Below are 115,343 nucleotides of genomic sequence, written 5' to 3'. Positions count from 1 at the left end.
CTTTTTGCCCAGTGCAAGCGGGAAAGCAGGCAAGTGATTTGGGCTGGTTATTTGCGAAATGCTATACTCATCTTTATCTTAGCCTAAAGACAGAAATAATGCAAGGAAAGATTTGGTAAAAAATCCACGGCAATTAGAACCGTGGATTTACAAGAAAATCAATTTTTATTTCTGCAATATAGTTTCACTGGCATTTTTCAGCTCCGGAATATCGTAAAGCAGCACCTCTTCCTTTTTAATCATATCTAAGAATTCAATATCAGAAGACTCACTTGTTATTATATCGACCGACAGGCTTAATGCATCCTCAACTGCCAGCCGGAAGCCACTTAGCTGAAATAACGAGCGAAGTTTTCCTTTTTCAATTTTCAAGTCTACATCACTGCCAGCCGTTGCGGTACCCTTTGAATAAGATCCAAATAGAGACACACTTTTTACACCGTGTTGTTCCGCTATCGGCGATATAATACGTTTTAATTCCTCAATACTATATGGAAGCATAAAATCACCTCATCTATATTCAGTATACCACGCTGTCTGCAAGAATAAAAGCTTTTCCTTTATTCCTCCCCATTTTTTCCAAACCGATTTACCCCATAAACACCAGCAAGTACCAGCACCGTTGCTATAATCTGGGTTTTCGTAAAAGTTTCACCCAGATAAAATACGCCGCCAAGAACAGATGTTACGGAGGCTATGCTTGCAAAGGCGGCACGCTTTGTCGCACCGATGATAGAGATGGAATAATTTGCGCAGAGAAACGCAATCAGATTGCACCCCAGAGACAGATACAAAATGCACACCAAAAAACCGCTGTTATGTAAAGGCAGGGTCAGAAATTCGACAACCGTTCCGTTCATTGCATGCTCTACAAGGGCGCAGCCGGTAAACACTACCGCACCGCTGACAATCATCGCATAAGTTTTTTCTGCACTGTTAAAGCCTTTGATATTCTGGGAAGTAATAGCATACGCTGACTCACTGCACATAGCAACAAGCAGAAACAGATATCCAAGAAAGCTGCTGGAAGTTGTCAGCTCACCACCCATTCCAATCATCACTGCGCCGGCCACAGTTACTATCATACATGCAATCTGCAGCTTAGTCGGCTTATCCCGCAGAAATACTGCGCTAAACAGCATGGTAATAATAGGAATGCAAGCAAGAAGTACCCCGCTTTCCGCCGCTGTAGTCCGCTGCACACCCAAAGTCTCCATGATGAAGTATAAAACCGGCTGAAAAAAGCTGAGAAGCAGAAGCGGCTTCAAATTTTTTCCTTTCAAATCGATTTTAATAATACCCAGCATAGCGCAGGCAGTCATGGCAACAAATGCCACCATGGTACGCCACGACAGCAGTGTAAATACCGACACGTCGTTGACGCACATTCTTATAAAAATAAAGCTTAGTCCAAAGAGAACCTCGCTGAAAACTGCGATAATGATTCCCTTGCTATAAACGCTCTTTCCCTGATTCATGACAGCTCCTCCTAACACTGGCTTTATTTTATCATGCCCCTGGACCTTTTGATATAATGAATTATAGAAAAATTGGTATAACACATTTTTACGTTGTAATTTTTGTTAAGTCGTGGTATAAAGACTTATCGTGAGAAGTATAATCCTATCTTTGCGGTGCGTTCCTCCATGGCAGATTACCATAATGAAAATGGATTGCTGGATCTTCCTCTGTATGCAGTCAGCCAATTAGAACCCTTTTGCACAGACTCTTCCCCGCATTGACTTTTCTCACTTCCTACAGTAAACTAAAGAAAATAAAAATCCCATCGGAGGTGTTATCATGAAAACAATCGGCATGATTGGAGGTCTTTCCTGGCACTCCTCTCTGCAAATGTACGAATACATCAACAACTATATCGCAGCTGCACTGGGCGAATACAACTGTGCAAAAATGGTTCTTGCCAACGTCAACCTGCAGGACGTTTTTATCACCCGCAAAGATGAACAGGAGCAGGTGCTGCTGGAAGGCGCACGCCAGATTGAAGCCGCAGGCTGTGATTTTTATATTATCTGTTCCAACACCATGCACAAGCATGCTCCATTCCTGCAGTCGCACATAAAAACGCCGCTGCTGCACATCGCAGACGCTACCGCCGATGCAATTCTCGCAAAAGGTATTTCCTGCATCGGTCTCATGGGCACCCGCATTACTATGGAGGAGGATTTCTACCGCGGCAGGCTGGAGGCAAAAGGTCTGGAGGTTGTGACTCCCGGGGAAAAAGACCGCGCTTTTATTGACAAGGTCCTCTTTGAAGAAACTGGCTTCGGCATTGTCAAAGAAGAATCCTCAAAAGAGTTTTACAGGATTGCCGAAAAACTGACTGCTTCCGGTGCAGAAGGCGTTATCCTCGGCTGTACTGAAATCGGCATGCTCATGCAGCAGGAACACACCGAAATACCGCTCTTTGATACCACCATCATTCACGGCAAAACCGCCGCAAAGATGGCGATAGAAGCATAACGCTTTATAAAAACAAACAGCAGCGATACGAAAGTGTATCACTGCTGTTTTTTACCTATCTAAAAATCTCCATTTTCTCAATTCTATCAAAGGCTTCTTTTAATTTTTCCAGACTTACCGTACACGCAATTCTTATGTACCCTTCTCCACAGGTTCCAAAAGCATTGCCCGGCAGTACTAGCACATGTGCCTCCCGAAGCATTAAGTCTGCAACCTCTTCGGAGTTTTTTCCTGTTTCCTTTATACTTGGAAACAGATAGAAAGTTCCCTTTGGTGGATATAACACATGCATACCGGAGATTTTATTAATGCGTTCCGCCGCATAGTATACCCGCGTTCGATATCCCTCAATCAGTGTCGGCTGCAGCTCATGTCTATGCTCTAGAGCATAGATTGCTCCCCTTTGCGAAATAGACGGCGTCGTAAAACAGATATTCTCATTTACATCTTTAAAGACATCTATCAAATACTCCGGCGCTATGATTTGCCCTACTCTCCAACCAGTCATGTTAAATCCCTTAGAAAAACTGTTTAAAGTAATTGTTCTCTCCCACATACCTGGCAAACTCGCAAATGGAATAAAAGGATTCTCGTAACTGTAATCTGTATAAATATCATCTGCGATCACAATCAAATCATACTTTTCTGCAAGAGCAGCAATTTTTTTCATAGTGTCAAAATGCAGACAACTTCCTGTAGGGTTGTTTGGTGTATTAATGACAAGGGCTTTTGTTCTCTCGGTAATTAAACTCTCCAGCCTATCTGCATTGATTTGAAATTCATCTTCCTCATAGGTCGGAAGTTCCACGGGAACCCCTCTGGATAGTTTTACCTGTTGTGGGTACGGTGTAAAGTACGGTGTCTACAAAATAACTTCATCCCCATCGTCCAAAATGCTTTCCAACACTACGTGCATGCCGACCGTGGCTGATGAACATACGAACACCTGCTCAGCGCTGATATTCATGTCGTATTCTTCTTTATAAAATTTGCAAATTGCACCTATAAGTTCAGGATCACCCTGAAACGCCGTATATTTAGTATGACCTTGATATGCCGCTGCTAATGCTGCATCTATGATAGGTTTTGGAGTATTGATATCTGGATCTCCCAAACTGAGATTAATTACATCATCATAGGATTTTGCAATCACATCAGACTGTCCCATGGCATTTTTATGAGATTTCCAGTACCGTTTTGAAATATACTTATGCTTCATTTTCTTCTCTACTTTCGTATTTTCTTCCAACACCGGTTAAGATACTTCCCAGGAATAAAACAACCAAAAGCATCGGGTGAAGCACCCACTTGAGAATACTCACATAACCATAATCATCTGGAATACCCTCAATTTCAGGTCCAATACTCAATGACAACAGGTACGGTGTGCAAATTGGAACAAATCCACATGTTGCGCAAGCTGTTGCATCAAGAATATTTGCAGAACGTGTTCCTGCAATATGATATTGCTTTGAAATTCTATTAGCAATAGGGCCTGCAAATAAAATTCCTGTGGAACTGCCTGCTGTCACAATTGTTCCAAGGGCTGAAGAAATCATAATAATCAGTTCTACCGAACGTGTACTCTTACAGTACTTGATTAGGACGTTCCCGAGACGTTCCAGGGCACCGCTTTCTTTAATCGTCTGCATCACGATGAACAAGAAGAAACAAAATACAATAATATCCAGCATACCGTTCATACCGTTTACCAAAGGTCCTTCTGCGCTAAACATTTCTGCAGAATCAACAAGTCCAAAAGCAAGACACAAAATCAGTGCTCCCAAATCGCAGACAATCAGGGTTCCACCCAAATCCCAGCCAATTCTCATCATAACAATCATAAGTACCGGGATTACTAGAAGTACCAATGCTACCGGATTTGCCTCCAAGGAATCCAACGCCACCGGTGCATCGCTTGTTGTCATTTTCCCGAAAATAACAAACAGTATTGCAGAAATACCTCCCGCAATTAAAGAATATGGTAATCTTGATTTTACAACCTCTCCTACCTGTGATTCCTGCGTCAAAGAGGAGGCAATAGTTGTATCTGAAATTGGTGCTAAATTATCTCCAAAGATAGCTCCACTGATTACCGCTCCAGTTAAAAGTGACGCGTCACATCCTAGCTGAATTCCAATTGGCAGCATAATCGGAAGTACCGCAACAATTGAACCTGATGAAGTTCCGCAGGAAGTTGAAATCAGAGCACACACGATAAATGCCACTACGGGAATAAAACCTGCGTCCAAATTCATTTCACCAGACAGCCATACCAGCGCGTCCACAAGTCCGCTAGCTCTCAAAAGCTTTGATAAAATACTCGCAAGAATAAATGCAATAATCAAAATTGAAAGCATAGAGTCCTGCAAGCCGCGAACTGCAACATCGCCGAACTGTTTTTTCTGTTTTACCAACAGAAAACAAATCACAACCGCCGCAAGCATAAGCAGATTATATACCCAAAAATCCGTATAATCGAATAACACCGCTACCGTCATTCCAATAACCAGCAATATCATAGAAATCCATGGACCAAAACTTCCACCATAAAAATCAAGTTTTTTATTTGCTTCCATCTTCATTCTCCTTATCTTCTCTGTGCAATAATCGCACGGGTTATATCCAAAAATTCATCAATTTCTTCCATCGTGTTACAGTGCAATGGTGACACACGAATAATCCCAGAAAGTCCGAAAGACTCCACCATTCGTTTCGAGTATTCGCTGGACGCAACTCTCTCATAAACGATAACACCTCTTTCCTCATAGGCTCTCGTCGTCTCATAAAAGTCATAATCCGAAAGTTTCATTGCCAAAATCAAGTCTCGATTTGCAAGGTTTGAATAGTCAAAGAAAGTGTCCACGCCATCCATCGCAAGCAGACCAGAGTTTCCATCTTTTCCATAAAGGAGCCTTTCAAGCAGCGCCTCTTCCTGCATGTGAATTCGCTTCATACCTTCTTCAATTAGAGATCTTCTATCACCATTTTCTGTAAAATGTGTTCCTATCCATGCAATATAATCTACCATTTCACTCATCACTGCATAATGCGCCGGCACAATACTTCCCATTTCCCACTGAGAATCACCGTCTGCAAAGATATGCTTATGAGGTAGGTTTTTCACACGGTCAGATACATAGCCAAAGGCAATGCCTCTGTTTCCAAAGAATTTGTAAGGAGCGATATTTAAACCATCAATTCTGATTTTTTCCACATCCAAGAGTCCGTGGGGCGCATGCTGTACTGCATCGGTTACGATAAAGATATCCGGATTAATTTTTCTTGATTCCTCCACAATTCTTTCTAAATCTGTCATTGCACCAGTCATGTTGGATGCAGAAGTCACATTCACCATTAGTGTATTTTCATCTACTAAAGAAAGTACCTCTTCCGCCGCGACACCTCCGGTTTTAGAATCGGACCCTGCAACCCTTACTTCTTTTCCAAATTTTTCTCCGTAAAATTTGCAAGAATCAAAAACTGATGGATGTTCAAGTACGCTGGTTACAATATTCGTTCCTTTTCCATATTCTACAATTGGACCCACAATATCAAACATCAGCATAGTCGCAGTCAGGCTGGTCAGAATTTCTCCATGCTTCGCATTGATTAGCGCACGAAAATCCTCTCTTCCTTTCACTTCATACTGATGAAGTACTTTGGAAGCCTTATGGTCTCTTGCAAAACAATCCGGGTAACAATTCAGTTCATCCGAAACTTTCACCGCAGATTTCAGTCTAAGAGAGCCTCCTGCGTTCTCAAAAAACAACCGTCTGCTTCCATCGGCATCGGTATCAATCCTGCAAAATCTATCTCTCACCTCAGCCAGTAAAGCTTCATCAAAGCTCAATCCTTCTCTTGGATTTTTACTCATTTTCCTCATCTCCTACGATTAATACAATCCGTGACGTGATATATACGTTTCCAGCTCTTTCATTTTAGTTCGCTGTTCCTCTCCAATAGAGCGATATACCGTTGCCACTAACATCTCTGCAAGCGCCACTGGCGCAACATAAGAATTGTTAATTGTCATACCATCTACACTGGACAATAAAGCAACATCTGCATTTTTACAAACAGGTGCTGTAATTTTATCTGTCAGCACAATTACCTTGGCACCCTTCTTTAAAGCGATTTCAAGCACTGTCATTGCCATCTCCGCATATCTTGGAAAACTACTTAAAATGAGACAATCATCCTCTGTAATATCCACTATGGTCTCAAGGGCACTGGACTCAGCCTCATCAATAATTCGCACATCAGAAAAAACATCACTCAGTGCACGTAAGATATGCACTACTGATACAGACCCACGAAAGCCTGTGATGAATCTACGATTGGCTGAAAGAATCAAATCACTTGCACGTTCAAATGACTGTATACCATTTCTCTCAAAAATACTTTCCAAATTTTCCTGCATGTTATGCAACATTTGTTCATATAAGTTTTCCGATAAAATGATAGAACGCTTTTTGTCAAACCGTTTGTATGGGGGCATACTGTTCACGCCTCCATTATGCTTGATGTCCTCCTTCATAAAATCAACAATAAAACTCTGCATATCACTGTACCCGGTGAATCCCAGTTTTTTCGCCGTTCTTATGACAGATGCATCACTGGTTCCAATTAATCTTCCTAGTTCTAGCGCCGAGGTCAGACAAACATTATAATAATGCTCGGAAATATACTCGGCAATTTTACTTTCCGTTGCGGTCAGCTTTGCTTTTTTAATTCTGGAATCAATTCCCTTATTCATAGAAGCTCCTGTAGTGTATACAACAAAATATCGATAAATTGTTTTCATCGTCAGTATAAATTCTGTCGTGTTTGTTGTAAATATAAAAATTCAAAATTTTTAAACTCTATATTTTTATAGTATTTTCCCCATTTAATCTCAAAAACACGCATCCTTTGCTCTTATATTATTTCACTTATTCGGATATTCAATCGTTTTGTAGCGGTTGTAGTGCAACAAAAAACAGCCACTCCACGGTGACTGTTTTTCTAACTTTAATTCTTTTAATTACAATATATCAATATGCTCTCCTGCCAGTGCCTTGTTCATACTGCGCACAGCGCAGAATTTTCCGCACATGGAGCAGGTATCCTCATGCTCTGGTTTTCGTTCTTCACGGATTGCCTTCGCTGTTTCCGGGTCAATGGCACATGCCCACTGTGCCTCCCAATCCAGTTCTCGTCTTGCATCCGCCATGCGGTCGTCCATTTCACGAGCGCCGCGAACGCCCTTTGCGATATCCCCTGCGTGGGCTGCGATTTTGGAAGCGATAATCCCCTGTTTTACGTCTTCCACGTTTGGCAGAGCTAAGTGCTCTGCTGGAGTTACATAGCAGAGAAAAGCTGCGCCGGAAGCTGCTGCGATAGCCCCGCCGATAGCAGAGGTAATATGATCGTAACCCGGGGCAATATCTGTAACAATCGGACCCAGCACATAAAATGGTGCGCCGCTGCAGATGGTCTGTTGCAGCTTCATATTCGCCGCAATCTGATCCATCGGCATATGTCCAGGTCCTTCTACCATTACCTGCACATCTTTTTCCCAGGCACGCTTTGTCAGTTCACCCAGACGCACCAGCTCTTCAATCTGGCAGACATCGGATCCATCGGCAAGACAGCCTGGACGGCAGGCATCTCCCAGAGAAATAGTTACGTCGTACTCTCTACAGATATCCAAAATTTCATCAAAGTACTCGTAAAACGGGTTTTCCTCACCGGTCATAGTCATCCATGCAAAGACCAGAGAGCCGCCGCGGGAAACAATATTCATCTTCCGCTTATGCTTTTTGATCTGATCGATGGTCTTTCGGGTAATGCCGCAGTGCAGCGTTACAAAATCCACGCCGTCTTCTGCGTGCAGTCTCACTACATCGATAAAATCTTTCGCAGTCAGCGTATCCAGATCCCGCTGGTAATGAATCACGCTGTCATAGATCGGCACCGTTCCAATCATGGCAGGGCATTCCGCTGTCAGTTTGCGGCGAAAAGGAATTGTATCTCCGTGAGAAGATAAATCCATGATGGCATGGGCGCCCATATGAACCGCCGCCATGACCTTTTCCAACTCTACGTTCATATCCTTGCAGTCTCTGGAGACACCCAGGTTTACGTTTATTTTCGTCTGCAGCATAGAACCGACTCCCTCCGGATCGATACATTTGTGATTTTTATTGGCGCAAATCGCCACTTTGCCAGACGCCACAAGAGGCATCAGTTCCTCGTTCGTCATGCGCTCTTTCTTTGCTACAATTTCAAGTTCAGGCGTCACGATACCTTTGCGTGCAGCTTCCATCTGTGTTGCATATGCTCTCATTTTCGTTTTTCCTCCTTACGTATCTTCGGACATCTGCAGCCGCCGCAAAAAAACAAACTGCCAATGTCCCCGCAGGTCCATTGGCAGTAAATCGTCCATATTTCCCTACGTTGGCATTATCCAAATCAGGTTGCAGGTCGAAGCAGTATCAGCTCCCTCTCAGCCCATTACTATGAGCTCCCTTTTTTATATTTATATATTTATCTTAGCACTGTATCTTACAAATTGCAAGAAATTCTTTACAATCTGATGCGGTGGCACGCGACTGCGGTATGCGTTACGCAGCTCGCCATCCGCAAGACGCATTTATCAGCCGCACTTAGAAAATCCACAGTTTCTGCAGATCACACAGCCGCCTTCATGTTCCACTACACTTCCGCATTCCGGGCAAGCATGAATCTCACTGGCAGATGCTGGTACTTTCTGGCTCTGCTGTGCAGGTACTGCTGCAGCAGTTGGTGCTGCCGACGCTGCGGTTTCACCTGACTGTTCCTCAATAATCTTAGAAACTTTCATAATCACCCTTGCGATAGCGTCTGGACAGGATGTGCAGCCCATACCCTGCTGTCTGATGGTAGACGGACATCTGATTCCCTTCAGCTGATCATAAACTTCCTGAATAGAGATACCGCTGCGCAGCGCTACCGATACCAATCTCGCTGTAGCTTCGCTCTGGCTTGGGCAGCCGCCGGCTTTTCCCGTACTGGTAAACACTTCGCAAATGCCGTTTTCGTCGTAGTTGGTCGTCACATAAAGGCTTCCGCAGCCGATTTTCATCTTTTCTGTAAAGCCGCGGGTTACGTCAGGACGCGGACGCGGTTCGATATGACCGTAGCGTTCCTCCTGGCAGGTCGGGCAAGCTGCCGCAGTCTGCGCAGATGCACCTTCTCTGTTTACCTTGCCGATATTAAGTACCTGCTCTTCTCTGCTGCCGTCACGATAAATAGTCACACCCTTGCAGCCTTCTTTGTATGCCAGAAGATATGCCTCTCGCACTTCGTTTCTGGTGGCTTCCTTAGGGAAGTTTACAGTCTTTGAAACGGCGTTGTCCGTATGGCGCTGGAAAGCTGCCTGCATTTTAATGTGGTCAATCGGCTTGATATCGTGTGAGCAAACGAAAACATCGCGCACTTCCTGCGGGATTTCCTCACAGTGAGCGATAGTTCCCTCTGATGCAATTCTGCGAAGCAGTCTATCACTATAAAGCCCCAGTTCTTTCAATTTCTCTGTTAGAACCGGATTCACCTCAATCATCTCTGTGCCATCCATAATATTGCGGATAAATGCGTAGGCGAAGACTGGTTCTACACCGGAAGAACATCCGCCGATGATAGAAAGCGTACCGGTCGGAGCAATGGTAGTCACCGTCGCATTTCTCATAGCCGCCCCATCCTTTAAAGTGCTGACCGAGAATAACGGGAAAGTTCCGCGCTTTGCTGCCAGCTTACTGCTTGCCGCATGACCTGCTGTATTGATATACCCCATGACTCTTTCAGCAAGCTCCACAGCTTCATCAGAATTATATGGAATACCCAGCATTAAAAGAGCATCTGCCCATCCCATTACGCCCAGTCCGATTTTACGGGACGCACGGGTCGTTTCTGCAATCTTATCCAGAGGATAATTATTGGCGTCAATGACGTTGTCCAGAAAATGCACTGCCTGCTCTACAGTTTCTCCCAAAAGACGGAAGTCAAATTCATAGCCCGTCAGCGTTTTTCTCAGCATCTTCACCAGGTTAATGGAGCCCAAGTTGCAGCTTTCATATGGCAGCAGCGGCTGTTCTCCGCACGGATTGGTACTTTCAATTTCACCCTGCGTCGGGGTCACATTATCGCGGTTAAGCCTGTCCAGGAAAATAATGCCCGGCTCTCCGTTTTTCCACGCATGGTCAACGACAAGGTCGAAGACCTTTTCTGCGCTGAGATGTCCTACCGCTTGCTTTGTCTTCGGGTCGATGAGATCATAATCACTCTGGCTCTCTACCGCTTCCATAAAAGCTTCCGTAATACCAACACTAATGTTAAAATTTGTAATCTCTTTATTGTCTGCTTTGCAGTTGATAAAGTCCAAAATATCCGGGTGATCAATTCTAAGTACACCCATGTTAGCACCTCGTCTAGTGCCACCCTGTTTCACAGCCTCCGTTGCCGCATTGAATACCTTCATAAAGCTGATAGGTCCGCTGGCAACGCCGCCCGTAGATCTAACGGCTGATCCACTCTGACGAAGTCTTGAAAAAGAAAATCCCGTACCCCCACCAGACTTATGAATCAATGCCGCATTCTTTACAGAATCAAAGATTCCTTCCATACTGTCTTCCACCGGCAAAACAAAGCAGGCTGAAAGCTGCCCCAAAACTCTACCCGCATTCATCAGAGTCGGGGAGTTTGGTAAAAAGCGCAAATCCGTCATCAGTTCGAAGAACTGATCGCTGAGCGCCTTCGTATCTGTCGTGTTATCGTATTTTGCATCTGCTGCAGCGATGGTATCTGAAACTCTGCGAAACATACCTTCTACTGTTTCCGTCAGGTTACCTTCTCCATCTTTGCCCAGATATCGTTTTTCCAGTACTGTTAAAGCATTCTTGCTGATTTCTGAAATTGCCATATTTCCCTCCGCTATACACTTTATATATTGTCACAGAGATAATTATATCACTATATGTAGTGTATAGCAACAAGTTCTTCCAACAAATTCACGATAGCTTTATAAGAAGACTGCGCACGCCGCAATTTATCCTATTTCTTAAAAGACTAGCAGCGGAACGAAAGAAATTCTAAAATAGGTCAATTTCCCCTATTTTTTGTAGGTCAATTTGCCATAATAGTTCTAGAAAGGAGGCGTGACAGTGAATAGACTCAAAGAACTTCGAAAGAAAAAAGGTCTTACTCAGGTCAAAGTGCAAATCGAAACCGGTATAGACCAGGCTGACTATTCAAAGATGGAGCATGGCAAACGCTATCCTACAACGGAGCAGGCAAAGGAACTGTCCTTTCTCTTTGAAACCAGTCTCGACTATATCTATGGCATCACTGACGATCCCACGCCTTATCCCAGATCAAAGAACGCCGTACCGAAAAAGAAGCGAAAGGATTCAGAGCCTAAAATATAAAACCTCCAGAAGCTGCACCATACAGGGTGTCATCTGGAGGTTTTTGTTTTGTTTCAGGAATTATTTTACTGTCACTTTGCACGTTTTGGAAAGTCCGTTACTTGTTTTTACGGTTATGGTTGCTGTACCTTTCTTTTTCTTTGCAGTGACCACTCCTTTGCTGTTTACGACAGCAATAGTCCTGTCTGAAGAAGTATAGGTCAACTTTCTGCCGTTGACGCCACTCTTAGAAAGAGTCGCTTTCAAGGTAAAGGCTTTCCCCTTTGCGAGACTCTTCTTCGAATAGTTCAGTTTTAGACTGCTAACCGCATTAACAGTGCAGGTTGCTTTCACCAGTACATCATTTCCTGCTGCGTCCACCGCATATACCGAATAAATGCCCGGAATGGTTAGGGTTTTGCTGACCGTCCCATCTGCACTCAAAGAAAGCTTGGTGCCTGCCCCGCTTCGGAAGTAGGAAAGAGACTGACTGCCCCTAGCATATCGCACAGTTGGCAAAAGACCACTGTCATCGCTTGCTGCGATTTTCAGTTTCTGTTTATAGGAACCGCTGATTTTAGATACCGATGCTTTTAGCTGCGGTGCCTTGACATCAATCTGATAATCATCTTCACTGTAATCTGTCAGCGACTTATATAAATCCAAAAATCTTCCCGACACCACTCTTCCGTTTAGAGAACTCTTTCTCTGGGCGCCGGAAAGAAGCAAATGGCGGATACCTGCTGCGCTGATATCTTTATAGTAGGAATGCAGCGCCGCTGCCGCCCCCGTTACAAAAGGAGCCGCCATGGAGGTTCCTGACATATCATCATATTTATTGTTAGGAATTGTACTGTGAATCACGGTTCCCGGCGCCGCAATATCTACAGATTTACTGCTGTAATTGGATTTACTGTTCAGTCTGCCATTGCTCTGTGCATTGCCGACACAGATTACATTGCTCAAGTCATAGCAGCCCGGATAAATCGGCTTATTGTCCAGATTCAGTCCATCATTTCCTGCTGCGCAGACAAACAGCATATCTGATGCCGCAATGGTCCTATACAAAGTCTCATCGTCGACATAGGAACCCATGCTCAAGTTGCAGATATCTGCACCGTTTCTCTCTGCATAGCGAATAGCTCTAACCACATCGTAGCTGTCTCCAAGTCCCTTCGGACCTTCCAGTACCTTTAAATCCATGATGGAAACTTTGCCTGTAGCAGAGGCAATTCCGGCAATCCCATTCCCATTATTAGTAGCTGCGCCGATAATGCCTGCACAGTGAGTTCCATGCGCATAGTAGTTGTTGATTGCGCCATCGCTGAGAGGTCTGTTTTTGGCAAAATCATATCCATGAACATCATCCCGATAGCCGTTTCCGTCATCGTCCCTATCATTTCCTGGGGTTTCTCCAGAATTTACCCAGATATTTGCAGCTAAATCGCTATGCGTATAGTCCATACCGGTGTCGATAACTGCCACTACAGTTTCGCTCATTTCATTCAGATGTTCCATGATAAAATCATAGCTTTCTTCAAAACCGATATCCACGCCGGTTTCTTCATTATGCAAGCCCCACTGCAAGCCATAAAAAGGATCATTAACCCTTGTCGCTTCATATACAAAATTCGGCTGTACAGAAAAGTTCTCTGCCTGCGCCTCCAAATCCTCTCTAATCTGATCTTCTGTAATACCGTTTTTGACCTTAATCAGTGCCAAATCGGTTCCATCAAAGCTGATGTCCTCTACATAAGACGGCAGCTTCAGCTCTGACAAATCTGAAGTAGCTGTTAAGATATATTCCTGCTTTCTGACCTCTGCAGAGGTATCTCCTGCTGTATCCGTACCAAAAGAAATCACCGGCACCATAGTTACACCCAGTGCCATGGCTAAAAATAAAACTATGCCTTTTTTCTTTAACCTTTTCATTCTGTTGCCTCCGATTTTTCGCTTCTTTTCTCCTCCATCCGCTCCTCTTTTGCAATATTGACTGCCTTGATGTGCGGCATTTTATGATTCGGATCGGTGAGGAATACGTACAAATATATAGTCGCAATCCCTACCAAAACAAAAGCGTCTTTATAAAGCTCTCTGCTAATCAGCACAGCCGCCATTCCCATGGTTGCACTAACGCCGTAAAGCATCAACACAGCTCTTCGCTGTCCGTATCCCGATGCCATCAGCCTGTGATGCAGATGACCTTTGTCCGCTTCCATAATCGGTCTTTTATTGACAAGCCTACGTAAAATAGCAAAAAACGTATCAAAGATTGGAATTCCCAGCACCACGACCGGCACTACAACTGCAATGATGGTCGACCGTTTCAGCGGTCCTACCACCGACAGCGCAGCAATCATAAACCCGAGAAACAGCGAGCCTCCGTCTCCCATAAAAATCTTTGCCGGAAAAAAGTTAAAGGGCAAAAATCCCAAACATCCGCCGGCAAGAGTCAGCATAGCAAGGCAAACAATCATCATACCATACTGATCTCCATGAATATAGGCAACATAGGCAATGCAAAGGGCAGAAATCGCTGCGTTTCCAGCCGCAAGTCCGTCCAGTCCGTCAATGAGATTGATGGTATTGGTAATCCCTACAATCCAAAGCACCGTTACGATAAAGCAGACCACTTCCCCGAAAAGGAGCTTTCCTTCTCCAAAATAGTTTGCAATGAACTTAATCCGAAGCCCCATATAATACATCAAAATCGCAACCAAAAGCTGCCCGCCGAACTTCAGTTTCGCGTTCAGATTCTTTAAATCGTCAACCACGCCCAGAATATAGATCATAGTGCCGCCGATCAAAACCGGTATCATCTTTTCATTATCGCCTGCATAAATTGCAAGAGAACCGATAGTTCCCACGAAGATTGCCAATCCACCAAAGCGAGGCATTGCCTTGGTATGCATCCTTCGTCCGTCTTTCGGCACGTCAATCGCACCGATTTTAGGAGCAATCTTAATCGCAACCGGCGTAAACAAAAGTGCCAGCGCAAAAGCTGTTACAAAAGCCGCCAGTAGCGTCAGTCTCGTAATTTCCATAAATTTGTTATCCTTCGTACTTGTATTCTATTAGTCCAGCATGACGATCTTAAGACCCGCTTCATCTAAAATCTCTACAGAAAGCTCATCTGGATAACCCTCTTTTACCACAATGCGTTTAATTCCTGCGTTGATGATCATCTTTGCACAAATTACGCAAGGTTGATTGGTAACATAGATGGTCGCATCTTCGATGCTCTGTCCCAGCGTTGCCGCCTGGATAATCGCATTCTGTTCCGCATGAAGCGCTCTGCAAAGCTCATGGCGCTGTCCCGATGGAACTCCCATCTTCTGACGCAGGCAGCCACCCTTTTCGTCGCAGTGGGCAATGCCTCTGGGCGCGCCGTTATATCCTGTGGCCACAATATGCTTGTCCTTTACAATAACTGCTCCAACCTGTCTGCGCAGGCAGGTAGAGCGCTTTGCTGTCAGCTCTGCCATCTGCATAAAATATTCATCCCATGTAGGTCTGTTATCTTTTGCTAAAATCTTCGTATCAGCCATGATCGTCGTTCCTTTCTTTCATTGGTTTTTCATCGTAATATATTTCCACCAGGTACAAGCCCTGGGGTGGCGCTGTGTGCCCCGCTCTCTGTCTGTCTGCCGACTGCAGAATTGCCGGAATGTCCTCTGCAGACTTCTTGCCTTGTCCAACTTCTACTAAAGTGCCCACAATAATCCGCACCATATTGTAGAGAAAGCCATCGCCGGTCACCTCTATGTGCATCTCTCCTGCCACAGGTTCTTTGATCTGAAGGTCATATATCGTGCGCACGGTAGTCTCACGCACGGTTCCCCCCGCAGCCTGGAAACAAGCAAAGTCATGAGTTCCCTCGATAAAAGCTGCTGCCTTACGCATAGGCTCTGCTGCCAAAGCGGCTTTCAGGTGGTAACAGTAATTTCGCGAAAACGCGCTGGCTGCGCTGCCATGTCTTAAGATATACCGATAAGTCTTCCCCTTGGAGTCAAACCGTGCATGAAAGTCTGCCGGCATTTCTTCTGCCCTGATAATCCGCACATCACCGCAGGCGTATCCGCTCCCCAGACTCCCTGCCAAATAGTTATTGACTGCCAAAGGGATTCTGTCAGTAGGAATCCCAAACTCACCCCGGAAAGACGCCCGCTGGGAAAGCGCATGTACACCGGCATCGGTACGACTTGTACCGTTTATCTGTACTGGCTTTCCGCATACATGGCTCAGCGCCTTCTCCAGTTCGCCCTGCACCGTCCGCACGCCGGGCTGTCTCTGCCAGCCGGAGAAACCTGTTCCGTCATATTCAATCGTCAAAAGAATATTTCTTTCCATGTTTGATTCTAATGCCTTACTTTCTCGGAAGCTCAATCTGCTTGTTGTCCTTAGACTCTCTGTACAGGGTGAATTTTCTTCCAATGGCCTGAACAAACTCTGCTCCCAGTTTCTCGGCAATTTCATTGGCGGTTTCCTTCGGGCTCAAAGTGCAGCCCTCCTGAATCTTCACTTTTACCAACTCTCTGCAGTAAAGTCCGGTGTCAATTTCCTTGACGATATTCTCCGTCAGTCCCTGTTTTCCAATATATACCGTAGGGTCTGTGGTCTGTGCAAGTCCTCTCAAAAAACTCCTCTGCTTGCTTGTAATCATAAATCTATCCTCATTTCATCTTAATTCTGCATTCAATCCGTTATAGTATACCATAAAACTTGTCACTTTGTGCGAAGAAAACGTAAAGTTTAGAAAAAAAAGAGGACGCTGTCTGGCGTCCTCCTTTCATTATACGGTTATTATTTCTTTGTCCAAAGTCTGTTTGCGTATTTGCACTGTTTCAGCGCTGTCTTTGCAACCAGCTTTCCGTCTTTATCATAGACCCTGATCTGAACCTTGTAATAATACATCTGACCTTTCTTACCAATTGTATTGGTGTAAGTATTACCTGTCTTTGTCAGCATGCTCTTGTAACCCGCTGCCTTCTTTGTGGAACGGAAGTACATGTATTTTACAGTATATCCCATTTCCTTCAGCTCTTTAATCGCCTCGGTTGTGGTCTTGTCTGCCTTGACAGTAACCTTCACGTTTTTCTTGCTGGTCTTAGCAGAACGCGCAGTCAGCTTCATCTTGGAAATCAATCCTGTTACTGCTTCAGGACCTGGGTCAAGCGGTGTGTCTGGATCTTCAATATCGGTATCATCTCCGTTACCTCCGCCTATAATACCGCCTGCTGACGGATCCTTCTGATAATCAGCAGTGTAATACCAGAGAATTTCATCACCATCATGGACTTCCCAACTGGTCAGTCCCCTGTCAGGCAAAATGCCATTGACCTTATAGAGCCAGCCGGAATTTGCGCCCATGGTCATTTCTCCCAAGGTCACGCCGTCTTTAGTCATAGACTTTACATAGCCCTTTTCAGCGCCTACCTGCGTAATTCCGCTGCCGTCCAGCGCTTTTACAAAGGCATGGTAAACGGTGCTGCCTTCTTTTACGGTGACGGTTTTCTTTTCCATCCATATGCCGTTATGACTCTCAACGCTTACAGACACGGTGATATCCTTGTGACTGTCATCCGGTGCCGGCGGTACCTCTACAGTACCCTGACCGGTTGCATGACCTGGACTAACAGCTGCATTCCCAAAGTCATAGAAGTTGTACGCATTCTGTCCGTCATACTTTTCCAGTGCAATCAGTGCACGGAAACCCTGTTCCGTCGCCAGAGCATTATCACTTCCTCCGTAGGTAAACTTCAGTGTTTCCTCGTTGACATAGCTCAGCATGCCATCCACGACGCTGGCACCAGAGGCTGCTTTCCATGCAAATGGATTTTCACCTGCTGCCAGAAGTCCGATGATCACCATAGCGTCTGCATTGGCATTGCCAAAGGAACCGTTATCCTGCTGCGCCGTTTTCAGCGCCGCAAGAATCTGTTCTACGACCGCCTTCGCCTCTGCGTCTGTATCACAGTAAGGTGCCAGAGCCGCCAAAGCTGCTGCTGCCGTGTCTGCATCGTGGTAGGTCTCGCCATTCCACTGATAGCTGAACAGTCCGTCCTGCATGTTGTCCTTCAAAATCTGTACCAGAGCGTCCCTCTGGTCATCGGTCAACTTTACATTGCCCTGATATTCACTAAGCAGAATCCAAGGCGCACCGTAATAGCCACCCTGCAGAAGATCCATAGCAGTCAGCTTCTTGCTGTTGTCAATCGGAGTCAGACTGTTGACTTCGTAAAGTTTGCTGCTGTCAATACCCATAGCGCGCAGCACGATTTCCAGTCTTGCTCGATCAGAAGCAGTTGCCTCATCGCCGGCAGCCTCTGCAATCAGCAGGTTCAGTGCATTCTGCAGCGTTTCTTCATCGGTCTTTGCCGTCTTTCCTTCTAAAGTCTCATAAACCGCCATATCCATTACGGTCCATCCATCACTGGTCTTTTCATAAGAGGCAGCGATTGCATCCATCAGTGCAGCTCTCTTTTCACCGCTGACAGGAAGCACTACTGTCATCTTCTTAGTATAGGTGCCGTTTACCTCGTCAGTCAGCTTCAGTTCCACCGGAATGATAATCGGTTTTTCCGTATCATTGTTCATCCTCAAAGTCAGGCTCTCACCTCCGGCAAGATACTTATCATAAGCACTATCTACAGTGTAGACCGCTGTAATCCCCTCTTCCGGTGTTTCTCCCTCTTTCAAAAGGGTCAGTACAGTTTCTGCTTCTACAGACTCAGAAACCGATAAATTATCATATTTCTTCGCTTCATCCTCTAAATTCTTTATTGAAAGATTTACGCCGAACATTTCGTACAGCTTTTCACTGACGTCTTTCATAGTTGAAAGCGTCATATCGCTTAGTTTTTCCTTCTCTGCCTCGCCGGTAAACTTGCTCTGATTTCCGCAGATATTCAGCACACCATCTGCGCTTACGCAGTTTCCGTAAGCATCCTTTATGGTTACCTGATTTGCCATACCAGAAAGCTGACCACCTAGTTCGCCTGCAAAGCCTGCATTATAACCCTGTCCCGACGTTCCATTTACAATAACCTTTCCTGCACCGATGACAAAGTCTGCTTTGCTGATTGCGCCGGCAAAGCTTCCTGTGTATTCTGTACCAGTAACAGTACCAATACTGTAGCAGTTCTTTACGGTTCCGTCACTGAATCCTGCAAAGCCGCCGGTGTGGTTTTCACCTGTTACATCGCCATCTGCATGGCAATTGTAGATATCGCCGGTGTTATCTCCTACAAAACCGCCAGTATATACGCCTTTTTCTGCCGTAACTGTACCGACAGCCGCACTTTCTGTAATGATACCGCCGTTTTCGCCGACCAGACCGCCGACCTTGTAAAGACCTGTCACAGCAACATCAGCACTGCACTTGTCGATAGCACTTGCAATAGTAAAGAGCGTATCTTTGTCATACTCGCTGCAGTTCTGCCCTACAAGACCACCTGCGCCGCCCGGATTCTTTCCAGCTGCGCTGACTTTTCCGCTGACCGTGCAGTTTCCAATCAGATTTGCCTTATTGTTCGCAACATCTTCTTTATCAAGCTGCGCACCTGCAATACCTACAAGACCGCCGACCTGATTCTCTCCAGTTACATCCACATTCACAAGGTGCAGATTCTTAATCGTCGCACCATAGATCACATTGAAGAAACCTGTTCCGTTTCCGCTGCCTACTATTTTCACATTGGAAACAGTATAATTTTGCCCGTCAAAGACGCCGGTAAACGGAGTGTTTCCACTTCCAATGCCGGAGAAGTCTGCACCTGCAAAATCCAAATCACAGGTCAAACGATAATTCTTTGACAGCGTATCTGCGTCACTGCTTGCCGCCAGAGCCTGCAGTTCTTCAACAGATGAAATATCAATCCATTCAATCGCTTCGCCCTTTGTCAAAGCATCCCAGGTCGGTCCTTTGAAAAGATTTTCTGTGGTGCCTTCGTACCACAAAAGCTTATCGCCGTCCTTGACATTAGCAAGGGAGGCGCTGACATTGGAAAGCTTGTCGTTAATACTAAACATCCAACCATCCGGAGATTCCACAGCATAATCATTGATGGTGTGAATATACCGTCCGAAGGTTTCTGTCGTTTTATAAGCATAGGTCAGCTTTTCCTGTTCCACTGCAGCATCCATCAAATCGACTACTCGTGTATTTCCGTTGCTGTCCATAGTAACAGAAATTTCATCACCCAGCTGTGAGAAAGTATAGCTGTTCTTGTCGTAAACCGCTAACGCAATCTTTACTGTAATCTCAGTCGTCTTTGCCTTTTCAGGTGCCTTTACAGCAACCAGATACGGCATACCGTCGTTCTTTTCTTTATCCTGTGCAAAAATACCTCTGCCTTGATCCAAAAGGCGCAGGAAAGCGTTTTGACGCAGCTCGTCTGCTGTTTTAGCCTGCGCATAATCATCCGGCAAAGACTCACTGCTATAGTAGCAGTTTTTCACTTCTTCACTGATATCGGTCGAAAATGCCGAATCCGGCTTTCTCGGACTGATAAAACCATGACCTTCGGTGCCGCTTGCAACAGTCACTTTACCCGCAGCGTAGCAATTTTCATAGATATTACCTTCAAATACAGAACTTCCCACAAAACCGCCAGAGTAGCTTCTTGCAGAAACATTACCCAGCGCAAAGCAGTCACGAATGGTTCCGCCATAGCCCAGACCCAAAAATCCGCCTGCATATTCGCTGCCCGTGGTTACATCCATGGAAGTCCAGCACCGCTCAATGACAGCCCCCTCTTCATTAGCACCAACAAAGCCGGCATGACCGGTTGCAGAACTAGCGTTGGAAGTCAGGCTGCCGCCTTCCACATAAGAGTCTCTGATAACACCATAGTTTCTGCTGACCATACCGCCCAGCACCGCACCAGTATCCGCAGTAATATTACAGTTGAGAACACCGCAGGAAGCGATGGTACCAAAGTTGTTCAGCGCCACAACTGCCGCATTGTCAGAGAACAGCACGTTGGCATTTTCGATGGTTAAATCGTATACCAGCCCTGTTGCACCGATATAGGCAAACAGTCCTGCGTCATTGTTGCTCAAAGTCAACCCCTTGATTTTGTATCCGTTACCATCCATGGTTCCCATAAACCGGTTGGTCACGTTACCGATGGACTTGGTCTTTGTCTGGTCTGCTGCTGCAAGTTCTGCGAAGTCGATGTCTGCTGTCAGATAATATTTCTTGCCCCAAGCGATTGTCTGCTGACTGGTCTTATCTTCCTGGCTTACCGCTTTGTCTTCCACATTGGCAAGGTCAATCCACTCTTTTGCAGAAGAAATCGCAATCCAGTCAGATCTATCTGTATCCGCACCCGGAATTTCCGGATTTCCAACCACATATTCAGGGCTGTACGCAGACTGCGCACTCATAGCGTAGCCCGCAATCATGCCGTTTTGTCCCGATTCTGCACGAACTGCAAAAGCGTATCGCTTATCAGCTGTAAAATATCTGCCGAAATCGGCACTGGCAGCATCCGGCGCCAAAAGTTCCTGCGTCAGCACAGTATATGTCGGATTTTCTTTAGTACCTGTGACCTCATACAAAATCAAAGAAAGGAAATCCGCTTTTTCGCTGTCAGAGGACCATTTTGCGACAGCGCCGTCCCATCTCAGATTGTACGGTTGTCTCAAATGGTTATAGCACGCATCTTCGTTTTCTGCATTTAGATCAGCTGCCATCGCTGTATCTAAAAGGATCATCTCAGGTGTTACGTAGTTACTATCCTCTTCTGCCACAGGGTTTACTGTTACATAATAACGCCCTTCACCGGCTTCTATAATATCTTTGCTGAAATCATACGTTTCTTCAGTGACACCTGACACATCCTTGATCTTCTCCACTCCTGGCACATAGTAACCCAGAGCGATATCATGCTTGCCATCGTTCACAAGTCCCAGCAGAAATTCTGCCCGTTTATTCTCAGCGCTTTCTGTCTTTCCATCAGCTTCCTTTGCCTGCTGTACTGCATCTTCCAGCTGCTCAAAGAAGGCATATTCAGCTTCGGTCATGGCATCAATAATCCTCTGTTCATCAATGCACATCAGTTTCTGTCTTGCATTTAAAGCCTCACTCCGAAATTCTGCCAATTCCTCTTCCGATAGATTTTTCCATACAAAGCCTTCCCTCCAAAGGGATAAAGTATAGCTTTCTGCATGGGCTACTTTATCCCATCTTACGACCTGCCGATGAAGACGCATCATACCTTCTTCCAGGCTGTCAGGATTAAGGTACCTTTCCTCAAAAGCTTCCCAAGCTACATTCTGTGCCGCTTCCAGGGTGATCGGAGCCTCTGGTTCACTTGCTTTCTGCCAAGCCAGGATTGGATATCCATCGTTAGTGCCCGCTGCAGTTTTCCAAAGTACCGGCTGCCTGTCACCGTTTAATGTATCCGCCAATTCCTGCAGCTGCGCTGCACTTACTGCCTGCGCCTTGCTATCTGCAGAAAGGGTATTCAGATAGTAAATATCCGCTATAGAAGCACTGTAACTGCTCACTGTACCAAAGGCAGCGTTTCCGCCATTTACCTGTCCAACGGTATAGCCTTTTTCAATGTCAGCAGCTGCATAAGCGACCAGACCGCCCACATTGCCGCTGGTACCGGTAACTGTGCCTGTGTTGTAGATGTCGGAAACTTTGCCATTGGCATGACCGATGACGCCGCCTACATTTTGCTTTCCGGAAACTTCGCCTGCATTATAACAAGAAGATACGACTGCATAATAGTTATATCCAGTAATGCCACCGATCTTTTCTGCCTGACTGCCGCTGATGGTTCCATAGTTAGAGCAGTTTTCCACGCTTCCGTCTTCCACTTCACCTACAATACCGCCGACATAATATTTATAGGCAGTTGCTGTTAGCGTAACATTTGCATAGTTATGGCAGTTTACTATATCAACATAATCACCATAACCCAGGATTCCGCCCACAAAGCCGTAGCTGCTGCTGACGTCGCCTTCTATTGTCAGATTTTCAATCACCGCATGTTTACTGCTGGTACCCTTGATATAACCGAAAAGTCCCGCATAATTGCTGTCTTTTTCGACTTTCAGACCAGTAATCTTATGCTCTGCACCATCAAAAGTGCCTGCATAGTTACAGCCTGTCGTGCCAATAGGCTGCCAAAGATTTTCACCCAGATTGATATCATCGGTCAAAACCGCATCATAATTCTTGCCGGTTCCGTTATTGACCTGTGCTGCAAACCACGCCAGTTCTTCTCCGGTAGAAATCTGATATACGCCATCCTTCTGCACCGGTTCATCCATTGACTCCCCGTCCCAGGCAGTGGAAATCACCATAAAGACAGGTACAGCAGTATCGCTGTCTTTGATGGATATGGTTCCTTTGACGGTTGCATAGCCTTTTGCCTTTACGGTATATGTATAGGTTCCTTCCGGCAAAAGGTAGCTTCCATCTTCTTCTGCTGCCATGATATTTTCGCCGTTCATCACCGTGATAACCGCTGTCACACCGTCAGGGATTCCCATAAAGGTTACACGATAGCGCAGTGCATCCTGCAGAATGATATTCTCTGAAATGCCGGTTTCACCAGCTTCCGCCGTCACGTGAATGGTTCCAGTTTCAGTAGTTTTTCCGAAGGCTTCTGCCGTATATTTGTAATCTCCTTCTGTCAGGGAATAAGTGTAAGTTCCGTCCTTTTCATCTGCTGCTGCAACGGTTTCTCCTTCAGCATCTTTTAAAATCAGCTGTGCGTCCTTAGGCTCCACCGATAACACTACCTGGTATCTTGGCGTGGTATCCTGCCAGCTTAAAATCGGATATCCATCGTTAATCTGTGGTTCCATATCTTTTAGGAACCCTGATCCCAAGAGCGCCACAAAATCACCTGATTTTAATTCCGCATCGGTCTTTGCTTCTGCATTGGTGTCACTTCCGACAATATCCAGATAATACAGATTGCTAACCGCTCCAGAATTTTTCTTTCCCACTGCAGGGTGCGTATTGGAGCCTGTTGAAATCACGTTTCCTATAGTATAGCAGTTGGTCACCGATGCGCTGTAGTCGTCGATCAATCCAACTAAACCGCCCGTCTGACCTACTGTATTAATCACATCACCTCTATGGTAACAATCTGTGATCGTTGTTGCATAATAGATTCTGCCAACCAGACCTCCAACATTAAAGCCATTGCCGCTGACAGTTCCTAGATGTGCGCAGCCCGTCATTGTCAGCATGCGTCCGCCGACATAGCTGACTAAACCGCCGACATGCCCTTTACCGCTTACATTAACACTGCTCAGACAATTTTCTATTACAGTATTAGCCCCTGTCTGCGCTGCCAAGCCTGCTGTATAGTCTCCGCCTTTTACACTTCCGCTAATGGTCAAATTTTTTATCTCTGCTTCACTGACATATCCGAATAGCCCCTGATAACTGCTTTCAGAATCAATAAAGAGTCCGGAAATCGTATGTCCGTTGCCGTCAAAGACACCCTTGAACGTTCTGCTGCTGGAACTTCCAATCGGCGTCCACTGTTCTTCTCCTAAATCGATGTCCTTTGTCAGAATGACCTGCATTCTGCTGTTATAAACGCCGTTGACTTCCTGTGCCAGCCATGCCAGATTTGCTCCGCTTGCAATTTCATAGAAGCCGTCTGCATTTTTATTAGGCTCTTCCACATCATCGCTGCCACCCCAGGCAGTCTTTGCGGTCAGCGGAATGGTGATAGTTTTTGTACCGTCAGCTGTTTCTTCCGCTAGACTGATTTCGCCTGTCACTTTCGCATAATTACTGCTTCTAAAATTATAGCTGTAGTCGTATCCAACAGGCAATTTATAAGTCAAGCCATCGGTTTCCGGCTCTATTGACCTATCACCTGCTGTTACGGTCAATTTGCCATTTTCAATTTCCTGTCCGTAGAGCTCATCGCCATAATTAAAAGTAACTGTGTATATAGGGTTTGCTTTTAACGCAATTTCCGTCTCCTTTGCAGCCCTGTCAATTGTGACTTCGCCTTCCTTCGCAGCATAGCCAAAGGAGCTCACTGCATAGGTATACGTACCGTTTACTACTTCGTAAATGTGCTTCTGTGCATCCTTTGGCGTCAGAGCTTCTCCATCAGCATCCTTTACCAGAAGGTCTGCTTCCTCCGGAACCAGACTGAAGGACATATCATAAACATTTTGTTCCAGCGTAATCTTCTGATTGATGTCTTTTTTGCCTATGACGATAGTGCCTTCCCTGTCGCCGTAATCTGTAATGTCATCTCTCTGAGACACACAGTAAGAATGGGAACTTCCTGATGGAAGAGATGAGAAGGTGTACACGCCGTCTTCGTTTTCTTGCTGTTCTTCACCGTCAAAGATGAGTTTAGCATTTTCCGGCACTAACTGCAGAGTGATACTGTAAGTAGCATTGGGATCCTGCCATTTCAGAATCGGATAGCTTCCTGTCTGGTTCTGAAAGCTGCCGCCCAGTTGTCCTGCAAGACTCTCCATTTCTTCTGTAGATTTTCCCTCAATAACTGCCGATCTCAGATTTGTTGCTTGATCTCCTGTATACTTCGTACTGTCATAGTAACAGTTTTCAATATCTACAGCACAAGAAGAAGATCCAACATAGGCAAATCCATAAAGATACGCATCTTTTCCTACCATGTCCGCTGCTGCATAAGAATTTTTTATAGTACGAGTATATGCGCTGTACGAATTACCAATCTGTCCAATAAGTCCCGCGCCTGACCCGTTTTTTGTGTCGATGGAAACATCCGCATAACAATCTGCCACAGTCCAGCTGCAGTAGCCGCTGATATTTCCCACAAGTCCGCCCAGATAGGAAGAACTGTATGCGTAGCTGCCCGCTGTCAGTTCTGCCTTTGCAAAGGAGCTTTCTATGGTGCAATTATCTCCGATATAGCCAACTAAACCGCCCATATTAACCGCCTGACTGGTGGTACACACAATAGTTCCATTTAAAACACCGCAATTACTGATACTCGCAGCGCCGCTTATTTTTCCTGCCAGTGCGCCAACGCCATAGCCGGAGCCGCTGGATACTGCATTGGTAATACTGCAATTCTCCAGCATTACTCCGGTAACCTCTGCGCCGCTTCCCAGTTCTGCAAACAGTCCGGTATTTCCCGAAGACGTAATGCTGAGATTTTTAATCGCAAATCCGCCTCCGTCAAAGGTTCCGCTTCTCAAGCTGTTAATCGGCTTCATATCGATACCCTCCATATCGATATTCGCCGTAAGACGATAACAGCCGGTCAGTGTGGTTCCACCCAGCGATGACAACTGCTGCCCGTCAGAAATTAAATAAGGATCTGCTTCTGTACCCGATCCTGTTATCTCTGATACAGTCTGTGCTTCTGGTATATCTGCAGCAAAAACGCCTGCCGGCGCCATACTGATCAGCATCGTCACGATTAGAAACACTACCAGAAAACGGTTCCCTGTTTTTCTTCTCATGTCCTTTCCTCTCTTTCTTCAATTCATCATTTATCTAAACACCTTACCGGTGATCTATACAAAATAAAAAGACTGTAAAAAAGCATTCTCCACTTTCTCACAGTCCGTATTCCTGTACAAAAAATACTTCTAAATGTTCCTCCGACATCTACAAGTTGTCCTCTCGTGCATGTCTCCTGGCTCAACGCTAAACCGTTCTGTCTTCCTTCCCAAAAGCCATATTGGCTCCAGTGGCATTATAGGCAGAACTCACGTCTCACAGTGGCGGGACCGCGCAGGACTCTCACCTGCTTCCATCTTAGCTTTCTCAAGACGAAGTACAAACACTTAGGTCTTGGAAAGAACACGAAATTATTCTGACATTTTATTCAATTGTAATATATTCTACCCTTATCAGAGAAGATTGTCAAGGCTCTTTTATAGGAGCAGTACCGGCATGTAATCCCACAAAAAAATCAAATGGATTGCTGCCGCCAGTGCAATATACGGCGCCATCGCAACAGTATCAGTACGCCGGATTTTCTTTCTCACAAGAAGCCAGATTAGATGCCCAGCACTAAAGAGTGTAGTCATCACAAATATCAGCAGTATTCCCCGAAGCCCGGCAATCAAACCCAGCGCCGCAAAAAGCTTGATATCTCCACCGCCAAGAGTATCTCTGCGATACGCCAGCTTGCCAAGTAGTGCAGTGGCACCCATAATACCAAATCCGGCAAGCCCTCCGTACAAACAGTCTTTCCATCCATCATGAAAGGCAATAAATCCCATGGCGGTTACCGCAAGAAGCAGTACCATCTGATCTGGTACAATCCGATACTTAGCATCAGCCACAGCAATTTCCAAAAGCAGCCAAAGACTGCAAACTGCCGCCACCGCAAACTGCCAATCGTCTATTACCAATTTAATATCAATGACAACAAACAGCATGGTAAGGATAAATTTCCATGGGTAACTTTTGATGCGCTGTGTATATGGATCTTTCAGTGCATCGGATGGCTCCTCGTCATAGTCGCAAAGCCACTGCGCCGGCATTTTGTTAAAGAAATATACTGCGCCGTTTCCTGCGAAAACGCCGACCAGAATCGCCGCAAGACATTTTATAATTATGATTAATGTATCAGTCATATTTTTTCTCTCTTTCTCACTTGGTATCTTACCACAAAATTGCATCTCGCAAAACAAGTTTCTGCGTCTTTCTACGTATAAGCGATTCGCCTTCTGCACATAGTATCAGTAACTTTATTTGATTGCGAGGAATTTATCATGCAGGACAAACAAGGTCTTGGACTTTTTAAACTAACTTTTTTTGCCATCGGTACAACGCTGGCAAGCGGCGTTTTCAACATGTTCAGCGATATGGCAAGAAACGGCGCAGGCACTCTTTCTGTACTTATTGGTTGGACCATCGCCGGTATCGGCATGTACAGCCTTGCCATGTGCTTCAACAGGCTCAGTATCGTAAGACCCTCTCTGAAAAGCGGTATTTTCGCCTATGCAAAAGAGGGGTTCGGCGCTTACATCGGATTTAACTCCGCCTGGGGCTATTGGATTAGCGCGATTTTATCACAGGTATCTTTTGCGACTCTGCTCTTCGCTGCGCTAGGTCAGTTCATGCCCCTGTTTGCCGGCGGCAACAATCTGGCTTCCATCGTCTGCGCATCTATTGTGATTTGGGGCTTCACTTTTCTTGTGATGGGCGGCGTGCAGGAAGCGGTTACTATTAACACGATTATCGTCATCGCCAAAATCATCCCCATTTTTGCATTTATTCTATTTGTTATTTTTCTCGGTGCTTTTGATCTGGATATTTTTCTGGACAATTTTATGGGTGAGGATACCGGCTATTCCCTGGGCAAACAGGTGCTGGAAACCACCTACACTACAGTTTGGATTTTTACCGGAATTGAGGGAGCGGTCGTCATTTCCGCCCGTGCAAAATCGACTGCAGTCTCTGGGAAAGCCACTACTCTTTCCTTCCTGTCACTGCTGATTCTCTATGTACTGATTTCTATTCTCAGCATGGGTATTATGCCAAGAAGCGAACTTGCTGCTCTGGGCGACCCCGCTATGGCTGGACTTCTTTCCTATGTTGTCGGACCTTTCGGCGCAACCCTTATCAACATCGGTGTAATTATTTCCATCGCCGGTGCCATGTTTTCTTATACGATTGTTACCGCCGACAGCGCCTATGCGCCAGCCCTGCAGGGCTGCTTTCCTGCTTTTCTCCGGAAGGAAAACCGGCGCCATGCGCCCAGCGGCGCACTGCTTCTCACAGCAGCCATCATCCAGGTGCTGCTGATTATCATTTATTTCCAGTCTTCTACCTATCAGGCGCTGTACACCCTGGCAACCAGCGCCATTATGATTCCATTTGTGCTATCCGCCCTGTACTGCCTGAAAACCTGCTTTGAAGACAGCCGCACCGGTCACAGGGCTCCCGGTTTCAAAGACTGGCTCATTTCCGCCCTCGGTGTCATCTACGGTTTCTGGATGCTGTACGCCACAGGCATCAGCAATATCATCATCTCAGCCCTGATGTTTGCACCTGGTGCCTTATTTTACTTCTGGGCTCGCCGCGAATCTCACAAGAAATTCTTTGAAAGTGCGCTGGATGTCGGTATCTTTGTCATCATCATGGCGGGATTTGTGTATTCCTTGGTGTGGTTTTAGGCGAAATGACACTTTCGTTCAAAACTTAACTTAAAGTGTCATTTTTAAAAATCGTGTAATCGATAAAATGGCACTTTTATTTTAATTCTATTACCATTGTGTCACTTTTCAATTGAATAGAGAGATTTCTCCTATACGAAATGTATTTCCTTCAGTATTATACCACAACCAAAATCTCTCATTTCTGAGTTTTTCCCGGTAACTATGCACTTCAACCTTAAAATTATGACACTATCTCCAGCTAATTCATTGCATTGTGTCACTTCCCCAAAAACCAGATTCTAAAAAATGACACACCCATATCAAAGCTTTACCAAAAGTGTCAAATCTGCAAAAACCAAAACTCTATCTGAAGTAAGGCAGCAGTTGCGTCCTTACAATTTCATCGATATATTTACTGCTGCAGTTTCCCTTTTCATCATCCTGCGTCAAAATCAGGTTTCGCCCGATTAAAAAACCATACTTCTGATACAGCATTAGCTTTTCACCAGTGCGAATGCTATATTCCTCGTCCTTTAAAAGTCCTAAATGTTCCCAAATAATAAATCTTCCATCAGGAAGTTCAATGGTGAAGTCCGGTTCAAAATAATAACCTCTGTTATTTTTGTAAGGAAATCTCCTTTCATAGAAAAAGGGAATTCCATATTTAACAAGAGTATTCACAATAATCACCTCCGATTTTGATCGAACGTATAGCCCACAAGCGGTTTCATGGATATGATATTTTTCATCAAAATTCAACTGAACCGGCTGGTTTTCCTCTGTTGTTACCCTCTTCATTCCTACATACTTAAATGCGTCCCTATAAGTTTGAGGAAATCTCCCAATTAGGTCCGCTAATTGATTTTCTCTATAGGCTTTCTGCAGTGCCTCCAGCGCTGCAATATTTTTCTCTGTAGTACGAAATATTTCTTCATTCAGTTTTTTCTTCGCAAGCCGTTCTATTCGTTTAAAATCATCTGTGATATTTTCTGCACGACTTCTTCCATTTTCATTCCTGCACGCGTAAAACGCCACGCCATTCTTCCGCGGTCTGCTTTTCAAATAGCCTTCCGGCGCACGTGCACGCGCCCGCTCGCTTTGATAAAGCAGTCTTCGCTGCCCTTTCAGTTCTTCTTCTACCAAATCTAAGAATGCTCCCATAATCACACCTCCTTTTCTACCATGATACCACAATCCCCTTCCAAGCGCAAGATTTTATTTCCATAAATGTAAATAAAAACCATTTCAGCCTCGATAGAAAACCCCCTTGCGGGTTTTAGGCGCAAAGGGGTTTCAGCCTTCTCTAAACTCTAAAATACTACAGTCAGCAGCATTTTAAAGCGTTCCTGCCCATATACTGCATGGGGCGTTTTTGCAGGTATCACGATGGTCTGCCCACATTCCACGACAAAGACTTCTCCATCTATGGTAATCCGTCCGGTTCCGTCAAGCACCGTTACCATGGCGTCGCCCCCGGACTCATGGGTGCTGATTTCCTCGTCCTTCTCAAAGGCGAAGAGCGTCAAGCTCACCGCATCGTTTTGTATCAGTGTCTTACTGACTACCTGTCCCTGCTGATACTCAATTTCTTCAGCCAGCGCCAGGACTTTGGATTTTTCGATATTTTTCATCTTGCCGCTCATTTTCTGTTTCTCCTTATTTTGCAGGCTTCCAGGAACTCTTCAGATCGACGATCCGATTGAAGACTTTTTCAGTATCTGTCGTCAGTTTGCTATCTGCTACATAATAGCCGTGACGGAAGAATTGGAACCGTTCGCCCGGCGCCGCCTCCGCCAAAGAAGGCTCAGCGTAGCCCCAGGTTTCCTCAATAGAATCAGGATTGAGAACATTCTCGCCATTTTCATCCGGCACCATCAGGTAACTGTAGTTGCGAATCTTTACCTTAACTGCAGTCTTCGCGTCTACAAAGTGAATGGTTCCCTTAACCTTGCGACCTTCAAATCCGCTGCCGCTTCTTGTTTCCGGATCATAGGTACAGCGCAGTTCCTTGATGGAACCGTCTTCGTTCTTGACGACCTCTTCACACTTGATGAAGTATGCGCCCTTAAAGCGAACTTCGTTACCCGGGAACAGTCTGAAATACTTCTTTGCCGGAACCTCCATAAAGTCTGCTCCATCCACATAAAGTTCTCTGGAAAACGGAATTTCACGCACACCCATCTCCGGCACTTCTTTGTTATTTTCAAGTTCAATCATCTCGGTCTTATCTTCCGGATAATTGGTGATTACGACTTTAATCGGATTTTCGATCACATTTCTGCTCTGTACTTTGGTCTTTAGGTCCTCACGAATGCAATGTTCCAGCAGGGAAATGTCCACTGTGCTGTTGGATTTTGCAACGCCTACTCTCTCGCAGAAATCGCGAATGGATTCCGGCGTATAGCCTCTTCTGCGCATCCCTGCCAAAGTCGGCATTCTCGGATCATCCCAGCCGTCTACCACGCCATCCTCTACAAAGCTGCGCAGGTAGCGCTTGCTCATCACGGTATTGGTAATGTTCAGTCTTGCAAATTCAATCTGCTGCGGCAAGTTTTCCCACCAGCCGACCTCCTTCAGCACCCACTCGTAAAGTGGCCTATGATCCTCAAATTCCAAAGAACACAGGGAATGCGTAATACCCTCGATGGCATCCTCAATCGGATGCGCAAAATCGTACATTGGATAAATGCACCATTTATCTCCCGTGTTGTGATGCAGCGGGCTGTGGGCGATTCTGTAAATAACAGGGTCTCTCATATTGATATTAGGCGATGCCATATCAATCTTCGCGCGAAGCACGCGCTCGCCGTCTGCAAACTTACCCGCTTTCATCTCCTCAAAGAGACGCAGGTTTTCTTCCACGCTCTGGTTTCTGCACGGACTCTCCTTGCCCGGCTCTTTCAGAGTGCCGCGGTATTCCTTAATCTGCTCAGCATTCAGGCTGCAGACATAAGCCTTGCCCTTTTTGATTAGCTCGACTGCTGCCTCGTACATCTTGTCAAAGTAGTTGGATGCCCAAAGGAGCTTATCCCACTTAAAGCCTAGCCAGTGAATATCCTCTTCGATTGCACTGACATATTCTACATCTTCCTTGACCGGATTGGTATCGTCATAGCGCAGGTTGCACATACCGCCGTACTTCTCAGCGGTTCCGAAATTGATGCAAATCGCCTTAGCATGCCCGATGTGCAGGTAGCCGTTAGGTTCCGGTGGAAAACGGGTATATACCTTGTCGCCGTTCTTCTGCGATTCCAAATCCTTATCAATAATGCTATGAATAAAATTCGTTGAAACAGGTTCTGTCATAGTTGTTTCCTCCAAATATTGTTATCAATAGACTTAGTATACCATAATTATATCCCAATTCAAAACAAATTTTTCACCTTTACAGCACTTTCCGTCTCTGCTAAAATAAAAGTTACGAACATGTTTGTGAAAGGAGATTGAAGCAATGAAATATAATATTGTCGGTGAACCGCTTCCTGCTGTCATCTGCGACGTGGAAGCAGGCGAAACCTTAATCACAGAAAGCGGCGCCATGAGCTGGATGACCCAGAACATGAAGATGGAAACTACCAGCAACGGCGGTATCGGAAAAGCCCTCGGCAGAATGTTTTCCGGCGAAACCCTTTTCCAGAATCGATACACTGCACAGGGAGGTCCTGGACAGATTGCCTTTGCGTCCAGTTTCCCAGGTTCCATCAAAGCTGTAGAAATCACCCCGGGCAATGACCTGGTTGTACAGAAAAAGGCTTTCCTCGCCAGCGAATCCACTATAGAACTGTCCATATTTTTCCAGAAAAAGGCAGGCGCTGGCTTCTTTGGCGGCGAAGGCTTTATCATGCAGAGGCTCTCAGGTCACGGTACTGCCTTTATTGAAATCGACGGCTACGCAGTAGAATACAATCTGCAGGCCGGTCAGTCCATGGTCGTAGACACAGGATATCTGGCTGCTATGGATTCCACCTGCTCCATTGAGGTTGTCTCCGTTCCGGGCGTAAAGAACATGCTCTTCGGCGGCGAAGGCATTTTCAACACGTTGGTAAAAGGACCAGGAAAAATCATCCTGCAGACCATGCCAATTAACGTAGTCGCAGGCGCTATCAATCCGTTTATTGTAACCAGCAATTAATCAATCGCATATTACAATAAAAAGGACGGAATTCGCTTCCGCCCTTTTTATTATACTCTATTTACCAGAACTTCACTTCCGGTTTTGCATTTCTGTAATCGGCGCTGACCATGACTTCGTTCCAGCATTCGTAGCATTCCGGCATGTCGTACCAGCGATCGTCTGCTTTCACTGCGGTCAGTGCAATTCTCTGCCCCACGTAGGTTTCACTGTTGGATACAGGAACTGCGTGTTTTTCGTCGCTCAAATCTAAAGTGGAAATGATGCTCGGAATGGTAACCAGCGTCTTTTCGCCAGCTTCCACGTAGAGGTTCTCGTTCTGGAATACAACCTTAAATTCCTCGCCGTTATCTGCGCGAACCGTCGTCACACCTGTATCAAAACCGCCTGCTGAGTCAATCTGAATATCCACAATGGTTCCTGCAGACAAGATTGGACTAAACGGAATTTTTTTCTCGCCAAAGTAGCTTTGCAGTTTTTCCACAGCCTCTGCAGCAGGCGTTTTCATCAGAATATCGCCCACTTCAATTACCAGGGTCATCTGGCCCAGTGCGGAAGCATCCTTGTGCTGGTCTTTGTTCATCATCCATGCAGCAAAGCCGATGCCCTGGTCGAATGCCTGACACATGTATCTTGCGATTTTTTCACAGGCTGCGCCATCCATCGGATCTTCTGTCCTCGCAACGATGGTGTCACCAGCTTCACTGGCTAAAATAACCGGACTGGTCGGCACGCCGTGTACCGGCAGAAGTCCTGTATTCAGCTCCGGAACGGCACGACCGTTTCCATCCGTATCGATAATCGGAAGTCCGCATTTCCAAGCTGCGTAAAGTGGAAGCATGGTGTTTCCGCCGCCCATTTCGCCGGAATACACATATTTCAATTCTTTGCCCAAAAATCTTGCTTCTTCGCTCATCCCCTTTACAGCGTTGACAGATTCGTCCTGGAAAGTTCTGCCCTTGGTTGCTACCGGAGAGCCCAGCGCTGCAATCATCGTGGAAACAACATTTGGATCGTCCTCCATCTCTACAATATCAATCATTTTGATAAATGCATCAGGGTCTTCCGCATACATAGCTTCAATCAGCGCCAATCCCTCTTCAGCGCTGCCGCCACCGCCACCGCCATAAAAGCTGGAGCCGTAAACAATACTTGTCAGTTCCTCACGTCTTAATTCTCTTGCCATTTTTTACCTCTCAAATCTATTTTCTCTTTAATAAACGTGTTTTCCCTTTTCCATCACGCATTCGTCATCAATCCAGACAGTCGGTGCATTGATAATCATGTCGTAGTGCATATCGCAGTCCTGCTGTCCGCCCATGAACAAGTTGTTGCCGCAGGCAATATGAATGGTGCCGAACACTTTTTCGTCGACCAGGCCATTGCCCATAATTTCACAGGTTGGATTGGTGCCGATACCGAATTCGCATACATTCTTTGCAGTGTCTTCAAACTGACCGACAAATTCCTCAAACATCTCTGCGTCAGCGCCTTCTGTCTTCACAATTCTGCCGTCTGCAAAGGTCAGGGTCAACGGTTCTTCCATCACCTTAAAATCTGCGATAACGCCGTCAACCACCAGCACACCGTTGCCTTTTGTTTCAATAGGCGCGACCATGGCTTCGCCTGCCGGAAGATTGCCAAATGCGCCGGACTCTGTCAGTTTTCCGGTATCCGCAATGCCTTCTCTGCCGCCGCAGTATAGGGTCAAATCTGTACCTGCCTCAGTGATAATATGTATTTTTTCAGCCCTTGTCAGCTTTTCTGCCAGAATGTTTCCGATGCGCTCTACCTCATCGTAATCAGCGCCCAAAGTCATTTTTACGATGTCTTCGGTGATGCCCGGCATGGAAGCAATTCTGCAGCCTCTTTCTGTAGCTTCGGCTCTGCCTTTTGTATGGGTGTAAGAGCCGGTGGTAATCATCATGCACACCTGCGCCTCGTCGAGGGCCGCTTTACAAAGCTGCGGCATTTCTCCGCCTTGATGGACAGGTCCCACTGCCATAATCGTTTCAATTCCCAAATCATTTCCTGCTTTTACAAATTCCTTCGCAAGATCCAGCTGCTCGATATCGGTAAGAATCAGAAATTTTTCTCCCGCTTTTACGCCCATACAGGATGCAATAGAAATTTTTGCTGCTTCATAAGTATTCATAGTTTACGCCTCCTTAACAAATGGATTGTATTTCGGATTCTTCACTACAGTGCAGAGAATCCAGTAAACTACGATTGTTACTGCAATACCGATTAGCTCTGGAATGAAGAATTTATCGAAGTATGTAGTCAGCGCGCCGCAGATCCATGCGATAATGCCAAGCCAGTTGACACCCGGGAACGGCTCCCAGCCTTCAGCCTTGCCGCGACCCATAACCCAGTAATCTGCAATCAGAACGGCGCAGATTGGAGTAATGAGATAGCTGAGAATGGACAGGAAGTCTACGAAATAGTAAACGATACCGCCCAGAGAAAGCAGAATCCCGATGATACCGCAGATTGCTGTCACGATGGCTCTTCTGTCATCTCTCATTTTAAAAATATCTACGACTGCGATACCTGCTGAATAAGCGTTTCCTACGTTGGTTGTCCATGTTGCCAGAATCAGAACCAGCATGCCTGCCGCCGGAAGACCTACATTGGCAAACATTACTGTAATATCTGAATCGCCGGAACAAATGGAAAGAATTGCACCGCATGCCAGCGCACCAACGCCTGCAGGGATGACGCCAAATAGACAGGACAGCGCAGCGCTTTTTCCGTCTTTGCTGTAACGGTTATAGTCACCGCAGGTTGCCGCACCAGAGATGAATCCACCAACAGAAATGGTAATGCCGACCATCATGCCGCCGCCACCTTCCGGCTGATACGCTGACAGAACAGCAGCTCCGCCATCACCCAGGGCAATGGACACACCATAAATCAAAAATACGAACAAAAGTGGTACGCTAACAACGTTGAGAATCTTTGTCAGACCAATGCCGTAGAAAGCAGTCACCAGCATTAGAGTGCCCCAAAGCACGCATGCCAGCCACTCAGGAAATGCGATACCAAAACTGGACTGCATGAGTGAGCAGAATGAAGACGCACAGACAATAGTCTGATAGCCGTACCATCCAATCATAGAAATGGCGATAATCAGAGACAAGGTATACTGAGATCCTCTGTCTCCCAGCGCTCTTGATACTGCCATTACAGTCGGTCTTCCCGTCTGTGCAGACTGCGCTGCAATTAACATCATCAGCACTACGACGATTCCGTAGCCGATAAACATCGCCAAAATGGAATCTTTAAAATTCAGCCCAGCCGATACCATAGCGCCTACCATCAGCGCAGGTACACAAATGACATTTCCTGCCCAGATAAAGGCAATGGAAGGCCAGCTTTTTTTCTCACTGTCCGGAACCGGTTCCAGCGTGATGGTTTCAACATGACTTTTCTTTGCTTCAGCCATATCGTTTCCTCCTTTCAGGATAAACAAAAGTATTATTGCGTTGTAGTAAGTATAGCAGCAGGGGATATCCCCTGTCATTGGCATAATTGCGGAAAAAGTCTTTATATTTTTATGCACGTAAACAATCATGAAATAATTTCTCAGCGAATATACGGAAAAATTTCACGATTATTTATTTATATTTACAATTATTTCTTGCGTTTCCCTTTCCCTTGGAATAGAATATAGACATTACAATTAATATGGAGGAAATCTAATGAGCCTTACTGTTTCCGACTGTCTGAAACTCCCTTCTCTGCGCAGCGCCAAAGTCATCGCAGGTCATAAAGGGCTTTCCAATATCGTCAACAATGTTTCTGTACTGGAAATTTACGATGCCGAACTCTTTTCGCTGGAAGCCCCGGTCAACGACAGCGACATGACGCTGACCTCTTTCCGCGCTATCGCAGATAACTATGAGCTGCAGTGCAAGCATATTGAGCAAATGCACAGTCTGGGTGACGCCGCCGTAGTGATTTACTACGTAGGAATTTACCTGAAAGAGATTCATCCTTCTCTCATTGAAACTGCTGACCGCCTTGGATTTCCCCTAATTATCATGCCCGAAGGTCGGATAGACTGCTTCTATCGGGAGGTTCTTTATGATGTTTATAAAGCGATTTTCCATGCAAAAAATAAAGAAAAAGACCTGATTAATAACGTGGTAGCCCTATTTTCGAGACTGCCGGAGGACCGCAAAAATCTGACGAATCTGCTGCGTCTTATCAGCGATTCGCTCAAGTGCACAGTGCTTCTTTCTGATACGGTCATGAACAACGTCTGTCTGTCCAAATATCCCGCTTCCAACGACATCACAGCCTCTGACATACACCAGCTTTACGAAAAAACTGGATGTTCAGATTCCCACGGCGCAGAAAGTCTTTGGCAGGGACGGGTGCTGCGCATTTTTCGCCTGCCTTTCACTGTCTTTGAATACCGTAACTTCTCGATTTACGCCATCGACGAATTCGGCTCTCTCACTATGGACGACATGTACGACGTCGTCGAACTACTGGAAATTTTCTCCAAGCTTTGGAACCTGGACGCAGACAACATTCTGGAAAACTCATTGATTTCATCCATTCTGGACGGCGACTCGGAAAAAATGCGCCAGATTTCCACAAAACTTTCTATCGATATTCGCACCATCAATACTTCAGTATTTTTGCGCCCTTCCCTCATCGGTCTGGAGCCCCAGGGCAAACTTCGCCTGCAGAGAGAAATGGTGCAGCAGATTAAATCCTGCTCTGAAGGCTGGGGCAAAACTGTCATCGTAGATACCTATGAATCCCTCATCGTCAGCTTCATTATGTACTCCTCCACCGACAACACGGACAGGGAATATCTCCAGGAGATGACAGAACGGCTGGATACGCTCTGCACAAACTATACTATCTCCTTCTTCCCGTGTGACAACAAAGCAGAGGAAACCCGCAAAACCTATCTGCTGTACAGCGAAACCATTCCTCTCGCCATTTCCATCTTCCCAGACCGGAAATTATTCTCCTACGGTGACATTCTCTTCGCCCACCAATGCGAAACCATCTGCCGCGAAAAGAATGATTCTTTCCGCATCTGCCGCAACATTCTAAAGCCGCTGCTGGAGGACGCTGACAGTGACGCACTGCTAGAAACCCTCAGCGTTTATTATCTGGACGCCAGCTGTGAAGTCAAGGCTACCGCCAGCCAGCTTTTCGTCCACAGAAATACCATTCAATACCGGCTAGCAAAAATTCACGCAATTACCAATTTCAAGACCGACGATTTTCTGTCCAACAACCTCATGTATCAGGCCATCGCCTGCTACAGACTCCATCCGGAGCTGTTTGAGGTGTAGGTTTATTCGTGAAGCTCAATGTATCTTTCTGCCAGTTTTCAGTTTTTTAAGAGATGGTTTTCAAAATCGCAATTTTGTTTGTAAAAAGAAACCCTTTTTACCGACTTTGAAAACGTTGAAAATCGAACAATTGTAATGATTTTCCGAAACAAGTTCCAGCAATTACAAGGGATTGCACGGTTTTCAAAATGGCGATTTTGTTTGTAAAAAAGCAAACTTTTTCGCAGATTTCGAAAACCACATTATATCCAAATCTGACTTTCCACCCTGTTGTCGGCAAAATCCCGCTCCAGCATGGCTTTGTGACTGAGGAATGCCCCATCGGTAAAGTATTTTGCGCTTTGCGGGCAAACAGCGATACATGCCTGACATTTAATACAAATGCCATCCGTTCCAATGCTCCCCATGGGGCAGTGCTCCGCACAAAGACCGCAGCCGGTGCATTTACCCGAATCGGTCACTGGCTTGGCTTTCAGGAAAACTGCCGGCGTGCCCTCGAGTCCCTTCGGCACATAATAAGGTCCTGCCGGATGATTTCCCGGAAATACTTCTGCACTGAGGGTATGACCTGTCTGCAAGTTCTTCATCGCACCTTCTCCCAACTCTGCCGCTTTTTCAAAGTCTGCTCTTGCCGGTCTTCCCTCCGCCACCTTTGCAAAGGCGTGACGGCACACAAATGCCCCGCCGCCCGCCAGTTTAAAGCCTGTCTCTTCCAGCAAATCCGAAAGTTCAGCCAGACTGTCATCAAAACTACGACCACCGAAAGTTACTACAGGTACGCAGGAAGCGCCTGCACTTTTCACCGAATCTCTGATATAGGGCATGATTTTGTTGGGCAATCTGCCCGCATAAGTGGGCATGCCGAATATGACAAAATCTCTCGCTCCGAATTCCGCCCTGCTCTGCCGATTTTCCGGCTTTGTGATATCAAATTCCTGCACCGCAGCAGCGCCCAGTGCTTCTGCTGCGGCTTTTGCTATGCGAACAGTCAGCCCCCTCGTGCTGCCCGTCGGGCTGAAGTATACTGCCCAAACATTTCTTATCATAGAACAATCCTTTTCTTGGCATAATCCAGCAAACTACCGCTGGAATTTTCCAGTTTTCCTTCTATTACCAGTTCCAGCATTTCATCTAGTATGCTGCCGATGGCGGGTCCGGGCACTGCGCCCAGCTTAATTAAATCTCCGCCGCTGACGGCAAGCTGCTGCAAACTCCAGCATGCGCCGTCTGCGATTGCGTCCTTCACCTCTGCTTCCCTTCCAAAGATGCTGTAATACAGAAAACTCGTTTCTTCTCCGTACTGTCGTAAAAGCCGTAGAATTGCACTTCTCTCCCCAGACGGCGCTTTTTTCTCCGCGCAAAGCTTCGCGATATCCGATGCCTGCTCCACCGTGCGATGATCGTATTTCAGTTCCCGCAGGGCTTTTTTTGTATCCGCAGGAAACAGTACCGCAAGGCGAACGGAAAGCGCCGGCGGAAGGTTCTTTACAGATGCCGGGACTAGTTTAGGGCAGCAAATCTGCAGCACCTCCGCATATCCATCAATCACACTGTCAGCCTCTTTTCCCAGCACCAGCTTGGAAAGTTCCGCGTTGATTCGTTCCTTTGAAATCTGCGTTAGAAGCGGCGCACAGGCACGAACCGCCTTTGCCGTTTCCATTTCCAGCTTAAAACCAAGCACCGCCCGAAAGCGAAGGGCGCGCAAAATCCGCAACGCATCCTCTTCAAATCGTTTCTGCGGTTCACCCACACAGCGGATCAGCTGACACTGGATATCCTTCATGCTGCCGTAAAGATCTACCAGCTTTCGCTGCGGATGATAAGCGATAGCGTTCATAGTAAAATCCCGCCGTTTTAAATCTTCTGCCAAACTCGGTGTAAATACCACCGCCTCCGGATGACGCCCATCCCGATAGTCTCCGTCAATGCGATAGGTAGTTATTTCTACTGGCTTTTCTTCTGTCAAGACCGTAACCGTCCCATGCTTTACACCGGTCTGTACAGTGTTCGCCGCTCCAAAGCAAACTGTCGTCTCTGAGGGAAGTGCCGATGTACATACATCCCAGTCGGAAGGCTGGCGCCCCATGAGTATATCGCGCACGCAACCACCCACGATAAAAGCTTCGTGACCTGCCTCATTCAATAGACGCAAAACTTCCCGCACATAAATTGGTATATTGCTGTTCAACTGTTCTTCCCTTTTCTCCACCAAATAACCTCCTGCCGCATATAGTGTTTATTTATACACTACCGCTGCAATAGGCTTTTGTCAATGTATATTCTCCTTTTAAAAACGAATTTCCTCTTTGCAATATAAGTGATATTGCACTGAAAAATATCCAAGTCTAATGCGGTAGTTCCTGCTGCAGAGAAGCCGATGCGCCATAATCTAAAGCTTTTTTGTATCTATGGCGTTCACCCTCTGAAAATCGCCATATTTTAAACGTTTTTCTGTATACATGGCGGCAGTCATCCGTCAAACGCCAAGTACTCCACCACGCAAAAACCACCTGCAAACGGTTTCCTGCCTGCAGGTGGTTTTAAAATACATATTTTATTTTGCAGCTGCGCCAATCGCAAATCCTTTTTCGAAAGCTTCTAAGTTCATCGGCAGGAACTCTGGTTTTTTCTTACCCAGTTTGTTCTTGATAGTTTCGATGATAACTTCTTTTGGAACAACTTCTGTTGCGCCGATGTAAGCGCCCAGCATGATGATGTTCAAAACTTTCGGATTTCCCATTTCCAGAGCCATTTCAGTTACAGGAACTTTGATGACCTTGATGTCGTCTCTCTCGATTGGAGAGATTACGATGGAGCTGTTAATCAGCAGGTTTCCGCCTGGTTTCAGCTTGTCAAGGAATCTATGCAGGGAAGGATCGTTCATGACAATCATATCTTCCATTGCTTCCATAACAGGCGCACCGATTTCGTCATCGGAGATTACAACGTAGCAGTTAGCTGTACCTCCACGCATTTCTGCGCCGTAGGATGGGAAATATGTTACGTGTTTATCAGTTGATTCGCAAGTTGCCTGAGCCAAAAGAGTTCCTAGCATCATGACACCCTGTCCGCCAAATCCGGCAACAAGTAAATTTCTTTCCATGTTCTATTCCTCCTTTGATTTATCTCTGAATACACCCAGCGGGAATTCTTTCAGCATTTTTTCTTCTAAGAAATCCAGTGCTTTTGCTTCGCTCATGCCCCAGTTTGTTGGACATGTAGTGACAATTTCAACCATGGAGAAGCCTTTTCCGTCAATCTGGTTCTGGAATGCTTTCTTGATAGCCGCTTTTGTCTTACGAACGTTAGCAGGTGTGTTGCAGCTGGTTCTTTCCAGATAAGCAGGAGCTGTCAGCTGGCTCAAAACTTCGCACATATGGATTGGATATCCGTGTTCTTCCGGATTCCTGCCCTTCGGTGCAGTAGTAGCCTTCATGCCGATCAGTGTAGTCGGTGCCATCTGACCGCCAGTCATACCGTAGATACCGTTATTTACAAAGATAACGGTAAAGTTTTCACCTCTGTTGGCAGCGGAAACTGTTTCGCCAAGACCGATGGAAGCAAGGTCTCCATCGCCCTGATATGTATAAACCAGAGAATCCGGATTGGATCTCTTCAGACCTGTTGCAACTGCGCAAGCTCTGCCGTGTGCAGAAATGTTCAGGTCGTGGGATACGTATAACTGACCCAGTCCACAGCAGCCAACACCTTCGCAGCGAACTAATTTGTCCAGCATGCCTAATTCTTCAACAACTTCACCAATCAGTTTGTGAATGGTTCCGTGCATGCAGCCCGGACAGAATCCGGATACGGTTTCAGGTTTGATACCAATGGTTCTCTTATATACTTTTTCCATTATAATACCTCCTTTACCAGTTCATGTGCTGCAGCCATAACTCTTTCTTTTGTCATCAGCTCACCGCCGGATCTGAGACATTCTTTGATTGGACATCTGCCATGAACTGCGTGGTCTACGTCCCATCTCATCTGTGCAGGGATGGACATTTCGATGTCTAAGATACCCTTAACTCTGTTGAAGTCCAGATTTTCAAAGGACTTATATGGGAACGGATGAATTGCAATCGGTCTGATGAGTCCAGCCTTAATGCCTTCTGCTCTCAGTTCTTTTACTGCAATTCTAGCGATACGAGCGGAGATACCATAAGCGGTCAAAATGATTTCTGCGTCATCAACCATGATTTCTTCTACTCTAACGTCATTTTCTTTCCAAGATTCATAAAGTTTTGCAGCTTCAATGTTTACTGGCTCAAAACCGCCGCCTACGCCGCCAGGAAGGATTCTAACCTGTTCTTCCGGTTTGTGTCCAACTGCGGAAACAGCCTTGCGAGCTGCTTTCAGTGCAGCAACCTCTTCATCGCTCTTCATCGGAGGAAGTTCAACAGGCTCCATCATAGTACCCATTACACCGTCTGTCAGAATCAGAACCGGGTTCATGTCTCTTTCTGCCAGGTCAAATGCTTCATAGGTCATATCTACTGCTTCCTGTACAGTGGAAGGAGACAGTACGATCATTTCAAAACCACCGTTGCCGGAAGCCTTGGTTGCCTGCATGTAGTCCTGCTGTGCCGGCTGAATTGCACCGATACCAGGACCGCCTCTCTGCACGTTTACATATACGATTGGAAGACGCGCAGCAGCGCAATAGGAAATACCTTCACTATATAAACTGATACCAGTACTGGAAGAAGAACTCATGGATCTTGTTCCTGTCTGTACTGCGCCATACAGCATATTGACAGAAGCGACTTCACTTTCACCCTGTACGAATACGCCGTTTTCAACTTCCGGCATTCTTCTTGCAAAGTATTCCGGAATCTCGTTCTGTGGTGTGATTGGGTAGCCGGCAAAGAATCTACAGCCAGCTCTGGTAGCTGCTTCTGCGATTGCTTCACAGCCCTTCATAAATACTCTTGCCATTTTTTCTAAACCTCCCTATAAACTTCGATTGCTGCGTCTGGACAGACAACTCCGCAAGCGGCACAGCCGATGCAGTCGTCCGGATTTGCTGCAACAACATACTGGTAGCCTTTAGAATTTACTTTGTCGCCAATAGCGAGCACTTTCTTAGGGCAGAATTTAACGCAATAACCGCAGCTCTTGCAGCTCTCTGCTCTAATTTCCACTTTTCCTTTTGCCATTTTGATTACCTCCTTAATGGTCCTGCCCTGCGAACTCAGTGAGCAGTTTGGCAGACCTTATGCTGGCATTCTCCGGTCTTTAGCCGGTTTAGAATGCGTCGTATAATGGTCCTGCCCTGCGAACTCAGTGAGCAGTCTGGCAGACCTTATGCTTTAGAGCCCCAAAACTTGTTTTGGGCTGGCTCTAGTCGTAACATGGTGTACTGAGCCAGCGAAAAGCAAAGGCTCTCAAACCGTTATTCAATAACCCCAGGCAAAGCCAGGGTAGTTGACATTTCTAATCGACCCACTCATAGGTCAGATACAAATTCACCGGAAGAAGCGGGGTATTTGTCTTTCCTGAAATCTCAGGACAAAGGTGCGCAAGAGCGCACATGTAGTCGACATTCAAATATTCTCCAATTAATGCTTTGACTTTCTCATTGCCATCAAGCGCTTCCTCCGCTGTAGTAGTAATTCCCACATTGGGATTACTCAAAATTGAGACATTTGCTAAATCGATGCGAGCCATGCCCAATACGCGGGCCATGGTACCGTCAATACTGATTAAATCCTTCGACCACGGACGATATGCGTTAATGACGAAGAAGTTCTGCGTATTTTCTCGGTTGAGAAACGGTGAAAATGCACCGATGAGTCTTGCTCCGACATGGTCGCCGCCTACGTCCATAATTACGATACTATCCTCGTCCGCCATATAGTTTCTCACGCCGCCCGGCAGGGTCGGTGCGTCAAAAAACTGTTCCTCATAATGGAAGACGATGCCTGCATCCTCAATCTGATGTCTGATATCTCTGGAACGAAACAGCGGCTTCGTCTGGTCCATATCAAAGAAGTGCACCTTCTTATCAGAAAGCTCTGCAAGCTGGAAGGCAAAGTTAATTGCAATTTCGCTCTTACCGCTGCCCGCTTCGCCTACAAATACGAAGTTCTTCTTAGTCTTAATCATTTCTGCTAAAACGCTTTTCATCGAAAACTCTCCCATTTTGCATTCTCACTTTACACTTATATTTTAACGAATTGTGACGGAAATGTCAAATTAATTTTCAGAGATTATGACTTTTTGTTTGGTGCATTTTTGCGAATTTTCAGCTCCTCGCTATTACGATGACACCGGCAATGCAAAGACCAATTCCCACCATCTGCTGTACCGTCAAAACCTCTCTATAAAAAAGTATTCCAATCACCGCAAGGACTACGGCAAGAGCAATATTTACAATGGTCGTTCCCACGCTGATATTCCAGCCCAGCTTATACATAAAGACCGATGCTACTTCCACCGCCGTAATGGTAAATCCCATGACAACCGGTGCCCAGTTCATCTTCCCAAACTGCACCGCCAGGTTTTTGTCCTGCCCCATGACCATCCACAGGACAAAGGCTGCAGCCGCAGCCACCACATAGTTAAAAAATACCGCTGCGAAAGGATCCATTGCCTCCGGCACAGATTTTGCGCTGACCTGATAAAAGGTGTGCGCCACCAGAAGCAGTGCTATAGGCCACCAAAATGTAAAAATACTCATACGCTTTCCTCCTTCAACGCCGCAAAATACCTCCTGACAAGAAAACAAAAGCGCCCCGCACCATTCCTTCTAAGGCCTAACGGAATGGATTAGGACGCTAAAATCATCTACCCGGCGGTACATCATCTGCGTTTTTCTTTCAGTTTTATAGGTATAGTGTACATGCGCCTGCAGAAAAAGTCAATGGGAATACAGCAATGTGCCAAGGTGAACACACGAAAAAGTTTTAAATTTCTATGTCGCTGACAAAACTGACATTTTTTTAGTTTTTTGTCAAATCTGTCAGCATTTTAGCTAAAAACGCTGACAAAACTGACAAATTCTTTTGATTTTGTCTGCTTTGTCAGGATTTTAAGAATATGAAACCTAATTCTTCACGATTTGCTGACAAAATTCAGCAAAATCCAAAATTTAGTCAGCGTCGATGGGTGAATGCTCTTTTCATGTGTTTACCGCAGGCAGCGCCTAGTCTGATCGAGCAGGCGCTGCCTCGCAGACCCTGCTCAACCCGCTAAAGTGCAGACAAGCAGCGCGCCCGGTGGATTCCCACCGGGCGCGCTGCTGTACCAAAGGAGTGTACATCTACATTGGATTGTCTTGATTATGCTTGTTCCAAACCTTTACGTGCCAATCTGCTGATTTCCAGCGCCGGTCCGATTGCAACGCCCGGCTTTGTCTTCATGTAGCAGATTAAATCTTCCAGCATGTTAATACGGCTGATTCTGCCGATGCACTGCGGATGCAGCACCAGGGTCATCAGACCGCCTTCTTCATAGAGACCGTCAAATTCGCTCTGCCAAATATCTTTTACATACTGCGGAGAGCAGATTCTTCTTCTTTCCGGCTGCTGCAGTGTGAAGAAGAAGTGGGAAGTATCATCATACAGCCAGGAGAACGGCAGCTCGATTAATTTCTGACCATCTTCACTTTCATGGAAATAAGGCCAGTCACATGCCATGGTGTTTGAGGAATATTCAAAGCCGCTTGCCATGACATTCCGAATGGTTTCTTCGGTCAAAATTGCTTCCGGCGCTCTGTAGCCTAGCGGCTCAACGCCCAGCAGTTCTTTCATGATTTTTTTTGATTTTGCGACCAGTTCTTTGTCTTGTTCAGGGAAGTAAGTCGTTTCGTGAAGATAGCCGTGATAGCCAATTTCGTGTCCGCGTCTTACAATTTCCTGGCAGGTTTCGGTATGCTGCTCGATGACCCAGCCCGGAATAAAGAAAGTCGCTTTCAGCCGCTGTCTGTCCAGCATGTCTAAAATTCTAGGTACGCCGACCTTCGGACCATATGCACCCTCCGCCATCAGATTCGGGTTGTTTAAGCTGTCCATGGTACGGGAAAACCAGAAAGTTTCCGCATCCAGGTCAAAAGTCAGGGCTACGCCCATTTTTACGCCTTCCGGCCAATTCTTTCTCATTTTTATTCCTCCTCTTCCATATCGAAGGCAAGCGCGCCGTCAATATAGGTTTTCATCACCTGAATATTTTTAATCGTATCCTCCGGCACGCTGAATACATCGTCTGACAGCACGACAAAGTTTGCCCGCTTGCCGACTTCCAGAGAGCCGAGAGAATCTTCATCTTTAGAAACATAAGCGCCATAAATGGTATGCAGTTTGACTGCGTCCAGTCTGCTCATTTTCTCTTCCGGATACCATCCGCCTTCCGGCTGTCCGGACAGATCTTTTCTGGTCACGTTGACCTGAATGCCCTCCAGCGGATTGACCGATTCAATCGGAAGATCGGAGCCAGCCGCCAGACGGATGCCCTGTTTCAGCATGCTGCCGAAGCAGTAGCTGGTCTTCATACGTTCGCCGACACGAGAATCTGCGATGCTCCAGTCGGAATGAATATACATCGGCTGAATCAAGCCGATCGCGTCGACTTCCTTGTACTTCTCGAAAATGCGCTCGTTCATAATCTGACTGTGGATAATAGAAGGACGCAGCTGTTTTTCTTTGATGGTATCTTTTACAGAAATGCATCCGTCCAGGAAAGTCTCTACTGCAGCGTCTCCGATGGCATGAATCGTCAGATCAAAATCGTGATCCACGATTTCTTTCGCGATGGCGGAAAGTTCTTCCTTATCCCAATACAGGCAGCCGCAGCTGTCCGGCTTATCACTGTAAGGCTCGTTCAGTCCTGCAGACCATGCGCCCAGTGAGCCGTCGCCCAGGAACTTAATCGGTCCGATTTTGATTTTTCCAAACCGCTGCCAGGAGTGGAATCCATAATCAAAGAATTCCTGCAGCTGGTCCGGTCTGTGAATCCGCAGCTGTAAAACCAGGTCAATCGGCATTTTTCCTTCTGCGCAAAGTTCCAGATAAGCTTCCCACAGCGCCCGTTTATCGTCGACAGAATAGAAGTCTTCCGTATGGCAGACGGTTACGCCGTTTTTCACCATTTCGCGGAAAGAAAATTCCAGCAGTTCTTTCATCTGCAGTTTATCTGTCAGTTTTGGCACGTGATCACCGATCAGGCTCATGGCGCTTTCCAGCATGACGCCAGTCGGGGAGCCGTCGGCAAACCGTACCAGTTCACCGCCCTGAGGGTCAGGTGTGTTCTTGTCAATGCCAGCGATTTTCATAGCCATGGAGTTGGCAGCGCAAATGGTGCCGCAGCGTCTGTCCAGCATAATCGGGTGGGTATCAGAGATGCGGTCCAGATCGTTGACTGTTGGGAATTCTCCGCCCGGAAATACTTCCTGATCCCAGCCGAACCCGGTGACCCATTCGCCGTCCGGAATCTGGTTATCCTTGATATACTGCTTTACAATCTCAACCATTTCATCCGCACTGCGGGCAGCGCCCAGGGACGCCGTTTTTTTCTCAAAAATGGCATGGCTCAAAAGGTGGATGTGAGCGTCGATAAAGCCAGGTAAAACGTCTTTTCCGCCCAGATCGACGATTTCACAGTCCTGCGCCTTTTTCGTAATTTCCTCGGTCGTTCCCAGCGCAGAGATGATTCCATCTTCACAAATCATCGCCTCCACGAGGGTATTTTCAGTATCAATTGTTCTGATTCTGCCATTTACAAATGCTTTTTTCATGTCGCTTAACCTCTTTTCAAAAATGCAGTGCAGCAGTGAATTGCACCGAACCCTTTCATGATTTCATCAAATTCTACAGGAATGACATTGATGCCGTTCTTTTCAAGCAGCTCCTGTGAGCGCGGATTGCCTGCAGGCATTACGATTGTGCCTGGCTCTATGGCAACAAAGTTGATGGCAAAGCTCTCTTTTGCTTCAATTCTGGAAGGGCATTCCAGCAGCTTGATGCCTTTTTTCTTCAGCGCGTCGCACACGTCATAAGGCACCTGCGATGCGTGAATCATCGCAACGTCATGGCTTGCCATGTTTAACAGTCCGTCAATGTGGGCGTGTCCATATGGAATCTGCATGTGCAGGATTTCGGTAACGCCCATTCTGCGCAATTCCTGCTCTACCATTTCATAGCCTTCCCGGTTGGTACGCACGCCGGATGCCAGTACGACGGTATGACGGTCGATCCACAGTCCCATGGCGCCTTCAAAAGTGCCGCTGCCGCATACCGTTCTGATAATTGGCACACCCAGTTCTGCCAACTTCTTCGCCGCGTACCGTTCTTCACCTCGTCTTGCTTCCATGGCTGGCCTTGTCACGATGGCGCCTTCCGGTGTCATAAACACTAGATCGCGGCAGAACAAAGCATTGGGTCTGTCTTCCCGCTGTTCTTCGATATAGTGCACAGTCGCACCGTGATCTCTGTAAATCTGCGCCAGCGCGTCATGCTGCTGCCGGAACCGCTCAGGATCGATAGGAGCTTTAAATCTGGCTGCTTCCCAGTCAAAGTTTTCAATTTCCTTTCCCGGTCTGCGCATGAGCACGGCGCGCAGGGTATCGACCTCGGAGCAGACGCCCCAGTCTCCCCAAAGCTCCGGCATATCGTCAATGATAGAAGATTCTTTCGCAAACCAGCGCTCTCCTGGAAGCGCATCAATATCTGCAGTGTTGTTCATTCCTTGTTTTTCGTTCATAATTTCCTCCTTGTATATAATCGATATCAAATTAGCCTCTCTTCAAATAAGCAGTAATACAGTGCAGCGCACCTTTGCCTTTCATAATTTCAGAAATATTGACAGTCTGCACTTTGATGCCGCTGTTTTCTAACAGTTCCTGGGTTCTCGGGCTTCCTTCCGGCATGAGAATGTGCCCCGGCTCCAGCGCTACGAAATTGCAGGCAAAGTTTTCTCTCACCTCTGTCTGAGACGGTGCTTCCAGAATGCGGTAACCCTTTTTCTTCAGCATGTCTAAAATATCGTAAGGCACCTGGGAAGCATGTACCAGCACATCTTCGTGGCTCAGCGGATTCATCAGTCCGTCGATGTGAATGTTGCTGTAAGGCTGCTGCATATGGTACACGTCGACACCCATGCGTTCCAGCTCGTATTTTACCTGTTCATAACCGCTCCGGTTGCAGCGGCTGCCGGTGGATAAAACGCAGGTATGTCTGTCTACCCACATGCCGTTAGCGCCTTCAAACATGCCGTCTCCAGCAATGGTGCGCAGAATTGGCACACCCAGCTTGCCCAGAGCTTCGGCGATATAGCGTTCTTCCCCTCTGCGGGCTGCCATGCCTGGTCTTGTCAAAATCGCGCCTTCCGGTGTCATAAACATCAGATCACGGCAGAAAATAGCGTTCGGTCTATCCTCTCTCTGGTGTTCCACATAATGTACCTTGACGCCAAAGTCTGTGTAGACCTTTACCACATCGTCATGCTGTTTTCTCATCAGTTCCACATCGATGGGTTCATCAGAAAATCTGACCTTGGCAGCATCGAACTCCTCCACCTCTTTACCGGGTCTGCGCATCAGCACTGCCCGCAGGGTATCGACCTCGGAGCAGACGCCGAAATCACCCCAGTATTCGTTCATATCTTCTTCAAAAGCAGTTTCTTTTGGAAACCATCTTTCCCCTGGTATTGCATCAATATCGTGTTTTAATTGGCTCATATTGCCTTCACCTCCATTTTCATGATCATCAATAATTTATATAGCAATTCCCGTGCCAAGAAAAAAGCCAATCAGCATCGGAAATTCCGATCGTCTTTTCGTTGAAATTACAAGCACTCTTTCGTGCTGCAGAAAGAGTGCAAGCAATCAAAATCTCCAGTGTGTTAAAATTTTTTCAGACTGTCAAATTTATTTTCAATGCCATACTGCTTCATTTTATGGTTCAAATTCTGCCTGCTGATGTGCAGCGCCGCCAACAGGTTCTGCATGGTGCTGTGTTCCTCCATGCTCCTTAGAATCAGACTGCGTTCATACCCTTGCAGAATCTCTTTCAAAGGGCGGCACGCTGCAGCCGCAAAAGGCGGAAATGTTTCCTCTTCTTCCGTTTCCAGCTCCGAAATCCATGGGATATCTTCCAGATGAAGCAGCGTATCTTTTGCGAAGTTAAAAGCGCCTTCGATGGTATTGGCAAGCTCTCGGACATTGCCGGGCCAGTCATAACGCAGGAAAAAATCCTTTACGCTGTCATCCACCCCTAAAATATGCCGGTCCATTCTTCGATTATTCTCTCTGATAAAGTGTTCGGTCAGCAGCATGATATCTTCTTTACGCGCCTTCAAATCGGGCATGTCAATCTGCACTACACGAAGCCTGTAATAAAGGTCTTCGCGCAGGATTCCATTTCTGACCAGCTGCAGCGGATTGATATTTGCCGCCGCAATGACCCGCACATTGACGGGACGCGGCTCGTAATCGCCCACTCTTGTGATTTTCTGCTCCTCAATGGCCTTCAGAATCTTTGCCTGCAGATTCAAATCCATATTGTTGATTTCGTCCAGAAAAAGGGTACCGCCGTCAGCCGTTTCAAAGAGCCCTCTGCGGTCTTCCGCACCGGTAAAACTGCCCTTTATCGTGCCGAATAAAATACTCTCCATCAGGGTGGATGGGATGGCGGCGCAGTTTTGCGTGACAAAACGATGTTTGCTGCGCGCGCTGCCCGCGTGAATGGCTTCTGCTGCCATCCCTTTGCCGGAACCCGTTTTTCCATACAGCAAAATGGAAGAATCGGTTTTGGAAACTTTTCGGATTTTGTTCTTGACCGCTTCCATATCGGAACTTTCGGAAATGATATCGTCTACTGTGAAACAAGCGCGCTCAATTTCACTGTTAATCGGCGTAATATAAATATTGCGGTATTCATTTTCACCGATGATATACTGGGAGGCTTCCACCGCGCCAATGATTTCGTTTCCATCAAAAATAGGCAGCGTTGTATTGACCTCCTGAACTTCCTGTCCCTTAAAGTCTTTGATTTTCTGATAAATGTTGGACGTCGGTTTTCCCGTTTGCAGCGCCCGCATAATCGTACTGTTTTCCAAGTCCAATTCGGGATAAATCTGCGGCAGCGTTTTTCCGATCACATCTTTTTCGCACAGCTGATTGATGTCAGGACGATTGTTATAGTAATACACGGCTGTCGCGCTCCGATCAAAGATGATGATGCCGTTGAAATAGTTGTATACATCCAATATTTCCTGCGCATATTCCCGCAATTTTTTCATGCCGTTACTCCTCTCCGCGGCAGATATCCGCAATCTCCAGCGACTTCATTTTCGCGCTCAGGGTCTGCCTGCTGATCCCAAGACAGGCTGCGGTATCTGTAATACTGCCGCACTGGGTCAGCGCTTCCTGCAAAATATACCGTTCAAAGCGCTGCATTCTTGCTTTCAGACTATTAATCGGCAGACACTTCTCGTCATGCTGCTCTCCGGCAGCAGCAAGTACATTGATGTCGATATCTTCCATGTCGATCACATCGCCTTCACATAGGTTGAAACCGCTTTCAATCATATTTCGCAGTTCCCGCACATTGCCCGGCCAGGTGTATTGGCAGAATGCCGCCATAAGCTCCGAAGACACGCCTTTGATCTGCCTTTGCATCGTCCGGTTAAAAAAGTCGATATAATGTTCGATCAGCGGTACGATGTCTTCCTTTCGTTCCCGCAGCGGCGGCAAATCCAGCTGCACCACGCGCAGGCGGTAATACAAATCCTCCCGCAGTGTTCCGTTTTGCACGCATTCTTTCGGAGATTCATTCATCGCAGCAATAATCCTTACGTCCACAGGAATTTCCTTGGTACTTCCGATACGCGTTACTTTTTGCTCCTCCAACACGCGCAGCAGCTTTGCCTGTACTGCCAGGTCCATAGAATTGACTTCGTCCAGAAAAAGTGTACCGCCGCTGGCAGCTTCAAAGAGTCCCATATGATTTTCCGCATTGGTAAACCCTCCTTTTACAGTGCCGAACAGAATGCTTTCCAGCAAATTCTCCGGGATGGCGGCGCAGTTCTGAGAGAGAAACCGTTTTCCGCCCCGCGAGCTGTTTGCGTGCAGCGCCTGCGCGACCAACTCTTTTCCTGTACCGGTTTCTCCATAGATGAGCACCGTGGATTTCGTACGGGACGCCTGAATGATTCGCTCTTTTAACTGCTCCATTGGCGCAGAAACCGAGACGATATCGCGCAGCAGATAGGGCTCCCGTGTGCCGGTCGTTTTAGAATTCATGATAAAAATGTTCAGATGTTCTTCTCGTTCTTCCAGATACAGAAACACCTCGATACAGCCGGCAATCTGATTCTCAATATAGATAGGAAAGGTGCTGAACAACGCCTCATAAGTCTCATTTCTATAATTAATCAGCTTCTGATACTGATTCAGCAGCGGCTTTCCGGTTCGAACTACCTCAAACATGGAGCTGTTTTCCCGTTCCAGATCAGGATATATCGTAAACAGGCTCTTTCCCCGGGTTTCTTCGTTAGTCAGCGTATTGATGTCTTTGCGGCTGTTGTAATAGTATTCGATGATCCCCTTTCGGTCCATGATGATGGCGCCGTCGTAGTAATTGTAAATATTCAGAATCTGTTTGACATAGTTTGATAATTCCATATGTGTTTCTCTCCTGTCCGCGGCTTGCGCCCCGCAAAGTTTAAGAAAAAATCCCCCAGGATAGACCATCGTCTTTCCTAGGGGATTTGGGGGAACCTCCCCTGTATGATAAGGGCTATTTTATGCGTTCTTTGCTTCCTTCTTGTTCAGGCGGTCATAGTAGATGTAGATGACTGCGCCGATTGCAGGAACGACGATTAATCCGAAGATGGACATCATAGGGTCGTCCAGGAAGTTGCTGACAAGCAGTGCTACAAAGCATAAAGTGGCGATAATTACAGTTACTACACCGCCAGGCACCTTGTAAGGTTTTTCTTTGTCAGGGAAGCGATAACGGTTGACCAGTACACCGAATACACCAAGCAGAGAGCCGATGGCGCCCAGGAATACAACCAATGTGGTCAGCTGATCCAGACTGCGGAACAGTACCAGAATGATAGCGATGACACACTGGGTGATCAGCGCGATTGCAGGAACACCTTTATTGGAAAGCTTTCCCTGATTTCTGAAGAAATGTCCCTCGTGAGACATCGCGTAGCCGACTCTGGCATATGCCAGTACCTGCCCGTTCAGAGAACCCAGCATCGCAATCAGCATAGCTGCAACAACCAGGACGCTGCCGAAGCCGCCGAACAGACGTCTTGCGACTTCTGTACCCAGATATACGTTATCCGCTTCAATCATGGTTTTTGCTTCTTCGATTGGAATGACACGATAGATCGCGAAGTTAAACAAAATGTAGAATACGGTTACAAATCCGACACCGATGATCAGCGCTTTCGGAAGATTCTTCTGCGGATTTCTCATTTCTTCGCCCAAGTTGGCTACATTGGACCAGCCTTCAAACGCCCACAGGGAGGACAGGGTAGCGAATGCTACGATTCCGATTCCACTGGTAAAGCTAGCTGTTTCGCCAGTCGCTTCCACCGGAACAGGGCTTAAGTCCGGCATCTGATTGCCGATAATAATGGCGCCGATCAGAATAATCGCCATTGGCACAATCTTAGCAACCATGGTGATGTTTGCCATAACAGATGCCTCTTTTACACCTAAAATATTATACAAGGTAAATAAGATAATAAGGACGATAGCGATAGACTTGATGTGCATGTCCCCCATACCAGGAAAAAATTCCACCAGTGCAGTAGGTATTGCAATCGCCACCGCGGAAATGGAACCTGGACTTGCGATAAGCCACTGGCTGAATCCGTACATATAACCTACGACAGGATGATATACCTCGTTGAGATATACAGTTAGTCCGCCGGCCTTTGGCATAGAAGAGCCAAGTTCCGAGAAACAAAGAGCACCCAGCAGACTGATAACGCCGCCAACCAGCCAGCAAAGCAGCGCAACGCCAGTATCATAATTCGCTCGCTGTAATACATAAGAGCCTAAGTAGAAAATACCGGAACCGATCATAATGCCGGCAACGATGCTTACGCCGCCGAAAACAGAAATCTCTTTTTTAAATTCGCCGTTTTCAGCCGCAATATTTTTTTGATTTGACATTCTTTCTCCTCCTTTTCATTTTGATTGTCGAAAAAGATAATTGCAAAGAGTATGCCAAAAGAACATTTGTTAAAAATTCAACATTTTAAGACTCATGTACAATCTCTTCATCTTCACTTTGCAGAAAATTTTCTTAACATGTCAAATATGCGGCGGCTGCCACTTTGATACATTCACCATAGCCCCTGCCGCTAAAGTGCAAACAGCCGCGCAGGACTTCAAATCCCGGGCGGCTGCTTACTTTATTGAAAGGTGTCATTATGAATTTAGCTGTTTTGATATGGAATGAACCGTCCCAGTGTTCCGTTGACCATGGTTTTGTCTTTTACCGCAATCTGTCCGCCTAATATGACATAAGAAATCCCATCGGGCGGCAGGGTCGGCTGTTCGTAGGTGGCGCAGTCGGCAATCGCATTCTCATCGAAAATGACGATATCCGCATCGAAACCTTCTCTGATTTCACCTTTTGTCTTCAGATTGAGACGATCAGCAGGCAGCACTGTCATCTTGCGCAGCGCGTCCATCATGGTGAGAACGCCTTTTTCGCGCACCATCCTTCCAAGTACACGAGGGAATGTTCCCGCACCTCTCGGATGACCGCCACCGTCAGTGAATCCGCAGTCGCTGCCTACCATGACGTAAGGAGCCTGATACGCAAGCTCTACTTCCGGCTCGTTCATCACAAAGGCCGCCACATACAGATCCGGGTCTTCCGCGCGCAGTTTTTCAAACAGCGCCTTGTCGCACCGCTGTCCTTTATATGGACCTGCCGTAACCATCAGGTCGCTGTAGTCCCACTTCTCAAAGCTGGCTTCATCAAATACCGCGGTACCGATGCCGGTGCAGAACGCCGTGTAAGGATAGCAGTCGCAGGTAATGTCCACCCCAGCGCCTCTGGCTTCCTCGATACACGTCAGCGCCTGTCGCATGTAGCCTACCGCGCTGCAGCTTCCAATATGGGACATCTGCATGCCGTAGCCGCTTCTGCGCTGAATTTCCACCAGTTCCTCAATGGATGCCACACTGTCCGGTCCATCTGCGCGAAAATGCACAGAAGTCAAATATCCCGGCTCCTCCAGGGCAGACAAAAGTTCCACCGTTTCATCAGTTGTCACACCCGGCGCATATTCAAATCCGCAGGACAGTCCCACAGGACCGTATTTTCTGCATGCTGCCAGTTCCCGTTTCATCTGGTCAAGCTGTGCTTGCGTAGACGGTTTGTACCTGTCGCCGGCGCCGGCATGCTCACGCAGGCTGTTTTGTCCCACAAACATCATATAGTTGGTAGGACTGCCCTGACTGTTTACTCTGCCGCAAAAGTCTTCCAGCCTGTTATAGCTGTCACCGCAGTTGCCGCCTACTTTCGTCGTAACGCCCATTCTGACCTCACAGGCCGCTGTGAAAAAGTCATGTGCATCGCCGTGCAGCGCGTTTTCATGGGCATGGATGTCGATAAAACCGGGAGAGGCAATTTTGCCCTCCGCATCGATGGTTTCCAGCGTATCCTCATCCACCGTTCCTACTTTCAAAATCGTTCCGTGATCGATTAAAATGTCGGCAACTTCCCAGGTATCTGTTTCAAAATCAGGGATTTTCGCATTCAATATTTTTAACTCTTTCATTGTTTCTCCTCACTGCAACCTTAAAATTCCAGTTCTCCTGCAAAATGGCACGCCGAAAAATGGCCTTCGCCTACTTCTTTCATCTCCGGCGCATCTGCCTTGCAGATTTCCTTACAATATTTACATCTGCCTGCGAATCGGCAGCCCGGCGTATCTTCGGTCAAACTCGGCATATCGCCGCTGAGCAGATACTTCTTGCGATACCGCTCTTTCGGATGCAGAGGCGGCACAGAAGAAAGCAGCCCGAAGGTGTACGGATGGGTGCAGGATGCGTATATGTCGGCAGTTTTGCCGATCTCCATGATCTTGCCGCCGTACATCACGCAGATCCGATCACTCATATATCTAACCACAGACAGATTGTGGGTAATGAACAGATAGGTCATGGAAAGTTCATCCTGCAGTTTGAGAAGTTCATTCAGCGTCTGCGCCTGCACCGACACATCCAGTGCACTGGTCGGTTCGTCCAGCACCAAAAGTTTCGGTTTCAGCATAATGGCGCGGGCAATACTGACTCTCTGCTGCTGTCCGCCTGACAGTTCATGGGGAAATCTGTCGAGAAGCTCCAGTCCAATATTGATCTTCTCCGCCGTATCGTAAATCAAATCCTTGGCGGTCGCCTTATTATAGCCATTAATCAAAAGCGGTCTTTCCAGGGAACGATAGATAGAAGAACGGGGATTCAGTGAGGATGCAGGGTCCTGAAACACTGCGCCTACACTTTGCCGCAGGGCTTTTTTATTCTTTTTGTCCCATACATCGAGTCCGTCCAGATAAATGGTACTTTCGGTCGGCGGCAAAAGCCCCAGAATCATCTTTGCCAGCGTCGTTTTTCCACTTCCGCTTTCTCCCACAAGTCCCAGGGTTTCCCCACGGAAAATTTCCAGATTCACATCGTCCACTGCCCGGACAAAGGCGTTTTTCTTGTCTCTCCGCAGGGGAAAGTATTTTTTCAAATGCTCCATCCGAACCAGCGTCCGGTCTTTTTCTTCACTATACATGTTCCGCACCTCCCTCCTGCAGCAAGCACGCACATAAATGCTGGTCTGCAACTTCTCTGAGCACAGGTTTTCGTTCCCTGCACAAAGGCGTGCAGTCAGGACACCGATCAGCAAAATTACAGCCTGCTCTTTCTTCCGCAAGATTCGGCACAAAGCCTTTGATGGTCTGCAGTCTGCCTTCCTCTTTGGTAATCGTCGGCAGCGCTTTCATCAGCAGCTTCGTGTACGGATGTTTAGGATTATCAAAGATTTCAAAGACTTCGCCCACTTCGATCAGGTTTCCCGCGTACATGACGCCGACTCTGTCAGCTACATCCGCTACGATACCGAAATCATGGGTAATCATCAGGATTGCCGAATCATATTTTTTACGCAGTTCGTTCATCAGTTCAATGATGCCCGCCTGTATGGTCACATCCAACGCCGTAGTCGGCTCGTCGGCAATGAGCAGCTTTGGATTTCTGCACAGCATCATGCCGATCATGACACGCTGTCGCATGCCGCCGCTGATCTCATGGGGATAAGATTTCATTCTCGATTCCACATCGGAGAGTTTCACGTCGCGGAGCATGTCAAAAGCGATTTGATAGGCTTTCTCTTTCTCCATCTTTTCGACCAGCAGTCCCTCCATCATCTGCGTGCCTACGGTATAAACCGGGTTCAGAGAATCCAGCGGATTCTGGAAGATCATGCCGATTTCGCTGCCCCGCACCTTTGTCATTTCCTGACGAGACAATTCCAGCAGATTTCTTCCGTCAAAATTGACCGCGCCGCCGCTGATTTTGCCCGGCGATTTAATCAGCTGCATGACGCCCATAGCAGTCGTCGACTTTCCGCAGCCGGATTCACCGACCAGGGCGAAGACCTCGCCTTTTTTTATATCAAAACTGACATGATCCACAGCCTTGACCGTGCCGCCCTGGGTTTCAAATTGAATACACAGGTCCCTGACCTCTAAAAGATTTTCACTCATTCTTTCGCCCTCCTTATACTTTCAGACGCGGGTCCAGGAGTTCCTTGACGCCTTCGCCGACCAGGTTGAAACCGAGCACTGTCCATACGATTGCAAGACCAGGTGCCAGGGAAATCCACGGCGCGTTTCTGATGTACTGGATGCCCTCAGATAAAATCATGCCCCAGTCAGGCAGCGGCTGCTGCGCACCCAGTCCTAAAAATCCCATGGAAGTGGTCGACAGAATTGCCGACGGCAAAGCCAGGGTTGCCAGGATAATAATGGTCGATACCAAATTCGGCAGAATATACCGCAATATAATAGAAATATCCTTTTCTCCGCAAATCTTCGCTGCTTCAATATAGGACAGCCCTTTCAGCGACTGCACCTTCGCGCGGACAATTTTGGTAAACTGCGCCCAGCTAACGACTGCAACGGAAATTGCCACGTTCTGCGCGCTGGATCCCAGCATCAGTACGATGGCCATCGCCAGAATAATCGGCGGAATAGACCAGGTCGTATCTGTTACAAAACATACGATTTTGTCCACGGTCTTTCCATAATAACCGGCGATAATGCCTAAGGTCACGCCAATGAGTGTTTCAATGACAACCGCCACGATTCCTACGCCCAGCGCAATTCTGGAACCGTAGAAGACTCTGCTCAAAATACATCTGCCGTACTGATCTGTTCCCAGCGGATATTCCCCGCAGGGTTTTGCCAGACGCATTGACATGTTCTGTTCTGTATATGTATGCGGCGAAAGCAATGGCGCGAAAACGACCACCACAATGACCGCCAGAAACAATACCGCGCCGATGACGAACATCTTGTTCTGCAGCATCAGTTTCCATTTTTCTTTTCTCATATGCTGCCTCCTATTCCAGACGAATGCGCGGATCTAAAATGCCAGATATCATATCGCCTATGATATTGCAAATGACCGTCAAAATGGTAATAACGAACACAATGCCCTGTACGATGACAAAGTCCTGTTTCGCGATGCCTTTCCAGAGCAGCTGCCCCATGCCCGGCCACGCGAAAACATTTTCCACAACCACCGCGCCGCCAATAAGCCAAGGCAGTGACAGGAAAAACATAACCGTTACCGGAATCAGCGCATTTCTAAGCACATGACGCACGAGAATTTTTTTGTCCGTGATACCTTTGGCGTACGCCGTCGTCACGTATTTCTCGTCCATCACGTCCAAAACCTCCGACCTGGTCAGTCTGAAAATCTGCGCCAGTGCAGGCAGAGACAAGGTCAGCGCCGGCAAAATCAATGAGGCAAAGCCGCTGTAGCCTGACAGAGGCAAAATATTTAGGTGAATACTGAACACCAGCATCAAAAGCACGCCCAGCCAGAACGGCGGCATCGACCAAAGCACAACCGTCGTAATCGTCAGCGCCTTGTCGGTTATCTTATTCTTGCGAACCGCCGCCAAAAGTCCCAGGGGAATTGCCAGCAGGTATTCGATGACCAGCGCCGCCCCGGTTAAAAGCAGGGTGTAAGGCAGCCGCTGTAAAATCAGATCGCTTACATTCTGTTTCAGGGAAATGGACATACCAAAATTCCCCTGCAATATGTTTCCAAGCCAATAAAAATACTGCACCACCGGCGGTTTGTCCAGTCCCCATTCCGCTTTAATTGCTTCCACCTTTTCCGCGGACACTCTTGTATCCACCATCAGGTCGACGGGATTGCCCGGCATCGCCTGCATGATACCGAAAATCAAAACGGTTACAAACAGTACGACCAGAATACCGATGAGCAGCCGCTTGATGATATAACGCATAATATCGTTCAAAGTGATTCCTCCAATCAGCGGGCAGAAGAAGTCTGTCCTCTGCCCGCCTTTTCTACTTTATCTATGCAAATACTTCTTTCACGATTTTCTCATACAGCTGATTCTTCGGCAGCCCTTCGTAATTGGTGAGCATGATGCTGGAAATCCGCATGACCTCTACGCCTTCTGGAAGCCGCTGCTTAACAAATTCCGTCAGGGACAAAACCAGTGTGCGGGACACTTTTCGCTTATTGAACTGCAGATGCCGCCGCTCGATCACCGGAAAGGGAATCTCGTGCGCTGCGTTTCCGTCTTTCTGCGTCCGTACCGTTTGAAAATGCAGCAGCCGCTCCTGTATGCACGTGTCCTCCGCGTCAATCTTTCTGAGCTGCACGCTTTGGGAAAGATATTGATTTCGAAATTCCGCCGGTGTACATTTCAGATACATGGCAAAATGCTTATAGAAATACCGCGGCGCCGAAAATCCGCTAAGCTCGGAAATCATGGTAACATTCTTCCGTCCCTGAATCAGATACCGCACAGACTGAATGATGCGGTAATACTCCAGCGTATCCTTAAAATTCATATTTAACCGCTCATTAAACTCCTTGGACAAATACTGCTGACTGACATATTCGCCGTCCGCCAGCTGCTTTAGATTAATTTTCTCATCACAATGATTATACATATAGGTACAGATGCGCAAAAAACGTTCCGCCCGCGGATCCGTTCCCCGCTTGACGTTGAGCATGTTCAAAAGATCATGACAATTATCCACAATAAAATTAACAATATCGCAAACCCACTGTTCTATGACGGCGCGATCTCTCTGTGCCAGGCAGTCACCATACAGCATCTGCAGCTTATCTTTCAGCATCGCCTGTGCCTTGCTGCCTGTAGTCGAATCGTAAAAAAGCGTGGTATTGCAGTTGTACATTCCAGTCTCTATGAGATTACAGTACTCCACCGCTTTTCCCTTTGGATTTCAAAGAATAAAATCAAATTGTCTTCACTGCACTCTTCAATACAGAAAGGTTCTTCAATATTGACAATTTCAATCTGTCCCGCGGACAGTGTATGTACCCCTGCAACCCATCTGCAGCTGACACTGCCGCAAAGCACATAGAGCAGCCTCAAATTTTCGCTCAAATGGAACGGCATATAAGTGACCTGTCCCGCATCAATTTTCAGCAAATTCTCGTACAGTTTCATGACTTTTTCTCCTTTTATTTATTGTATTTTTTCAAAATTACAATAGCAATACACAAAATTAAACTGTTATTGTACCTTTTTAACCAAAATAAAACAAGTGCGCTAGGTCACGACTCGCATGACCTGCGCACTTGTTTTCTATGTGCTGTACTTATTCTTGTTCTTTTTTATGCCATTCTTGCAAAACCGCTTCTACTTGTACGATTAGCTGTTTTCTGTCGGGGATATCGGAATATTTCACTAACGTGTTTCGTAAAAAGCACGGCATAACGCCCAGCGGGTTTAGAAATTTCCTAAACCGGTAGATTTACGATTGTTTCAAGGGAATAAAGACGCACCGTCTCCGGATTTGCCGCCGCAAGCTCTACAAGTTTCTTATCAAATCCACTTTCAGAAAAAAGCGCGTAGTGAAATCTCGCCTTTTCTTTAAGCGGTGTGAGCTTTGCCGAAACGTCAAGGTAATCCGAATAATCAAATAGACTGTTTTTAAACTTACATTCGCAGACCAAATACTTATCTGCGTCCTGACTGATTCCAAGAATATCAATCTCTGTTTCTGCAGTGCGCAAGCCGCCATGTGCATTTTTATTGCGAACTGTAGTTTTTCCCATCCAGCGTCCAAGCTTTGCATAGCGGAATGGGAGTGCATGCTGCTTCTGCAGTTCTTTTAAATACTCCTTGCAGATATCTTCAAAAGCAAAGGATACAAACCTGTGTAATGCAGGCTTTACGATATATTCATATACGCCATCCACATCGCCGTCTTCAAGCTGAGAAAAGTTAGCAAATCCAAAAGCATACCAAAATCTAAAGAAATGGTCAGTTAAACGATAAATCCCCCTACTGGTATTTGCCTTTTCCTTTAGCCCTGTATCCACTGAAAACTCCCGCTCAACGATTCCAAGCTCTATAAGATTTTTCAGATAAACGCTGGTCTTTGCCGTATCTTCGACAAGAGACTTCTGGCTGATTTCGTTCAGCTTTGTACTCCCCAAAGCAACTGCCTCAATGATAGAATTGTATATCGGCGTTTCACGAAGTTCCTGGTGCAGCAAAAAATCCACTTCACTGTATAGCACGCAGCCTTTGGATAAGATATTCCGCTTAATGTTTTCTTCTATCGTAAGGTTCGGACTCCATTGCTTCAGGTAATGTGGTACTCCGCCAAGTACCGCGTAAGCAGTAACTTTATCTCCCTCGGAGTAATTTGGGAAAAATTTCACAACGTCATAAAAGCCCATTTCTTCCATCTTATAAATTCCCGTTGCTCTTCCATATAACGGATTTTTCTCAGCAAGCAGTTCTTTTTCAATAAAGCTCATAGAACTTCCGCACAGAATTATCATGACATTTCTTTCCTTTAATTCACTGTCCCAAAGGTTCTGTAAAATAGAGGGAATACTGCGGTTGGTCCGGCACATATAAGGAAATTCATCTATAACGACCAGCTTCTTCTCCGGCCCATAAGGCAAATCTAATATTGCACGAAATACATTCTCCCAATCAGAAAACTCCGTTATATACTTCTTCGCAGGGATATCCTCTCTGAGCAGCTGTTTGGAAAACTTTGCAAGCTGCATTGGATCGGTCGTCTGGGTACAGGAAAAAAAGACGTGAGGTTTCCCCTTGCAGAACTCTCTCAGCGTTTCAGTTTTACCTATACGTCGTCTGCCGTACAAAACAATCAGCTGTCCGCCCTCAGTCCCATATTTATCGTTTAAAAACTTCAGTTCCGCTTCTCTTCCTATGAACATATGATCCTCCCTTTAATGACTAAATCCAAATTTACTAAATCTAAATTTAGTATTATTATACCCGATTTTTCTAAAGACAGCAAGGAATTTTGCAAAAGTATTTTCCCACAACAAAACTGCAGCCTTATTAAAAGGTCTGCAGTCTCACTTAAAGTGTATTAAAGTAGTCCCTAATATTCTGCACAGCTTTTTCCCCAAGCCGTTTTCTCGCATTCCACGTGAATCCCGCCACATGGTCAGGAATAGAAATACGTTCCTGGGCTTTATACCACTGTCGTTTCTCCTTATGAATAGAGCCGGAGTCAAGAATCGCATAGTTTCCTTCTGCAAGCCAGCGCTCAAAGGCGTTCTGATCAAAAGACGGTCCCACACCCACGTTGATAAAAATTTTGTGGTTTCCCATCAGCGCAAACTCTTCCTCTCCGACAACAATCTGATTGCGGGGAATGCTGGTCAAAATTATATCGCTTTCTGCAAAGAGATCTTCCTTCTCCCTATATGTATAAGGGCAATCTTCTTTTTCTCTTCGATTATAGTAAGAAACCTCCATACCGAAGAAATCAGCCGCCTCAGCCACCATCGTACCAACAGTTCCAAGTCCAATAATGCCAAGTTTCATGCCACGCAGCTCTCTCTGCTCCTCATAGAAAGAAATTTTTCCAAGCCCCTTTACCATCTGGACCAGTTCACTGATGACAAATTCCACTACACCATAATCACCATAATGGCTGACTCCACTTACCACAATTCCATTCTCTCTGCAGTAAGCAGTGTCCACATTGCAGGAATCATCATTAAAATAGGTGCAGCACAGTCCAACATACTTAAGGTTCGGACACTGCGACAGAATGTCTTTTGAAAGCGCTGTGTTCCAAGACACCAAAACAGCGTCAGCGTCCTTAATTCGCATTAAAATTTCTTCATCATCTGTTGGAAAGTCATCATAGCAAATCAACTGTTCGCAGACCACCTCTAACTGCGGCAGTACAAATTCAGCAATTCCAGTATTGTCGACCATGACAAGTAAATCAAACTTTTTCATTGCAAACTCCGATTTCCCTGCATTTTAAGCGCTTACAGTTCTTCAAATGCAGTCTCTATGCCATATTTTTCTTTTATCTTTCCCAAAGCAATCAGATGAGGCAATTCGTCGTGATAAACTTGCGCAGCTTTGTCCACCCATTTTTCTACAATTAGAACTTCATTGGCTCTTTCACAGGAAAAATAATAATCGTAGCGAAGATTCCCCTCTTCCTTATGAGTCTCACTGATAATGCCGGCAGCTTCGACTTCCTGATAAAAGGCGCGAAGCGTCTGCTCATCCTTTGCAGTATAAGTTACGAGTAAATTATACATCTTTTTCTCCTTCCTTACAAGGATTTCATCACGCTGACTTCCAGCGGACTGCCCTTTGCCCCCGCTTTTGCAACGTCTGCAAGCTGCGCCATACGCTCCTCGCTTGGCGTCTTCACCTCTGACAGTTCGTAGGTCCTTCCAATCTGACCGTACTTTACCTCACCCAAATTGTGATACGGCAAAAGTTCCAGCTGGCTGATGCCTGCCGAAGTAATATATTCCGCAGTTTTTGCAATGTTAATATCATCGTCGTTGATTCCCGGAACGACCGGAATTCTTACAATAATATTGTCATGGCGAGATGCAAGGGCTGCCAAATTTTCTAAAATCAGCTTGTTGGAAACACCTGTAATCTCTTGATGTCTTTCGTCGTTCATGTGTTTCACATCAAAGAATACAAGGTCCAGGTGCTCCGCTGCTGAGAGCAAATCCTCAGCCTTTCCAAATCCAGTGGTTTCAATGGCTGTATGTATGCCGTTCTCTTTGCATGCCTTTAGCATTTCTACCAAAAATTCATGCTGCATCAGAGGCTCGCCTCCGGAAAAGGTTACTCCGCCGTTGGAAGAGTCATAAAAATTCTTATCCTTCAATATTTCGTGGAGCAGTTCCTCCACGGTATAATCTTCTCCAACCACTTTCTTTCCATTGGTGCAGCATTCCTTGACACAAATGCCACACAGGTCGCATTCACTGCGACCTGTGATTTCAAAAGGCGGTTTTCTTTCAATCAGTCCCTTCGGACAGACCTCTGCGCAATAACCGCACTTTACACATCTTGTCTGAAAGCACGCCACTTCTTTTTCGACGCGCTGGCTTTCAGGATTGGAACACCAAAGGCAGTTTAGGGGGCACCCTTTAAAAAACACTGTAGTTCGGATGCCCGGCCCATCGTGAATGGACATTTTCTGTATATTAAAAACGGTTCCTTTGTTCATTCAATCTGCCTCCAAATCATTAGCAGCAGCCGCAGCCTACATTTTTGTGCGCTGTTCTGCCGATGATATTATTCTGTACTTCTCTGTCCAGTTCGATGAAGTATGCGGAATATCCAGCTACACGAACCAGCAGGTTCTTATAGTCCTCAGGACTTTCCTGCGCAGCTTCCAGTGTTCCTGCATCTACTACGTTAATCTGAATGTGTTCGCCGTTCATGTCAAAGTAAGACTGAATCACATTTCTCAAAATCTCTTTGCCTTCTTCTCCCTGCACAATGTTCGGGTCAAATTTAATGTTGAACAGTGCGCCGTTGTTGCAGTCACACTGGTCGATGGACGCAACAGACTTGATAGTTGCAGTCGGGCTGGTTACGTCTCTTCCTACCATTGGGGAAGCGTTGTCGGATACAGGCTCACCTGCCAATCTGCCGTCAGGTGTCGCACCGATGGTCTTACCCTGCAGTACGTTGAAGGATGTAGACAGAATGCAGTTTTCGTAAGTGCCGCCGCGGCTGTCACGATACTTGACCATTTCAGCATTGTAAGCACGAATCATACGATTTGCATAGCCATCAACTCTCTCTTTATCGTTACCGTATTTATCAACTTTGTTTAAGATGATATTGCGCAGTCTTTCATTGCCTTCATAGTTGCTGTGAAGAATTTCGTTAAATTCGCTGGCTTTCATCATCTTTTCCTGGAAGACTACATAATCGATTGCTTCCAAGCAATCAGCGCCGTTTGCCATAGCAACCAGGAATACGCCGGAACTGTTGTATAATGCGCCGCCTTCTTCCAGAGACTTTCCTCTGCCGATGCAGTCAGTCACCAGTGCAGAAGCATATCCCTTTGGAACATACAGTGCGTGCATTGCGCAAACCTTTGTGTAAGCTTCGCACATTACCTTTACAAAGTGTACAATCTGCTTGTGCAGCGCTTCTTCAAAATCTTTCACACTGGTGAAAGTATCAGGATCGCCGGTTTTCAGACCCATCTCACATTTTGCAACTGGATCATAACCATTGTTTAATACCAGTTCGATACATTTTGCAGCATTGATATATCCCACGTTTGGTCTGCCGTCAGTTTTGCCCTGCACATAAGGCTCTACACAGCCGTGAATCGTCCAATCTCTGGAATCTTCTTCTGTTGCACCTTTGTTTTTCAGTGCATTTGCAATCATGTTGTCATTGTAGAACGCCGGAATCGCATAACCCTTCTGCACCATGCCAAGAGCGACATCCATCAGTTCCTTTGGTGTATTATCGTTTACACGCAATGCCATGGTCGGCTGTACAGTCTTAACAAGATCCCATGCGTTAAATACTGCATAAGTCAACTCGTTGGTTGCATCTTTGCCGTCTCTGGTCAGCCCGCCAATTGCCATCTGCTGCCACATCGGATATGCTGCAAAGCCCAGGGAGTCAAAACTATCACGTAATTTCAGCATTTCTGTGCACTTGATGTATAAAGCTGCCAGCAATTCTTCTGCATCTTCTGCTGCCATATCGCCTTCGATAACAGATTTCTTATAATAAGGATACAGATTCTGATCCAGTCTGCCCACCGCAATGGAATGACCGTTGTCTTCAATCTGAATCGTCAGCTGCAGGAACCAAACAAACTGCAGCGCTTCCCAGAAATCTCTCGGCTCATTTTCAGGAACGTTAGAGCATACATCTGCAATTTTCAAAAGTTCTGCTTTTCTCTTCGGGTCTTTTTCTGCTTCAGCAAGTTCTGCTGCCTGATCAGAGAATTTGTGTGCAAATCTGATAACTGCCTCGCAGGAAATGATGTTTGCATTCCAGAAATCGATTTTTCTGCTGTCTTCCGGAGTCAGCACCTGGGTTTTTTCAATCATTTCTTTGGAACGGGCAATAATACCTTTCAGACCTACCGGCAAAATGCTCGGATAATCAGGGGAAATATGTCCCATACCTGTAGTTCTCGCACCAACTGACAATACACCACAATCCTGCGCTTTCAGCACGTAATCATCAAGTGCTGCAGTTGACTGTATATCAAAGGTATTTTCTCCCCAGCTTTCCAGGATTGGAAGCAGTTCTGCCTTTGTTTCAGCCGGTACTACAATCGGGTCAGTGCCGCGTACTGGGAACATATCAATTTCATCGATAACCCACTTTGCACCAAATTCAGGGAATACAGGAACGCCTCTGACTCTTTTGGTCTGGCTGCCTACAATCAGTTCTCCATCCTGCATGTTGGCTTCCATATTATCCAGAATATATGCAAATGCATGCGCTCTGCGAAGCACTGGTGTGTAGGTTGCAAATTTAGCATAAGCTTCCGTTACCAGCTTAGCCCTTTCGGTATCCAGCTGCGGTTTAGAATTTTTCAGACGCTCATTCATCATCTCAATTCTGTCTCGATTCATAGTCTTTCTCCTTCTCTTCAGTGGTTTATAAATTAAAAAAGTATGATTTAAGTTTTATTACCTAAATCATACTTGATAATTCATTCACAAGGTAGCGGAGAAATCTCATGTTCACCGTGACAATTTGTATCATGAAAAAACGTTTAGCCTTCTTTTATAAGAGCGAGAAACTTTTTCACAGACGGTGAAATATCACTTTTGGATTTTACCGCGAAACCAATGCTTCTATGAAGTTCTCTGTCGATCGGTCTGTATTCTACTGCAAAGCCGGAAACTGCGTATTCAGCAATCAGCTTTGGAACCAGCGTCACAAAACCGTTCTCCTCCACCATACGGATTACTGTAAAATCCGAATTGAAGGTGTATCCGCCTAAATCCTGATTGAGATCTATATATCTCATCAGCTGAATGATGTCCTGATCAAATCCTTTATGAGATTTAAAAAGAATAACCCGTTCTTTAAAGAGGTGCTCTAAAGTCACAATTTCATTTAGAGTCAGCGGATGTCCCTTAGGCAGCAGCGCCACATACTCATCTCTGCGCTCGCCGAACCAGTCAAAATTGTGATAAGGCTGCCTGCTGAAAAGTCCGATATCAATAATGCCACGGTTGAGCCACTGCTCCAGCACATCTACGCTATGTTCCTCTAAAACCTCCACCTGAATTTTAGGATATCGCTTGCAAAATTCCTTTAAAATGCTCGGGAGCAAAACATATGCCGTCGTTGGAAATCCCCCGATTCGAATCGTGCCCTTTTCCAGACCGTTGATTAGTGCAATTTCTGTTTCCAGTTTTTCACTTTCCTTAACAATCCGCCTTATCATCGGCATCAGCCGCTCTCCTTCAGAAGTCAGGCTGATGCCTTTATTGCTTCTTTTTATAATAGGAAAGCCCAGTTCTGTTTCCATACTGTTGAGCATTTTGGAAATCCCCGAATGGGTGTATCCCAAATCATAGCTAACATTATTAATACTCCCTCGATCGACCACCTTGAGCAATACTTCGTATTTCTTTAAATCCATCGGTTCACCCCTTTCAGTCTGCGGTTACGTAGATTATACATGTTCAACCCTGAAAATTCAATTCATATTAAATCATCGCTATAATAAAGTAAAAAAGGGGAGCAGGCACCAGCCCTGCTCCCAATAAGTTTTTGAAAAAATAAACGAGTTATTTAATTAGTTTGCTTTTGCCTTCTTAGCCGGTTTCTTTCCGTTTTTATAGAAGATACCAATGCCGGTCCAAGCCAGAACCAGTGCGACTGCTGGTGTTAGCCAACCTAAGAAACAGTATGGCAGATAGGATAATGTTGCAACACCTAAGGTGCTTGCCATGTACATACCGTTAGAGTTCCAAGGAATCAATGCGGCACACATAGTACCAGTATCTTCCAGGGATCTAGACAGTACCTTTCTGTCAATTTCGAGGTCGTCATATGCAGGTGCGAACAGCTTGGAGTTAATCAGCATGGAGCTTTCCAAAGATCCAGTCAACGCCTGCATCAGGAAAGACGATGCCAGTGTAGCAGTAACCAGCGTGCTTGCTCTCTTTGTAATACCTGCAACCTTTTCAAGAACTGTACGCAGTACACCTGTTACGTCCAAAATGTTGCCCAGCACGCAGGCAAAGAAATACAGTGCTACAGTCCACAGCATGCTGGAGAGGCCGCCTCTGTTGAGCAGTCTGTCGATGTCAGCAACGCCGGATTCGATGGAATAGCCATTGTACATAATGTTGGAAATATCTACAAAGGAAGTTCCCTGCAGAATCATAGCCATAACAGCGCCGAGCAGTGCGGAAACTACCAGTCCCGGAATAGCCGGTGCCTTCTTGATTACAACTACAAGCAGTACAACGATTGGCAACAGGCACACAGGGCTCAGATTGAAGTTGGCATCCAGATTGTCCAGATACATATTTACGGTAGATTCATCTACTGTACCCTTTGCTACAGTTGTAAAGCCTAAAACACCGTACATGATAATCGCAATGATGTAAGCTGGTACTGTTGTCCACAGCATGGAGCCCATGTGGGAGAACAGCGAAACGCCGGACATCGCGGAAGCCAGATTTGTTGTATCTGAGAACGGTGACATTTTATCTCCGAAGTAGGAACCGGAAACGACTGCACCTGCAGTAAATGCCGGATTAATACCAAGACCTGCTCCGATACCCATAAATGCGATACCTACAGTACCCGCAGAAGACCATGAGCTGCCGCAGGCGATGGACATGAATGAGCTTGCGATACAAGCGCAAATCAGGAAAAACTTAGGGTTGATAATTTTTAGTCCGATATAGATAATGTACGGGATTGTACCAGACGCAATCCAAGTTGCGATAACTGCGCCAATTAGCAGCAGAATAAAAGTAGCAATCAGCATACTGTAAACGCCATCCATCATCATCTTCTGGATATCATCCCATTTATAGCCTAGAAACATTGCATAAGCACTTGCGACAATAATCGCAAACATAAGAGCGATACGAATATCAATGTTCAGCCACAGCAGACTGGCCATCAGAATCGCTACGACGATAATCATGATGGAGATTGCCGCCAGGAAAGTTGGAGCTTTAATTTTCTTTTCCATAGTTTTCTCCTCAAACTTTTACATAAATTAATTGATTTTTTTTGGATAAAAGCAATTCTCTTTTCTCTACACCCATATTGATTTTATGAATATGTATACACATTCGACATGTATGTTGTCTGACAACATTATATCTGTTACAGCCGCTCCTTGCATAGCGTCCATTTGTTAATATGACCTTGACAAATCGGGCAATTAAATCTGGCAAAAATCCGTTTTGCGCCTTGACGATAAATTGTTTAACCGATATACTATGTCAAGAATTAAGAACCCTTGCGGAGGCATACATGGAAAAAACAGCACTATTAAGCAAACTTGCATTTACCCAATATAAAACACAATCCGACTATCTGGCAGAAAAGATTAAACAGATGATTACGCATGAGGAATTTGAGGACGGCTTTGTCTTTCCCAACGAAAATGAGTTCTGTAAAATTCTCAATGTCAGCAGAGGAACTCTACGAGATGCTTACAAGAAGCTAGATACACAAGGCTTTATCGAGCGAACCAAACACGGCACCTACGTAAAGTGTCGGGATACCATTGCAAAACAAGGAAATTTCACCGCAACTTTGGAACTTGCTTCCACCAAGGAGATGGTGGAATTTATTTCTGCTTTTGAACCGGAAGCAGCCTGTCTCGCAGCTCAAAAAATCGATGATGCCGGTATCGCACAACTGGAACTTCTCATGGAGGAGTGTGAACAGTGTGTCGGTAACCAGACTGCTCTGAACGAAGCCAATTACAGATTTCATGAGTTTATCCGCATGCAGGCCCAAAACAATCTGGTAACCAGCATTTTGACTGCATATTATGACATTTTCAATCAGTACATCATAAACTCTATTTATTATATTCTAAAAAACAGCGCTGATACATTCCGCGATACCGCACTCGCCCAGCACAGAGAACTTCTCGAAGCATTTAAAGCCCACGACGGCGAAAAAGTTCGGCTAATTACCCGCGAACATCTGCAGGCTGACCTAAAAATGTACGCTGCCCTAAAAGAAAAATCGGAAAGATAAAAATTCGACCACGTAATAATGCGTGGTCTTTTTTGTTTAAGAGTAGTTAAGAGTAGTTAAGAGTAGTTAAGAGTAGTTAAGAGCTCTCACTGATAAAATAACACTAGCATAAAATCTGCAAGTAGCATAAAAACACCAGTCAGAGTGCATCTCCAACTGGTCAAAATTTTATTTTTTAATTGCCTATTTGACAGGTAGCAGTTCAGTCACAAATCAGCATATATTCAATATATTTCTGATTGCTAAGTTTAACGTATATACTTTTTAAATTGTTGCTCGACGAAAAAACCCTTGTTCCAACATTAAGATTATTTGAAACAAAATTTGTATGCTCCATTGGCATCATATTTGAAATTTTACGCTTAATTCGTCCCACTTCTATAAAATCATCAGGTAGAAATTGTTGCAAATTATTAGTCTCTCCATATAACTTATTGTTATAGCATAGCATTGGGCGATACGAATGATGTTCTTCTAATGTCTTCATGAATACACTTGACAACAATACGGCAACGCCCAATATAATGCATATATAACATATCTTTTTATTGGCTAATAATTTCTTCATCCGTAAATAGTACACTCCTGTTTATATTTTGTTCCACTTGGAGTTGTATAAAGATTATTTAATGCGTCCATTTTTTCAAAACTGGTATACCAAGGATTCCAAATTGAATAATAAGATTTACTTCCCGTTGTATCATATCCTCTACATAATATAGCATGTCTATCATCTGAATTAGCTGTATTTTTACATCCAAAATAAATTGGACTGTTGTTATTCATCTCTAATTTAACTGTTAATCCTGATAAAATACCTGTTCGACTTGGCGATAACCCTTTATATTTGCCATATGCAACAACTTGGTCTCTACTTAAAGATTTTTTCTTTAATGAAGTGAGAGAAGTTCCAGGATAAGCATGTTCCATAACTTTCTGAGCCTTTATCGTAGAGTCATTCTTTATATGTCTACAAATCGTAGCAGTCACATAAGCTGCACACCAAGGCTCAGAACCTTGCGTTTCAACAATTTTAACATTCAAGTATTTAGAATATGCAGTTCTAGCTGCAAGTGGCATTGAAAAGTTTATAGGCTCTTTGGCATTCACTATAGTCGTCATACCTTTGCTCATTGAGACAATGTAATTTTGACCAACATCTGAAGTGCTTCTTCCTTGATAATCAGAAAGAATTGTTGAAACCTTATTTTGGGTTACAGCATAGATATCTTCATACTTTCCGACCATGATTTTAGCAGGGTTATCAGTATTAGTAGTATTTTCTAATTCTTTAAATCCCTCTACTATTTCTATTTCCTCACTAAAAATTCCAGAGTATTCCCCTTCCTCATCGGTAAATACTCTATAAAATCCAACCAAATCTCCATCACTATATACCAAAAAATAATAGAGTTCATCCGTATGAGAATCAATAGCAAATGGCTGTCCTACTGAAAGCGTATTCAATGGGTATAAATCACGTAAAATCCAACCAATATTTTCTTCTGCGTATGTATATACTTCATCTGGTACAGTTTCAGAGGAAATATAAATACCTTCTGAGTTCTTATCCCCTGTATCTAAATCAGCTCCAAAAACGGTTAGTGGACATGCAATAATAAGAATAGCGATTAATATTGTATCAATGCCTTTTTTCATAAATATTTTCCTCCCAATAAATGATTTAATATAATTGAGTTGAATTTCATATATATTCATCGTACCATTTGCGCAGAAATTTGTCAATAGTCTGAATTTGCAATTCGTCACGGGATTTTAAAATTCAGACGCACTTTTTTCATCCATTTTTCCATGGCTCTGCCGTAGTTTCATTAGAATTATTGTTTTCCGCACACAAAAAGGAGCTATCGCCCTAACGGTTATTTTCCATTGATGCGTAGCTCCATTTTCTATATCCAATAGTCCTTAAATTGCATTCGCTTTCTTCACAGCTTTATCCACAGAGGTCATAACCGCAGAGGCAAAGCCTTCATCCACCAGAGATTTGTAACCTTCGATGGTGACGCCGCCCGGTGAACACATTTCGTTGACCCTTTCCTTCGGCTCATCGCCGGTCTCATCGAGAATCATAGCAACGCCCAGCATGTTTTTGATGACCATTTTCTTCGCGTCGCTTCTGCTAAATCCCGCATAGACACCGGCATCAACCAAAGCGTCCGCCATCTGGTACAGCCACATCGGTCCCGAACAACTGAAAGCTGTAAATTCACCAAACATGGACTCCGGCAAAATAATCGTCTGCCCCAGTGCGCCTAAAAATTCCAGTGCATAAGCTTTATCTTCTTCATTAATATTGGCATTAAGGCAAACTGCACTGTGCCCATTGCCGGACTGTCCCAAGGTATTTGGCATCACGCGGATTACCTTTCTATCTGCGCCCAGCACCTCCTCAATAGAGGCAATCTTTACACCAGCTGCAATGGACAGCACCACCGCATCCTCTTTCACGACGCCAACCAGCGACTGCAATACCACCGGCACAATTTTAGGCAGTACCGCTATGACAATCATATCCGCTGTTTTCATCGCTGCGCTGGCATCCACCAGCGCTTCCACGCCGTAAGTTTCTTTTAGATAATCACAGCGCTGCGGGTTTAGTTCGCTCACCGTAATATCACCGGCTTTTGCAATTTCTCTTTGCAAAAGGCTTCTGATAACGCCTTCCGCCATGTTGCCGCCGCCGCAAAATACGATCTTTTTACTCATTTTGTTCCTCCGTATGATAGGTCTACGCAAGTTCCAAAGTTGCCTTTACAAACTGCGCATCCGTCTTTGTTTCTTCTGCCAGATATGCAATATCCTCAGCAGTGAGATTTTCAGGGGCTACACCCGCCTCTTTGCAAGCTCTCTTAATCATTGACTGTCTAAATCTGTTGATGTCAGCCACCTGATGTTTAATCAGACCGGGATTTTCCGGCAGCACGATATTCACACCCGGCTTGTCTTCTGCCTGAGGATTTCCAAACTTAATCTCAATTCCATTGTCTCTTGCAAAATCAAGCTGCGGCTGAATATGTTTTCCAGCACCTGTATACTCGGTTTCACTGATAACGATAATCGCATCTTCCGGCATTTCCTGTGCCAGAGAAAAGGCTGCTGCAAGGGCAGTATTTCCTGCTGGTCCTCTTTCGAGACCTTCTAAATTGGCAAGAGCTTCTGTCATGTACATAACTTCTCCCTGCTTTACTGTAACATATTTATCGGCATAACGCAAAATTCTTGCTGCGCTGCGCGGTGTGTCGGAGTGGTCAGGTCCTGTTGCATGAGGCACGCCAAAGCCAGTGTGTCCTGTAGTGCAGGATTTTTTGTTAAACTGGGTGTCTGATGCCATGTGCAGTCCCGTCAAGTCAATGGAAGCTGCGATAATCTCTGTATCCGCAGAACCTGCCTTGATCAATCCTCTTGCGGTTCCTGTAATCATGCCGCCGCCTGCTGTAGTGCAGACAACTGCATCAGGATTTTTCCCTGTCATCTCTCTGCACTGCTCAGCAATTTCGTATCCAAGAGTTTCTACCCCTGCAATACCGAACGGCGAATACAAAGAAGCGTTGAAGTAACCAGTGTCTTCTAAGATAGAAAGGAATGAATAGAAGAGCTCCGGCCCTACGGTCAGCTGTACAACTTCTGCGCCATAGGCTTCACACTTTCTTGCTTTCTCTACAATTTCAGGCTGCCCGATGCCTTTTGAGTCATAGCACTCCTGCACGACAATGCACTTTAATCCCTGCATCGCTGCCTGAGATGCTACAGCAGCACCATAATTTCCTGAAGTTGCAGCCATTACGCCCTTGTAGCCCAGCTTCTTTGCGTGTGCCACTGCGCAGGCTGCTCTCCTTGCCTTAAAGGATCCGGAAGCGTTTGCTGCTTCGTCCTTTGCAAAAATTCTAGCACCATATCCCGGCTTCGCATATTTTCTTGCAAGCTCTGTCAGGTTTCTAAGCTCAATGAGCGGCGTATTTCCTACTGCAGTCTTTGCCTGAATCTTTGCTACTTCTTCTACTGTATATCCGGTCTTTGCCATGAGTCCTTCATAGTCGAAAGCGACAGAGCCCGATTCAAATTCGTTATAGTCGATTCCCAGAGCTTTCAGGTTGATTTCTGCGGATCTTGCCATTACGGAATCGTAATCTTTTGGTAATGCCATTATTTCTCACCTCCGAACATGATTTCTCTCAGCTGTTTATCAATGTCTATAATTTCCGGCACGAATTTGCCGTAGCTGTGGGTATAGTAAGGTCCCTCTTCAATCAAGGTGCCCTTTACCAGTCTTCCCACTGCAGTCTTTACAGTTACTTCATCTCCTACTTCTGCAGCTTCTTCCTGCAAAAATCCCTTTGTCCACTGCTGCAGATCACATCTCTGTGTATCTTCCGGGATTTTAGCAGTTCTTTCTGCGGCTTTCAACACGATTGCGTGAATGCGCACCCAGTCTCCTCTTTTTGCCATGTTACTTTTCTCCTTGTACTATTTATAAACTCTTCTGCAATGTTCTTGCAATAATGTTATCCTGAATATCCTTTTCCAGATCTACGAAGTAAGCGGAATAGCCTGCAACTCTCACCAGAATGTTGCGGTACTTCTGCGGATCCTTCTGCGCTGCCAGCAGGGTTTCATCATCCACAACGTTGAGCTGAATATGCTGTCCGTGCTGGTCGTCAAAGTAAGTCTTTACGACAGTTTCGATGATTTCAAGACCTTTTTCACCCTTTACAATCGCCGGGTCAAACCGCTGATTTACCAGTACGCCGCTCTGTGCAAGCAGCGGATCAATTCTGCCAAGAGATTTTACCACAGCAGTCGGTCCGTTCACATCCATGCCGATCATCGGGGAAGCGTTGTCAGCAAGCGCTGTGTACGCTTTTCTTCCATCAGGCAGGGCGCCGATGAGCTGCCCCAATACTACGTTGTAGGACTGGGTGGAAATTACCATGGTATACTTTGCGTCACGGCCGTCGGTGTGCTTCGTAATCTGGTCGTTGCAAAGCTTTGACAGCCAGTGAGCGTAGCAGTCCACCTCTTCAATATCGTTGCCGTACTTCGGCGCTTTGTTTATGAGCAGCTGACGCAGGTTTTCCTTACCCTCAAAGTCCGTTTCCAGAAGATCCATCAGTTCCGCCATAGACAGATACTGCTTGTTGAATACGCATTCCTCAATCGCTGCCAGAGAGTCTGCAATGTTTGCAATACCAGTGATGGCAACAGCGGAATATCTATGCTCTGCGCCTCTTCTCTGCAGCACAGTTCCCTTTTCGATACAGCCGTGTGTGAAGCAGGAGCCTGTAATCGTCGGCGCTGTCCATGCGTGGCAGGATACGATTCTGTCAAAGAGTTCCACAAACTTGTTCATGAAGAAATCCTGCTGAATTTCGTAAGCGTCCATAATCTGCTTCACAGAAGTAAAGGTTCTCACATCTCCTGTCTTTGGTCCAATCTGCTTTCCTGAAATCGGATCCACGCCGTTGTTCAGGGTAATCTCAAAAACCTTGCTTGGATTAAAATATCCCGCATTTGACTGGAAATCGGTAATACCCGGTACACTCGGTTCGATACAGCCGCAGATACCCCAGTTTCTTGCATCTTCCAGAGAATGCCCCAGAGAAAGCAAGTGGGAAATGTTGGTGCTGTCGTTAAAGAATGCCGGATGGCTTCCTCCCTTTCTCGCTACAGCCAGCGCCAAACGGAAAGTTTCTTCGTCAACGCCATCATGGTAACGGAAGGATACGCAAGGCTCTTTAGTCTGCAGATCTTCCATGCAGTGTAGAATCAGTCTGGTCAGATCGTTGCAGCCGTCGCTGCCGTCAGGCAAAACGCCGCCGATCATCATGTGAATCCAGAGTGGGCAGCCCGGATATGCGATAGATTCTCTGGTGGTGCGAACCTCCCAAAGTTCTGCAATTTTTAGCTTAAATTCGTGTACTAAGTCAGCGATAAATGCTTCTTCCACGCCGTCAGCTAAATCCTGTTTATAGAACGGATACATGTACTGGTCAAATCTGCCCAAGCAGTTATCGTTGCTGTTATATTCCATCTGCAAAGCAAGATGGGTAAACCATACCAGCTGGGCTGCCTGGTGGAAGTTCTTCGGTGCATTTTCCGGCACAACGCGGCAGTTTTCAGCAATAGTCAAAAGCTGCGCTTTTCTTTCTGCGTCGGTGCAGTCTGCCGCCATGACTTCAGCCAGTTTTGCATATCTGTGAGCGAAACGAATGATAGCTTCCATAACAATAATCATCGCTTCCCATGTGTAGCGCTTTTCCATCTGTTCGATGTTCATCTTTTCAATGCCGGCGATATTTGCCTTGCACTGATCGATATAGAAGCGGTAGCCCTTTGTTACCAGTTCATCGTAAAAAGGCGCATGGTTCATGGTGGACTTGTTGGAAACGCCCTTTGTAAAAATCCCCAGGTTTACCATTTCGTCCATGTCAGGGTCTGCTAAAGCTGCGGTCAGATCGCCAAAAGCTCTGCCTTCCCATTTCTTCACAATCTCTCTCAGTTCTTCCTTTTCACCTGGCATAAACTTCAGATTGTCAGACTCTCTGGTGTCCAGTTCCTCTAAATCATCGCGAAGCCATGCAGTCATATCAGGATACAGCGGCGTACCGTGAAGACGAGAAGCCAAATGACCTGCCAGAACAGAATCTTCATCGATAAAAATCTTCTTATTATCCAGCACATAGGCAAAAGACTTTGCCCTTCTGATCATAAACGGCTCCATGGACGGCTGACTGTAAAAGTCCGTAATCAGTCTTGCACGGTCCAGACAAATTGTAACCGGTGTATCTCTTACCTTCTCACTCAATCTTACAATTCTTTCAGAAATCATTTTACTACCTCCTTATTATTGTTTTTCATCCAAAAACACTCTTTTCCATATTTATTTAACACTTCGTTCGCGCATTTTACTCGTGCCCGCATTTCCTCATCACTTGGCGTTCCGATATCAGAAAGGGCATAGCTTCGTCCCAGTGCCTTGTACTTCGGCGTTCCGAAATCGTGGTAAGCGAGCAATTCATACTCTTTTGCTGTAGGCAAGTTCCCCACAAATTCTGCAATTGCCCTGATATTTTCCTCGCTGTCTGTACAACCGGGTACCACCGGCGTTCTGATAGTAAGGGGAATACCAAAGGCAGAAATCTTTCTGATGTTGTCAAGAATCAACTCGTTGCTCACGCCTGTCAGTTCCTCGTGCACGCCGAGATCCATATGCTTCACATCCATGAACATGCCATCGATATAAGGCAAAGCCTCCTCAAACTCTTCATAGACCCCAAAGCCGCAGCTTTCCACCATGACGTGGATTCCTTTCTCCTTGCAGCGTTTTGCAATATCCCGCAAATAACCGCCCTGCATCAGTGGTTCTCCTCCGGAAAAGGTCACGCCGCCTCCAAACCTGGCATAAAAAGGTTTATCTTTTTCAATTTCCTTATATAATGCCTCCACCGTATATGCTTTTCCGCTGATCTTCTTCGCCTCAGCATAACAAATATCGGTGCACTGCATGCAGTTTGTACAAAGACTGCGATCTATTGTACCGTCATCGCAGATTGCATTTTCCGGGCAGACTTTTCTGCAAAGACCGCACCCCACGCATTTAACGCGGGATTCCATAATCTCCGTCTCAAAGTTTTGAGACTCTGGATTTGCGCACCATTTACATCGAAGTGGACATCCTTTGAAAAACACCAGTGTTCTCAGACCTGCCCCATCGTGAATGGAACATCTCTGTATGTTAAAAATCATGCAGTGTACTCCTTTTCATTCTTTATGCACTTTATATAAAAGCAAATTCCGTGCCAAATAAAATCATTGAGAAAGACCAGTCTTTCGTGTAAAATGATAAAAAAAACATGGTGTTCAGCCGGATTTTTTTAGTCAAAACGGCGAAAAAATCCGCAGTATGTACTATTTTCGTTACAGTTTTTTGCTGCTGTTTTGCTGTATAATTGACTTTCTCATAAAAACACTGTGTTTTGTGCTATTTTTGACACAATATTTTCAAGAGCTGCTCAATTACAGAGACACCTTCCCCTTTTTATAGCTTTTTTCCCTATAAAAACCACTGGCATATTTTTTGCTTGTATATATAAATGAAATAAAATCGTCATAAAGATAGAAAGGACCCGTAATAATGAAAGCGAAAAAACTTTTTAGAACAATCGAAACCCACACCTTAGGACAACCTACCCGAAATGTCGTCAGCGGATTTCGTAAAATTCCTGGAAATACCATGCAGGAAAAATTTGAATATATGAGAGATAAAGAAGACTGGTTCCGCAAGGTTTTGATGTTCGAGCCAAGAGGCAGCGAAATCATGTCCGGCACTCTGATTACAGAGCCCTGTACGCCCGGCACCGATGTAGGTGTGCTTTACTTTGAAGCCAGCTGCTGGCTGCCAATGTGCGGTCACGACACCATGGGCGTCACAGTCGCCCTTATCGAAGCAGGTCTTGTTGATGTGCAGGAACCGGTTACTACCATCAAATTGGATACTCCTGCCGGTGTCATCACTGTAAACGCAAAGATAAACGACGGCATCGTAGAAGAGGTTTCATTCCTTAATGCGCCGGCGCTGGTTCTAAAGCAAGATGTAACCGTGCAGACCGAAGCCTTCGGCCCATTGACCTTGGATATTTCCTGGGGCGGCAATGTGTACGCAATTCTGCCTGCTGAAAAGGTTGGTCTTGACATCAATCCGTCAAATTGTGGCAAATTCATCGAAATTGCCCAGTCGCTGGCAGCAGACATCAACGAACAGGTGGAGATTCATCACCCAACCCTGCCGTTTGTAGACAGAGTTACCCATGTTGAATTTGCAGGTCCTGCAAAGAGCGAAGACGCAGATATTCAGAACATCGTTGTAGCTCTGCCTAAGGTTATAGACCGTTCCCCTTGCGGTACAGGTACTTCCGCAAAAGCTGCTCTACTTTACGCTGAGGGCAAGCTGAAAGCCGGCGAAAGTTTCGTTCATGAAAGCGTAATCGGCTCTAAATTCAAATGCGAAGTCGTAGAAGAAACTACCGTAGAAGGCATTCCTGCCATTATTCCAAGAATCACCGGAAATGCATGCATCACCGGTTTTGCAACCTGGATTCTTGATCCAAAGGACCCGTTCCAGGAAGGATTTTTGCTGGATGTATAAGAATAAACGACTGCTTAATCTAAGGTATAAAGGTCTCCATGCTTTTTACTGGATGCTCTACTGCTTGTCTACTGCTTTTATTACAGTGTTTCTGCTGGCGCAAGGGCTTTCTGCTGCAAGTATCGGCGTCATCGTGGCGCTAAGCAATATTCTTGCAGCGGCAGGTCAGCTGGTGGTAGGCAATGTAACAGACAAATACAAAAAAGTCACTTGGCGAAATGCCATTTTAGGAATCGGTGTGCTGCAGCTTGCTTGCCTCTTTCTGCTGATTATTTGCAGCGGCAGCTTTTTGATAAACGTGGGAGTTTACCTACTGTTTACCATTTTGGTATATTTTCAGATGCCCCTTGTCAATTCCGCCGCCTTTGCCTATGAGGCAAGCGGAATCTCTGTAGATTTTGGCAGCGCCAGAGGCATGGGCTCTGTGGCATATGCGCTGATTTCCTATATTGCCGGGCAAATGATTTCTGCAACTAGTGAGCAAGCTATCATTTATTTGAGCATGGCAGTTCTCATCGGTCTTCTTCTGGTGACAGGCTCCATGCCCAGCGGCAATCATACCGCTTCAGAATGTACTGCAGACGCAACAGCGCACCAGGACCACAAAAGCGGCATGGTGCAGTTTGCCCGAAAATATCCGACCTTCATGGTAACGCTCTTTGGCATCGTTTTATTGATGTCATTTCATAACATCGTACATACTTATATGATACAGATGATAGAGCCTCTCGGCGGAGACAGCGCGGCTATGGGTACCGCCTTTTCCATCGAAGCCTTGATGGAGCTTCCAGTTATGTTCGGATTTTACAAGCTAATTCAACGGTTTTCCCCAAGCGCACTGATTGCCTTTGCAGGCGCAGCCTTTATTCTGAAAGCGCTGGCCTATATCATCGCTGGCAGCGTCACCGGTATCTATCTGGCGCAATCCCTGCAAATGCTTAGCTATGCGATTTTTATCTCTGCCTCGGTGTACTACGCCAACGAAAAAATGGAAACAAGCGACCAGGTGACCGGTCAAAGCTATATGACCGCATCTATCTCTATCGGCGCCGTAGTCGGCAACTTAACCGGCGGAATTGTGCTCAGCACTGCCGGCGTCGACGCTCTGCTTTACTTCGCCTTAGGACTGAGCGTTGCTGGTGCAGCCATTACCGGACTTGGCGTTCGGAAGAAGTAAATAAGAAAGTCGGCTACGCCGATTCTACGCAAAGGTAGACTTTCTTGATATTCCGGAAATATCGAAAATCGATATTTCCTACATAATAAAAAAACAACCACGCGTCCAACGCGTGGTTTTCATTTATACAATGAGACAGCATAATTTTCACGATGCTGTCTCCGTTTATAAAACTTCTATTATTCGTTTCACATAAAGTGACTCCGCAAAGCAAAAATATGTTTTGCAGAAAAACGCATAAATATCTTTAAAAAATGTAAAAGAAACACTTCAATAGAAGTCTCATACCAACATTTCTCATTTTCAAACAAAATTCTAACGTAAACCAAGTGTTATCCAACGAATATTCTTCAATTTCAGGTTGAATTACACCTATCCACAGTCAAGTTCTATGTCGGTTACTATAAATTTTCCTTTTTTTGTGTCCACAAAGGGTAAAGTTCTGCAAAAGAAAAATCAGGTTCAAAAACCTCACTTCCGATTCACAACCACAATCCCTGCGCTGACAAGAAGCAGCGCCAGTGCAGTAGCAGGCGTCATCACTTTCTCACCGAGGAAAATTGCCGACAGCATAACGCCAAACACCGGAATGGTGAAGCCATAAATAGTAATTTTACTTACCGGGTTATATTTCAGCAGATTCGCCCAAATGCAAAAGGTCACCATGGAAGTAACCGACAGATAGAGCAGCAGCAGCGCCGATACCAAGGTAAACCCGCTCACCCTGCCGCCCATGCAAAGACCCATTGCAATCAGAAGAATGCTTCCAAAGAGAAGCTGATAAGCCGTAATTGCGCCGGGGCTTTCTCTGTGCGAAATCATCTTCAAAGTCACCGAGCTGACTCCGTAAGCCGCTGAGCAGAGCAGCACCATGCCCTCTCCCATAAGGGTAACGCCGCCTCCAAAGCCATCGCCACCCAGATTTACGATGACAATTCCCGCAAAACCAACCACACAACCCAAGGCTTTTCGCCGGTTCATTTTCTCATCTCTTGTCATAAAATGCGCTGCGATAATACTGAAAAATCCGTTTGCTCCGTTAATCACAGAACCCTTTGTTCCGGTCGTATTAGAAAGTCCTATGTAAAAGCAGATGTACTGCACCGTCGTTTGCAAGAACCCCTGCACCATAATATAGGGAATGGAACTCTTCTGAATGGACAAAAGCCTTCGCTCTTTAACACTGAAAAAAGCAAACGTCAGCACGCCTGCCGCAAAAAAGCGATATCCCGCAAAGAGAATTTTGCTGCCAGAATCTTCAATTGCAAGCAATGCAAATCCCTCTTTAATGGCAGGAAAAGCACTGCCCCACAGAGCACAAGTCAGCAAAGCCAGCAGCACGATTGCCGCTGGCTTTGTGAAGATGTTTGTTGAGGTACTTTTATCTTTCATCTTCTATGCGCCTTTCTTACTGAAACGACGCGATGGTTTCTACAATAGTATCAAGGTTGTTATCTGCATTAACACCCATAGCTGTTAGTTTGTCAGTCACATCAATCGGAACATCACTTCCATCCATGGCTTCGTTGAGTCGTCCACCCATGAGCACGTGGGTATCTTCCATGCCTGTACGCTTCAGCTCTTCCATTAAGTCCTTCGCAAAGCTGTATGCCATACCGTTATAGGTACTCATGCAAAGAACCTTACTGCCGGTTTCAACCAGGGTATCTGCAATTTCTCCGATGGAAACGGATACACCCAGGTCGAAGACCTTTGCCCCCGCTTTGCGAAGATAATTTCTGATGACTTCTTTTCCGAACTCGTGCACGTCGGTGGAGCCTACGACAACAGCAACACCAGATAGAGGTCCGTCGCCCTCAAAGTTCTGTTTAGCCAGAGCCTCGTCCTGAATTTTATTGATTGTCTGCACAATGCTGGTTGGCATAACCGGAACTCTTGTGCGCATTGCCTCTTCATCTTTCCTTCCTGCACCGAAAGCGATTTCAAGCTGCTCCGGTCCGATGGCTTTCAGCACCGATACAATTTCTCCGCCGTGGTTAATATCAACGCCCAGATCATCCAGTGCATTCATAACCCGTTCAAAGAACTGATTTGCACCAACGACCAGCTTTTCTGCATCAGCATTGACCTTTTCCCAGTTGATGTAACGTGCATAGTACGGTGCTTTTTCGATGACCATATCCATGGTCAGCTGGGCTTCGATAATTTCCTTCGGCTCCGGAATTCTGATTGCCTCTGTGAAAGGCACCGGCGCAACCGCATAGCCGGACGGATACATCAGCTGGCAAGCCACATCAGGCAGCGCATAAGCGCAAAGAGCCGCATAATTCCTCGGCAGGCAGAATCCGTAGTCGATGGTATTTCCGTTTACAAAAGTGCCCGGCGTGCCATACTTGTTAATCATGCTCAGCGCTCTGTTGAATACGATACGAAGGAATGAGTCACTGAACAGATTTCCGTAGCAGTGAGCCAGTCTGCCGCCCATCAAATCCTCTGCCACGTAGCGTTCCAGCTTTGCCCAGCCTAAAAGATTTGCTACATCGTGGAACTGTGCGCCATAGCCGTCGTCCAGATTACAGTGCATGCAAACACCCTGGTCTTTAAACTCGCCCATAATCGCCATGGCTTTGATATAATCTTCGGTACGGTAATCTTCCATTTCAAGACCCGGATATTCGTAAGTAAAATACTGGGCAAGGTTGCCGATGGAAGTTACACCCGCATTTAAGGCATTGGTTACATTTTCAACACCGTTTAAGGAGCCGATCATGTGGTCGCCAAGATGAGGATGCACAGGTACTACCTGTCCCAAACGGCTCCATTCCTCCGGCGTATTTAAAATCAAGCTGCCGCTTGCCTGAAATCTGTCGCGATACTGCTCGGGCACTCCCATAATCCAGTCGCAGCAAATGCCTAAACGGTCGATACCTGAGCCAGCTTCTTTCAGTCCGTTATATACTGCGCGAATACCGTCTTCCGTCACGTCCCATGAATTCCAGCCGATGACGGAGTGCTTCATGATTTTGCCGGCTTCCATCATTTTCTGCTTATATTCCACTTCCGATTTTACACCGTACTCCTTCATAAACAGGGTTTCCCCTATGGTAATTTTCGACGCAATTTTCTTCGCATCGGAACGAATTGTCTTCATATCCGGCAATTCTTTTTCGTTATATCTTCTCTTGATTTCAATGTCCATTCAGCTTCTCCTCTCACTTTCTGCCGATGCTTTCTTTCATAATCGCAAGGGCCGTATCCTCATCGTATGCTCGCAAAAGTCCCGCCGCAAAGAAAATGTAATCCTCATCAACCAGCGTTTCAAGACGCTCCGGCAGCAGAACTGTATTTTTTTCCTTCTCGCAAATCTCCGCGTTTTTCAAAATCTTCTCGGCTGCTGCTTTCCCATTATTGACGAGAATGCCTCCAGTTCCAATAATCTTTCGGATTTCCGACAGATTCTTTCCCCGCTGCACCAGATTGCAGCCGCCGTAAAACTCTTTCGTGCAGGTGCCGGCGTGACGTCTTGCAGAAATGCCTACGGCATTTGCTGCGATTTCAAGATCAATTTTTCTTTCCGCCTCCGAATCCGCTACGTATTCCCGAACTTTGGTTCTTTTCTCTATGGCCTCTTCCACTTCTAAAACAGACATTCCGCATTTTCTCGCAAAAGTCTCTGCCCCCACTTCCTGTAAAAGACACGAAGAAGACTCTCTCATGCCCATGTCGCCCTCCACCGTTCTCTTGGCAAAAGGCTCCGGCGCGCCGACCTTCTTTGCGCCCGAGTAGCTTTCGTTTTCTGCAAAAGAATAAATATCAGTGGTTGCACCGCCAATATCAGCCAGCATGTAAGGACCGATTCCCTCTTCTCGTTCTGTGCCTCTACAAAGAAGTTCCCCTGCCGCCAGCACCGCCGCTGGCGTCGGCACGATAGGTCCGTCAACGACTTTCTTCACCACGCCGACACCCTTCATATTGGTAATTCTGCTCATAAACAAATCTCGTATAATGGAAACCGCAGAGTCAATGTTCAACTTACCAATATCAGGTATCATATTCTCCGCAAGGAAACACTCCTTACCATGGCCTTGAAACATTTGCCGCACAGTCTTTGCCGCCTCGGAATTGCCCGCATAAATGACAGGAATGTGCAGCATGCTTTCCCTAATCAGCTTTGCATTTTCCAGCACCAAGGCACTGTTGCCGCCTTCGTAGCCGCCGCACAAAAGCAGAATTTCTGCATCCGCCGCAAGGACCGCAGCAAGGTCAGATTCCGTAAGTCTTCCGGTGCACGTCTGTACCACCTTGCCGCCTGCTCCAAAGCTGGCGTTTCTGCCGGCTTTCATACTGAGAGATTCCGTCAGACCGCAGACTGCAATCCGAAGACCTCCTGCCGCACTGCTTGTAGAAAGCTTCAGCGCATCTTTCAGGTTCTCCTTTCCCAGCACAGACTCCGCCGCACTAAGGCATTGATTCAGTGCAATCCCTGCGTCCTCATGAACCGTAGACGGGTATTTGTCCGATAAAACCACCCGCCTTGCATTAAGATCCACACAGACTACCTTTGTATATGTGCTTCCAAAATCTAACAAAACTGCAAAGTTCAAGTTTCTCTCCTTTAGTTATCATCCATAGATTTTTCGTCATTATGGCATATAAAGCAATTAAAGCAATGTTCATGCCAATTTCTGATACCGGCTTAAAATCCCCATTTTCAGCCATTCTTTCTGATTTCAACTGCATTCTATATCAAACATTCTACCATGTTTGTGTTCTTTTTGATACACCCTGCCACTACGACAATTTTTCGTACCAAACGTGACACACTTTCCTGTCTATTTTGCCGCTCCTTCTTTTGACACTGTGCAATTTATGTTACAATAAGGCTATATTGCAGGTGTATTCACAGAAAAGGAGTTCCTATGGCTGATTCAATCCATACCATTCAGGTCATTGAAAACTTGGTATCCAAACAAAAACCCCAGAAAATCCTCGGCAAGCATGCCTATGTACAGCAGCTGTTTCAAACCCTGCATGAGCAGATTCAGCTGCCCTGCAGCTTTGCTCTTTTTTGCACTGCGGACGGTCTGATTCTAAACGTCCTACAGGAAAATTCGGCTGATTCGCAGAATTCGGGCATTCATCCGGGACTCAGGCTGCCTCTGGATTTCCTGCCTGCTGCATGTCCTGATACGATTTACTACGACACAGTTTCAGGTTACGTTCTCATCACCTTAACCGCACCAGAGGAAGAGACAGGGGTTAAAGCTTTCCTTTCAAAGATTTGCACCTATATGCAAATCTTTGATGACTATGTAAAGGAAAATCGCCAGCTTTGGGACAGCCTGGACGCTGTGAAAAAATCAATTTCCATTTACGATAAAGACGCTACCCTGCTCTACGCCAATCAGTATTTTTGCAATTATCTTCACATCGCCAATAGAGAACAGGTCATCGGACGCTCCATCGAGGATGTTATCAAAAGCGCTGGCACCAAGGTTCATTCCATCGATACCAACACCAACAGGTTAAAAATGCACGACGTTTTACGCAAGGGCGAGGAGGTCATCGACTGGGAGGTTCGCATCTTATCGTCAAAAGGCGATACACAAATCGCAGGCAACGACATGTACCCGGTTCTCGATGAAAACGGAACTGTTACGGGTATGGTGGAAATCACCCATTCCAGACAGCAGTCCCTCGACAGCGCAAAAAAACTGGTAGGTCTTTCCGCCGAATACACCTTTGAAAATATCATCGGAACAAGCACCCCCATGCGTGAAAGCATTCGCACCGCAAAGGACTACGCCAACAGTCCTCTTAGCCTTTTGATTACCGGCGAAAGCGGCGTCGGCAAGGAGCTCTTTGCCCAAGCTGTTCATAATTACAGTGACCGTAGAAAAGGACCATTTGTTGCCCTAAACTGCGCCAGCTTTCCGGAAAACCTCATCGAGAGCGAACTCTTCGGCTATGTAGGCGGCGCATTTACCGGCGCTTCTAAAAACGGACAAATCGGTAAATTTGAGTTAGCAGACGGCGGCACGCTGTTTTTAGATGAAGTCGGCGAACTTCCTTTTCACTTCCAGTCTAAGCTGCTTCGCGTGCTGGAAACATGGACCATTACCAGAATCGGCAGCACAAAACCATTTCCTGTAAATGTGCGCCTTATCGCAGCTACCAACCGCAATCTGGAAAAAATGGTCGAGGAAGGACTTTTCCGTCAGGATTTGTACTATCGACTGCAGATTCTCAACATCATCATTCCTCCCCTCCGCAATCGAAGAGAGGATATTCTGCAGATTTCCGAGGAGCTTCTTCGCCAGGGAAGAGCCCCAGGCAGCTTGCAGGAAAAAACCTTGACCGAAGACGCAAAACAGATTCTGCTGAGTTATGACTGGCCCGGCAATGTGCGCGAACTTAGAAATGTGCTTTCGCGTGCAGCCCTTCTTTCCAAATCCAGCTTCATCACCAGAGACGTACTGACTGCCTCCATCTTTGCAAGCGGCTCAGATGCACGGCTTTCCTACGAGCAAAGCCTTCCGGACAGCACTCTGTCCGCCGAAGCAAGACTGGCGCAAAGGCAGCAGGAGGTCGAAGCTGCAGGCGCAAATCTTCTAAAGGAAGCCATCAGCATAGCGGGAGGAAACAAGTCCAAGGCTGCAGCCCTTTTAGATATGTCCCGCAATACTTTTTACCGTATGTTAAAAAAATACAATCTTGAATAGCACGCAAAAGGGAGATGCTTCAAAACAGAATGAAGCATCTCCCTTTTTATCTGTTGTAATATAATTTACATGACCCGAATCAACACCATATAGCAAATCGTACCTGCCAGAATCGACAGAATGGTACTGTGTTTCCATTTATGCAGGATGGCTACTAGCGCCACAGAAATCACCTCTGGGATTCCGTGGGTGCCGTCAAGAAAATCTATTCCCTTTAGACAGTAGACCACCAACATTCCCATGACTGCATAAGGCAGCACGTCTCCCAAATAGAGAATTATTTTCGGCGTTCCTTTTGAAAACAGCACAAAAGGCAGAAAGCGAAGGAGCATGGTGCCAAGGGTCATCACTGCAATAAGCCCCAGGGCATGAGATGTACTAATCATGCTGCGCCCTCCTCTCCAGTGGCTTCTTTGCAAGAAGAAGCGCTGTCGTAATCAAAATCATGGCAGGAATGAGGAAGTAATCCGCTCCAAACACAAGAAGACACACGACGGAAATTCCAAGACCCGATAGAGCCGGAATGTGTTCTCGCTTTCCCTCCCACTGTTCTACAAAGATGACCACAAACAGCGCCGTCATGGAAAAATCAATTCCCGTGCTGTCAAAAGACAAGGCATTTCCAAGAAAAGCACCCAAAAAACTGCCAAATACCCAGTAGCTTTGGTTCATCATGGAGACCAGGAAATAGTACCATTTTTCGTCAACATGCTCCGGCACCTTGGTGCTGCACACCAGCGAATAAGTCTCGTCTGTCAGCGCAAAAATCGCATATAGCTTCTTGATTCCTCCCAGCTTTTCATAGCGTTTCAGCATGGATACCCCATAAAAGAGATGTCTGGCATTTACCATCAAAGTCATCAGCCCTGCTGAGATCAGTGACGCACCGCCGCTAAGAAGCCCCACGCCCACATACTGCAAGGAGCCTGCATAAATGAGGACGCTCATCAAAATTGCCCACAACGAGCTGTATCCCTTGTCCGCAAGAAGCACCCCAAAGCCGATTCCAAGAACGATATATCCCGCCATGACCGGCAGCGACGAAATAAAGCTATATTTTACCGTCTCCCGATTCAAAGTCTGTTTCCTCCAATTTCCTGCAATTACTCAAATCCCGGCGCCCGCACTTGCCGCCTGCAAAGCACGGGTAAATGCGCCGGATAGCTTTTTACATTTTATCACATTCTTTGATTTTTGCATAGCGGGCAGGCGGAATTGTCAAGTGGACAAGGTGTCGCAAGCTAATGCCATGCACGGTTCACTTAAGCACAAGAGAAAAACTGCAGTGCCTAAACGAAACATTTTCTTGCTTTGCAGATTTTTTCAATATATCCTTTAAAAAAAGGAAAACGCCCACTGCATATGATGAACTCTTGAAAAAGTCCGTTGAAAAGAAGGATTTTATTGGCTCTATTCCCAATAAAATCCTTCTTTATATTCCAAAAATCTAGTGTAATACCTCGCTAAAAGCTTTTTCACTTCGCAGACAGTTTATTTTTTCCTTTTTTTGATGCAACAAAGGGTATAGTTCTGCAAAGACAATTATTGTTTCGGAAAGCTCTCCCTCCTCCAGCAAAATTCGACAGAAAAAGGTTAAAATACACCATTTCTAAAAAAGCTACAAAGTGTATACTAAAAGGTAACGAAAGGAGCAAATTTATGAAAAATCAAACCTTAGAGATTATCTTTAACCGATCATCCTGCCGGAATTTTTCAGAAAGAAAAGTCAGTCAAAATGATTTGGACGAAATGATCGCCGCAGGACTCAGCGCCCCCTCCTCCGGAAATTTCCAGGCATATTCTATCATTCATGTGACAGATGCCGAAAAAAAAGCCAGGCTGGCACAGCTTTCCTATAATCAAAAATTTATTGAAAAAGCGCCTGTTGTTCTTCTTTTCTGCATTGATTTTCGCCGAATGAAACAGCTGGCAAGCAAGTACCCTTTTCCCCTTCGCAATGCAGACTCCTTTACCGAATTATGGTTCATTCTTATGGAAATCGGCATGGTTATGCAGAATATGTGTATTGCAGCGGAATCAAAAGGAATGAAATCAATCTGCGTAGGAAATCCTATCAGTTACATGGAAGAATTATCAAAACTTTGCCAGCTGCCTTCCTATGTATGCCCTGCACTAATTTTATGTATAGGCTACCCTGCTCAAGAAAAGAAACCTATGAATAAGTATGCCGGAAGTTTGCTGGTTCATGAGAATGTATATCGTGACGTTTTGAATCAAGACCTGGAAGCTTCTTTTCAGGAACATTTCAAAAACTGGAAAAAACCATTGAGCGAAGAAAGTCTGCAGGCATTTTCTGAAAGCTGCAAAGCCTGGAGTGGAGAATCCTTTGAAAACTATGCTGTGAATCAGATTCGAAAACAAGGATATTTCAACTACTACCAATATTTTATCAGCATTTTCTACAGAGAAACTCCTGATATGATGACAAATACAGATTATCACAAATATTTTAAAAATCAGGGCTTCAACTGGCTGGAAACAGATTCCCCAAACCGCAAAATCTGACATATACACATTAAAAAGTTGCATTGTGCTAAATTTTCAGATATTTATAATGGGATTAGGAGGTGACAATTATGAATTATGATTTACGAATCAAAAATGGACAAGTTATTACAGAAGATGGTCTGCAGCGAGTAGACTTATCTATCAAAGACGGAAAAATCGCGCAGATTGGCAAAACACTCAAATCTGATACCGCTTCCCGCGAAATTGACGCGCAGGGGCAGTACGTGCTGCCGGGATTTGTCGATCCCCATGTACATCTCAACGATCCCGGTCTGACCAACAGCGAAGATTTCTATACGGGAACCTGCGCTGCTGCGGCAGGAGGAATCACCACAGTTTTAGAGCATCCCCTGACCTTTCCTCTTCCGGATAACTTGAAAGCTTTTGAAGAAAAAAAAGAAATCGGAAAGCAAAAAGCAATTGTAAATTTTGGACTCTTTGGAGCCTGCTCTGCCAGCAACGAGGACGAAATGGAAAAAATGCTTGAAAGCGGTGCTGTTGCTTTTAAAACGTTCCTGACCTATTCCCCGGAAATCCCAAAGCTAGACGACGGACAGCTCTTAGAACGCATGAAATTTCTGGCAGACTACCCTACCATCCTTGCAATCCACTGCGAAAACAACGATATTGTAGAATACTGTACCGCACGGCTTCAGGCAGAAGGAAAAACAAAGCCGGAAGACTATCCAGACGGCAGACCGGAAATTGCTGAGCTTGAAGCAGTTTCCAGAATGTGCCTGCTGGCAAAGGCGACCGGCTGCAGCGTCAATATCGCTCACTGTACCTTAAAAGAGGCCGTAGACATCGTTTGCCAAACGAAAAAACAAGGCGCTGACCTGTCAGTAGAAACCTGTCCGCACTATTTGGTACTGAACCGTTCCATGCTTCCTGCGCTCGGTGTATTTGGTATCTGCAATCCGCCTCTTCGCCAAGAAGAGCGGGTTGAAGAGCTTTGGAATTGTATCTTTGACGACAAAATTGACTGGATTTGCAGCGACCATGCCACCTACACCATCGAAGAAAAGATGGCAGGTAAAGAGAACGCCTTTCTTGCGCCTGCCGGTGTCACAAGTCTGGAACTGTGCTATCAGCTTTTTTTCAGCGAAGGCGTTATCAAAAGAGGGCTATCTCTGGAAAAATTTGTCGCGCTAACCAGTACTAATGCCGCGAAGCGTTATCATCTATATCCGCGCAAAGGTCGAATCGCCGTAGGCGCAGATGCGGATCTTGCGATTTTGAATCCAAATCTGATGTGGACGGTCAACGATGAAAATTTGAAACAGATGATAAAGTGGAGTCCTTATCACGGTATGCAGGTGAATGGGAAAATTACCCATACTATTGTTGCCGGCACAGAGGTGTATAACGGGACTGACATTCTCGCAGAAAAAGGCAGCGGAACCTTTATCGCGCCAGAGGGAAAGGTGGACTAAATGAGGATTTTACTGGTAAACCCCAATTCTTCTGCTATCGTAACGGAAACCTTAAGAGCTGCCATAACTCCTTTGCAGACGGAAAAACTGCAAATTGATGTTGTTCACTGCTCTAATGTGCCAAAGGCGATTGTAACTTCTCACGATGAGATGAAAGCAGGTCTGTCTGTAACAGATCTGCTCATCAGGGAAGAACCCAACTTCGACGCTGCTATCATCGGCTGTTTTGCCGATCCAGGACTTCGCGCTGCCAGAGAGCTTATTAGAAAGCCTGTAGTCGGTCTTTACGAAAGCAGCGCCATTTTCGCCAGGTTATCTGGCCGCAGATATTCCATTATTGCCTCCGGCAATGAGTCAGATATTTCCCCCTGGATTGGCAGCGTACGGGATTTAGGCGATACAGAAAATCTGGCTTCCATCCGTTATATCAATTCCACAGTGGAAGATTCCGTAACTGCATCCGATGAGCGAATCTATCAGATCATTGACCAATGCCGAAAGCAAGATGGTGCCGACGCTGTAATTCTAGGCTGTGCCGCTTTTGCAGGAAAAGGAAAACGATTATCGGAAGCTGCAGGAATTCCCGTCATCGACGGCATCTGCGAATCAGTTCAAATGGCAGAAATGATGGTATCTTACAGGAGGAAACAGCAATGAATGAAGAGTTAAAATGGATTGAAAATGCTATAAAAAGTCTTGCGAAGACCGCTGTAAAAGATGGATTTTACTGGAGAGCCTCTTATACCCCTGAGGACCAGTGTGGCGCAGCTCTTTTACAGAAGTGGATGGAGGACGCAGGCTTTCAGACCCGCTTTGACCAGGTCGGTAATCTATACGGCCGAATACAAGGAAAATCCGATACCGTCTTTCTGGCAGGTTCCCACCGAGATACGGTGGCTAACGGCGGTCACTATGATGGGGCTCTGGGTATCATCACTGCTATCGCCGCTGGCGGCGCACTATACCGCGCCTACGGAACACCGGAAATGACACTTGAGGTTGTTGCACTCTGTGAAGAAGAAGGCAGCAGATTTTTAAGCGGCTACGTAGGAAGCCGGGCAATTTCAGGTATGCTAAGTGACTCAGATTTGCAGGAGCAGGACGCCGATGGTATTTCCCTGCGCGATGCGCTGAGCGCTTGCGGTTATTACAACGGCGAACTCCCAATGCCCCGCAAAGATGTAAGCCAGTTTCTGGAACTGCATATTGAACAGGGCGGCATCTTAGAAAAAACGAAGCAGCAAATCGGCATCGTAACAACAATCGTCGGACTTTTAGTAGGAGATATTATATTTCATGGGTTGCAAAATCACGCGGGTACCACACCAATGAGTCTGCGCTGCGACCCAGTTCCTGCTGCCGCCTCATTCATCGAGATTTTGAACCATTGGGCTCTTTCCAAGGGCAGCGATTTGGTCTGCACCATTGGAAATATCACTGTCGAACCAGGAAAAAGCAATGTAATCGCGGGCAAGGTAACCTTAACCTTTGATATTCGTTCAGGCGATCAGCTTTTGCTGGATGAAGCAAAGGAAATGCTGCAATCGCTCTTAGAAAAGTTTCCTGCGTATAAGCCGGAGCTTGTCTACGCTTGCCAGGAACCACCTGCCCCGATGGATACAGAAGGAATTGACACTCTGGCAACACTCGCCGAAAAACAGAATGCTGCCTGGACGAAAATTGCCAGCGGTGCGGGACATGATTCACAGATTATCGCACCGAAGATAAAAACCAATATGATTTTTGTACCCAGCAAAGACGGAATCAGCCATTCGCCCGATGAATTTACATCCCTTAAGGATATCGCGCCGGGCTATGAACTGATGAAAGCCTATATGAAAGAGGTCGTTTGGCAGAGAAAGGAAAAATAAGATGAAGGCACAAAATAAATATGATATACTGGAAATAAAGGATATCGAGCAGAAAAGCAGCGTATTGACCGGAAAAGATATCCTTCCATGTCCTTATGATAAGAGAACCGTTACACCAAATAAGCTGATTGCGATTTGGTTCGCCATGGCAATCGAAGTAACCATTTTTATGTCAGCGGCACAGCTATACCAAATGATTCCTGCCTGGGAGGTTCTGCTTGCCTGTCTTGTAGGCCATTTACTGCTATTCATTATTTTATTCTTTACGCAGGATATCGGCATAAAATACGGGATTCCATTTGCTGTTTCGTTAAGACCGTCCTTTGGATATGCTGGCGCCATTATCATTCCTTATTTCAGAGCTGTTCCCGCCATGTTCTGGTTCGGTTTTCAGACATGGGTAGCCGCGTCTGCCATGAACGAAATCATTCATGTAGGATTCGGATATGATAACCTGACCCTGTGGATTATCATCGTAGGTCTAATACAGATTCTGCATACAACATTAGGCATCAAAGCAGTAACCAGATTGAGTCAAGTGGCCGTTCCAATGCTGATTGCCGTAGGCATTTACATTGCCTATGTCGCGTTTACCGATTTTGGTCTTTCTTTTGCAAAGATCTGGACCATGTCCGGTTCGACCGAAAAAGAATGCTCTTTCATGTTTGCGGCGCTGAGCTTTACAGGCGGCTGGACAACCATGAGTATTTCGATTATGGATATTACCCGTGACTGCACCATTTCGCCAGAGGAAGTATCTACACTCGGAAAAGTCACGCGAAAGTATCTGCCGTCACAGTTAATCGGCATCATTCCAGCAGTATTATTCTACACCTTCATTGGGATTGTCGGTGTTGTCACAACAGGCTACAGCGATCCGGCTAAAATCCTAGTGGCAATCAACGCTGGAAGAAGTGATCTGGCGCTGATCATCTGTCTGCTATTTATCCTTGTCTCGACTTGGTGTACCAATGATACTGCCAATCTGTTTCCAGCGGCGTACACCATTACCAACACCGCTCCCAAAAAGATTTCTTTCGCAATGGGTGTAGTGATTGCAGGTCTCATCGGTCTAGCAATGCGTCCGTGGTCTGCTGCGGAATCTATGACCAACGTTCTGGTCATCATAGGAAACCTTCTCGCGCCTGTTGCAGGCATCATGATCAGCGACTATTATTTTCTCAGAAAGAGAAAAATCAACGTGGAAGATTTATATGACTTGAACGGTCAATACAAATATTTCAAAAATATAAATCCGGCGGCAATCATCTCGCTTGTTGCAACAACAGTCATCTGTTGGAATTTGGGTGACGCGCAATTCTTTGCCAATCTGTTTCTCTCAGGAATTTTATATATTATTCTGATGAAGACATGGATTATCAAAAAATATCCACAAGCAGAAATAAACTAGAATCTTATGTGCAAAAACACGCTGCTGCAGTGCAATTAGGGAAATTAACAAGGAGGATTCATATGTTAAACTATCCAGGCATATGCAAACTGGGAATCGCCTCCATCAGTCAGATTCCTTTTCATATCTGTAAAAAACTGACCTTAATCTATATTGTGTCAGGGCGATTACAATTTTCAACTGTAGCAGGCAAGCAGACCTTGTATGAAGGACAGCTTGAAATTCTCAACGTGAAAGAACCTGTTATGATGGAGGCAGAAAACGATTCCTGCAGAGTTCTATATTTTTGCTTTGATGATAAGCTTCTGCAGTGCACCAATATGAATTTTGAATGGGTTACCTACAACTGCAACATCTGCAATTTCTTTGGCGCTGCCGCGAGAAAAGAGCATATAGACTCACTCGCCGCACTGCTGCTATATTTTGCCTTGGATGCGCACAAAGGTATTTCATCTGCTGATGCCCATGAAAAAGCGTTGAATCTGCTGCATTATATTATGGAGCATTTCGACGATGTAGGACATATCTTTTCTGAAAACCAGCAGGAAAATATCAGCAAAGAACGATTTCAGCGCATCAGCTCCTATATGATTGCCAACGTAACAAACAAAATTTCACTTAAAGATATCGCGCAAAGCGAATATCTGAGTATCCCTTATTTGTCCAGGGAGTTTACCGCAAAGCTGGAGAAAAACTTTCACACAATCGTTAACTATTACAGAACGATTAATGCTGTCATTCAGCTTCTAGATACAGATTATACGCTGACCTATATCGCCGAAACCAGTGGTTTTTCCTCTATAAGATACTATAATCAGGTATTTTCCAGTTTTCTCGGCTGTCCGCCATCAAAGTTTCGATCGGTGTATAAAGGCAAACCACAGGAGGTAACGGAGGAAAATTGGGATATCGAAGAGCTGCAGAAAATTGTATCTTCTCTTGGAAAACAGACTGGACAAACGAATATTAAAATCTCGCTTGCCCAGGATGGACAGCAAATCAAACGATTTACGTATCACGGCTACCACGAAGATGCCAAAACCTATACCTTCACCCTCGAAGGTGCATCTGGTTTGGAAAAAGGTGTCATTTTATACATTGATGACAGTCTGAACCAACATGTAGAAAGTATGGCTGCGGCAGCGCTTTTAAAACAGTCCCCTTATCTGCAGAAGCTGATTGGCACCAGACGCGAAGTTTGGCACCTAACCGCCGCAGAATCAGAAGTAAAAGCCGTTGTCTGCGGAAAATGGACCATCGAGCTGTATGTTATCCTGTAAAAACATCAACAAACCATCCCCGTGTGAAACACGGGGTTTTCGCTTATACAAAAAAGGGGCAGTCCATTGCAGACTGCCCTTTCTTAGTAACTATGTTTCGATTATTTTTCAACAATAACAGTAGTTCCCATACCGCCGCCGATACACAGAGTAGCAAGACCATATTTAGCGTCTTCTCTCTTCTGCATTTCGTAAATCAGGGAAATCAGGATTCTAGCGCCGGAAGCTCCGATTGGGTGACCTAAAGCGATTGCGCCGCCGTTTACGTTGGTCTTTTCAGGATCTAATCCTAAATCTTTTCTAACTGCTAAGGACTGAGTAGCAAAAGCTTCATTTGCTTCTACCAGGTCGATATCTTCAATCTTCAGACCAGCCTTTTCCAGAGCTTTCTTGGACGCAGGAACAGGACCAACACCCATGATAGATGGATCTACACCGCCGGAAGCATAGGATTTGATTGTGCACAGAGGCTTAATTCCTAATTCGTCAGCTTTTTCCTTGGACATAACAACAAGAGCAGCACCAGCATCGTTGATACCAGAAGCGTTAGCAGCAGTTACGATACCGTCCTTCTTGAAAGCCGGTTTCAGCTTTGCCATCTTTTCGATGGAAGCGCCGAACTTAGGATATTCGTCAGTATCGAATACGATTGGATCGCCTTTTCTCTGCGGAATTTCAACAGGAACGATTTCGTCCTTGAATTTGCCTTCTTTGATAGCAGCCTCTGCTCTCTGCTGAGAAATCACAGCAAACTCATCCAGTTCTTCTCTGGTGATGCCCCACTGCTCTGCAACGTTTTCAGCAGTGATACCCATGTGATATCCGTTGAAAGCATCCCACAGACCATCGTTAACCATCATGTCAACCATCTGTGTATTGTTCATTCTTGCGCCCCATCTAGCAGCCGGCATAGCATAAGCTGTAGCAGACATATTTTCTGCACCACCAGCAATTACGATATCAGCATCGCCTGCTTTGATAATCTGAGCAGCAAGTTCTACTGCACGCAGACCGGAACCGCAAACTTTATTGATTGTCATTGTAGGAACTTCATTAGGAAGACCTGCATCTAAAGCCATCTGACGGGACACGTTCTGACCTAAGCCGCCCTGTAATACACAGCCCATAATTACTTCATCAACCTGTTCAGGTTTGATTCCAGCTCTTTCTACTGCAGCTTTGATTGCGATTGCACCCAGCTGTCTGGTAGGAACGCCTTTCAGACTGCCGCCAAAACTTCCGATTGGAGTTCTAGCTGCACTAGCAATTACTACTTCTCTCATTGATATGTACCTCCTTAAAATAAACGCCATCTCTGGCTATCGTTAACATTTTAACGTTTGAACGTTAATGTTTTAACATTTGTTAAATTATTCACATTCTAATAGTACCATATCCGCCTACAAAAAGCAAGCTGTATATTTCTCTTCCATGTGGTCAGGCTTAAGCGCTTCCTTGGCATGGCGGAGGTTTTCAAGACCCATATCTTCCTCTCGATTCACATACACGACTTCCTCCGGCAGACTTTTACAAAATTCACTGCAGACAAGTTGATAGAGCCCTCGAAATTTGTCGTTTGCCTTTTCAAAATGTTCTACAGCGGTATTTTGAGAAAGCCTCTCTCCTATCGCGAATGCTTCTATTTTTCCATCGATGAAAACCGCAGTTCCATAAACGCTTTCATCTTCAGCAAACTTCAGCACCTCGCCGATTGCTTCTTCCTCCATATGAAGGCTCTCAAGCTCGTCTGCATCATAATCCCTGCCCGCTTTCACGCTGCGAACCAGTTCCATAATCTCGGCGGTCATAGTGCGGTCAATAGGCTTTGCCTCGTAGCTGTAGGTTTTCAAAAAATAATTGAGATGGTTCTTTTTCTTGTGCAGCGCCCGTCCACTGAGAGAAATCAGCTTGTCCTTCAAATAGACATATTCATCGGAATCTCTATCGTGTTCGAAGGATAATTCCTCCGGAAACGCCTCTTCCAGATACTGCCGCATATGCACAGGTACCAGCACAATCGAGAAAGGAATTTTTCGCTTCTCAAAACGGCTGCGTGCCTCCAGTACAGCCTCACGCAGCTTTTGGGGTTCATACACCCCGTTCTTTGTCATAGGCATGGAAATCACCGCACTAGGCTCTCCAATCATGCAGTCTGCGCCAGCCAGAAACAGGTAGTCTCCGATGACCTCCCAGCAAAGGCAGTGGGTATTTCTCCAAATGTAGTTAGCTAGGAAGGTATACCCTGCTCCACGATAGTCAAATCCATGAAAATACTCTTTTAAAATACGTATATCTTCTCCTGTCATATCTTCAAAACAATGTTTGAAAATGTTCATAAACTAAGGCTCCATTTCTTTATTTGCTCTAAACTCTCGTAGTCTGTAAAGTCCATCTGCAGCGGCGTGATAACCGCATAGTTTTCAGCCACGGCGGAAAGGTCGTTCTCCTCACCCGGCTTTACATAGTCACCCGGCTGTCCTGACAAGGTATATCTGCTGCCCTCCACCAGATGAAATTTATCGTCATAATATCTTGTGTTTCCAAGAGGAACGTATTTTATTCCCCGAATCTGTCCTTTCGGTAAATTTGGCACATTGATGCTCAGTACCACCGACTTATCCAGTTTGCCGTATACCAGGTCGATTGCCTCTTTCGCCAGGCAACAAGCTACATCAAAGTAAACCGCGTCATGGTCGTCTACCGAAACAGCCACCGCATGAACACCGCTGAGCGCCGCTTCTGCCGCCGCGCCAATAGTTCCCGAATACAGGGTGTCTCTGCCAAGATTGCTTCCCATGTTGATGCCGGAATAAACCATATCAATTGGTGCTCCCGCCTCTGCAAAAAACTGCAGCCCGATTTTGGTGCAGTCCGCCGGCGTTCCGCTGATCTTATAAGCAGCCTTTGCTCCAGGAAACTCCGTTTTTTCGATGATTACATCCTGCCCTAGGGTGATAGAGTGGCTCCTTGCACTGCGCTGACTTTCCGGTGCGCACACGTACACATCCGCTACTTCAGACAGCGCCTTCACCAGTGCCGCAAAACCTGCAGCCTCAATCCCGTCATCATTTACTACTAAAATATTCATGCCCAATCCATTACCTTTCCAATCGAATCGTAAATCACCAGATTTGCTCTCCCATCATAAGGAGTTTCTGATTTGTTAATCAACACCAAGTTCTTTCCCCGGAAATAGTTGATCAGTCCCGCCGCCGGATATACCACCAGAGACGTACCTCCGATAATCAGGGTATCCGCTTCGGAAATCGCCGCAACTGCACCGTTGATGCAGTCATCATCCAGCATTTCCTCGTAAAGGACGACGTCCGGTTTCATGATACCACCGCAGCTGCACCTGGGAATACCATCCTCACAGTTAACATCGTCCAGCATATAGTCCATATCGTGGAAAGCGCCGCACTTTTCGCAGTAGTTGCGAAGAACGCTGCCGTGAAGTTCGTAAACCTTCTTGCTGCCCGCTTTCTGGTGAAGCCCGTCGATGTTCTGAGTCACCACAGCCTTCAGCTTACCCATCTCCTCCAGCTTCGCCAAAGTCAGATGCGCCTGATTTGGCTGCGCCTTTGGATAAAGAAGATTTTCCCTATAATATGCAAAAAACTCCTTTGTATGATTTCTATAAAATGAATGCGACAGCATCGTTTCCGGAGAATACCCGTATTTCTGCTGCGCATGATAAAGCCCACTTTCGGAGCGAAAATCCGGAATATTACTTTCTGTGGACACCCCTGCTCCTCCAAAAAATACGATGTTCTCACTTTCGTCAATAACTTTCTTTAATCTTTCATCCATTATGGTTACCTCCAAAGCTTTCAAAGGCGAAATGCAGTCAGGTTTCAGCTGTGCTTAAACCACACTATTAAAAACGTGCTGGCATTACCTTAACTATATAATTATACCACAAACCCCACAGAAAAAACAGGTTAGATTCTGTACTATTTCTCGTATCCCGCTTCGATTTCCTTTACTCTTTGGTATACCATTTCCGTAGTCGGAACCGCAATGCCGTGCTTTCTCGCCTTTGCAATAAGCGCACCGTTAAAAAGTTCTACCTCAGAGTAACGCTTTGCCAGCCCGTCCTGCCGCATAGACGGCATGCCCTGCGGATTAAGTGAATCCAGCAGATTAATATATTCCTGTAAATCTGTCTCATTCAAATCCACGCCTTCTGCATTGGCAACAGGAATTACCTCGCTCATAGCTTCTACCGCCAGCTGATGACCACTGCCGCCGGTCTGCAGCGTGCCAAAAGTGCCTTCCAGAATCATCGCTGTCGGATTGCAGCCTATATTGAGCATCCACTTGCTCCAAATCCTGCGCAAAATATCATCTTCCTTCGTATAAGGAAACTGCACCCCGTCAAACAGCTGACAAATCCGCTGCAAGTGCTGCCGCTGCTTTTGACATGCAGCGCCTTCCCCTTTCGGTACACCAATCCTAAGCTCACCCATGTGACTGTAAATCAGATGGTTGCCTTCCCTGGTTGCGTCCATACCCTGTGCCACCGTGTACACGATGTGTTCCTCGCCAAAAGCTTCGCTCAATACCTCTTCACTGGAAATACCATTGAGAAGAGAAATAATCGTTGTATCCTCACCAACAGAGTCCTTTGCAAGTTCTACCGCCTCAGAAAGCGCTGTACCCTTTACCGCAAAAACCAGCAGATCCGCCACCTCCTGTTTTCCAGCCTCTATCATAGAAAAACTGCAGGGCTTTTCGTTGCAGTACGCACCCTCTTTTTCAAAGCGCTCCGTACGCCTTTTATCTCCCACAAAGGCCACCGCCCCTGCGCCCATCTTCCCTGCCAGAAAATCACCAAACATAATGCCCAGCGCTCCCATGCCGATAAACTGTATCTTTTCAATCCGTTTCATGCTGTCTCGTCCTTTCGAGTTTCTTTTCCATCATATACTATATCGTTTTTTGCCGGGCGTGGCAAGATGGAGACGCGATACATCGAAAAAATCCCCAAGCCTTAGGCCTGGGGATTTTCAATTCTATAAACTCAGCTTTTTCATTTACACTGACTCCGATCCTTCTTTTTCGAGGTCTTCAAGCTTAGTGCTCTTGCCAATCAGTCTTACAATAACTGCCAAAGCTACAATGCCCAGTGGAAGAATAATCAGCGGAGATAGTCCTGCTGCCGCAAGAATAAATCCGAGAATTGCCACAACTGCTACTGTCATTGCATACGGAATCTGTGTTTTTACGTGATCCATCAGATCTGCTGCAGAGCCCATGGAACTCATGATTGTCGTATCAGAAATCGGCGAGCAGTGGTCGCCGAAGACAGCGCCGCAAGTTACTGCTGCGATAGTCACGATAGCAAGGGATCCGACTTCTCCGCCGGACATTCCAACAGCAATCGGAAAAGCAATCGGAATCATGATTCCGCTGGTTCCATAAGAGGTTCCTGTGGAGAATGCCATCACGCAAGCGATTACAAACAGAAGTGCCGGAAGCAGAAGTGCCGGAATTGCAGTTCCTACCAGTCCGGAAATGTATGCGCCTGTTCCCAGCTCACTCATGACGCTGCCTGTAGACCAAGCCAGCATGAGAATTGTGATGGTGAACAGTAGCTCTTTGCAGCCGCCAAGCCAAACATCGATGGCTTCTCTTAAAGTCATGATTTTCTGCGCTACTGCCATAATAATGCACAAAATGGATGTAAAGATAACCGAATACAGAATACTGGAAGCTGCATCGGTATTACCAAATGCAGTTGCAATGCCTTCCAAGGTGAAGCCCGCATCCATACCGCCGCCTGTGTACCACAGTGCCGCAACAGTCACAAAGATGAATACCAAAATTGGAATTGCCGCATTGTAAATGCGAAGCGGTGCGCCTTCTGCTACATTCATAGCATCCAGTTCCTTACTCATCATCGGTTTTGCGTTATCTGCGTAAAGCTTTCCAGTCAGTCTTGCACGCTTTTCTGCCTTGTACATCGGACCGTAGTCTCTCTGCATGAGCACTACAATAATAACCATTGCGATTGCAAAAATGTTGTAAAATCTGTACGGAATGGTCTGCAGAAAAATTCCGTATACGTTGGCGGCCTCCATGCTGATGGAGGTAAATGCCAGTGTAATCATACCAATTTCGTGGGCAACCCATGAAGAAATTGGTGCCATATCGGTTACAGGACCTGCCGTAGAGTCGATGACATACGACAGCTTTTCTCTGGAAACCTTTGCCTCGTCAGCAACAGGACGCATGGTCGGACCTACAATCAGGGAGTTTGCAATATCTTCAAAGAAAATAATCAATCCCAAAATCCAAGTCATGATCAACACATTTTTGGTACCCTGTGCTTTTTTCGCCATGGCAACAGCCATAGCCTGCATTCCTCCCATTCTGCTCATAACGGCAATCATCCCGCCTACAGCCAGAATAAACAACATCAAAGACGCATTCCAAGAATCCGCTACAGTACCTACAAAGTATGTGTCACAGGTGCGCAGAAAGCCCTCAAAAATATTTCCTCCATTGATGATAGTTGCACCTGCAAATACTGCTGCTGCCAGCGACAACACAACCTGTTTGGTGATAAACGATAAAACAATTGCAATAAACGGCGTAATAAGAGAAAGCGCGCCAAAATACTGCGTTTCCTCTCCGTCTTCCCCAAAGGCAAACTGGGTCAATACCAGCATGCCGATGAGGAAAGCTGCCGCAAGAAACCATCTCCGATTAGAGATACTTTTTCCTTTCATTGCCTTTCCTCCTTTTTATTATTTTGTCTTCAGTATGCCACGCTGTATCAGCTCTTTGGAGTAATACATTGCATCATAAACCATGTGTTTTACGCGCAGAATCTGCGTTTCCCACAGGTAATATTCGTGAGAACCTTCCTCTGCCCTTTTGTATTTTGCAAGAGCGTGCGCCAAGGCCGGTATTGGATTTTCTGTCTGCAGCGCGCAGCAGGAGTCCTGTCCGTAGCGGCCCGAGTAGCAGCGCAGCATTGCAGTCTGTCTCTCGCAAAGCAGCGCCAGACGGTCGTATTCCTCTGCGAATCCCTCCTGATTGCGTAAATCCCAGAGGGCTTCCAGCGCCTTTGCATATTCCTCAACAGTTTCACCCAGTTCAGAGATTAAATCCGCACCACGGCCGCTAAGCACCTTAATCTGGCTCCACTGCTCTCTGGTGTCATCTGCTAACGCCTTTAAATCGTAAAGAACACGGTCTGCATTGACCATGCCTTCGATGATATACGCAAAATATTTTCCGTGTCCCAAAAGCAGGTCTCTGTCCAATTTGTCAATGGTGTCAGAGTCGCTGTGCAGCCATGGACTGTAAAATGCGTAGTTCAGTTCTACCAGCTTTTCTTCTGTGTACTCTGTTGCAAAGGAGCAGTACGGAACGCCTACACCGAAGAAAGAGGAGTCACCGCCGCCTTTGTACGCCCGATGCCACTCTCCTTCCTGACCCCAGATTTCCTTGATTGCGCCGGTCAGATAGTCTTTCAGTTCGGGCTGTCCTTCCACGCCTGGAATGGTAGTTCCCTTAATTGCCAGATTGTCGATGTTGATATACGCCAGACAGTTTTCGTTCATATCCTTCCAGTAATTGTCTGCATACCAGGCGGAACCGCCGCCCTCTGCGATTTCGTGGCCGTCCCAGAATACAAATACTACGTCGCGGTTCAGTTCATCTTTATGTTTCTGAAAAAGCCTTGCGAGTTCTAAATTCAGCGCATTGCCGGACGCATTGCAGATTGCCGATTTTCCCCATGCGTCCACATGGCTTCCCACAAGTACGTACTGGCCGCTACTCTTTCCGCCGTAAACTCTGCCAATTGGCTGGTCTGCAGTAATCCACTCTCTGGTCGCTTCCGCCGTCAGATGGACGCTGACTTCGCCCTTTTCACAAAGTCCTGCAAGATATTCACCGTCGGCTCTGGAAATGCTGATTACAGTCAAATCCACAATATCCTTTTCTGTGTCCGGTGTCGGATTTCCCCACTGGGCCTTAACTGCACCCATCTGAATCAGGCCGTCTTCTGCCTTACCCCAGTTCATGATAATCAGAGCTTTTGCACCCATTTCCCAGGCAATCCTTGCCTTTTCAGGTCTGCCCGGACTCCAGTTCATGTCGGTCAGAACGATTTTGCCAGTCACGTCCTTTCCTTCATAGTCCTCGTAGGCACCGCTTCCCAAATAAACAAGTTCCCCGCTGAGCCCTTCTGCTGAAGTGGATTTAATATGACATACAGGTCTTGCCGGAATTTCCTTTTTCTCCGGCGCAAGAAGTGTCAATGTTGCTTCTTTCGGATAGCTCTGGTACATTGGGAAGTGGTCGATGTGCGCTTCCACACCGTACTCCTTTAATTTTCCGCAGATGAATTCCGTCGCTTTACGCATTTGCGGCGAACCGGAAAGTCTCTCTCCGACTTCATCCACCAGATAAGTCATATTTTCATACATTCTGTCCAGTGACAGTTCTTCTGCCAGCTTTTCATAAATACTCATATTACTTCTCCTTACCCTCTCTTTAAGAATGCAGTACAACAGTGAATTGCACCGAATCCTTTCATAACTTCATCAAACTCAACCGGAATAACTTCGATTCCATTTTTCTCAAGAAGCTCTTGGCTTCTAGGATTTCCCGCCGGCATTACAATCTGTCCTGGTTTCAGGGCTACAAAGTTAATTGCAAAGCTTTCCTTTGCTTCAGTCTGGGACGGGCACTCCAGCAGCTTTATGCCTTTTTTCTTCAAAGCATCGCACACATCGTAAGGCACCTGTGACGCATGAATCATTGCAACATCGTGGCTTGCAAAGTTGAGATTTCCATCGATATGGGCGTGACCGTAAGGTACCTGCATGTGCAGAATTTCTGTTACACCCATGCGCTTTAGTTCGTATTCCACCATTTCATAGCCGCTTCTGTTGGTCCTGACGCCGCTTGCCAAAATTGCAGTGTGGCGATCAACCCACATCACCATCGCTCCCTCAAAGGTTGCGTCGCCGCAAATGGTTCTGATGATTGGAACTCCAAGGTCTGCAAGAGTCTTTGCAGCATATCTTTCCTCGCCGCGTCTTGCTTCCATAGCAGGTCTTGTTACGATAGCCCCTTCCGGTGTCATCAGTACCAGGTCTCTGCAAAACAGCGCGTTAGGTTTATCCTCTCTCTGCTCTTCGATGTAGTGAACGTTGACGCCGTGAGCTCTGTAAATTTCTGCAAGACCGTCATGCTGGGCACGAAATTTTTCCGGATCGATTGCCGCTTTAAAGCGAGCTTCCTGCCAATCAAAGTTTTCAATTTCCCGCCCCGGACGACGCATCAAAACCGCCTTCAGCTGGTCAACCTCAGAGCATACACCCCAGTCACCCCACAAGTCCTTCATATCATCAATGAAAGTAGATTCCTTCGGGAACCATCTTTCCCCTGCAATTGCGTCGATATCACGTTTCTTATCTGTCATGCTAAATACCTCTCCTTATCCTCTCTTCAAAAATGCGGTTATGCAGTGCAGCGCACCTCTGCCCTTCATAATCTCTGAAATATCTACAGTAATTACCTTGATTCCGTTGTCTTCAAGCAGCGACTGACATCTCGGATTTCCCTCCGGCATTACAATCAGTCCCGGCTCCAATGCTACAAAGTTGCAGCCAAAGCTTTCGCGCACCTCTGTTGTAGATGGTGCTTCCAAAATCTTGTATCCTTTCTTTTTCAAAACGTCCAGCACGTCATAAGGTACCTGTGACGCATGAACCATCACAACATCGTTGCTGGCAGCGTTCATCAGACCATCGATATGAATATTGCTGTAAGGCTGCTGCATGTGAATGATTTCTGTTACACCCATTCTTCTCAGTTCTGTTTCCACCTGGTCGTATCCGCTTCTGTTGCAGCGGCTTCCCGTGGAAATAACCACAGTTTTTCTGTCCACCCACATTGCATTTGCACCTTCAAACATGCCGTCTCCGTTGATAGTTCTTACAATAGGCACACCGATATCCGCAAGGGCTTTTGCTATATAGCGTTCTTCTCCGCGTCTTGCTGCCATACCAGGTCTTGTGATAATCGCACCTTCCGGTGTCATAAACATCAAATCCCTGCAAAAAATTGCATTCGGTCGGTCCTCTCTCTGTTCCTCTACGTAGTAAACCTTGACACCATGCTCCCGATAAATATCCGCAACTTGGTCATGCTGTTTTCTCATTAATTCGATATCAACCGGTTCATCAGAAAATCTGTACTCTGCTGCATCAAAGTTTTCTACTTCTTTGCCGGGTCTGCGAAGAAGCACCGCACGCAGCTTTTCAACCTCAGACGCAACGCCCCAGTCTCCCCAGTAAAGATTCATATCCTCCTCAAAGGTTGTCTCTTTCGGAAACCATCGTTCCCCCGGAATTGCGTCAATATCAAATTTCTTAAGTTCCTGACTCATGTCAACCTCCTCATTTATTCTTACTTCTTTCTCGTTGCACAACTTGTATTTATAAACCGCAATTATTATGCCAATTTATAAAAAAATAAAAACCGCTGAAATTAGCGGTTTCCATCGTTCTATGGCTTTAGCCTATCGCAAGTAGTAAAAAAAACTTTACTATTTTGTAAAGTTTTTCGTACCATCAGCGATTGATGTCATATTTATTCATTTTATAGTTCAGCGCCTGCTTGGATATTTTCAGCTTTTTTGCGGCATCACTCATAGTACCGGTCTGAGCCAGCGCTTTCTCAATGAGACTGACCTCAAAATCAGCCAAGGCTTTGTCGATGGAAAAATCCGGATTGTTCAGGTCGACAGCAGGTTTGCCCGATGTCATATAGTCCGGCTCTCTTCTCGCCGCAGTAAACATATATTCCGGCAAGTCTTTCAGCTGAATAAATGCAGCGTTGGTCACGTTAAACGCCCCTTCGATGATATTTTTCAGTTCGCGCACGTTGCCCGGCCAAGGATATCTTCTAAAAAGTTGTTCCACTTCTTCATCAATACCCAAAATCTTCCTGTGCATTTTCTCATTATATATAGAGATAAAATGGCTGACTAGAAAAAACAGGTCATTCAGCCGCTCACGCAGCGGCGGCAGTGAAAGCTGCACCACACTGAGTCTGTAAAACAAATCCTCTCTCAGCTTTCCGGTTCTGATGCACTCCATAGGCTGCTGATTGATTGCGGAAATAATCTTTACATCGATGGGAATCGGAGAAAGCCCTCCGACTCTGGTAATCTGCTTTTCTTCGATGGCTTTGAGAAGCTTTGCCTGCACGCTGCACTCCATAGAATTAATTTCATCCAGAAACAAAGTGCCTCCCGCTGCCATTTCAAAGAGTCCGGGTCTGTTCTCAGCGCCAGTATAGCTGCCCTTTACAGTTCCAAACAGGATGCTTTCCAGCAGGTTTTCCGGGATAGACGCACAGTTTTGTGATACAAACCGGCGGTTTTTTCGCTTGCTGCTAGTATGAATAGACTGCGCCACCAGTTCCTTTCCTGTGCCGGTTTCGCCGTAGATGAGCACAGATGAGTCGGTGTCGGCAATCATGCCGATTCGCTCTTTGATAATCTCCATCTGCATGGACGAAGTGACGATATCGTCGATGGTATACATGGTCTTCACATCGTCGGCTTCTTTTATCTGTAACACGATGTCCTGCCGCTCGATATCAGAATCAATGTATCGTGACACATCCACCACCCCTACGATGGTATCTCCTTCTTTGATAGGCAAGGTAGTATTAACCGCCCGAAGGTTCTGTCCATCATAGGTGCTCAAAACCTGATACTCATTGAAAATCGGTTTACCCGTGCGAAGAACGCGGATAATGCTGCTGTTCTCCTCCGTCAGACTGGGATAAATGTCCAAAAGATAACGCCCGATTAAATTCTGCTCCTTCAGAAGATTGACGTCAGGTCGATATGTAATAAAATATTCAACCTTTGCGTCTGTATTGACAATCATCATTCCGTCAATGAAGTTGTACAGATTCAAAATCTGCTCTGCATATCTTCTCAGCATGTTATCCATCTCCCTCTGCAGTCTTTTTATTTTTGATTATACAGCGGTGTAAAGCAAATCGTCAATATGTAAATCGATGCTATGATAGATACAGGCGGCACCTCCGCTCCGTGTCTGCTCGTCCACGGTCGTCTTCGGTCGCGGTGCATAAATTTCAAAAAACTCCCTAAAATATGCACACTGGCATACGTAAATTTTCAAAAATCAATTAAAATATGCACGTCCGCGGCCAATTTACCGTTAAAAATCGCATGGCACACTATAAGATATACGTATTTACGCTAATTTCTTCAAATATATGCACAGATTCTCCTCTAAACGTGCATATATTGAGAAAAACGTCGAATTATATGCACAACCCGGTTTTGTTAGCTGCGTGCGGCGCGTTGGCCAAACAAAAACCAAGGAATGCTAACTCGCAAACCTTGGTTCTTAATAATTTGGTGATTTGTGGCAGGCTCGAACTGCCGACCTCTTGGTTGTCACCCAAGTGCTCTCCCAGCTGAGCTAACAAATCACAGCTAAATTGCTTTCTCAGTATAACATACGCCAGTGCAGTTAGGCAACTCTAATCTGCCGCTGCACTGGCTTCCCGTATCCGGTTATTTACAGAACTTGCGCCTGTTCCTCTCCTGCAAGCACCCGATGAATGCCCTTTGCCAGCGCTTCCATCTCGTAGGTTCCTGCGCTGACAGAAACCGGCGCGATAAAACTGACTCTTTTTTCCATTTCCGCAGTCAAATAGGAAGAATATGCCATGCCGCCTGTCAAGATAATTTTATCCACCTTGCCGCACACTACAGGCGCTAAACTTGCAATATCTTTGGAAAGCTGCATAATCATAGCGTCATATACAAGCTTCGCCTCTTCGTTTCCTTCTTCAAAGGCCATGCGCTCTACATCTCTGGCGTCGTTGACTCCAAGGTAAGCGGTAAGCCCTCCCTGACCCTTCAGCTTTTTCTGCACTTCTTTTTCGGAAAGTCCGCTCCTGAAGCAGAACTTTACAAGTTCTCTGCAAGGCACACCGCCAGAACGTTCCGGCGAAAAGCCTCCTTCATCATCTCCGACAAAATCCAACACTTTTCCACCTTTAATTAGATTGCTGGTAACACCTCCGCCCAAATGACAAACGATATAAGTAGTGTCTTCTAATTTCATGCCGTCTTTCTTCGCCTGCTCGATACTAACAGCGCGGCTGTTGAGCACATGAGTAAAAAAGGGTTTCTTGATTTCCGGCACACCGGTATAGGTAAAAATCGGATCCGGCACGCCGCAGCCGCAAACTGCGTCATAAGCATAGCCGCAAATACCGGTTCCCGCCTCCTCTGCGATTTCATAGGCAATAATCGGCGAAAGATTAGCAGGGTGCGGAATCTGGGAAGTTCTGCACGCATTTACAAAGGTCTCGTCGATGAGATACGCCCCGCTTTCCAGCTGTCCGATAGCGCCGGCTCTTGCTGCAATTCCAGCCAGATCAGACGGCTTCAGCGACTGACTTTCCAAATATTTCATCACGGCAACTTTTCTGAAAGGCAGCTGCTCATTGATATCCACAAACTTTTTCAACTCTTCCGCCGGATGGTCGATGTTCATGGAGTGTACTTCCTTTTCGCCGTCAAAGACAGCAACCTTCGTAGAAGTAGAACCCGGGTTGATTACCAGAATATATTCAGCCATTTATTTGTCTCCTTTCGCACACGCCGCAGCCAGAAGCAGCGACTGTCTCTTTTCCTTCTCTGTAGCGCCTCTTGAAGTCAGAGCGATGGGCACCTTTGCTCCGACAATCAGCCCCGCCATATCAGCACCTGCCGAGAAGAGAAGCGCCTTTCCGAGAATATTGCCGCACGGCATATCAGGCACGACCAGCACATCAGCGTCGCCTACCAGTTCACTGTCAAACCCCTTCTTGTGTGCCGACTGCCTGCTCATCAAAATATCATAAGAAAGAGGCCCCTCCACAATACATCCTGTGATTTCTCCATTTTTATACATTTCGGTCAAAGCGGCCGCATCCACAGTCTCCGGCTGCTTGGGATTGACCTTCTCTATCGCTGCCAAAAGTCCGACCTTTGGCGTATCATATCCCATATTGCAAAGATTTTCAACAGCATTTTCGATAATTTCCTTCTTCTGTTCCAGGGTCGGATAAAGAACCATGCCGCTGTCGGTCAGTACAATCAGCTTGTGGTAATTTGGAATTTTCAAAAATGCCAGATGGCTCATCAGCTTTCCTGTACGCAGACCATTCTCCTCTTTTACAACGGCCTTCAAAAGAATCCCCGTATCAATTTTGCCCTTTAGAATGAAGTCCGCCTTTCCATCTCTGACGCACTGGCAAGTCTTCTGCGCAGCTTCCTCCAAAGTCTTAGCATCGATGATTTCACAATCGTCAAGGTCACCGTCAAAAGCTTTGATTTCTTCACGAATCAGAGCCTCATCACCAATTAAAATGGCATCAACTAAACCTTCCTTTCTGCACTGTCTCACCGCAGTTAAAGCAGATTTGTCCTGCGCTGCCGCCACTGCAACGGTCTTCTTTCCCGCTGCGTGAAAGCTCTTTTCTAATTCCTCAAAATCTTTAAATGCCATAGTCTTTTCCTCCTGCCGTACGGATTGCATATTGCATGTAATTTATCTTATGTTAAGCATATCACATTTACTGTACCTGGTCAAATTATTTTTTTGACCTCCTAACTTTTTGTTTGGCATCTTGCGAAAACGCAAAAAAATTGGTATAATAAAGTATATTTTTGAACAAAGCTTAAAGGAGAGTGTTGCTGTATGGTTAATAATTTCGACCAGCTGAAACAGATTGCAGATTTAGTTGCCGCTCAGTTCGGCTCTGCTGCAGAAGTAGTTATACACGACTTTACCGGAGAGCTGGATCATACCATCGTCTATATAGTCAACGGCCACGTGACCGGCAGAACCATCGGCGATGCACCGACACAGTCTTTCCTAAAATACATGAACGTTAATCATCCCAGAAAATCCATTGAAAAGGTTCGTCACATTTCCCACCTTCCAAACGGGCGGATTATTCGTTCTTCAACCGCCAACTTTTTTGATGAAGACGGCACACTGAACAGTTCTCTGTGTATCAACCAGGATATTACCGATTTGGTTGCACTGGAAAATGCCGTAAAAGGTCTTTCTGAATCAGGCCAGTTCGAAACCAGCGTATTGTCTACCAACGGTAATGAATTCGACCTGCAGCCGTCATCCATTCACGGCATGATGGACAATATCATCACAGAAGCGCTGGCATTTATCGGCACGCCGCCGGACAAAATGAATAAAGACGCAAAGATTAAACTGCTTCAATTCCTCGACGAGCGCGGCGTCTTTATGATTCAAAAATCCGGTCAAAAAGTCTGCGAACTTCTTGGGATTTCAAAATTCACCCTTTACAATTATCTTGAGGAAGCTCGCGGAAAAGAAAAATAAGGCTTTCTTTTCTTTGGCGAATTTGTTATAATAGCCTTTGGATACGGACAGCAGCAGATTGCTTGTCTGTTTACCACCTTTGTGTGAACTAAAATATCTAAAGATTTGAGGTGAAAAGATGCGTAACATTTCTTGCTAGTTTAATCATGCATGAAGAAGTTTATTTTAAGACGGTAGTCACCTGCCGCTTTATTTCTCATGCAGTCTGCGAGAAAGTTACCCATCTTTGAGAATAAATATATGCTGCCTTTATAAAGAACTACCGGTGCTGCCTTTGCGCCGCGTTCCTTAGCTTTGCAATATTTATAAGCTGTGAGATACTTTCTTGCAGCTTATTTTATTGTATGAATACCAGGAGGTGCATATTTATGTCTTTAATAAGTATAAACAATTTAACTTTCGCCTACGATGGCAGTTACGATACGATTTTTAAAAATGTCAGCTTTCAAATGGATACGAACTGGAAACTGGGATTTACCGGTCGAAATGGCAGGGGAAAGACCACGTTCCTAAATCTGCTTCTGGGAAAATATTCTTATGAGGGTCAAATTTCTTCCAAAGTAACTTTCAGCTATTTTCCCTTTACGCCTCAGACTGCCGATGACACAAACCGCCTGACGCTGGACATCGTCGATCAGATTGTGCCAAATTATGAATACTGGCAGCTTTCCCGCGAGCTCAACTATCTGAAAACTTCCGACGATATTCTATATCGCCCGTATACTTCTCTGTCCGGCGGCGAAAAAGCCAAAGTGCAGCTAGCTGCTTTGTTTCTAAGGGAGGACGGCTTTCTTCTCATCGACGAACCGACCAACCACCTGGACATGCATGGCAGAGAAATCCTTGCCAAATATCTGCAGAAAAAGCGGGGCTTCATTCTGGTTTCCCATGACCGTCTTTTTTTAGACGCCTGCGTGGACCACATTCTGTCCATCAACAAAACAAATATCGAAATTCAAAAAGGAAATTTCTCCTCATGGCTCTACAATAAGGAGCTGCAGGACAGCTACGAAATGGCTGAAAACGAAAAGCTAACCAGACAGATAAAATCTATGGAAGCCGCCGCACGCCGCACTGCTGCCTGGTCTGATACTATTGAAAAGCGAAAAACCGGCGGTACCGGCGGTCAGGCAGGTGTCAAACCTGACAAAGGTCACATCGGCGCCCAGTCCGCTAAAATGATGAAACGTTCCAAGGCGGCAGCGATAAGAAAGGAAGCAGCTATCAATTCAAAATCTTCTCTTTTGAAAAATATTGAGCGCGCAGACGACCTGAAAATCCATCCTCTAACCTATCACACGGATGTACTGGTTACCTTAGATCACGTAAGCGGGTTTTACCTGGACTCTGCGGATTCAACAGCGTTCCCAGTTTTTAACAAGAAATCTTTTACTGTCAAACGCGGCGACAGAATTGCACTGCAGGGACCTAACGGCTGTGGCAAGTCCAGCATTTTGAAGCTGATTTTGCAAGCTGCAGAAAGCACCTTTGCTGCTGTAACAGACGAAGCGCCTGTCAGTCTCCCCGAATTCACCGGGAATCTGCACGTCGGCAGCAGACTTGTCATTTCCTATGTACCGCAGACCACAGCAGGTCTTTGCGGTACGCTGGATACTTATGCCTCACGCCGCAGCATTGATATTACTCTGCTGAAAACTATTCTGCGAAAACTCGACTTCAGCAGACTTCAATTTGAGAAAAATATAGAGGACTACAGTGAAGGCCAGAAGAAAAAAGTCCTTCTCGCCGCAAGTCTCTGCGAAAACGCTCATCTGTACATCTGGGACGAACCGCTCAACTACATCGACGTTTTATCCCGCATGCAGATAGAAAATCTGCTTCTGCAATTTCAGCCGACAATGATTTTTGTCGAGCATGATAAAGCGTTCTGCGATAATGTGGCGACGGAAACAGTGCTTCTGTAATTTTCTTTTCCGGCATTACTACTTTGAGAGTTCCGCATTTTAACTAACCCCAGTTAAAATGCGGAACTATTCAAAATAATGATCCAGCATTTTGTTGATGCTGAAGGTGTCAATACTGCCGTCCACATCATCAAAGGTATAGAAAATATCCCGCCACGGTAAATATCCATGTGCCTGGTATTGCTGCATCTTCCAAATAAAGCTTCGAATATAGCGCTCATTCTCTATCATGGTACAGTGTTCTAAAAACTTGAACCGGTTCTCACTGCGCACCAGAACTTTGAAATCCGGTACAACAGTTTTATCGCCCAGCAGCAGCCTTTCTTCATAGTGATATGGGATTCCTCGCTCATATAAAATGTCCGCAATAAGAGCTTCTGACTTTGAACGTACAAATTCTCCTTTTTGCGTTTTATGAGTCAAATGCTCCGGATGAAAATTAGATTTGTTGTAATCAGCAAATTCCCACTGCTTCGGATTCAGTATCCCCTCTGCCCAGTACGTATCATACCTCTGATACGCCTTCGGCAGTGACTGCATGACCTCATGAGGCTCGGTCGGACGATATTGATCCAAATACTGCTCCATCAAGCCCTGATTATACTCTATATTCCGAATTGTAACTTCCAAAAATCGTCTTTCCTGCAATTTCTGCACTTCTTCTTTTGCACCGTTTCCTAAATACTGTTTCTGTCCATCTTTGAGCCGCATGTAATACGGTCTGCCATTAGAGGCGCAGAGTTTCAAATAGCCCTGCGGTAATTGCTCCAGTCTTTCCTGATAACGCCGTTTTGTCGTTAACAATCTCTTTAGTTCATACGCTACATGAGTTTTACTGTTATACAAAAAATCCCCTCCTTTGTTTTACAACATGTCTACATTTTATATCACTTGTGCGCAATATTCAAATATCTCTTTGCATAAATGTATATTTCTTCCTAATCAGATGAGGTCTTGCAAAGTAACTGGTGCCGAAACAAAGCAAAGCACGCAAGTATGTATACACTCCATCGCGTACTAAAAAAGCAAAAAAGTAAAAAGCCCAGGCGCATCTATAACAATGGCATTAAGTTAAGAAAATCTCACATCACAGAAAATGTGGTGTGGGATTTTTTTGAGAATAAGTATTGTGAGAAAATGATTCTTTCGTTATTGACAATGGAGGGAGCATCTTTATCAAATGAACTTTTACGGCAGTTTGGCTATG

92 protein-coding genes, 1 tRNA gene, 1 pseudogene and 2 riboswitches are annotated in these 115,343 nt (G+C 45.8%); of the genes and pseudogenes, 18 read left to right on the top strand and 76 right to left on the bottom strand.

Translation table 11 applies throughout. From position 1 onward, the window contains the following. Window positions 1–165: 165 nt before the first annotated feature. Both NFR88_RS02525 and NFR88_RS02520 read right to left on the bottom strand, forming a co-directional pair. Window positions 166–501 carry a nucleotidyltransferase family protein gene (locus NFR88_RS02525; RefSeq protein WP_251613332.1) on the bottom strand — a complete coding sequence of 112 codons (336 nt, stop codon included), beginning with the start codon at window positions 499–501 and terminating at the stop codon, window positions 166–168. Between the two features lie 59 nt (window positions 502–560). Continuing rightward, window positions 561–1,478, bottom strand: a complete 918-nt coding sequence (locus NFR88_RS02520; RefSeq protein WP_251613330.1) for a DMT family transporter — start codon at window positions 1,476–1,478, stop codon at window positions 561–563. Between the two features lie 322 nt (window positions 1,479–1,800). On the opposite strand from NFR88_RS02520, the gene NFR88_RS02515 reads away from it, so the two are divergent. Further along, a complete protein-coding gene (locus tag NFR88_RS02515) occupies window positions 1,801–2,481 on the top strand; it encodes an aspartate/glutamate racemase family protein (RefSeq protein WP_251613328.1) in 681 nt (226 codons plus the stop codon). Between the two features lie 55 nt (window positions 2,482–2,536). Here NFR88_RS02515 and NFR88_RS02510 read toward each other — a convergent pair. From NFR88_RS02510 to NFR88_RS02485, 6 genes and pseudogenes are all read right to left on the bottom strand, one after another. Further along, window positions 2,537–3,649 (bottom strand): annotated as a pseudogene (locus NFR88_RS02510) (aminotransferase class I/II-fold pyridoxal phosphate-dependent enzyme). Window positions 3,650–3,689: 40 nt separating this feature from the next. Further along, entirely contained in the window at window positions 3,690–5,060 is a 1,371-nt protein-coding gene (locus tag NFR88_RS02505) for a Na+/H+ antiporter NhaC family protein (RefSeq protein ID WP_251613326.1), read from the bottom strand. Between the two features lie 11 nt (window positions 5,061–5,071). Further along, window positions 5,072–6,358: an aminotransferase class V-fold PLP-dependent enzyme gene (locus NFR88_RS02500; RefSeq protein ID WP_251613324.1), complete on the bottom strand. Its 1,287-nt coding sequence runs from the start codon at window positions 6,356–6,358 to the stop codon at window positions 5,072–5,074. Between the two features lie 18 nt (window positions 6,359–6,376). Then, the gene (locus NFR88_RS02495) at window positions 6,377–7,288 is read right to left on the bottom strand and encodes a MurR/RpiR family transcriptional regulator (protein WP_251613322.1); all 912 of its coding nucleotides are present in this window, start codon (window positions 7,286–7,288) and stop codon (window positions 6,377–6,379) included. Between the two features lie 219 nt (window positions 7,289–7,507). Beyond that, a complete protein-coding gene (thiC, locus tag NFR88_RS02490; RefSeq protein WP_251613320.1) occupies window positions 7,508–8,812 on the bottom strand; it encodes a phosphomethylpyrimidine synthase ThiC in 1,305 nt (434 codons plus the stop codon). Between the two features lie 84 nt (window positions 8,813–8,896). Next, a riboswitch (TPP riboswitch) is annotated at window positions 8,897–9,006 on the bottom strand. A gap of 115 nt (window positions 9,007–9,121) precedes the next feature. Continuing rightward, entirely contained in the window at window positions 9,122–11,422 is a 2,301-nt protein-coding gene (locus NFR88_RS02485) for a vitamin B12-dependent ribonucleotide reductase (RefSeq protein WP_161909057.1), read from the bottom strand. A 241-nt stretch (window positions 11,423–11,663) separates the two neighbouring features. Between NFR88_RS02485 and NFR88_RS02480 the strand changes: the two genes are divergently transcribed. Then, window positions 11,664–11,927: a helix-turn-helix domain-containing protein gene (locus tag NFR88_RS02480; protein ID WP_160201758.1), complete on the top strand. Its 264-nt coding sequence runs from the start codon at window positions 11,664–11,666 to the stop codon at window positions 11,925–11,927. A gap of 60 nt (window positions 11,928–11,987) precedes the next feature. On the opposite strand, the gene NFR88_RS02475 is transcribed toward NFR88_RS02480, so the two are convergent. The 7 genes from NFR88_RS02475 to NFR88_RS02445 all read right to left on the bottom strand — a co-directional run bounded on the left by NFR88_RS02475 (window position 11,988) and on the right by NFR88_RS02445 (window position 27,485). Then, window positions 11,988–13,838 (bottom strand): S8 family serine peptidase, encoded by a 1,851-nt coding sequence (locus NFR88_RS02475; protein WP_251613318.1) that lies wholly within the window; start codon window positions 13,836–13,838, stop codon window positions 11,988–11,990. Continuing rightward, window positions 13,835–14,950 carry a glycosyltransferase family 4 protein gene (locus NFR88_RS02470; protein ID WP_160201756.1) on the bottom strand — a complete coding sequence of 372 codons (1,116 nt, stop codon included), beginning with the start codon at window positions 14,948–14,950 and terminating at the stop codon, window positions 13,835–13,837. Before NFR88_RS02470 ends, NFR88_RS02475 begins: the two co-directional genes overlap by 4 nt. 30 nt (window positions 14,951–14,980) lie before the next feature. Continuing rightward, window positions 14,981–15,454, bottom strand: coding sequence for a deoxycytidylate deaminase (locus NFR88_RS02465; RefSeq protein WP_160201755.1), 474 nt, complete (start codon window positions 15,452–15,454; stop codon window positions 14,981–14,983). Next, window positions 15,447–16,256: a tRNA pseudouridine(38-40) synthase TruA gene (gene truA, locus NFR88_RS02460; protein WP_160201754.1), complete on the bottom strand. Its 810-nt coding sequence runs from the start codon at window positions 16,254–16,256 to the stop codon at window positions 15,447–15,449. Before truA ends, NFR88_RS02465 begins: the two co-directional genes overlap by 8 nt. Before the next feature lie 16 nt (window positions 16,257–16,272). Next, window positions 16,273–16,569 carry a ribosome assembly RNA-binding protein YhbY gene (gene yhbY, locus NFR88_RS02455; RefSeq protein ID WP_160201753.1) on the bottom strand — a complete coding sequence of 99 codons (297 nt, stop codon included), beginning with the start codon at window positions 16,567–16,569 and terminating at the stop codon, window positions 16,273–16,275. A 140-nt stretch (window positions 16,570–16,709) separates the two neighbouring features. Then, a complete protein-coding gene (locus tag NFR88_RS02450) occupies window positions 16,710–26,360 on the bottom strand; it encodes a GLUG motif-containing protein (protein ID WP_251613316.1) in 9,651 nt (3,216 codons plus the stop codon). A 149-nt stretch (window positions 26,361–26,509) separates the two neighbouring features. Continuing rightward, window positions 26,510–26,700: riboswitch (cobalamin riboswitch) on the bottom strand. 77 nt (window positions 26,701–26,777) lie between these two features. Further along, window positions 26,778–27,485 (bottom strand): prepilin peptidase, encoded by a 708-nt coding sequence (locus NFR88_RS02445; RefSeq protein WP_251613315.1) that lies wholly within the window; start codon window positions 27,483–27,485, stop codon window positions 26,778–26,780. Between the two features lie 138 nt (window positions 27,486–27,623). Between NFR88_RS02445 and NFR88_RS02440 the strand changes: the two genes are divergently transcribed. Next, on the top strand, window positions 27,624–29,030 hold the full coding sequence (locus tag NFR88_RS02440) for a basic amino acid/polyamine antiporter (RefSeq protein WP_251613312.1): 1,407 nt from the start codon (window positions 27,624–27,626) through the stop codon (window positions 29,028–29,030). Between the two features lie 345 nt (window positions 29,031–29,375). On the opposite strand, the gene NFR88_RS02435 is transcribed toward NFR88_RS02440, so the two are convergent. From NFR88_RS02435 to NFR88_RS02425, 3 genes are all read right to left on the bottom strand, one after another. After that, complete coding sequence (locus NFR88_RS02435) at window positions 29,376–30,173, bottom strand: PDDEXK family nuclease (RefSeq protein ID WP_251613309.1); 798 nt, start codon at window positions 30,171–30,173, stop codon at window positions 29,376–29,378. 149 nt (window positions 30,174–30,322) lie between these two features. Then, window positions 30,323–30,655, bottom strand: a complete 333-nt coding sequence (locus tag NFR88_RS02430; protein WP_251613306.1) for a cupin domain-containing protein — start codon at window positions 30,653–30,655, stop codon at window positions 30,323–30,325. A gap of 13 nt (window positions 30,656–30,668) precedes the next feature. After that, window positions 30,669–32,318 (bottom strand): glutamine--tRNA ligase/YqeY domain fusion protein, encoded by a 1,650-nt coding sequence (locus NFR88_RS02425; RefSeq protein WP_251613303.1) that lies wholly within the window; start codon window positions 32,316–32,318, stop codon window positions 30,669–30,671. Window positions 32,319–32,463: 145 nt separating this feature from the next. Between NFR88_RS02425 and NFR88_RS02420 the strand changes: the two genes are divergently transcribed. Beyond that, window positions 32,464–33,144 carry a TIGR00266 family protein gene (locus tag NFR88_RS02420; RefSeq protein ID WP_160201746.1) on the top strand — a complete coding sequence of 227 codons (681 nt, stop codon included), beginning with the start codon at window positions 32,464–32,466 and terminating at the stop codon, window positions 33,142–33,144. A gap of 61 nt (window positions 33,145–33,205) precedes the next feature. On the opposite strand, the gene NFR88_RS02415 is transcribed toward NFR88_RS02420, so the two are convergent. Genes NFR88_RS02415 through NFR88_RS02405 form a run of 3 tightly spaced genes read right to left on the bottom strand, consistent with a single transcriptional unit; the run spans window position 33,206 to window position 36,592 of the window. Further along, entirely contained in the window at window positions 33,206–34,330 is a 1,125-nt protein-coding gene (locus NFR88_RS02415; RefSeq protein WP_251613300.1) for a DUF917 domain-containing protein, read from the bottom strand. A 27-nt stretch (window positions 34,331–34,357) separates the two neighbouring features. Continuing rightward, window positions 34,358–35,299: an aminopeptidase gene (locus NFR88_RS02410; RefSeq protein WP_251613298.1), complete on the bottom strand. Its 942-nt coding sequence runs from the start codon at window positions 35,297–35,299 to the stop codon at window positions 34,358–34,360. 3 nt (window positions 35,300–35,302) lie between these two features. Then, entirely contained in the window at window positions 35,303–36,592 is a 1,290-nt protein-coding gene (locus tag NFR88_RS02405; protein ID WP_161909064.1) for a cytosine permease, read from the bottom strand. Between the two features lie 256 nt (window positions 36,593–36,848). Here NFR88_RS02405 and NFR88_RS02400 point away from each other — a divergent pair, with 256 nt between their 5' ends. Beyond that, complete coding sequence (locus NFR88_RS02400; RefSeq protein WP_251613296.1) at window positions 36,849–38,468, top strand: PucR family transcriptional regulator; 1,620 nt, start codon at window positions 36,849–36,851, stop codon at window positions 38,466–38,468. Between the two features lie 242 nt (window positions 38,469–38,710). On the opposite strand, the gene NFR88_RS02395 is transcribed toward NFR88_RS02400, so the two are convergent. The 29 genes from NFR88_RS02395 to nhaC form a co-directional block, all read right to left on the bottom strand. Continuing rightward, on the bottom strand, window positions 38,711–39,514 hold the full coding sequence (locus NFR88_RS02395; RefSeq protein WP_251613293.1) for an EFR1 family ferrodoxin: 804 nt from the start codon (window positions 39,512–39,514) through the stop codon (window positions 38,711–38,713). Continuing rightward, complete coding sequence (locus tag NFR88_RS02390) at window positions 39,511–40,677, bottom strand: CCA tRNA nucleotidyltransferase (RefSeq protein WP_251613290.1); 1,167 nt, start codon at window positions 40,675–40,677, stop codon at window positions 39,511–39,513. Before NFR88_RS02390 ends, NFR88_RS02395 begins: the two co-directional genes overlap by 4 nt. A gap of 345 nt (window positions 40,678–41,022) precedes the next feature. Continuing rightward, entirely contained in the window at window positions 41,023–41,571 is a 549-nt protein-coding gene (locus NFR88_RS02385) for a 2-oxoacid:acceptor oxidoreductase family protein (protein ID WP_160201739.1), read from the bottom strand. 3 nt (window positions 41,572–41,574) lie between these two features. After that, a complete protein-coding gene (locus tag NFR88_RS02380; protein WP_160201738.1) occupies window positions 41,575–42,324 on the bottom strand; it encodes a thiamine pyrophosphate-dependent enzyme in 750 nt (249 codons plus the stop codon). Further along, window positions 42,324–43,406 (bottom strand): 3-methyl-2-oxobutanoate dehydrogenase subunit VorB, encoded by a 1,083-nt coding sequence (gene vorB / locus NFR88_RS02375; RefSeq protein ID WP_160201737.1) that lies wholly within the window; start codon window positions 43,404–43,406, stop codon window positions 42,324–42,326. Before vorB ends, NFR88_RS02380 begins: the two co-directional genes overlap by 1 nt. A 5-nt stretch (window positions 43,407–43,411) precedes the next feature. Next, window positions 43,412–43,627, bottom strand: coding sequence for a 4Fe-4S dicluster domain-containing protein (locus NFR88_RS02370; RefSeq protein WP_160201736.1), 216 nt, complete (start codon window positions 43,625–43,627; stop codon window positions 43,412–43,414). A gap of 277 nt (window positions 43,628–43,904) precedes the next feature. Further along, a complete protein-coding gene (locus NFR88_RS02365; protein ID WP_251613288.1) occupies window positions 43,905–44,597 on the bottom strand; it encodes a P-loop NTPase family protein in 693 nt (230 codons plus the stop codon). 118 nt (window positions 44,598–44,715) lie between these two features. Next, window positions 44,716–45,150 (bottom strand): EamA family transporter, encoded by a 435-nt coding sequence (locus NFR88_RS02360; RefSeq protein WP_161909070.1) that lies wholly within the window; start codon window positions 45,148–45,150, stop codon window positions 44,716–44,718. A gap of 601 nt (window positions 45,151–45,751) precedes the next feature. Continuing rightward, window positions 45,752–46,570 (bottom strand): polysaccharide deacetylase family protein, encoded by an 819-nt coding sequence (locus NFR88_RS02355; protein ID WP_251613286.1) that lies wholly within the window; start codon window positions 46,568–46,570, stop codon window positions 45,752–45,754. Window positions 46,571–46,572: 2 nt separating this feature from the next. Continuing rightward, window positions 46,573–48,201, bottom strand: coding sequence for an amidohydrolase (locus NFR88_RS02350; RefSeq protein WP_161873544.1), 1,629 nt, complete (start codon window positions 48,199–48,201; stop codon window positions 46,573–46,575). A 5-nt stretch (window positions 48,202–48,206) separates the two neighbouring features. Continuing rightward, the gene (locus NFR88_RS02345; protein ID WP_251613284.1) at window positions 48,207–49,166 is read right to left on the bottom strand and encodes a dimethylarginine dimethylaminohydrolase family protein; all 960 of its coding nucleotides are present in this window, start codon (window positions 49,164–49,166) and stop codon (window positions 48,207–48,209) included. Between the two features lie 31 nt (window positions 49,167–49,197). Next, window positions 49,198–50,142, bottom strand: coding sequence for a dimethylarginine dimethylaminohydrolase family protein (locus NFR88_RS02340; protein ID WP_251613282.1), 945 nt, complete (start codon window positions 50,140–50,142; stop codon window positions 49,198–49,200). 164 nt (window positions 50,143–50,306) lie between these two features. After that, entirely contained in the window at window positions 50,307–51,704 is a 1,398-nt protein-coding gene (locus NFR88_RS02335; protein ID WP_251613280.1) for a sigma-54 interaction domain-containing protein, read from the bottom strand. A 4-nt stretch (window positions 51,705–51,708) separates the two neighbouring features. After that, window positions 51,709–53,088, bottom strand: a complete 1,380-nt coding sequence (locus tag NFR88_RS02330) for a sigma-54 interaction domain-containing protein (RefSeq protein WP_251613278.1) — start codon at window positions 53,086–53,088, stop codon at window positions 51,709–51,711. A 120-nt stretch (window positions 53,089–53,208) separates the two neighbouring features. Then, window positions 53,209–54,600, bottom strand: a complete 1,392-nt coding sequence (locus NFR88_RS02325; protein ID WP_160201728.1) for an APC family permease — start codon at window positions 54,598–54,600, stop codon at window positions 53,209–53,211. Window positions 54,601–54,866: 266 nt separating this feature from the next. After that, window positions 54,867–56,222, bottom strand: a complete 1,356-nt coding sequence (locus tag NFR88_RS02320) for an N-acyl-D-amino-acid deacylase family protein (RefSeq protein ID WP_251613276.1) — start codon at window positions 56,220–56,222, stop codon at window positions 54,867–54,869. Between the two features lie 20 nt (window positions 56,223–56,242). Next, window positions 56,243–57,223 (bottom strand): ABC transporter ATP-binding protein, encoded by a 981-nt coding sequence (locus tag NFR88_RS02315; protein ID WP_251613274.1) that lies wholly within the window; start codon window positions 57,221–57,223, stop codon window positions 56,243–56,245. After that, window positions 57,216–58,196, bottom strand: a complete 981-nt coding sequence (locus tag NFR88_RS02310) for an ABC transporter ATP-binding protein (RefSeq protein ID WP_251613272.1) — start codon at window positions 58,194–58,196, stop codon at window positions 57,216–57,218. The genes NFR88_RS02315 and NFR88_RS02310 overlap by 8 nt, the downstream gene beginning before the upstream one ends. Before the next feature lie 13 nt (window positions 58,197–58,209). Continuing rightward, a complete protein-coding gene (locus NFR88_RS02305) occupies window positions 58,210–59,043 on the bottom strand; it encodes an ABC transporter permease (RefSeq protein ID WP_251613269.1) in 834 nt (277 codons plus the stop codon). A 10-nt stretch (window positions 59,044–59,053) separates the two neighbouring features. Further along, window positions 59,054–59,983 carry an ABC transporter permease gene (locus NFR88_RS02300; protein WP_251613266.1) on the bottom strand — a complete coding sequence of 310 codons (930 nt, stop codon included), beginning with the start codon at window positions 59,981–59,983 and terminating at the stop codon, window positions 59,054–59,056. 61 nt (window positions 59,984–60,044) lie between these two features. Next, window positions 60,045–60,899, bottom strand: coding sequence for a helix-turn-helix domain-containing protein (locus NFR88_RS02295; protein ID WP_251613264.1), 855 nt, complete (start codon window positions 60,897–60,899; stop codon window positions 60,045–60,047). Window positions 60,900–60,907: 8 nt separating this feature from the next. After that, the gene (locus NFR88_RS02290; protein WP_251613262.1) at window positions 60,908–61,174 is read right to left on the bottom strand and encodes a hypothetical protein; all 267 of its coding nucleotides are present in this window, start codon (window positions 61,172–61,174) and stop codon (window positions 60,908–60,910) included. A 293-nt stretch (window positions 61,175–61,467) separates the two neighbouring features. Then, complete coding sequence (locus tag NFR88_RS02285; protein WP_160201719.1) at window positions 61,468–62,928, bottom strand: ATP-binding protein; 1,461 nt, start codon at window positions 62,926–62,928, stop codon at window positions 61,468–61,470. A 148-nt stretch (window positions 62,929–63,076) separates the two neighbouring features. Beyond that, a complete protein-coding gene (locus NFR88_RS02280; RefSeq protein ID WP_251613260.1) occupies window positions 63,077–63,970 on the bottom strand; it encodes an NAD(P)-dependent oxidoreductase in 894 nt (297 codons plus the stop codon). A gap of 32 nt (window positions 63,971–64,002) precedes the next feature. Beyond that, on the bottom strand, window positions 64,003–64,284 hold the full coding sequence (locus NFR88_RS02275; RefSeq protein WP_251613259.1) for a putative quinol monooxygenase: 282 nt from the start codon (window positions 64,282–64,284) through the stop codon (window positions 64,003–64,005). A gap of 14 nt (window positions 64,285–64,298) precedes the next feature. After that, complete coding sequence (locus NFR88_RS02270; protein WP_160201716.1) at window positions 64,299–65,219, bottom strand: glycyl-radical enzyme activating protein; 921 nt, start codon at window positions 65,217–65,219, stop codon at window positions 64,299–64,301. A 19-nt stretch (window positions 65,220–65,238) separates the two neighbouring features. Further along, the gene (locus tag NFR88_RS02265; RefSeq protein WP_251613257.1) at window positions 65,239–67,614 is read right to left on the bottom strand and encodes a glycyl radical protein; all 2,376 of its coding nucleotides are present in this window, start codon (window positions 67,612–67,614) and stop codon (window positions 65,239–65,241) included. Window positions 67,615–67,757: 143 nt separating this feature from the next. Further along, the gene (locus NFR88_RS02260; protein ID WP_160201714.1) at window positions 67,758–68,636 is read right to left on the bottom strand and encodes a LysR family transcriptional regulator; all 879 of its coding nucleotides are present in this window, start codon (window positions 68,634–68,636) and stop codon (window positions 67,758–67,760) included. 156 nt (window positions 68,637–68,792) lie between these two features. Then, window positions 68,793–70,208 (bottom strand): Na+/H+ antiporter NhaC, encoded by a 1,416-nt coding sequence (gene nhaC, locus NFR88_RS02255; protein ID WP_251613255.1) that lies wholly within the window; start codon window positions 70,206–70,208, stop codon window positions 68,793–68,795. A gap of 287 nt (window positions 70,209–70,495) precedes the next feature. On the opposite strand from nhaC, the gene NFR88_RS02250 reads away from it, so the two are divergent. Further along, window positions 70,496–71,233, top strand: a complete 738-nt coding sequence (locus NFR88_RS02250) for a FadR/GntR family transcriptional regulator (RefSeq protein ID WP_251613253.1) — start codon at window positions 70,496–70,498, stop codon at window positions 71,231–71,233. A gap of 202 nt (window positions 71,234–71,435) precedes the next feature. Here NFR88_RS02250 and NFR88_RS02245 read toward each other — a convergent pair whose 3' ends face one another. The 7 genes from NFR88_RS02245 to NFR88_RS02215 all read right to left on the bottom strand — a co-directional run bounded on the left by NFR88_RS02245 (window position 71,436) and on the right by NFR88_RS02215 (window position 78,997). Further along, on the bottom strand, window positions 71,436–71,801 hold the full coding sequence (locus tag NFR88_RS02245) for a hypothetical protein (RefSeq protein ID WP_251613250.1): 366 nt from the start codon (window positions 71,799–71,801) through the stop codon (window positions 71,436–71,438). Beyond that, a complete protein-coding gene (locus tag NFR88_RS02240; protein ID WP_251613247.1) occupies window positions 71,798–72,892 on the bottom strand; it encodes a C47 family peptidase in 1,095 nt (364 codons plus the stop codon). Before NFR88_RS02240 ends, NFR88_RS02245 begins: the two co-directional genes overlap by 4 nt. Before the next feature lie 267 nt (window positions 72,893–73,159). After that, complete coding sequence (proC, locus tag NFR88_RS02235) at window positions 73,160–73,960, bottom strand: pyrroline-5-carboxylate reductase (RefSeq protein ID WP_160201988.1); 801 nt, start codon at window positions 73,958–73,960, stop codon at window positions 73,160–73,162. A 22-nt stretch (window positions 73,961–73,982) separates the two neighbouring features. Continuing rightward, window positions 73,983–75,398: a 2-amino-4-oxopentanoate thiolase subunit OrtB gene (gene ortB, locus NFR88_RS02230; protein WP_251613244.1), complete on the bottom strand. Its 1,416-nt coding sequence runs from the start codon at window positions 75,396–75,398 to the stop codon at window positions 73,983–73,985. Then, a complete protein-coding gene (ortA, locus tag NFR88_RS02225) occupies window positions 75,398–75,700 on the bottom strand; it encodes a 2-amino-4-oxopentanoate thiolase subunit OrtA (protein ID WP_251613241.1) in 303 nt (100 codons plus the stop codon). Before ortA ends, ortB begins: the two co-directional genes overlap by 1 nt. Before the next feature lie 22 nt (window positions 75,701–75,722). Continuing rightward, window positions 75,723–78,080 (bottom strand): glycyl radical protein, encoded by a 2,358-nt coding sequence (locus NFR88_RS02220; RefSeq protein WP_251613238.1) that lies wholly within the window; start codon window positions 78,078–78,080, stop codon window positions 75,723–75,725. Then, complete coding sequence (locus tag NFR88_RS02215; RefSeq protein ID WP_160201992.1) at window positions 78,077–78,997, bottom strand: glycyl-radical enzyme activating protein; 921 nt, start codon at window positions 78,995–78,997, stop codon at window positions 78,077–78,079. The genes NFR88_RS02220 and NFR88_RS02215 overlap by 4 nt, the downstream gene beginning before the upstream one ends. Before the next feature lie 388 nt (window positions 78,998–79,385). Between NFR88_RS02215 and NFR88_RS02210 the strand changes: the two genes are divergently transcribed. Both NFR88_RS02210 and NFR88_RS02205 read left to right on the top strand, forming a co-directional pair. Beyond that, on the top strand, window positions 79,386–80,396 hold the full coding sequence (locus NFR88_RS02210; protein WP_251613235.1) for a proline racemase family protein: 1,011 nt from the start codon (window positions 79,386–79,388) through the stop codon (window positions 80,394–80,396). Beyond that, window positions 80,389–81,573, top strand: a complete 1,185-nt coding sequence (locus NFR88_RS02205; RefSeq protein WP_161908349.1) for an MFS transporter — start codon at window positions 80,389–80,391, stop codon at window positions 81,571–81,573. Before NFR88_RS02210 ends, NFR88_RS02205 begins: the two co-directional genes overlap by 8 nt. 471 nt (window positions 81,574–82,044) lie before the next feature. On the opposite strand, the gene NFR88_RS02200 is transcribed toward NFR88_RS02205, so the two are convergent. From NFR88_RS02200 to NFR88_RS02190, 3 genes are read right to left on the bottom strand one after another with little or no spacing between them, the layout of a single operon-like run. After that, on the bottom strand, window positions 82,045–82,965 hold the full coding sequence (locus NFR88_RS02200; protein WP_251613233.1) for a DMT family transporter: 921 nt from the start codon (window positions 82,963–82,965) through the stop codon (window positions 82,045–82,047). Between the two features lie 16 nt (window positions 82,966–82,981). Continuing rightward, a complete protein-coding gene (locus NFR88_RS02195; protein WP_251613230.1) occupies window positions 82,982–84,733 on the bottom strand; it encodes a cobalamin B12-binding domain-containing protein in 1,752 nt (583 codons plus the stop codon). Between the two features lie 13 nt (window positions 84,734–84,746). Continuing rightward, complete coding sequence (locus NFR88_RS02190; RefSeq protein WP_251613227.1) at window positions 84,747–86,138, bottom strand: glutamate mutase L; 1,392 nt, start codon at window positions 86,136–86,138, stop codon at window positions 84,747–84,749. A gap of 315 nt (window positions 86,139–86,453) precedes the next feature. Here NFR88_RS02190 and NFR88_RS02185 point away from each other — a divergent pair, with 315 nt between their 5' ends. Further along, window positions 86,454–88,256 carry a sigma-54 interaction domain-containing protein gene (locus tag NFR88_RS02185; RefSeq protein ID WP_251613224.1) on the top strand — a complete coding sequence of 601 codons (1,803 nt, stop codon included), beginning with the start codon at window positions 86,454–86,456 and terminating at the stop codon, window positions 88,254–88,256. A gap of 65 nt (window positions 88,257–88,321) precedes the next feature. Here NFR88_RS02185 and NFR88_RS02180 read toward each other — a convergent pair whose 3' ends face one another. Beyond that, on the bottom strand, window positions 88,322–88,642 hold the full coding sequence (locus tag NFR88_RS02180) for a branched-chain amino acid transporter permease (RefSeq protein WP_251613221.1): 321 nt from the start codon (window positions 88,640–88,642) through the stop codon (window positions 88,322–88,324). Continuing rightward, on the bottom strand, window positions 88,635–89,333 hold the full coding sequence (locus tag NFR88_RS02175; RefSeq protein ID WP_251613218.1) for an AzlC family ABC transporter permease: 699 nt from the start codon (window positions 89,331–89,333) through the stop codon (window positions 88,635–88,637). Before NFR88_RS02175 ends, NFR88_RS02180 begins: the two co-directional genes overlap by 8 nt. Before the next feature lie 582 nt (window positions 89,334–89,915). Here NFR88_RS02175 and NFR88_RS02170 point away from each other — a divergent pair. The 6 genes from NFR88_RS02170 (at window position 89,916) to NFR88_RS02145 (ending at window position 96,780) form a co-directional block, all read left to right on the top strand. Continuing rightward, window positions 89,916–90,782: a nitroreductase family protein gene (locus NFR88_RS02170; protein ID WP_251613215.1), complete on the top strand. Its 867-nt coding sequence runs from the start codon at window positions 89,916–89,918 to the stop codon at window positions 90,780–90,782. A 71-nt stretch (window positions 90,783–90,853) separates the two neighbouring features. Continuing rightward, the gene (allB, locus tag NFR88_RS02165) at window positions 90,854–92,218 is read left to right on the top strand and encodes an allantoinase AllB (RefSeq protein ID WP_251613212.1); all 1,365 of its coding nucleotides are present in this window, start codon (window positions 90,854–90,856) and stop codon (window positions 92,216–92,218) included. After that, window positions 92,219–92,875: an aspartate/glutamate racemase family protein gene (locus NFR88_RS02160; protein ID WP_251613211.1), complete on the top strand. Its 657-nt coding sequence runs from the start codon at window positions 92,219–92,221 to the stop codon at window positions 92,873–92,875. It abuts the gene before it with no gap. After that, window positions 92,872–94,089, top strand: a complete 1,218-nt coding sequence (locus NFR88_RS02155; protein WP_251613209.1) for a M20 family metallo-hydrolase — start codon at window positions 92,872–92,874, stop codon at window positions 94,087–94,089. Before NFR88_RS02160 ends, NFR88_RS02155 begins: the two co-directional genes overlap by 4 nt. A 1-nt stretch (window position 94,090) precedes the next feature. Then, window positions 94,091–95,500 carry a cytosine permease gene (locus NFR88_RS02150; RefSeq protein ID WP_251613207.1) on the top strand — a complete coding sequence of 470 codons (1,410 nt, stop codon included), beginning with the start codon at window positions 94,091–94,093 and terminating at the stop codon, window positions 95,498–95,500. A 62-nt stretch (window positions 95,501–95,562) separates the two neighbouring features. Then, window positions 95,563–96,780, top strand: coding sequence for a helix-turn-helix transcriptional regulator (locus NFR88_RS02145; RefSeq protein WP_160202012.1), 1,218 nt, complete (start codon window positions 95,563–95,565; stop codon window positions 96,778–96,780). Between the two features lie 101 nt (window positions 96,781–96,881). Here the strand turns inward: NFR88_RS02145 and NFR88_RS02140 are convergent, their stop codons facing one another. From NFR88_RS02140 to NFR88_RS02080, 13 genes are all read right to left on the bottom strand, one after another. Next, window positions 96,882–98,063 carry an acetyl-CoA C-acetyltransferase gene (locus NFR88_RS02140; protein ID WP_160202013.1) on the bottom strand — a complete coding sequence of 394 codons (1,182 nt, stop codon included), beginning with the start codon at window positions 98,061–98,063 and terminating at the stop codon, window positions 96,882–96,884. Window positions 98,064–98,180: 117 nt separating this feature from the next. Further along, window positions 98,181–99,116 carry a DUF2156 domain-containing protein gene (locus NFR88_RS02135; RefSeq protein WP_251613205.1) on the bottom strand — a complete coding sequence of 312 codons (936 nt, stop codon included), beginning with the start codon at window positions 99,114–99,116 and terminating at the stop codon, window positions 98,181–98,183. Further along, window positions 99,113–99,868 (bottom strand): 5'/3'-nucleotidase SurE, encoded by a 756-nt coding sequence (gene surE / locus NFR88_RS02130; RefSeq protein WP_251613203.1) that lies wholly within the window; start codon window positions 99,866–99,868, stop codon window positions 99,113–99,115. Before surE ends, NFR88_RS02135 begins: the two co-directional genes overlap by 4 nt. Beyond that, window positions 99,865–100,590 carry an NAD-dependent protein deacylase gene (locus NFR88_RS02125; protein WP_160202016.1) on the bottom strand — a complete coding sequence of 242 codons (726 nt, stop codon included), beginning with the start codon at window positions 100,588–100,590 and terminating at the stop codon, window positions 99,865–99,867. The genes surE and NFR88_RS02125 overlap by 4 nt, the downstream gene beginning before the upstream one ends. A 143-nt stretch (window positions 100,591–100,733) precedes the next feature. Continuing rightward, window positions 100,734–101,672, bottom strand: a complete 939-nt coding sequence (locus NFR88_RS02120; RefSeq protein ID WP_160202017.1) for a ketopantoate reductase family protein — start codon at window positions 101,670–101,672, stop codon at window positions 100,734–100,736. Window positions 101,673–101,816: 144 nt separating this feature from the next. After that, window positions 101,817–103,514 carry a Na+/H+ antiporter NhaC family protein gene (locus NFR88_RS02115; RefSeq protein ID WP_160202018.1) on the bottom strand — a complete coding sequence of 566 codons (1,698 nt, stop codon included), beginning with the start codon at window positions 103,512–103,514 and terminating at the stop codon, window positions 101,817–101,819. 18 nt (window positions 103,515–103,532) lie between these two features. Then, a complete protein-coding gene (locus tag NFR88_RS02110; RefSeq protein ID WP_251613201.1) occupies window positions 103,533–105,269 on the bottom strand; it encodes a M28 family peptidase in 1,737 nt (578 codons plus the stop codon). Between the two features lie 11 nt (window positions 105,270–105,280). After that, on the bottom strand, window positions 105,281–106,225 hold the full coding sequence (locus tag NFR88_RS02105) for a dimethylarginine dimethylaminohydrolase family protein (RefSeq protein ID WP_251613199.1): 945 nt from the start codon (window positions 106,223–106,225) through the stop codon (window positions 105,281–105,283). Between the two features lie 15 nt (window positions 106,226–106,240). Beyond that, the gene (locus tag NFR88_RS02100; protein WP_161908312.1) at window positions 106,241–107,194 is read right to left on the bottom strand and encodes a dimethylarginine dimethylaminohydrolase family protein; all 954 of its coding nucleotides are present in this window, start codon (window positions 107,192–107,194) and stop codon (window positions 106,241–106,243) included. Between the two features lie 184 nt (window positions 107,195–107,378). Then, window positions 107,379–108,764 carry a sigma-54 interaction domain-containing protein gene (locus tag NFR88_RS02095; RefSeq protein ID WP_251613197.1) on the bottom strand — a complete coding sequence of 462 codons (1,386 nt, stop codon included), beginning with the start codon at window positions 108,762–108,764 and terminating at the stop codon, window positions 107,379–107,381. Between the two features lie 441 nt (window positions 108,765–109,205). After that, window positions 109,206–109,281: transfer RNA gene (locus tag NFR88_RS02090), tRNA-Val, on the bottom strand. Window positions 109,282–109,370: 89 nt separating this feature from the next. Next, complete coding sequence (gene buk / locus NFR88_RS02085; RefSeq protein ID WP_251613195.1) at window positions 109,371–110,441, bottom strand: butyrate kinase; 1,071 nt, start codon at window positions 110,439–110,441, stop codon at window positions 109,371–109,373. Next, window positions 110,442–111,353 carry a bifunctional enoyl-CoA hydratase/phosphate acetyltransferase gene (locus NFR88_RS02080; protein WP_251613193.1) on the bottom strand — a complete coding sequence of 304 codons (912 nt, stop codon included), beginning with the start codon at window positions 111,351–111,353 and terminating at the stop codon, window positions 110,442–110,444. Window positions 111,354–111,545: 192 nt separating this feature from the next. Here NFR88_RS02080 and NFR88_RS02075 point away from each other — a divergent pair, with 192 nt between their 5' ends. Both NFR88_RS02075 and abc-f read left to right on the top strand, forming a co-directional pair. After that, window positions 111,546–112,211, top strand: a complete 666-nt coding sequence (locus NFR88_RS02075; protein WP_160202025.1) for a helix-turn-helix transcriptional regulator — start codon at window positions 111,546–111,548, stop codon at window positions 112,209–112,211. 368 nt (window positions 112,212–112,579) lie between these two features. Next, window positions 112,580–114,136: a ribosomal protection-like ABC-F family protein gene (abc-f, locus tag NFR88_RS02070; RefSeq protein ID WP_251613191.1), complete on the top strand. Its 1,557-nt coding sequence runs from the start codon at window positions 112,580–112,582 to the stop codon at window positions 114,134–114,136. 66 nt (window positions 114,137–114,202) lie between these two features. Here abc-f and NFR88_RS02065 read toward each other — a convergent pair whose 3' ends face one another. Then, window positions 114,203–114,982 carry a hypothetical protein gene (locus NFR88_RS02065; protein WP_160202027.1) on the bottom strand — a complete coding sequence of 260 codons (780 nt, stop codon included), beginning with the start codon at window positions 114,980–114,982 and terminating at the stop codon, window positions 114,203–114,205. A gap of 150 nt (window positions 114,983–115,132) precedes the next feature. Here NFR88_RS02065 and NFR88_RS02060 point away from each other — a divergent pair. After that, a partial coding sequence (locus tag NFR88_RS02060) for a hypothetical protein (protein ID WP_251613188.1) occupies window positions 115,133–115,343 on the top strand: 211 nt, incomplete at its 3' end.

Origin of the sequence: Senimuribacter intestinalis (genome assembly GCF_943192965.1) — a bacterium.
Lineage (GTDB): Bacteria > Bacillota > Clostridia > Peptostreptococcales > Anaerovoracaceae > Senimuribacter > Senimuribacter intestinalis.
The sequence above is the reverse complement of the archived record's forward strand: the minus strand, read 5'-3'. Positions and strand labels throughout refer to the sequence as shown.

Bases quoted from the DNA above. Each gene is read 5' to 3' on its own strand.
- NFR88_RS02485 (WP_161909057.1), bottom strand. From the start codon at position 11,422: ATGGCAATTTCAGAAATCAGCAAGAATGCTTTAACAGTACTGGAAAAA.
- NFR88_RS02505 (WP_251613326.1), bottom strand. From the start codon at position 5,060: ATGGAAGCAAATAAAAAACTTGATTTTTATGGTGGAAGTTTTGGTCCA.
- NFR88_RS02290 (WP_251613262.1), bottom strand. From the start codon at position 61,174: ATGAAACTGTACGAGAATTTGCTGAAAATTGATGCGGGACAGGTCACT.
- NFR88_RS02495 (WP_251613322.1), bottom strand. From the start codon at position 7,288: ATGAAAACAATTTATCGATATTTTGTTGTATACACTACAGGAGCTTCT.
- NFR88_RS02115 (WP_160202018.1), bottom strand. From the start codon at position 103,514: ATGAAAGGAAAAAGTATCTCTAATCGGAGATGGTTTCTTGCGGCAGCT.
- NFR88_RS02195 (WP_251613230.1), bottom strand. From the start codon at position 84,733: ATGGACATTGAAATCAAGAGAAGATATAACGAAAAAGAATTGCCGGAT.
- NFR88_RS02515 (WP_251613328.1), top strand. From the start codon at position 1,801: ATGAAAACAATCGGCATGATTGGAGGTCTTTCCTGGCACTCCTCTCTG.
- truA (WP_160201754.1), bottom strand. From the start codon at position 16,256: ATGGAAAGAAATATTCTTTTGACGATTGAATATGACGGAACAGGTTTC.
- NFR88_RS02170 (WP_251613215.1), top strand. From the start codon at position 89,916: ATGAAAAATCAAACCTTAGAGATTATCTTTAACCGATCATCCTGCCGG.
- ortB (WP_251613244.1), bottom strand. From the start codon at position 75,398: ATGGCATTACCAAAAGATTACGATTCCGTAATGGCAAGATCCGCAGAA.
- surE (WP_251613203.1), bottom strand. From the start codon at position 99,868: ATGAATATTTTAGTAGTAAATGATGACGGGATTGAGGCTGCAGGTTTT.
- NFR88_RS02080 (WP_251613193.1), bottom strand. From the start codon at position 111,353: ATGGCATTTAAAGATTTTGAGGAATTAGAAAAGAGCTTTCACGCAGCG.
- NFR88_RS02430 (WP_251613306.1), bottom strand. From the start codon at position 30,655: ATGAGCGGCAAGATGAAAAATATCGAAAAATCCAAAGTCCTGGCGCTG.
- NFR88_RS02100 (WP_161908312.1), bottom strand. From the start codon at position 107,194: ATGAGTCAGGAACTTAAGAAATTTGATATTGACGCAATTCCGGGGGAA.
- NFR88_RS02295 (WP_251613264.1), bottom strand. From the start codon at position 60,899: ATGTACAACTGCAATACCACGCTTTTTTACGATTCGACTACAGGCAGC.
- buk (WP_251613195.1), bottom strand. From the start codon at position 110,441: ATGGCTGAATATATTCTGGTAATCAACCCGGGTTCTACTTCTACGAAG.
- yhbY (WP_160201753.1), bottom strand. From the start codon at position 16,569: ATGATTACAAGCAAGCAGAGGAGTTTTTTGAGAGGACTTGCACAGACC.
- NFR88_RS02285 (WP_160201719.1), bottom strand. From the start codon at position 62,928: ATGTTCATAGGAAGAGAAGCGGAACTGAAGTTTTTAAACGATAAATAT.
- ortA (WP_251613241.1), bottom strand. From the start codon at position 75,700: ATGGCAAAAAGAGGAGACTGGGTGCGCATTCACGCAATCGTGTTGAAA.
- NFR88_RS02320 (WP_251613276.1), bottom strand. From the start codon at position 56,222: ATGAAAGAGTTAAAAATATTGAATGCGAAAATCCCTGATTTTGAAACA.
- NFR88_RS02125 (WP_160202016.1), bottom strand. From the start codon at position 100,590: ATGGATGAAAGATTAAAGAAAGTTATTGACGAAAGTGAGAACATCGTA.
- NFR88_RS02180 (WP_251613221.1), bottom strand. From the start codon at position 88,642: ATGATTAGTACATCTCATGCCCTGGGGCTTATTGCAGTGATGACCCTT.
- abc-f (WP_251613191.1), top strand. From the start codon at position 112,580: ATGTCTTTAATAAGTATAAACAATTTAACTTTCGCCTACGATGGCAGT.
- NFR88_RS02445 (WP_251613315.1), bottom strand. From the start codon at position 27,485: ATGACTGATACATTAATCATAATTATAAAATGTCTTGCGGCGATTCTG.
- NFR88_RS02350 (WP_161873544.1), bottom strand. From the start codon at position 48,201: ATGAAAAAAGCATTTGTAAATGGCAGAATCAGAACAATTGATACTGAA.
- NFR88_RS02425 (WP_251613303.1), bottom strand. From the start codon at position 32,318: ATGACAGAACCTGTTTCAACGAATTTTATTCATAGCATTATTGATAAG.
- vorB (WP_160201737.1), bottom strand. From the start codon at position 43,406: ATGGCAAGAGTATTTATGAAGGGCTGTGAAGCAATCGCAGAAGCAGCT.
- NFR88_RS02145 (WP_160202012.1), top strand. From the start codon at position 95,563: ATGTTAAACTATCCAGGCATATGCAAACTGGGAATCGCCTCCATCAGT.
- NFR88_RS02435 (WP_251613309.1), bottom strand. From the start codon at position 30,173: ATGGGAGCATTCTTAGATTTGGTAGAAGAAGAACTGAAAGGGCAGCGA.
- NFR88_RS02450 (WP_251613316.1), bottom strand. From the start codon at position 26,360: ATGAGAAGAAAAACAGGGAACCGTTTTCTGGTAGTGTTTCTAATCGTG.
- NFR88_RS02370 (WP_160201736.1), bottom strand. From the start codon at position 43,627: ATGGCAAAAGGAAAAGTGGAAATTAGAGCAGAGAGCTGCAAGAGCTGC.
- NFR88_RS02095 (WP_251613197.1), bottom strand. From the start codon at position 108,764: ATGCTGAGAAGATATGCAGAGCAGATTTTGAATCTGTACAACTTCATT.
- thiC (WP_251613320.1), bottom strand. From the start codon at position 8,812: ATGAGAGCATATGCAACACAGATGGAAGCTGCACGCAAAGGTATCGTG.
- NFR88_RS02260 (WP_160201714.1), bottom strand. From the start codon at position 68,636: ATGGATTTAAAGAAATACGAAGTATTGCTCAAGGTGGTCGATCGAGGG.
- NFR88_RS02150 (WP_251613207.1), top strand. From the start codon at position 94,091: ATGAAGGCACAAAATAAATATGATATACTGGAAATAAAGGATATCGAG.
- NFR88_RS02155 (WP_251613209.1), top strand. From the start codon at position 92,872: ATGAATGAAGAGTTAAAATGGATTGAAAATGCTATAAAAAGTCTTGCG.
- NFR88_RS02310 (WP_251613272.1), bottom strand. From the start codon at position 58,196: ATGAGTGAAAATCTTTTAGAGGTCAGGGACCTGTGTATTCAATTTGAA.
- NFR88_RS02315 (WP_251613274.1), bottom strand. From the start codon at position 57,223: ATGTATAGTGAAGAAAAAGACCGGACGCTGGTTCGGATGGAGCATTTG.
- NFR88_RS02215 (WP_160201992.1), bottom strand. From the start codon at position 78,997: ATGATTTTTAACATACAGAGATGTTCCATTCACGATGGGGCAGGTCTG.
- NFR88_RS02345 (WP_251613284.1), bottom strand. From the start codon at position 49,166: ATGAACGAAAAACAAGGAATGAACAACACTGCAGATATTGATGCGCTT.
- NFR88_RS02365 (WP_251613288.1), bottom strand. From the start codon at position 44,597: ATGAAAAGCGTTTTAGCAGAAATGATTAAGACTAAGAAGAACTTCGTA.
- NFR88_RS02110 (WP_251613201.1), bottom strand. From the start codon at position 105,269: ATGAGTATTTATGAAAAGCTGGCAGAAGAACTGTCACTGGACAGAATG.
- NFR88_RS02250 (WP_251613253.1), top strand. From the start codon at position 70,496: ATGGAAAAAACAGCACTATTAAGCAAACTTGCATTTACCCAATATAAA.
- NFR88_RS02525 (WP_251613332.1), bottom strand. From the start codon at position 501: ATGCTTCCATATAGTATTGAGGAATTAAAACGTATTATATCGCCGATA.
- NFR88_RS02205 (WP_161908349.1), top strand. From the start codon at position 80,389: ATGTATAAGAATAAACGACTGCTTAATCTAAGGTATAAAGGTCTCCAT.
- NFR88_RS02240 (WP_251613247.1), bottom strand. From the start codon at position 72,892: ATGAAAAAAGGCATTGATACAATATTAATCGCTATTCTTATTATTGCA.
- NFR88_RS02160 (WP_251613211.1), top strand. From the start codon at position 92,219: ATGAGGATTTTACTGGTAAACCCCAATTCTTCTGCTATCGTAACGGAA.
- NFR88_RS02410 (WP_251613298.1), bottom strand. From the start codon at position 35,299: ATGAATACTTATGAAGCAGCAAAAATTTCTATTGCATCCTGTATGGGC.
- NFR88_RS02380 (WP_160201738.1), bottom strand. From the start codon at position 42,324: ATGGAAAAAGTATATAAGAGAACCATTGGTATCAAACCTGAAACCGTA.
- NFR88_RS02280 (WP_251613260.1), bottom strand. From the start codon at position 63,970: ATGAAAAAGTTTGATTTACTTGTCATGGTCGACAATACTGGAATTGCT.
- NFR88_RS02185 (WP_251613224.1), top strand. From the start codon at position 86,454: ATGGCTGATTCAATCCATACCATTCAGGTCATTGAAAACTTGGTATCC.
- NFR88_RS02520 (WP_251613330.1), bottom strand. From the start codon at position 1,478: ATGAATCAGGGAAAGAGCGTTTATAGCAAGGGAATCATTATCGCAGTT.
- NFR88_RS02245 (WP_251613250.1), bottom strand. From the start codon at position 71,801: ATGAAGAAATTATTAGCCAATAAAAAGATATGTTATATATGCATTATA.
- NFR88_RS02335 (WP_251613280.1), bottom strand. From the start codon at position 51,704: ATGAAAAAATTGCGGGAATATGCGCAGGAAATATTGGATGTATACAAC.
- NFR88_RS02305 (WP_251613269.1), bottom strand. From the start codon at position 59,043: ATGAGAAAAGAAAAATGGAAACTGATGCTGCAGAACAAGATGTTCGTC.
- NFR88_RS02420 (WP_160201746.1), top strand. From the start codon at position 32,464: ATGAAATATAATATTGTCGGTGAACCGCTTCCTGCTGTCATCTGCGAC.
- NFR88_RS02475 (WP_251613318.1), bottom strand. From the start codon at position 13,838: ATGAAAAGGTTAAAGAAAAAAGGCATAGTTTTATTTTTAGCCATGGCA.
- nhaC (WP_251613255.1), bottom strand. From the start codon at position 70,208: ATGGAAAAGAAAATTAAAGCTCCAACTTTCCTGGCGGCAATCTCCATC.
- NFR88_RS02140 (WP_160202013.1), bottom strand. From the start codon at position 98,063: ATGAGAGAAGTAGTAATTGCTAGTGCAGCTAGAACTCCAATCGGAAGT.
- NFR88_RS02395 (WP_251613293.1), bottom strand. From the start codon at position 39,514: ATGATAAGAAATGTTTGGGCAGTATACTTCAGCCCGACGGGCAGCACG.
- NFR88_RS02500 (WP_251613324.1), bottom strand. From the start codon at position 6,358: ATGAGTAAAAATCCAAGAGAAGGATTGAGCTTTGATGAAGCTTTACTG.
- NFR88_RS02105 (WP_251613199.1), bottom strand. From the start codon at position 106,225: ATGACAGATAAGAAACGTGATATCGACGCAATTGCAGGGGAAAGATGG.
- NFR88_RS02210 (WP_251613235.1), top strand. From the start codon at position 79,386: ATGAAAGCGAAAAAACTTTTTAGAACAATCGAAACCCACACCTTAGGA.
- NFR88_RS02120 (WP_160202017.1), bottom strand. From the start codon at position 101,672: ATGAAACGGATTGAAAAGATACAGTTTATCGGCATGGGAGCGCTGGGC.
- NFR88_RS02200 (WP_251613233.1), bottom strand. From the start codon at position 82,965: ATGAAAGATAAAAGTACCTCAACAAACATCTTCACAAAGCCAGCGGCA.
- NFR88_RS02470 (WP_160201756.1), bottom strand. From the start codon at position 14,950: ATGGAAATTACGAGACTGACGCTACTGGCGGCTTTTGTAACAGCTTTT.
- NFR88_RS02325 (WP_160201728.1), bottom strand. From the start codon at position 54,600: ATGTCAAATCAAAAAAATATTGCGGCTGAAAACGGCGAATTTAAAAAA.
- NFR88_RS02400 (WP_251613296.1), top strand. From the start codon at position 36,849: ATGAGCCTTACTGTTTCCGACTGTCTGAAACTCCCTTCTCTGCGCAGC.
- NFR88_RS02330 (WP_251613278.1), bottom strand. From the start codon at position 53,088: ATGGAATTATCAAACTATGTCAAACAGATTCTGAATATTTACAATTAC.
- NFR88_RS02385 (WP_160201739.1), bottom strand. From the start codon at position 41,571: ATGGAAAGAAATTTACTTGTTGCCGGATTTGGCGGACAGGGTGTCATG.
- proC (WP_160201988.1), bottom strand. From the start codon at position 73,960: ATGAGTAAAAAGATCGTATTTTGCGGCGGCGGCAACATGGCGGAAGGC.
- NFR88_RS02270 (WP_160201716.1), bottom strand. From the start codon at position 65,219: ATGAACAAAGGAACCGTTTTTAATATACAGAAAATGTCCATTCACGAT.
- NFR88_RS02355 (WP_251613286.1), bottom strand. From the start codon at position 46,570: ATGAGAAAGAATTGGCCGGAAGGCGTAAAAATGGGCGTAGCCCTGACT.
- NFR88_RS02135 (WP_251613205.1), bottom strand. From the start codon at position 99,116: ATGAACATTTTCAAACATTGTTTTGAAGATATGACAGGAGAAGATATA.
- NFR88_RS02075 (WP_160202025.1), top strand. From the start codon at position 111,546: ATGGTTAATAATTTCGACCAGCTGAAACAGATTGCAGATTTAGTTGCC.
- NFR88_RS02415 (WP_251613300.1), bottom strand. From the start codon at position 34,330: ATGGCAAGAGAATTAAGACGTGAGGAACTGACAAGTATTGTTTACGGC.
- NFR88_RS02220 (WP_251613238.1), bottom strand. From the start codon at position 78,080: ATGATTTCTGAAAGAATTGTAAGATTGAGTGAGAAGGTAAGAGATACA.
- NFR88_RS02340 (WP_251613282.1), bottom strand. From the start codon at position 50,142: ATGAGCCAATTAAAACACGATATTGATGCAATACCAGGGGAAAGATGG.
- allB (WP_251613212.1), top strand. From the start codon at position 90,854: ATGAATTATGATTTACGAATCAAAAATGGACAAGTTATTACAGAAGAT.
- NFR88_RS02440 (WP_251613312.1), top strand. From the start codon at position 27,624: ATGCAGGACAAACAAGGTCTTGGACTTTTTAAACTAACTTTTTTTGCC.
- NFR88_RS02405 (WP_161909064.1), bottom strand. From the start codon at position 36,592: ATGGCTGAAGCAAAGAAAAGTCATGTTGAAACCATCACGCTGGAACCG.
- NFR88_RS02465 (WP_160201755.1), bottom strand. From the start codon at position 15,454: ATGGCTGATACGAAGATTTTAGCAAAAGATAACAGACCTACATGGGAT.
- NFR88_RS02360 (WP_161909070.1), bottom strand. From the start codon at position 45,150: ATGAGTATTTTTACATTTTGGTGGCCTATAGCACTGCTTCTGGTGGCG.
- NFR88_RS02275 (WP_251613259.1), bottom strand. From the start codon at position 64,284: ATGTATAATTTACTCGTAACTTATACTGCAAAGGATGAGCAGACGCTT.
- NFR88_RS02265 (WP_251613257.1), bottom strand. From the start codon at position 67,614: ATGAATCGAGACAGAATTGAGATGATGAATGAGCGTCTGAAAAATTCT.